Genomic DNA, 115,343 nt, shown 5'->3' on the forward strand with positions numbered 1-115,343 from the left:
TGCGATTTGCACGTTTTGTTTGTGATTACAATGAAAAATTTGGAATACAAAGTGCTGAAGCGGAGGATATCTATAAAAAGGCCGAAGCCTTTCTTAAAAACAAAAAAGTCAATAAAATTGACATTCCAGAAGTTCGATACTTAAAGGGGCTAATCAGAAAAGGAGAAGCCCGAGCCACGGCTCACTTTGTAGGTTTGCCAGACGAACAAATTCATTTTATGGAGCTTCCTTTCTATGAAACGGGAACCATCGAGAAAAAACCCTTGGAAGAAGTTGATATTCAATTGACAATGGATTTGATCGAAAAAATAAAACCGCATCAAATTTATGCGGCTGGAGATTTGGCGGATCCGCACGGCACCCATAAAGTGTGTTTGGATGCTATTTTCGAATCCGTTAAACGACTCAAACCAAACGATTTCATGAACGATTGCTGGGTCTGGTTATACAGAGGAGCTTGGCAGGAATGGGGAATCGACGAGATTGAGATGGCCGTGCCGATGAGCCCGGATCAGGTATTGGAAAAAAGACAGGGAATATTCAAGCACCAATCCCAAAAGGATGGTGTGGTGTTTCAAGGATCGGATGCTAGGGAATTCTGGCAAAGAGCCGAAGACAGAAATAGAGAAACTGCCATGTTTTATCAACAACTAGGACTTGCCACTTATGCGGCTATGGAAGCTTTTGTTAGATGGGAATATTAAATTTCTTTTTATTTAAATATCAAAAAAGGGGCAAATTGCCCCTTTTTTATTGTATTTATCTACCAAAGTCATCCTGTAAACGAACAATATCTTCTTCATCTGAAGGATTTTCCGGATCTGTATGTTCCCAAATCTCGGCAACAACACCCCAAGAATCTAATCCAATTAAGCGATGACGCTCCCCTTTGTCCATTTGTATAAAAGTACCGGGTGCAAGCTCTTTAATTTCACCCTCTTCGTCTGTCATACTGGTCTTCACCCCTACTACACCCGACAATATTTCCCAGATTTCCGCTCTTCGAAAATGATATTGCCATGACAAACGTTTATGGGGGGCCACAACCAAAATTTTTGGACTTAACTTATTGGTAATTGTAATCGCATCCATCTCAAGATGTGGAAAAAATTTTGCTGCAAAAGCACCAGCCTGACTTTCATCAATTACAAAAAAACCTCCCCATGGTCTAGTCTGGTCTTGTTGAACAACTGTGAAATTTTCTTTTTTTAATGCTGCAGCAATTTGCTCAAAAACAGCACTTTTATCTAAATTATTTGAGATATTTAAATCCATTTTCTAGTTTTATTTTTAAAGTAAATATTCAATTTGGAATTTAAGTCTTCTAATTCCGGTTTCTGTAAATAATAAAATCGTTGGTTTTTAATTTAGTACTGCCCATTAAAATTTGTCCTCCTTTTGGAAGGCTTATTTTCTTTTCAGAACCAAAGTTTATCACGACCGTAATTTGATCGCCTTCAAAAGATCGGGTAAACAAAATTTGGTCGCTTTTATGCTCAAGTCTATTGTAAGCTCCATACTGCAGGGCTTTTTCATTATTCCTTAAGGCAATTAGCTTTTTATAGCGATTCAGAATTGAATTTTCTTTGTTCAATAACTCCTGAACATTGTTTTTTTTGTAATCAGAATTGATTTTAATCCAAGTTTTCTCTTTAGAAAATCCAGCGAAAGCATTTCCATTCCACTGCATCGGACTGCGTGATTTGTCCCGATTATGTTCATTCCCTTCCTTGAGTGCCTGATCGGGATTTTTACCTTTGGCAAGAGCCAATTCATAATGCGTTTTCCCTTGAATATCGACCATCTCTTTAAGATTTTTAGCAATGATATTGTGCATTCCTATTTCTTCTCCGTAATAAACAAAAGGAACTCCTTTGGCGGTAAGCATCAAAGCCGCTAATGCCAAAGCTCTGTTGGAATTTCCATCTGCCAATCGATCGATTATTCGAGGCATATCATGGCTTCCAAAAAACAAAGTTGGATAATTACTCATGTTTTTCTCCATGCTTTGCAACTCATCAAAAATACGTTTTGATGAAAATGTTTTGATGCTTCCAAAGTTGAAATTAAAAACCACATCCAACAAATCCTGAGATTGGTATTGTTTCAGGACTTCAATTTTATCACTTCCAATTTCTCCAACTATAAAACGATTGCTATACTCGTTCACAGTCGATTTTATCATTTGCATGGCATTTTTAACACCAGCTTGATCGATATCATTTATGTGTTGTTGTTGACCATCTTTAAAAGGATTGTCGTTTGTAATTCCGTCAGTGTTTAAAAAATTAATGACATCCAATCGAAATCCGTCCACACCGGTATCCAACCAATATCGGAGCACTTTTTGAACCTCAGCCACCACTTTTGGATTCGCCCAATTGAGATCGGCCATTCTTACATCAAACTTATGATAGTAATACTGATTCGTCTCCGCCTCTTTTTGCCAAGCGGTTCCTCCAAAAAATGATTCCCAATTGTTCGGTTTATCTTTCCAGATATAATAATCACGATAGGGATTGTCTTTTGATTTTCTAGATTCCTGAAACCACTTGCAATCGGTTGAAGTGTGATTCAAAACCATGTCCATTATCACTTTGATTCCTCTTTTATGTGCTTCTTTCAAAAAAACATCAAAATCGGCTTTGTTACCATAAGTGGGATCAACCTCATAATAATTGGCAATATCATAGCCATTGTCCACTTTTGGTGAAGTCAGGAAAGGAGTCAACCAAATACCCTTTATACCTAGCGATTGCAAGTAATCTAGCTTCGCAGTCATTCCTTTAAAATCACCATAGCCATCCCCATTGCTATCCGCATAACTCGGCATGTAAATTTGATAAAAAACAGATTCTTTCCACCATTTTTTTTCGGTGTTCTGTGCTTTTAAAGAACCCGAGTCAAACATAAAGAAAGAAAGGAGCACGATAAATATCAATTTAGATTGCATAGGCAACACTTTTAATTTTTCAGTTGAAAATTATAATCCACCACAACGCCGTTTACCAACATTTTTGAACCCGAATAAGTTATTTTCCCATTAGCAGGAACGATAACAATTACAGCAGAATTCAATGGTTTGATTTTTATTTTAGCGGAAGCAGAAACATTTTTTGCAACAAAAGTTCCAGAAACAGTATTGTATAAATTCACTTTTTTACCTTTTTCAATTTTTATAGATACCGTTTTGTCTGCAGTATATGGATTATAGTATAAAAATGAAGGATAGGCTTTGTCATGGAAAAAATCAGTGGCCAATAAATTCAACTGCAGAATTCCATCAACATCAGTTGTCTTGATAATACTGCCAAAGATTCCCACATGGGCACTACCATACACGCTCAATTGAGATTCTTCGGGATTTTTCCCTGGAACCCAAAGCGGTCCGTCTCCTTGCGCAACGGGAGCTGGTACATAGCTGTATTTATCGTAATTCGATTTTTTAATCATTCCTTCATAAGCAATTACCCCTTTTCCGGCTTCTGCTAATTGCGGAATTGTTTCGTGCTCATCCGGCATGTATTTTGGATAAAAAAATCGAGATGCATTTGCTGCGTTCAACATCCATTTCCCGATAGCCGAGGCATACGATTGATTGTATCGTACCATTGGCACCAACGGCCAGGCCATGTCATAGGTATTCATCAAAAAACCATAGCCACCATGATCCACCGTACTTCCTACGATTCCTGAAATATCAAACCCATTCCAGTTCCCTACCAATACTCCCCAGCCCTCACGGCATACAGCCGTTCCGTCAAAAGTCCAACCCAACATTTTATCGGTATCATAATGCGTTCCTTCTTCGGCATTCATTTTTGCTGATAAATATGCTCCAAACGGCATTAATAATTCATACGTTGGATTTATCTTTTGCGATTCTAATGCAGTCAAGGCACTTTTTGCTCCTTTTAAATATTTTGGATCTCCAAATTTTTTATAGGCGCAATATAAAACCCAAGCATGTCCGGCGGCGGCATCAGGTTGTGCACAAATGGTATTTTTCATGGGTTTCATTTTGGCGTAATCAAAATAGGAATAATCATAATTGCCATTCAAAACCACATCCGCCTCATAAAATTTATTGGCAATTTTTCTAGCCATTTTTTCCAATCCCGGTTCGTTTGGGTATTTGTCATATATCGCATAAAACAATAAATTTGGATACACATCGTACCACCAGTCACGTCCATAACCACCACCCAATAAAGCTACTTCGGGGCAGGTGTTATTCATCATTATATCCCAACTGGTTTCGCTGTTGAAATAATTTTTGGTCATTCCAACATAATTCAGTTTCTGCTGATTTCTTTTGTCAATCCCTACCAAACTAGCGCCCAATGTAGCTCCCATAGTGGCCAGCGCTTCATGAAACATTCCTTTATTGTTCGTTCCTTGACGCACATCTGCCATAGCGGTATATAATCCCACTACTTCTTGCGGGTAATTTTTTCGGCTATTGTCTTTCCAAACTAAAGGCCAATATTTGCCTTTTGCATTAAAATCGAAAACTGTTTTATCAAAATCAAGTGCCAGTTTTTTATAATCAATGATTTCCAAATGAGCAGGAACATTAGGCATTTGTTCTACACGGGTTATCTTTTTTTGTACTGTCTGTGCTTCTATGCTGTGGCTGAAAAATAACAGCGCCACAATAGTAATTTTAAAATAAGTTTTCATCATTAGATTGAAGGTTTTAGATTAACGATTTTTGATTCTTGATTGTTGACTTTAGAAGAAGAAAAAAATAGACTGTTTTAAATTACACCCTACTCCTACTACATCTTAAATCGTTAATTTTACATCAAAAATCTCAAATCATTTTTTAAACAATATGTTCTGCCACGTGATCTAGAATTTTAGGATCAATAAATTTAGGTTCCTCTTTCTCTGGAGAAAGTATATTCCCTTCGGCAATAATCTTTTTACTAATATAAATCGAACATAATTGCAGAAGCGCAATAATACCAATAGCATAACGCAAAGCAAAATCTTCGGAAAGGGTATAATATAAAACCAAGAATGTTCCGGCTCCACAAAGTCTACCGACATACAAACCCGCTTCGTGATTTAATATATAGGTAAATTCTCCTCTTTTTTCGATATGTGAAACAATATCAATAACTCTCAACTGAATAGGGAAATAAGCTAAATCCATTAATGGTTTGGCAATCAACAATAACAACAAGAATATGATTACCCCTGTTTTATTATAAAAGAATCCATTCAGACAAGCGCCAAGAGCAAAAAGTATAAGTCCTACTGCGAATATTTTTATTCTGTCTGATGGTTTAGAAAAACGGCCAATAAGGTAAATAACGATGGCGGCCAATACAGCTCCTATCGATTGTGCATTCCCCAATGCACCTTCTTCTCCCAATAATTTAAAAATAAGCATCGCTGGTGCAGTTACCAAAAATCCTTGTGCCAAACCTTTGAACGTAGCCAAAGATAATAGTTTATACCATAATGGATGAAACTTGAAAAAGATATATTGTTTCTGTACCGGGTTTTCAAATTTACCTCTAAAACAAACTATCGAAGCAACAATTGTAATAAGAAAAACAATTCCTGTAATAATAATGTAGGCGTCGTGTTTCTCAGCATCCCCTGTTTTAGATTGAATAAACCAACCAATCGTGGCAGGGATTACAATCGCAATTATAGTATAAAAAAAAGTCTCTAGACCGTAATAATAGTTTCGGTTTTTGTCATTTGTAATGGCTAATGCCAAATAATCCCTGTTGGACCAATATAAACCGAAGGACATTCCCATGGTTATCCCAGCGATTCCAATTCCGGTTAAATCCAATATCTTGAACGACATCATGATAATCATGGCAACACCACTAAGCATCATTCCTGTTGAATATAATTTTCGAATGTTAAAATGCTTCAACAAAAAACCATTCAATAAAAAGGTAAGCGGAATTCCTGTATAAATAGCCAATTGATAAATAACGACTTTGGAGGTGTCATTGGAGTTTCTCATGATATAGGCTGCCACAAAAATATCAATTACAGGCAAAACCAGAGCATAAACCAAGTTGGTGAAAATTAAGATCCGAAAATTACGGGTCTGACTTTGAAAATGATCGATTTCAGTTTGGATTTTTTTAAACATGGCTAAATTTTAAAAGTGAACAGATTTCTTTGATTGAAAATTTAGCACCACACACAAACTCATCTGAAGCACCATAATAAATTGTAATGGTATCTCCGTCCGGTTCTACAATGTGACCGTTTGTGAATACTACATTCCCAAAGAAACCGCTTAATTCGTATTCTTCTGTAGGAATCATAATAGGTAATTCTGTTTGGGCAATTACTTTTGAAGGATCTTCTAAGTCCATTAAGAATGCACCCAAACAATACTGATGATTTTCATTGGCACCATGATAAATTGACAACCATCCCTTTTCTGTTTTTATTGGAGCAGCACCGGCGCCAACTCTTTTGCTGTCCCAAAGCCCTTTTCTGGTTTTGATAATGCATTTATGATTTCCCCAGTGCAACCCGTCCGGTGATGAGGCAATCCAGATATAGTTTCCGCCTATATCCACACTGCTAGGGCGATGAAGAGCATAGAACAGACCGTTTATTTTTTCTTCAAAAATGGCACAATCTTTATTGTGAGCCGGCAAAATCATTCCGTGTTTCTCAAATGTTTTCCAATCTGTGGTCGTGCGTAACCCTACTCCAACCCCATTGTCTGAAACTGATGTAAAAGTTAAATAGTATTTTCCGTCGATTAATGCCACTCTGCAATCTTCGATTCCAAAAGTTTCAAGCATTCCCTCACCAACTAAAAGAGGATAACCTTTTGGTTCGTAAAAATTGATTCCATCTTCGCTGCACAGCAATCTTAAATGAGAAAGTGTCGTAAGATAATCAACGCCTTTATAGTTAATTACCCTGGCATCGGTAGCGATTAACTCGGGATCGTTGGTAGGAATTTCAATAATTTCGGTGCCGGTTTCGGTAAGAATGGGAAAAGAAATCACTCCTTCTTTTTGTTCGGGTCTCTCGGCAACTCTTACCAATAGCCAAGTTTTACCTTCGTATTGAAATACACCTGGATTTAACAAACAAGTAATTTGCAAGCCATCGGTACTCGCCGGCAAATCCTTTGGTGATAATAATGGGTTTTGTTCGAATCGTTTTGCTATGTCTTTCATTCTTTTCAATTTTAGTTTTTTATTTTTTACATCTTAGTTTTTAAAGTCTGGATCCATCTTTGGTGTTCTGCTGCCTATAACTTCATCTGCCATCAGAATGAATACATTCCAGCACAGACCTCTCGTTGAAGGCCACCATGAATCGGTTGTTGTCCATTTTGTTGGTATAAATTCTTTGCTGTAAGGCCATTGTGGATTGAGATTAATCTCGGCCCAAGCTCTATTCTCCATCATTTTTTGGGCATTCTTCCATCCATGTTTTGCTCCGACTACATAAGCACAATATTCAGCACGAAACCAACTTCCTCCATTGTAATATATCCCGTCATTAGCCCCTCCAACATAATTTGATTTTCCAAATTCACCAAAAGGCTGGTAATCGGTATTCATAAACGAATATCCTTTTTTATCTTTAGTCAATTGAATAATTAAAGGTGCCGTTGTACCGTATTCCGGATGGGGAGAATTGGGCACTTTATTGAGCAATGGAATTTGGTTCAAATGATTTACGACCATTTCATCTGTCAAAATAGTACGTTTGAACAACCAAAGAGAATAGAATTCTGGCTCTAAATCAGTTATTGCTATAATGTCTGGGAATTGTTTGTCGTATAAAAGGTGTTTTCTTTTTACATCATAAAAATTACGGTATTCTGCTTCTGCTTTTTCAATATAGGAATCAGATATTTCATAACCCAATTCTTTGATGGTTCGCAGAGCAATCGCCAGCATTCCTTGATTGACGGCAAGTCTGTCCGTTTTTGGATTAAAATCAAGAACATCCACCTGGCACAAAGGGAAATGCGATTTACATTTTCCGTCTCTGTCATCGTCAAACTCATTCAAAACAAAATCGACAGCTTTCTGAATTTTATCTTTTGGCAATTCAACACCAAAACGTCTCTTATTCATCATAGCCCAAATCAGAAATTGAATGGTGGCCTCGTTGTCTTTCACTTCAATCGAACCCATATAAGGCGTGATGATGGTACCAACAGCTCCTTTTTGATTTTGGGTTTGCGCCCATTTATTCCAAATAGATAGATTCAGTTCCCTATTATAACTCGACACTATCGAAAAGAAAGAATCTCTATTGTACATATCCGGCGAATAGTTCATATTCGGAACATTGAAAGGCGAAAAATCGTCAATCGAAGTAATCCAAGTAAGCATATTAAAATTGGCATACATCATTTTTTCTATTTGCGATCCTTCAAATTTTTTGGCTTCTGCCAAACGGGTTTGAGAAGAAATAACAAAATCATGATGATTGGTAAAAGGTTCAACAAAAATGTACGTTGTTTTTGTTACGGTTTCTCCAATAGCTATTTTATTATAAGGTTCTATTGCTGGTTCATGTGCTACAATCTGCAGGTTCTTTATCTGAAGTGAACAGTCTTTTGCATCATTTGCTCCAATAAACAACGAAACGCTGTCATTTTCAATATAAGGAACCAAAATACTTCCTTTGAAAAGTGTCCACTCCTTTTCTTGAGTGGGAAACTTATCGATGTATTTTATTCCGTTTTCTAATTCAACTGTTTTCTTACCGTTTTTGATTCTGAACAATTTTAATGCAAGTGGCGTAGATCCTTTAGAAAGGAATGAAACCGTATATATTTTTTGATCTTTGAAAGGAGCAATCATTTCAAAACCAGATTGCTCATTTGAATTAATATTTAATTTATAAATACTATCATTTTTACTAATTTCAACTGAACCAACTTTCTTATATTGATTATTGAGTTGTAATTTTAGTTCTTTTCCCGAATCTAAATTATAAAGTTCACCAAAGCTTTGTTTGATATAATTTTGATTTCCAGCTCTTTCCTCTAAAGTTGCCACAGACACTAAATTTGGGTCTGGAAGTTTTCTCATCCCGACAAATCCACCACCGTGACCATTAAAGCGTCTTCGGGTTGTTCTTGTATAATGATTTTTATAACCTGCGTCCATCAAGAAACCAACTACCAGATTATCTGGCGTTACAAATCCTGCTGAAGGAAACATTTCATGCGCAAAGCCTCCCTGAAAATTATCATATTCAAAGGTTACGTATTTTGAAGGTGTTTGTGCGGGTTTTGACGTTTCGATCAAAGTGTAATATATAATTGGCATCCCTGTTTGAGTAATGTCGATGCTCTTTTTTACTATATTTTTATTGATAACTTCATACGAAACGGTAACCGAAATATTCAAATCAAAGTCTGCTAGATAGGTTTTTCGGGTTAGTTCTACAGTATTTGAATCCCCCTTCCACTCTGCTCCCGTCCAATTCTTTATACTGGTTTTTTCACTGAAATCAGTATTAGCCAAATCAATCGAAAACTCTTCTGTATTATTAACCAAAAGCTGATTTCCATTATAAACAGCAACATTATAACCTTGTATATCATCGCCTACAACTTTTAAATTAATATTCTGGCTTGACGAAATCGTTCCGACAAAACAGAATAGTAAAATAGAAAGGGTATTTAAAAATTTACACATAGTAAAATGTTTTATTATTTATTAGGCTAATCAGAGCTCTACATTATAGCTTGATTCGTCTTTGTTAGATGGGTATTTTGTCTTATTAAAAAAGAGAAGCAGCAATTTTTTTAATTGCAACTGCTGCTTCTCATAACTAACATATTTAAATTACCAAATTCATTTAAACTAACAATTTAATATCCAGGATTTTGCTTTAAAAGTCCTGCCGAAGCATCCACTTCTGATTGAGGAATAGGATACAACATATGTTTGTCTTGGAAATTTTTGCCATGTGCAGTCATCACTTGTTTAGCAATCCCCCATCTTTTTAAATCAGGCATTCTTTGATTTTCAAAACCAAGTTCAGCTCTTCTTTCAGAAATCAACCAATTTTTAATGGTCGCTTTATCTGTAGATGCACCTCTGTCTGGCAGTGTTCCTGCAGGTACAGGAGTTCCGTCAACAGTAACTGTGTTTCTGGCTCTTGTTCTAATTTGGTTTATGATACTAATAGCACCTGAATAATCACCCGTTTCGTTAAGTGCTTCTGCTTTCCAAAGCAAAACATCGGCATAACGAATAAGTACTTTGTTGTTTGACGCATCATCATCTCCTTTATTGCTGCCATCTGTGGTTCCTAAAAGTTTATTAACCCATTGTTGAGGTGCATTCACGGTATATAATTTTCTAGGGTCATTAGACTCAAATGAAGCCAAGAAATCATCACTTGGAGCAAAGAATCCCCATCCAAGAGGAGCACAAATTCCATTTCCTTTTCTTGGATCTGCTTGCTTAACGTGATTATAAGAGAAGATAACTTCGTTGTCTGCATATTCAGTACTGAAATTATCAAAATAATTGGCATCCAAACTAAAAAAACCAGTAGCTTCCAATTCTGACACTAATGTAGTTACACCCGTCCAATCCTTATTGTATAAAGCAGTTTTGGCAAGAAGTGCAATGGCTGCTCCTTTAGAAACTCTCCATTTTTCTGTATCGGATCCGTATTTTGAATTGGGTAAAAGTGATTTTGCTTTTTCCAAGTCCGTTTTAATTTGACTCCATACCGTTTCTTTTGGTGCTCTTACTGCCAAATCAAAAGCTTCTTGATATGTTTTTACAGGTGAAAGAAGTAAAGGCACATCTCCAAAATTAGTCACCAACGAAAAATAATAGTACGAACGTAAAAAATAAGCTTCACCAATCAATTGATTTTTTCTTTCGGTTGTGATTCCGGTAATTTTCTCAATATCTTCATTTAATAGAAAACTTAATGCAATATTGGTTCTTTTTATCCCTTCGTAATCGTATTTCCAAAGTCCATTTGGCCCTCCATTTGTCGAAGTAAAAGTAAAGTTGTTAATCTCATCCATCCAAGGCTGATCTCCATCGGGAGACCATTTTTTCTCCATATCATCGGATGCGATATCATCTATTACAATATCATTTTGAAACACCAAACCACCATTCCAATCCCATTCGGCCAACTGGTTCAATTTATTGGATAACATATCATAAGACGATGTTACTGAACTTTCTACAGAAGCTAATGTTGGTTTAGAATTCGCCTGTTCCAAAGTTAATGCACCTACAGGTTCTGTGGTAAGTTCATCTTGGCAACTTGTTAATGACGCTAGCGAAATCATAATCGCTGTTATATATGTATATTTCATGGTTCGCTTATTAAATTTTAAATTTTAAACCTATTAGGATTGAAGTAGATTGAGGATAAGTTCCTTGATCTATGAAAGAAGTCGATTCTGGATCCAAACCAGTATAGTTCGTGAAAGTCAACAAATTTTGACCTGATACATACATTCTTAAATACGTATCACCTATGATTTTTGGATCAAAAGTATAACCGATCTCAAGATTTTTTAATCGTAAATACGACGCATCTTCAACAAAAACGCTGGAAACTTGGCTTCCTCCATTATCATTAAGTGTATTACGTGGAGTGGTATTACTTGTTCCTTCTCCATTCCATGCTCCCAATACTGCAGTAGTAGAATTGAAAGGACGGCTATCATAATCCAAAATTTGTTTTAAATCGTTGTAACGATCTACACCTGAAACCCCTTGGAAAAGGAATGACATATCAAATCTTTTATATTCGGCATTAAATGAGAAACCGTATGTTACTTTTGGTATTGAACTTCCAATGAACGTTCTGTCATCAGCATTAATTTGACCATCTCCATTTAAATCTTTAAACTTAATATCACCCGGTTTTGCTCCGTTTTCATTAGAGAATAAAGTAGAAGACACTTCGGCAGCATTTTGATAAATTCCATCAAATTGTAGTCCGTAATACGAACTGATAGGTTGTCCAACTACCGTTTTAGTATGGGTCTTGTCATCAACAATCTCCGTAACATATTGCTGAAGTTGCTCCACATTATTTTTTAGTGTGGCAATGTTTGCATTGATTCCGTATTTAAAATCGTGGTCGTTATTTTGGAAATTAGCTCCAAATTCAAAACCTTTATTAGTTACTACACCTGCATTAACATAAGTTCTGTTAATTTGACCAACGGTAGATGACGGTAAGCCTACAGTCAATAAAATATCATCTGTTTTTTTATCAAAATAATCTGCTGAGAAAGTCAGTTTATTATCCAATACACTCAAATCAGCACCAAAGTTAGTTTGTGTAGTAGTTTCCCATTTTAAATCTGGATTACCGTAACGAACTATATTCACGATACCGCCTGTTTCGGTAACAAGAGTTTCATAGGCATTATTAGGGATTTCTTGATTACCTGATTGTCCCCAACTGGCTCTCCATTTTAAATTAGAAATCCATTTTGCATTTTCCATGAATTTTTCTTTAGACATTACCCATCCTCCAGAAACAGAAGGGAAATAACCCCATTTGTTGTTAGGTCCAAAACGAGAAGAACCGTCAGCTCTTATGGTACCTGAAACTAAATATTTATTGTCATATCCATAATTAGCAGATCCAAAGAAAGAAATAAGATTCCAACTTTCTGCAGATCCTGAACTGTGTTTATTGACATCGCTTCCATAATCAAGATAACGGAAAGGATCAGTGGTATTATTATAATTTTGTCTGCTTCCACCTACTGCAGACTGGTCGTATGATACAGTTTCAGATCCTAATAATGCACTAATACTGTGTTTGTCAGCAATAGTTTTAGTGTAATTCAAAGTATTTGCAAAAGTAAACGTAGTCGCTTCGCCTCTATTTTCATTCAAGCTTGAAGGTCTATTTTGCCTACCTTGTCCAGGATACGTTTCATTTGCACTATTGTCGTTATCATCTCCAAAATTTTCTCCAAAAGCTTTGTTATGATCGAAAGTGATTTCAGCTCCCAAATTACTTTTGAATTTCAACGATTTGTCCGCTAAGAAAGCATATTCTCCATATACATTTCCAAAAGTTTTAAAAGCAGAACGTACGTCATCTGTAAAATGAACTATAGCAAGTGGATTTGACGTAAATTCATAATTTTGACTCCAGCCTCCATTAGGATTGTTATTCAAATAGAAAGGCAAATCGGTGTAAGGATCATTTGCTTTATAAGTTGGATCATTTACATCTTTATAAACTCCTAAAACCGATGGACGCAATAAAGCATGTCTAATTACCCCGGGAGCGTCTCCACTTGATGACATTTTATCTTGTCTAGTACTAGTTATCTGAAGGTTTGTTCCAACTTTGAAACGATCTGTAACTTCGGTATTAATATTGGTTCTAAAATTAATACGTCTGTAGGTGTCATTGTCACCAACCACTATACCATCCTGTCCAAAATAACCACCAGATATTAAATATTGCGTTTTCTCTGAACCTCCACTAACCGAAAGCTGTAAATTATTAGTTCTTCCAGAAGTAAATAATTGGTCCAACCAATTGGTATCCGATAATGGTATTCCATTAACGTTTCCGTTAGTTTGATCTGTTTTATATGGGCTAATTGCCCCAGCCGGATTATTATTAGAATTATGCCAAGCCTGATCCATTACTGTCAAATACTGATTAGCATTTAGCATTTTAGGAAGATTTGTGGCAAAACTGGTTCCAGAGTAATATTCTACATCAATATTCGATTTCCCTTTAGAACCACTTTTAGTAGTAAGAATTACAACTCCACCAGCAGATCTAGAACCGTAAATAGCAGTAGCTGCAGCATCTTTTAATACAGTCATCGATTTTACGTCAGACATATTCAAGAAAGAAATATCACGGGTTGCAACACCATCAACAACATAAAGTACGTCGTTGTTTCCTAGTGTGCTTTCCCCCCTAATACGTATTTTAAGTCCGTCTCCAGGAGCACCTGTATTAGCAGAAACAGAAACACCTGCAACTTGTCCCTGTAAAGCCTGACCTACATCGGATACTTTTGTTTTAGCCAATTCACCCATGTTTACTTGCGATACAGCACCTGTTATGGATTGCTTTTTTAGACTGGAATATCCCACAACAATTACTTCGTCTAATTTTTGTGAGTCGCTTTCTAATTTGGCATTCACTACAGTTTGTCCATTAACTGCAATTTCTCTGTTTTTGTATCCAATATAACTAAATACCAAAACAGCATCAGCACTTACATTATTTAAACTATAGTTTCCATCAAAATCTGTTGAAGTGCTTAAGGACGTTCCTTTTACAACAACATTCACCTGCGGTATTGGACCGCTGCTATCTGAAACGTTCCCTTTTACTGATTGAGCATGCATTATGCTTCCTGATAATATTATTCCAAACAGGAACAAATTATAAATAATTTTCTTTCTCATCATAAGGAATTATTAAATTGATTACTAATTCGAGTTAAATTTTTCATGTTAATAAAAATTAGGTTGATTAAATGCGTTAATAGTTTTTTTTATACTCAAAAAACGATTTCGTAAATTTATCCTGTAGACACAAAAAAAGGTGTACACTATTTCATCAAAAGTGTACACCTTTTAAAAAAGTGTTGATTTTCAGTATTTTAAACCAGATTCAATACTTTCCTTTATACTTCAATTGATAATTCTTAGGAGTAGTATTATACATTTTATTAAACTCACGGTAAAAATAGGAACGGTTATTAAAACCTGATTGGTAACACACCTCAGATACTGTAAGTACATTTTTACGCAATAATTCTGCTGCATATTTTAATCGTATTGTTCGAATTAAATCTCCTGGGGTAAAACCGAAAATCTGTTTCACTTTTCGATACAATTGTGAGTTACTGATGCCTAATTCTTTTTCAATAAATAGACTTTGAAGATTTTCATTATCAATATTGGCACGAATCAGTTCAATCACTTTTTTTACAAAGTCTTTTTCATCATTGTTTATTGGTAACGCAGCCAGATTTTCAGTAAGTGTATCTTGTGCAAAATGTCTTAGTATTAATTCTTTTTCTTCAAGAAGCTTCTGTATTCGTACTAACAAATGGTCGGGATAAAAAGGCTTCGGGATATAGGAATTCGCACCGCTTTCCAATCCCTCAATTCTATGGATAACTGAATCCTTTGCGGTAAGCATAATAAACGGAATATGGCAGGTTTTAATATCCTGCTTGATTTTTCTACAAAGCTCTACCCCATCCATCATTGGCATCATAACATCGCTGATTATAATATCAGGCATTTCCTTCTCTAGAATTTCAAGGGCTTCCAATCCATTATAGCAAGGGATTATTTTATATTTGTCCCCTAATAAATCATTCAGAAACAAATGGATTTCCTTCTCGTCCTCGACCAGCAAAATTGTTTTTCGGGTGTCTTGAATATCTTCCAGCGAAGCAATTTTATCAGGCGTATCATTGGACTTATTCGGAATCTCTTCAAGAATATTTTTAAGATGATGCGAAATCAAAATCGGACTTACTTCTGTATCCAATTCTTTTTCGGTAAAAGATTCTTTACTGCACGGAATAATAACCGTAAAAGTGGTCTGTTCATTAGCTATACTTGAAACCAGAATTTCCCCTCTCAATACGGTAACCAATTTTTTAATATAGGCTAACCCTATACCTGTTCTAAATAAATCATTATCTGGCGCTTTATTTGTATCCGACAAAAAAAACCGATCAAATAACGAGTCTAATTTCTCTTTTGGAATTCCTTTTCCTGTATTTACTATTGTAATGTTCAGTCTTTTTGAATCATCCTGAAGCGTAAACTTAACATCTATTTTTCCATTTATGGGAGTGTATTTGAATGCATTTGACATCAGGTTAAACACTATTTTTTCAATCTTATCTTTGTCAAACCAGCCTGACAATGTAGATGGAATATCAAGGTTATAATCTATTTTTTTATCCAATGCCCATTCATCAAATAATTCGGCGATTTGTTCTACCAAACTAACAAGATCAAATTCTTTTGCTGTTATTTCCAGATAATCGTATTCCGCTTTCCGGAACTCCAATAATTGTTGTGTCAAAAACAATAACCTTGATGAATTGCGTTGAATCATCTGCAAGAATTTTTGATTACGTTCGCTAAGATTTGCCGTTTCGGACAACTTTTGAACAGGTCCGACAATCAAAGTTAATGGAGTCTGAAATTCATGGGCAATATTAGTAAAAAAGGTAAGTCTGTTTTCATGGAGTTCGTCCTCTCTTTTCCTAAAAAGAATATTTTGACTCAATGATTGTCGTTTTTTGTAATAACTCAGCACAAAAAGAACGAAAAGAGTTGTTAGTATCAAATAAATTACAAGAGCCACATTGGATTGCCAAAACACAGGCTTAATCCTAATATCTATGGCATGAACTGGTTTACTCCAAACTCCGTCGTTATTGGACCATTTTATCCACAAAGAATAATTACCCTTTGGAACGTTTGTAAAGGAAATAATTCTTCGATTATTAATTGTGTTCCAGCCCTTATCGAAATGCATCAATTGATAGGCATATTGACATTTTTCACTGTTAACATAAGTCAAAGCAGCTAATTCAATGTCAAAAAAGTTTTGATTATGATCTAAAACAATGGAAGGATTTGTGTTGGAATCTGGGGATATCACTAATCCCTGATAATATGGAATAGGCTGGTTTTGACCACTTATTTTGTCAATAAGAATATCTGGAATAACCGAAGATTCTTTAATTTTTTGAGGTAAAAAATAATTAAATCCTTTTATTCCGCCCATAAAAATAAAATCCGACTTCTGATCTTGATAAAATGCACCATCAGCAAATTCATTATTCTGAAGACCTTCGTTTTTGGTGTAATTAATGAACTTAAAACCGTTAATATTAAAATTTGACAAACCAAAATTTGTACTTATCCAAAGATTGGATTTTTTATCGGCAACAATCCCATGGATGGTATTATTCGGCAATCCTTCCTTGACAGTAAAACTCTTAAAAACTGCCTCGCCGTTACTCTTTAAATCTTCCAATACATTTAAACCAAAACTTGTTCCTATCCAAAGTCGGTTATTTGCGTCTTTCTGTAAACACAAAATATCATTGTTGGATAGACTTTTTGGATCATTTTTAATATTTTTATAAATGTGAAATTTGCCCGATTTTTTATCAAAAAGGTTAAGTCCTCCCAATCGGGTTCCTATCCAAAGCTGATTGTCATTCCTGGGAACAATGGAAAAAATAATATTGCTGCTTAGTGATTTTGCTTTGTTGCTGTCAGCGAGATATCGTTTGAATTCCGTTACTTTCAATTTGTCTCCTGAACGCTCAATTTTACAACGAATCATACCATAGCCATTAGTTCCAAGCCATATAAATCCATTTGTATCCTGAGAAATAGTATAAGTTGACTTAAAATAATCACATTTTTCATTCCCTTCAATAGCTGACCAATCGATAAGTTTAGATTTTTTTAAATCAAAAACAGAAACTCCATCCCCATCTGTGCCAACAAAAACAAGATTATCCTGACCTTTACACAAAGCAAATACAGCATTATCAATAGAACTGTTACTTTCGTTGAAGTTTTGATATTTTAAAGCTTTTTCCGGATTTAGATAAAAATTAGAAGGAAAACGAAACAATCCTTTTCCTTTTGTACCGACCAAAAAAGAATTCCCGTCCACTTCCAGAAATGATCTGATAATTCCACCGTCAAGCTCAGGAACTTGCGTTTTTGAAATTAAATTAAACGCTTTTTTCAGTGGATATATTTTGAACAAACCATCTCCATCCGTTCCTGTCCAAAGCACATTTTCACTTCCTTTTATTAATGTGGTAACTTTTTGACTCTTCAAGTATTTCAACCATGGTTTGGAAACAATATTTCCGGAATTGTCCATTATAAAATACCCCGATTTACCGGAAAGCACAAGTCCCTCTGGAATATGTCCAATGATATTGTCAACATTATGAACCTGCAGCGTTTGATTTTTTGTATCGGATAAAGAAAGTAAAATAGTATTTCCTGAATTTGGAATGATACAGACCTTTTGATTAGAAATCACTTCAAACGTGCGAATATTTTTTGAGATTAATTTGACTTCTGAAATTATCTTTTTCCCATCATTGGTTGTTTTAAGAGACAAAGCATAGAGTTCATTGTTCTCTAACAGAACTAATAATTCTCCAGTTGGAGAAAATTTCATTTTTTTGACCGCTTTTGTCGAAAATTTTTCGCCAGTCAACAGTTTAAAAGAAGTTCCGTCAAAACAGCCAATTCCCCACTCTTTTACAGCGCAAAACACTTTCTTTGAAGCATCCAATGCCATATTAAATTCTGATTCTGATAGTGGCGATTTATTTTCTCTCGAAAAGTAAAACCGTTGGAATGCATCCGTTTTTTTATTATATCGATTAATGCCGTGAATTGTCAAGATCCAAATCTGACCTGCGTCATCTTCTGCTATTTTAAGGATTACCTGATTACTCAAACTATTATCATTATCCAATTCAGGTCTGAAAATCTTAAAACTATTTCCATCATATCGGTTTAATCCATCCCAGGTTCCAATCCAAAGTAAATTCTCGGAATCCTGAAAAATGACATTAACGGAACTATTGGACAATCCTTTGGTATTATCTAATTGTTCCAACGAATATTTTAAATCTGAAGTCTTGGATGAATCTAAAATTAGTTTATTGTTAATCTCGATTCTTTTAGTCAATCGATTATCCCGATATGAAGTATTCTCTTTATGATCACATGAAATAAATCCTGCAAAAATAAAGCTGACGAATATAATTTTAATTTTCAATTTAATAAATGTTTAGTGTTTCTTTACAAACCAACTATGCGATTATTTAGAGCTGCCGCAACAAATTATTTGCCTTTCCTTTGTAAAATGTAAAGTGTAATCTAATTATTTTGGAAGCACGTAACAATTTGGAAAGAGGTTTTTTTTAAAAGGAGCTCAGGCAATTATTTGGTTCCCAAATGTACAAAAAAAGCAATGTTGTTATAAATCAATCGAAAAATAGTTTATTAAGTTCCCATGCAAAGTCTCCCATAATTAACAAAAAACAGGTTCCGATAGCTATTTTTTGCTAATTTTTAAATAATACAATTTGAATAAATCCATCAAATGCATTCGGTTACAAAAAATAAAATACCAGTCATTTAATCACGGAGAATTGATACCAAAATCCTCGAAATACTTCCATTATTAATTTAAGATTAAGATGTAAAAATGCCTGCTTAATTCTTATTAATTAATTATATTTGCCGCGTTTATAAACTTGATTAATTCAATCACGAACCGATTGTAATTCAGTAGTTATAAGAGCAAAAACAATTTATAATTTAAAACCAAATAATTATTTGGCCACCTTTTTAACAGCAATTACCCCCAAAAAAATGAATCCATTTAAAACTATTTTATACACCTCTATAATTTTACTTTCTGGAAATGCAATTTTTGCTCAACAGGGAGAACAGTCAATAAACAATCAAAATCAATTACCACCATCACTTATCCAAAATACAATTGCGTATTCTAATTCTCAAAAAGGAAGTATAGAAAATGCAAACAATTACAATATGCTTTCTATAGCCGATACTATATTGGTACAACAAAACGGAATCGCATATCCTCCTGCAACCAGAGATTACAGGAGACTAAGTTATGACACTGCAATGTATGTAGGAGCGACTGTTATCGCATTTGGCGTACTTTATGTCATGCCTGAAAGTGTAACCAATTGGGACAAAGAAGCAATGAAAGAAAATGGAATTACATATAAATGGAAACAAAACGTAAAAGCAGGCCCAGTTTGGGATGATGATGATTGGGTTTTAAATTGGGTTACGCATCCTTATTCTGGAGGAGTTTATTATATGACTGCCAGAAGTAGTGGTTTTAATATGTTTGAATCTTTTTTGTATTCGGCTTTTATGTCTACCTTTTTCTGGGAATATGGAATCGAAGCGTTTGCAGAGATTCCATCTAAGCAGGATTTGATTATTACACCAGTATTAGGTTCTGTTGTAGGTGAAGGCTTTTTCTATGCCAAAAAAAGTATTTTAAGACACGATAAAAAAGTATTAAACTCAAAAGTATTAGGATACACTTCCTTGTTTTTAATTGATCCTTTCAATACAATACTAGATGGTTTTGGTTATAAAGACCAAAGAACAACACAATTAAGTGTCGCTCCTGTGGGATTTGACAAAGGAGCCAATAAAGCCATCTGGGGACTAAATTTCAATATGCAATTTTAATACATAAGATTTTTTAACACACTGAAAATCATTTTATTAAATAATTTCTTTCAATAAAAATTTAATTGAAATAGATGCGTTAAATTTTTAAAATAAATTGCATTTTAACATCTCTTAGAAAAAATAATTACTAATTTTAACTCATGCTAATCATTATTCTATAGTAAAACCAACGTTAGTTATTAATTCAGATTAGCACGGAGTTTTCACTGATTTATTAACCTAAAAAATGATTTTTTTGAGTGAATTTGAAATTATTGTCGCTTGTATTTTTGTGGTTTTAAATTATATAATTTGCACGAAAACTATTTTAAAGTATAAGCAAATAAATGAGGCGTTTGCCCAAATAGTAATTCATAGAAAGTAACACCTAAGGGTTAAGTAAAAGATTTACAATCCAAATACTTTACACAAGTACAATAACAGATGGTAATCTTTAAATGTATAATCAACCAATGGTTTTATTGTGAAATTTATACTTTACTACATAGAGTAAATGTTTTGATTTATAGACAAACCATTAATAAAGTAATTTAATCTTTGTAATTACTTGTATTACATACACATTAAGTATGCAAAGTGCTTGAATATACTTTTTGAAATGTTCGAAAATGTTTTATTTTTGTTTATATCTATAGGGTACAAACAAAAGTAAAAGAGAAAGGCTAATCAAAATGATTAGCCTTCCTTTTTTTATTCCTTAACTAAATAGATTCCGTCTTCTTTAATCTCGATTAACTTTTCTTTATACAAAGCTCCAATGGCTTTTTTAAAGGTTTTCTTGCTCATTTTTAAAACCGTTTTAATGTCTTCGGGATGTGAATTATCCGTTAAACGTAAAAAACCTCTACTGGCTCTTAGTTCGTCCAGAATCTTTTCAGCATTTGGTTCTATGCTTTGATAGCCTTGAATTTGCAAGGAAACATCAATCTTGTTATCAGGTCTGATATTTTTGATATATCCTCGCATACGGTCTCCCGTACGTATAGCATCATCATAAACTTCATCCTTATACAATAATCCTTTGTGTTGTTCATTGATGATTACATTGATACCCAATTCAGTAATATGGGAAACTATAAGCTCCACTTCTTCACCTTTTTCAACGGTAAGGTGGTCATTTTTCAAAAATTGATTCAATTTGCTTGATGCCACCAAACGATTGGTTTTTTCATCCATATAAAGATAAACCAAATAGCGTTTTCCTTTTTCCATAGGACGTGCCTGTTCCTTGAAAGGAACCAAAATATCCTTCTCCATTCCCCAGTCCATAAAAGCACCTATTTGGTTAATATAATTCACACGTAAAAGAGCAAACTCATTCAACAATATATAAGGCTCCAATGTTGTGGCGACTGGACGTTCCTCATGATCCAAATATACAAAAACAATAAGCTCCTCGCCTATTTCAAATTCATTGGGCACATATTTATTGGGTAAAAGTATATCATGTATTCCTTCTGGATCTTTTTCTGGGTTGCCCAAAAACAAACCCACTTTGGTATCACGCAATATTGTAAGCGTATTGTATTTTCCTATTTCAATCATTTTTATTGAGATTCTAAGTTGTATTTCCAACTAAGTTTAAAGCACAAAGGTACGAAGTTTGAAAATGGGATTTTAAAAAACATTATCAATAAAAAAAGCGCCTGTTAAAGACGCTTTATAAATCGTTAAATAATTTTAATTGTAAACACTCTCTCTTCCAAAATGCAGAGCCAATAAATAATAAACCACCGCTCTATATTTATTTTTATTTGACCTTCCGTACTTTTCTAGAACAGCATCAATTCCTTTTTGAAGTTCAGGACCATCAGTCAAGCCTAATTTTTTAATCAAAAAATTATTTTTTACCGTAGCAATTTCGGATTGTTGTGTTCCCGCAATAATGGAAGAATCTGGATTATATATGGACGGACCGCAACCTGTGGTCACTTTGGTCAATAAATCCATATCTGGAGTAATCCCACATTTTTCTTTCAAATCGGCTGCATATTTTACAATTAATACGTCTTTTGCACTCATAAAAATATATTTAAGGTTTTTACTTTTGGTTTTATAACATCCTCAAATTTAGTAATTTATTATTAAACTGTGCGATTTTTATTCAATATTTATTCATTAACTTTTGGTAACCAAATTAAAACTTGATTTTATTACAGAAATCTTTTCTGCAGCCAATTTAAGCCAAAATAGTACAATTATTCCAACTCTTTAAAATACTGCAATAAAATGGTATTATTATCCAATGTTGGCGTGAAAACTTCCAAGACACTTGGTTTTTCATTCTGTGCATATAATAAATCCAAACCTTTGGACAAACTGATCTCATCATTGGCAATATTATAATCCAAGTTATACATTTTGGCCAAATGTTCTGCGGTCAAGTTATGGGATGTTTCAAAAAAAGTATTAAAAACAGGTGTTTCAGAATGTCCTGGCAAAATTCTAAAAATGCCCCCACCTCCATTATTAATCAAAATGATTTTAAAATTTTTCGGTATATAATTGTTCCAAAGCGCATTACTGTCGTATAAAAATCCAATATCGCCTGTTATAAAAACTGTCGGTTTGGCATTGGCCACAGCCGCACCAATAGCTGTTGAAGTACTTCCATCGATTCCGCTGGTTCCTCTATTACAATACACTTCGATTGATGGATCTATCGGTATTAATTGTGCATAACGTATAGCCGAACTGTTACTGATTTGCAATTGACTGTTTTGCGGTAAGCTCTGAATCACTTTCTCAAAAACTTTAAAATCCGTAAAAGGAATTTTAGCTAAATAGATATCGTGTTTTTCTTTCCGCAAGACTTTAACTGCATTCAATTGAGAAAAATAATTACTTTCAATTTTTGAGGTCAATGGCAAAAAAGCATTGAAAAAAGTATTGGGATCAACCTCAAAATGTTTTGTCAGACAACCAAAAGTATCATAAGCTCTTAATGTATCTATATGCCAATGTTGCTTTGGTTTGTATTTTCTCAAGAAAGCTTTAATACGTTTGGAAACTACCATTCCGCCAAACGTCACAAGAATTTCTGGACGAAAAGCATCAAAATCCTCAGCTGTAAAAGGTGTTATAATGGTGTCAATATTACTTAAGAAGCTTTCATGGGACACATTCGAGGTATTTTCGGTCATAACCACAACCGATTCATCATTGGCAAAAGCTTCAATAGTTTCTTCCGCAATTGAATTGGGCTCATTTACACCTATTAAGATCAATTTTTGGGAAGCTTTATTCCAAATCGAGGCAGAATCCTGTAAATCTTTGATGTCTACCGTACGATTCACTTTTGCGGAAGCAAAAATGGAACTATTGACACTTAACACCGAAACCGTTTCATACAAAGGCTCTTCAAATGGAGCATTAATATGTACTGGCCCTTTTTTGGTAATGGCTGTATTGATGGCTTCATTTATTTTTCGATCGTTTTCTTCTGAAACCTCTTCCAATAAGTTGGCATTGTATAAAGAATGATTCGCGAATACATTTCCTTGACGAATAGTTTGACCGTCGCCAATGTCAATCTTACTATGTGGTCTGTCTGCCGAAACCACAATCAATGGAATCTGGCTATAGAACGCTTCAGCAAAAGCCGGATAATAGTTTAATAAAGCTGATCCTGAAGTACAAACCAATACAGTCGGTTTTCTGGTTTGTTGGGCTATTCCCAAAGCAAAAAAAGCAGCGGCACGCTCGTCGGCAATACTATAACATTGAAAAGCTGGATTACTGGCAAAACCTATCGTAAGGGGCGCATTTCTTGAACCGGGAGATATGATAATGTTGATGATTTCTTTGGCTAAAAAAATTTGAAGTATGCTTTGTGCTAATGGTATTTTGGGGTAAGTCATTTGTCTATTTTTGTGAATACAAAGTTACAAACTTGCTACTGCTTTTCCGTTGCTTTTGTTCAATTTTTCATATTTTTGAACAACAAATAATTACTTCATGCAAATCAAACTAAGACTTTACCAAACCGAGGACACACAAGCCATATTGGATATTATAAATTATAATATTCTAAACTCTACTGCCTTATACGACTATAACATCCGGAGTTATGATCAGCAAAAAACAATTTTGGAAGAAAAAATCAACAAACATTTCCCTGTAATTGTCGCAGTAGAAAATGACAAAGTGGTTGGTTTTGGTATGTATAGTGAATTTCGATTTCGGGAAGCCTATAAATATACCGTAGAACATTCTGTTTATGTGGATAATGACTATCACGGAAAAGGGATTGGAAAACTTCTGCTACAAGAATTGATTCAATTGGCTAAAAAACAAAATCTACATACTATGATTGCCGTTATCGATGCAGAGAATCAAAGCAGCGTTGATTTTCATGAAAAATTCGGTTTTAGAACCGTTGGAATCATTAAAGAATCTGGCTATAAGTTTGACCGCTGGCTGCATTCGGTTTTCATGCAATTGATTTTGGAGTGATATGAAGTTGAAAGTTTTAAAGTAGAAAATTGCAAAGTCTTGTTGCTGCCAATTTAACTTTCGACTTTATGACTTTATAAACTTTATGACTTATAACTTTATAGTATCTTTGCACTTTTAAAAATACTATGAGCTTTACCCTGCTTTCTTCACCTTTACAAGGTTTTACCGATTTCCGTTTTCGAAATGCCATCAACAAATATTTCGGAGGAATTGATACTTATTACTCTCCATACATCCGTTTGAACGGAAAATTAGTCATAAAGTCGTCTTATGAACGTGATTTACTTCCCGAAAACAACATTGGTCTTGAAGTAATTCCGCAGGTTATCACCAATGATGCAGAAGAATTTTTATTTGTCGCCAAATATGTTCAGCAGTTGGGATATAAAGAATTGAACTGGAATCTGGGCTGTCCCTACCCTATGGTGACCAAATCCGGTATGGGTTCCGGTCTTATCAGTAATACTGAAAAAATCAATCACATTCTGGAAAGAGCCCATAACGAAACCGACATAATTGTATCGATGAAAATGCGTTTAGGATATGATACTACAGAAGAAATTCTGGATGTGCTGCCCATTTTAGACAAATACCCAATTAAGAATATTGCGATTCATGCACGTATTGGAAAACAACTGTATAAAGGTGGCGTTCATCTGGATGCGTTTCAACACTGCATCGACAATACTAGACACAAATTATATTATAACGGAGATATTACTTCGGTGGCTAAATTTCAGGAAATGCAGCAACGTTTTCCTTCCATAAATCATTGGATGATTGGCAGAGGATTGATAGCCGATCCTTTTTTGCCGAGTATGATTAAAAGCAATGTTACAGAATATCCAAAAAACAAAATGGAATTATTCAGTGCTTTTCATGACACACTCTATGAAGGCTACAGTGAATCCTTATCCGGACAAACTCACATTTTACTAAAAATGCATCACTTATGGGAATATTTTTCTGTTATATTTTCAAATCCGCATAAAGTTCATAAAAACATTAAAAAATCCAAAAGCATCCGTAATTACGAAGCTACCGTTAAAGAGGTTATTGCTAAAGGGTAGTTTTAGTTTTGAATCAAAATAGTCCATAAAAAAAGAGTTTGATTTACAAACTCTTTTTTATACCTGTTTAATTATTAAAAAACTAACCTTTAATCCATTTTACAACTTCAGGATCTGTCGGTAAAGTTTTTGGCGAAATTACTTTTTCCAATTCCCCTTTTTCATTGATAAGGTATTTTTGAAAATTCCACTGCACTTCAGAATCCTGTAAGCCATTTTTAGATTTTTGTGTCAAAAATTGATAAACGGCACACATGTCAGCTCCTTTTACAGAAACTTTGTCCATCATAGGGAAAGTAACTCCATAATTTTGTTGGCAAAAAGTGGCGATTTCTTCTTTAGTTCCAGGTTCTTGCGAAGCAAAATTATTGGCTGGAAAGCCTACAATCACAAATCCTTTGGATGCATATTCTTTATATAAAGCTTCCAAATCCTTATATTGCGGAGTTAATCCACATTTTGAAGCTGTATTGACAATCATTACTTTTTTGCCTTTTAGTGTGGCAAAATCAAAAGTCTTACCATATAAGTCTTCTACTTTGAATTGATAAATGTTTTGTTTCACTTGTGCTTGAATTTGGATATTTAAAAAGAACATCGCGCAGATTGCTACTACTATTTTTTTCATGTGTTTTATTTTTTATATAAAATTAAGCATTTATTTGTGTTATCATAAATTATTTTACATGAACAAAAGTTAATTAAAACAGAAAACCCAGTATCAATAACGATGCTGGGTTTTCAAACAAACAAATTAAATTAGGACTAAAATTTATAGATAACTCCAATTTTCAAAAAAAATGGAGTTCCTGGTGTAAAATGAATTTCTTCAACACTTGCGGTTTCGTTCTTCAATCTGGATTCTGTGGCAAACTGGGTTTCATTCCATTCCGAGTTAAATAAATTTTCAAGCGTTACTCCAAAAACTATTTTTTTGAAGGTATAATTAACATTGAAATCGGTTATAAAATAGCCTTTTGCCACTATCGAATTGTCTTCGTTGGCTGGACGGTCATTCATATAGCGATACCGTAATCCCCCTGAAAACTTTTTCCAGTTTTGAAAACTTAACCCACCGGTAGAGGTAAAATCTGGAGCCAGCGGAATGTAGTTCTGTCCACTTGGCTCATTAATGTTCCTAGCATGCGTATAATTAGCATCAAAATTAAAAAATAAATAGTTGCTTAGTTGATAACGAATACCTAAATCAAAACCAGCTCTTCTTGTTTCTCCACTTGGTTCTACAACTCCCGCATCCCCTACATATACAAACTCCTGTTGCAAATACAAATACCACAAAGCCGAATTGACAATCAATCTAGGAAATGGTTTCCAAATCGTACCCACATCGGTACCAATTGCTGTTGGCAAAATTTCTTTACCATTATTAGCAATCACCACTCTCGCATCATTAGAATGAAAACCCATTCCAGTTTTGAGATAAAATTGTAAATCATTGTTTTGGGAGTAAACAAAATTCATTTTAGGGGATATTTTTACTTCACTTTCTGTCTGTGTTTTGTAATTCCCCGCCAACTTATCCTGATAACCGAATTTAAAATAATCCAATCGAACTGCAGGATTGATCAACCATTTACCCAAACGAATCTCGGTATTCAAATAACTGAAAACATTAGATTCGTCTATATCTCCCAATTTGATTGCTTCCAAAGTGGTACTTCTATTCAAAGTATGGGACAATTCAGTATCTGTTGTCGCATCGTTTCGAACACCAAATCCCAATTGAAATAACAAATCAACCGATTCTTTATTGATGTTTTTATTCAGCTCCGCATTGATTCCATATAAATTCCTGTCTTCCTTTTGCTTAATCTGATCACCATTGATGGGATCTTCCAAGAAAAAAGTAAAATTTGAAAACAACTCAAATTTATAATTCGAATAAAAGGTATTTGCTTTCAAAAACGTATTTTCATCAATTGGTTTACGGAACGAAACATTAAAATTAGATCTCGAAGTTGTGCCGCCTTCAGTATCATCTACCGATCCAAATCTGGAAATAGTTCCTGCATCGACCAAACGTTGTGGCACTTGCCCTGAAGCATCCCACTTACTTGTGAAACGAGAAGCAATAATAGAAAACCGACTATTATCTTCTAAAACAAACGAATATTTTCCAAACAAATTGATTCGGTTGAAATTTTGAGGCGAATCAAATGGACCATCAGTAAGAATATATTCAGTGGCGATATAGGCACTTTGTTTTTTGTTATTTCCCAAAAGATCAAATAATCCAATCGTTCTAAATGTATTAAATTGCCCTAATTCTACTCCGATACTGCTAAAATCCAGTTTTTCTTTTGTTCCAAAATCAACGTACCCGGCCGTTGCAAAATCACCTTTGCCTGCATAATACGTTCCTTTTCCAAAATCAATTTTATCGACCGTTTCCGGAATTACAAAATGCAAATCGGCGTACCCTTGCCCATGTGCATGCGAAACCATATTTACTGGCATACCGTCTACATTAATCGCGATATCCGTACCGTGATCAATATCAAAACCACGTAAAAAGATTTGTTCCGCTTTTCCTCCTCCGGCATGCTGGCCGATAAATAATCCTGGAACTTTTCTCAATATCTCCTGCGATGAATTTACAGGAGTCGTCTCCAAATCAATTTTGGAAATTACATTTATGGCTGATATTTTAGACTGAATAACTACTTCTTCCAGCTTAAAACTGTCACTTTCCAAAAAAACACTTATTTCAGAATTCGTAATAGTATAGTCCGTTTTTTTATGTCCCAGTGCACTTACAATAAGAACATCTCCTACATTGGACTTATCAATACTGAAATTGCCGGTTTCATCAGAATGTGAATGAGTATTCGATTTTGTGTTGGTAATGGTTGCATTTTCAATTGGTCTTCCATTTTCATCAATAACAAACCCTTTTTGAATCTGACTGAATGCATTTAAACCAAATAAAACCAGAAAAATTAGTGTGTAGTTTTTCATATCTAAATTACAATTGCATTACCTTTTTTTCTAAAACGGGCCCTAATTCATAAGTGCTCCCAAGTAATTCTTCTTTGATTGGCTTTACTTTTTCAATAATATTATTTGATTTATAAATCATTGCCAAATGATATTGTACTTTAGGTTCAAAAGATTTACCTACAACATATTTTTGGGCAATCTCCAAAGCCATTTTCTTTTGCCCCAAATTCAGATACGACCAAGCCAATAAATCATAGGAATCCGGAGTTGGTCGGTGATCAATTTCGACTTTAGCAATTTCGAGCGCTTTTGAAGCTGTAGCTTTTGTATCGGCATAAATCAAAACATTGTATTTATTGTACATCGCTCCATAATTATACTTCTTGAGCATCGAAAAATAAGCGTTTCTATTCGCTATTTCCTTTGACTTATCTCCACTGAATTGTGCGATTTGCGATTTCAATAAATAAAAATCTGGAGTATCATGTTTTTTGGCTATAGCTGTAATAATTCTATTCGCTTCGGTGGTATTTCGTTCGTGCGAAAAAACAATCCATGCAATCCCTTTCAAGGCATAAGAATAATTAGGATCTATTTCCAGTGTTTTTAAATAACTATCATACGACTCCTGTATTCTGCCCGCATGTCCGTAAAAATCACCCAAATTAGAGTATGACCAGATTTTCAAAACCTTATTATCATCTTTTATTGCTATGTCTCTAGCTTTCTCCATAAAAGTTATTGCGGTTTTTAAATTTCCTTTATAATCATTCCATTTTGCCAAACGAATTAAATAATCATAGTCATTCATATCGCTAATAGCATTCAGATTTTTCAGAGCCTCAGGATAATTACCAACTTCCATTTGCACATCAAACAATAATTTTTGGGTTTCTTTTCGGCCTTCGCCAATGGCCAATGCTTTATTGGCAAGATTCAACGCTTCTTTAAAACGGTGTTGCGAAATATAATTTCGAGCTAACGATCGAATGGTCGATACTCGTGAATATTTATAAGCTTCATTATACTTTGTTAGTAATTCCTCCGATTTGTATAAATCGCTTATGTTTCCTGTATATTGAAATAGAGTACCATAATTGGATGCTAACATACCCAAATACATCGCTTGGTTAGGTGCTTCCTTAATTTTTTTTTGCCAAAAATTAATTTCACGATTGGCAAAATCAACGGATTTGTTCTCTTTCACGTTCATATATTTCTCATAGTCTTCAATTTGAGTAATTTGAGAAGGTTTATTGGTACAACTGATCAGCAGTACAACAAAAAATAATAAGGGTATAATTTTTAAAGTCTTCATAATCTAATTTTGTTTGTTTGTTTGTTTGTCCGTTTTGAAATAAAAAGCAGAGTAAGCAGTCCAAAACCTACTCTGCTTTTTTATAAAATATTACCAAGCAGCTGCTAAGTATGGGAATGAAGCTGTAAATGCTTTATCATTAGCATCAACATGATCTGAAGTAAGTCCTGAATTTGATGTACCCATTGGTCCACCAAAAATCAATAATAACTCTACATCGATAACATCATCAGCTAAAGCTCGTCCAGTCAAAACATTGGTTCCGTCAAAGAAAGTAGTTTTTGCAGTTTTAGAAACATTCAATACATCTGTTGATAAAAGCCCTGTAAATGCTGCAGCATCTTGTCCTAGAGCATTGGTAGTATAACCAGCATTTAGTGCCATCAACCTAGATTGAAAAATGGATTGATATTTGCTCCCCATTGCCGATGGAATAGCTGCATTAAAATCATCCTTGGGTTGTCCAGATGCAATAAAAACTGTGTTAATTGCTGGCCTGGCCATTTGATCTTGTTGTACATAAGTACCCGAAAAATCTATGTTTTGAGTCCCATCACCGCCGTTATCATCATTATTGTCGCAGTTTACCGAAAAAAAAGCGCTTACTAATGCAACAGCTATAATTTTAAATTTATTTGTTTTCATAAGTTTATATTTTAGAATATTGTAAATTAATTATTATTGTTTTTTCTTAGTTTCGGCCCAAACATTTAATGTGGTTGAAGTACCTAACATTGCTTTTGGAACTTCAATAACTATCGAAAGTACGTTCGTTCCTGCAAAAGTATCTGTCCCTGGATTGTTAAAGCCCGTTGCTGTTCCTGCAAGAATAGATTTAAACTGCCCTAAATCAAAGAAAAATGGGTCATCTCTTGGTCCTGCAAAAAACTTCATTCCGTTTTGAGAAGCTGTAACAGGCATGGCGCCATAAGTTGAAATAGCAACTTCTCCCGATGCGGCGCTTGTTTTAATCATACTGGAAGTTCCTGTTGACGTAGGTGCATAAGGCCCAAAGAAGTACATTTTGTCTCCTCTTTTGATCGCCTGGATCACCAAATCTTCCACTTTGTCTCCTGTGTTATCAATATTAACTTCAACCATCACATTTTCTTTGAATGTTGCTGCGCTCGTTGCATTTGGACTTAGGAGCCCTTGTGTATTTACAGCAAAAACCAAATTATTGGTATCTTGACCTTGAAAAGTGTACACATCAGTAATATCTCCTGCGTCACCTGACATTGTTCCTGGAGCATCAATATGATCCGCTGCTACTAAAATTAAGCCTGAAATCACCACTAGTGACAGACCTAAAATCATTTTTGTTTTTTTCATTTTGTTATAATTTAAATGGTTATAGAAGCATTTACGGGATTGGATGTGTTTTGGTTTTAAAAAAGTGAAAAAAAAATTAAATTTTTAATTAAATATTTGATTTACAGTATTTTAAAAACAAAATAAAATCATAATTTTATTTCAAAAAAAATTAAGTTGCTGCATTAATAAATATAATAAGCTATTTATTAATGGAATTGTATATGTTTGTAAGAGCAAAATATATAATATGACGCAAGATGAGTTGTTGGTTTTAATTCACCAGAAAGACGAAAAAGCATTTACCTATCTCTATGATATGTATTCCAAAAGTTTATTCTCGGTAATTAATGTATTAGTAAAAAACAGAGAAGAAGCCGAAGATGTACTTCAGGAAGTATTTATCAAAATATGGAAAAATATCGATTCCTATAACGAAAGTAAAGGAAGATTCTATACTTGGATTCTCAATATTGCGCGAAATACTTCTATAGATAAACTGAGGTCCAAAAATTTTAATGACAGTCAAAAAAACCTTTCTTCCGATAATTTCGTACATCTGTTAGACGACAGTAATAAACTGGTAAACAAAATTGATACCATAGGTATTCACGAATTTGTCAAAAAACTAAAGCCAAAGTGTATCCAGATAATAGACTTACTGTTCTTTAAGGGATATACCCAGCAAGAAGCTTCAGAGGAATTGGCCATTCCACTTGGAACTGTAAAAACACAAAATAGAAATTGTATTAACGATTTAAGACTTTATTTGAAACTATAATGGATACGAAAGAATATATAGAATCAGGCATTTTAGAACTTTATGTATACGGCTTACTCAGTGAAACCGAAAACATTGAAGTTAGTAATATGGCCAAAAATCATCCTGAAATAAATAACGAAATTATAGCCATAGAGAAAGGAATGGTTGCATTATCTTCTAGTTTTTCGCCGTTCCATTCAGTTTCCAATTTTGAAAAAATAAAAGCCAAACTCGAATTAAAACATTCCAATGTCGTGCAAATCAAACCACGAAATTGGTCCAATTATATGGGTTGGGCCGCAGCAATTGTTTTATTGATTGGAATAGGATATCAATACCAACAATTGGGACAAACGAATAACCAAATGGTGACCATTGGAAATGAAAAAGAAAAACTAAGTAAAGAAATACAACTTTTAGAACAAAAAAATAAAAGTGCCGAAACCAGTTTAGCTGTAATAAGAGATGATAAAAATACAGTTGTAGCACTTAGTGGACAAGCCGTAAATCCAAAGTCATTTGCTAAAGTCTATTGGAATAAAGAAACCAAAGATGTTTATGTTGATGCCCGTGGCCTACCCGAACCTCCAAAAGGAATGGTTTATCAAGTTTGGGCTTTAAAACTTAATCCATTGACCCCTACAAGTATTGGACTATTGGAAAATTTCGACCGTAATAGTCAAAAAATATTTGCTGTTGAAAATGCCGACAACGCAGAAGCTTTTGGTATTACATTAGAACCCGCTGGAGGAAGTTTAAGTCCAACAATGGAACAATTATACACTTTAGGAAAAGTATAATTCATATTTTCTCAGTTAAATTATTTGCAATCAAACAAAAAGAAAAATGCTCCTTTTGAGAGCATTTTTCTAATTAAATAACAACCAACCATTCTTAGATTTCCCCATGTAAACTAACTTTAAACCTAACCTCTCAAATTTAAAATTTACAAAATCTAATCAAATCATCTGGTATCAGGTAACAAACTTTATACCAAAACCTCAATTAAAAGCAAATTAAGCCTCTAAAAGACATTATTTTATATAAAAATTAAGTTTAATATTACTTTACTAAAGAATACATTTCAACTTAAAATTTTATATTTTGAATACCATAATCAATTCCATAAACTCATTGCATCCAAATTCAAAAATAACATCTGCTTTATTCTAGATTGATTTAATTGATTTAATAGTAAAAAAAAGATGCTCCAATAGGAGCATCTTACTAACTAACCATAACCGATAACTTTTATAGATAATCTGTAAAAACCAACTTATCAATCTATAAACACTTAGGATAACCAAACCTAATAAAATCATCTTTAATTATTATTTCAAACATTGTGCCAAAATCCAATTAAAAGTAAATAAAACCCACAAACTACATTGTTTTAAAAAAAAGATCAGATTAATATTTCAATAAACTGCTTTAGTCTACCTTTTTTCAAAAAACAAATCGAATACCTAATCTTGTGTCAGTCAAGTCAAACTAGAAAAGCAGAAAGCTGCTTGCATAATTTAGTTACATCATATAAAAAAAGATGCTCCAAAAAGGAGCATCTTACTAACTAATTGTAATCGATAATTCTATAGATATTTAAATGCAAACCAACCTACCAACCTAATTTACAATATCTTGGAGTATAAAATCATCTATAAATCACTTTTCAAACACCATGCCAAAATTCATTTAAAAGCAAATTCTATCTACAAAATACCTATTTTTTAATTAAAAGTAAGTTTTATATTATCGCTAAATAAATAAATAACCATTTTGACATGAAATAAAAAAATAAGGCCCGACTTGATACCGAACCTTACTTGAATACTTATTAATTCTAAAAATTACTTCTTATAAAACTTTCTGTATTTTGGATATGTAATAGCTCCAATTAAAGATATTGTTCCTAAAGAATACCAAATCCAACTCAATGAATGGGCTTCACCGCTTGCATAGGAATGCAATCCCACCAAATGGAAGTTTACCCCATAATAGGTAAACAAAATGGATATAAAAGCAAACATGCTCATTAAATTGAAAGTCCATTTACCTCTTAAAGATGGTACAAATCGAGCATGAATCACAAATGCATAAACCATAATACTGATCAGAGCCCAAGTTTCCTTTGGATCCCACCCCCAATAACGTCCCCAACTTTCATTGGCCCATTGTCCTCCAAGGAAGTTTCCTATAGTCAACATAATCAGACCAATTGTCAGTGACATTTCGTTGATATACGTAATTTCTTTGATATTCAAATCCATTTTGGTTTTGTTCTTTTCATTGGTAAAAAAGATCAAAAGAAGTGACACAAAACCAAGAATCATTCCCAAAGCAAATGGTCCATAACTTGCAACGATAACCGCGACGTGAATCATTAACCAATACGAATTAAGAACAGGTTGCAAGTTTGCAATTTCTGGATCAATCCAGTTTGCATAGGCTGCAGTAAGTATCATCGCGGTCACAAACGCTGCCGAAGCTACCGTTAATTTTGATTTAATGTCAAATGCTAATCCGAAAAACATTGTCGCCCAAGCCACATAGACAATCGCTTCATAGGCATTACTCCAAGGTGCATGTCCCGAAATATACCAGCGCGCTCCTAATGTAATGGTATGCAACAAGAAAAGCACTGCAATAAAAACATGCATTGAATTTACTAAAATATTTAAAATTTTTGACTCTTTGAAGATTTTAAGAATGGTAAAGATCAACATAAATATTGCTGCCAATAAGTAAGCATAAGGCAATTTTTGAAGTAAGTCGTATTTGTTATATGCGATTTCAAGATTAATTTTCTCTTCGCTTGGTCTCACTTTACTTCCAAACTTCTTCTGGAAACCATCAATACTTCCTAATAATTCATCGGCAGTTTTGTAATTTTTGGATTCAATAGCATGGCCTAATGTTCCGAAATAAAGTGGTAAAATACTTTTAGTATAAGTGGAATCCATTCCTTTCATACCCGCATGTTCGAGTTCCAAATATGAAATCCATTTATTGCCAAGATCATTTGGTATCGGAAAAATTCTCAATATACTTCCGCTCAAAGCAGATTCCATTAAATTTACTTTCTTATCCGTTTCTACAAAATCTTTCTCAAACTGATTTGGATTCCCGGCTTTGTAGGCCGCATCAAGATATGGTGACAATTTATAATTTCCTTTTTCGTCAAAGAAAGAGATAAAAGGTGCATATTGATCTTTGGAATCAATTCCGATAATCTTACGAATACTATCATTTCCGGATTTAATATAGATAAGTGGAATTTCAATCCACAATTGCGCACTTTGTGTCATTGACAAAAATACCTGATCGGAATTCATTCCGTTATAAGTATCGGAATGACTTACTTTTCGCAACAATTCTGAAGAGAAAGTATTGATTGGTTTCATTCTACCGCCAGCATCCTGAATAATCAGTCTGCCAAACTTTGCTGCATGTTCCGGAGACACCGTAAAAGCCGTCAATAGCGAATCCAATTGTTTTTGCGTTGGTTTTATTCTAACGTGGCCCGTGTTTTCAGCATGTGAATCTCCTGTCTTTTCATTAGAATGATCATGATTATGTTCTTGTGCAAAACCAGTCAAACTAAATAACAAAATCAAAATTGTCAATAGTTTTGCTTTTTTATCTTTTACTACATCCAATTTTCTTTTCAAATCAGCAAAACGGGAATGTTTGGTAAACATAATAGCCATCATACTAAAAAACAGTAAAAAGTATCCTAAATAAGTAATTGTTGTTCCCCAATAATCGTGATTTACAGATAATACTGTTCCTTTTTCGTCTGGATCAAATGAAGACTGAAAAAAGCGATAACCCTCATGATCTAATACGTGATTCATGTAAATTCTGGCATCAAATGGTTTCGTCGAATCCTGAACAGTAACTTGGCTTTCAAAAGAAGAATAGCTTTTCTCAGTTCCTGGATATTTTTGAGCAATAAAATCATTTAGTTTTATCTTAAATGGTAGGACATAAGCTTTGCTTCCGAAGAAAAAAGTATATTCATTCGCCCCAATTTTAACTGTTTTAGAATCTCCAATTTTTCCTTTGGAACCTGTTAAAGTTATGGTTTCTTCTTTTCCATTGGCGCTAAGCATCACTACCAATGCGTCTTCATGATTCTTTTCTTTAAAATCATTTTTGGATTCATAGTCGATTACTCCCGTAACTGCAGGCTCTGGAAATACAAAGCGAATATCTCCAATGCTATATAATGAGCGCATCATTAAAGGCTGGACAATATCTTTTACCACTTTTCCTTGCAGTTTATCAGCCATTCGCATAAAATCTCCTTCAAAAGGCATTTGAATAGTATAACTTTCTCCTGTAGTATTTATATTGATAGCTCCCTCTGTAAATTTATTCAGCGCAAAAAGAACATTGTGAATGTTTTGAACTTCACCTGATTTAAGAAAATGTTCTTCACGACCACCATCGCCAGCTTCAACGAGTTTAAAATACAAACTTCCTTTTGAGTCTGGTTTAACGTATTCTTTGGCTCCCATAATAAAATTTTTATAGTGCACCTCAAATGGATTTCCTGCAAATTCACCTGTCATTTTAAAATCATTGTCGGTTACTGGCGACAATAAAAGAGGCTTCTCGAAAACCCTACGCTTCATTTCGCCTTTGTATTCTCCATCAACAAAAAGAGTCAGAAATGTCTTATCGGAATAAAATTGATTTTCGGCAGCACCTTCTCGGATAGGCATCATTCCTTCAAAACTAATGTAACGCGTTATAAAAGCTCCAGCTATAATAAATATAAAAGCCAAATGAAGTGTCAAAGTCGCCCATTTTTCTTTTTTAAACAACTGATAACGCTTGATGTTGCCAATGAAATTAATCATAAAAAATCCCATGATAGCTTCAAACCACCAAGTATTATAAACTAAAATTCGAGCTGTATCGGTATTGTATTTGCTTTCGATAAAAGTTCCTGTACCCATTGCAATTGCAAAAGTCAAGAATAATAAAGCCATCAATCGGGTAGAAAATAGGACAGAGAATAATTTTTTATCCATTTGGAAGTAGATTTCGTTTTAATAAAGTGTCGCAAAAGTACTCAAAATTGTCCACTTGTTTAAGGACTTAATTGTTAATTAAATCCAAAATTAAGTGTCTTTTTTTAGAGAAAAAGCAATAAACCATGGATATGCCAGTTATATGTGAGATTAAAAAATTGAAACCAACTCAACATTTTTTTTGCTAATTTTGCCAAATGATTAAAATAACGATTATTGGTTCTGGAAATGTCGCGCAACACCTGATTGATGCTTTCGCAAAAAGCAATGAGGTGGAAATCATACAAGTTTTTTCAAGAACCCAAAGCCACATTATTCCCAATTTTGATTCCAATAAAATAACCAATGATTGGAATGCTTTGACGGAAGCAGACTTGTACATCATTGCCGTTTCTGACGATGCTATTTCCAGCGTTTCGTCCAAGTTGCCTTTCGAAAATCGGTTAGTCGTTCATACTTCAGGAAGCGCACCTTTGGCTTTGCTGAATGACAAGAATCGAAAAGGTGTTTTTTATCCGTTACAAACTTTTACCAAAGGAAAACCAATTGATTTTAAAACAATCCCTTTTTGTTTAGAAACACAGTTTGAAAACGATTATGCCCTCTTGGAAAAAGTAGCACAAACTATTTCTGACAATGTATACAAAATCGATTCCCACCAACGCAAAGCTTTGCACGTTGCTGCTGTTTTTGTAAATAATTTCACTAATTATTTGTACCAATTAGGAAGCGAAATTTGCCAGGAAAACCATGTTCCTTTCGACATTTTAAAACCATTGATTCTGGAAACTGCAGAAAAACTTTTGACACTTTCTCCAAAAGATGCTCAAACGGGTCCTGCAAAACGCAATGACATTTCGACAATTGAAGCACATGAATCTTTTTTGTCAAATGAAAATCAATCTACAATTTATAAAATATTAACCCAATCTATACAAAATCATGGCAAAAAGCTATAAAGAAATAATGAATGATATTACTACGTTTGTGTTTGACGTAGATGGAGTACTTACAGACGGTTCTGTTTTTGTTACCAATGAAGGAGAGATGCTAAGAACCATGAGCATTCGCGATGGTTATGCAATGAAAGCTGCCATCGAAAGTGGTTACCATGTGTGCATTATTTCGGGTGGAAGCAACGAAGGTGTAAGAGTGAGACTTGGTAATCTAGGAATTACGGATATCCATTTAGGCACTCCCGATAAAGTAGAAACGTTCAAAGAATACACTGATGTTTATGGCATCAACCCAGAACATGTTTTATATATGGGTGATGACATTCCGGATTATCATGTTATGAAATTGGTGGGATTACCTACTTGCCCTCAAGATGCAAGCCCCGAAATCAAAGCTATTTCAAGCTATATTTCTCATATAAAAGGTGGCAAAGGCGCCGCTCGTGATGTAATTGAGCAAGTGATGAAAGTACAAGGGAAATGGATGGCTTATTTTGACGGGAAACTTGATTAAAAATTGCAGAATTAAGACTGCCGATTTTAGATTTTAGAAAATCGAATAAAGATAATAGACAAGAGATTTTGGATTTTGGAAATGAAAGATTAGGTTTTAAAATACATAATTTGATTATTCTTTCCTTTTTTGGGGATTATGATAACAAAGCCAAAATTCCTTCCTTAGCCCCGATAGAAGTGAATATCCTTTTTATTTTTCCTTTAAAAATAAAAAGATTGTAACGGATAGCGGGACGATGTTTCCTAAAACACCAAATATCTCTGCTCCAAAACTAATAACTAATTAAAATGAAATACCTCAAACTAATACGTTACCAAAACCTGTTGATGCTTGCTTTGATGCAACTGCTTTTTCGATATGGTTTTTTGAATTATCAAAGCATCCCTTTGGCGCTTAATGACTGGCAATACTTTTTATTGGTATTTGCAACGGTTATGATTGCTGCTGGAGGTTATGTGATTAACAACATCATGGATCAGGCTACCGATAATGACAATAAACCCAATCAGGTTGTTGTGGGTAAAAGCATATCCGAAACCAGTGCTTACAATGTTTATTTTACTTGTACCGTTTTGGGAGTTGTGGCTGGATTTTATTTATCGAATGTAATTGAGAAACCTGGATTTGCGGCTATCTTCATAATCATTTCGGCCACCTTATATCTTTATGCGACGAGTCTGAAACAGATGTTACTTATAGGAAACTTTATTGTCGCATTTTTATTAGCTTTCAGTGTGCTTATCATCGGAATCTTCGACCTATTGCCAGTTATCAATCCTGGAAACAGAGTGATAATGGCGGACTTATTTTCTATTCTTTTGGACTATGCACTATTTGCTTTTGTGATTAATTTTATCAGAGAAATAGTAAAGGATCTCGAAGATGTAAATGGCGATTACAATCAGGGAATGAATACTTTGCCTATTGCTTTGGGCATTGACAGAACATCCAAATTAGTGTTGGTTTTGAGTCTGATTCCATTGGTTATGGTGATATTTTATATCAAAAACTATTTTTTTGCATTTGATTTATACTTAGCAACATTATATGCCTTAATAAGTATCGTTGCTCCATTAATTTATTTTGCAGTAAAAATGCTGGATGCCAAAAAAAGCCAAGATTTTAATCATTTGAGCATTGTTTTAAAATTAATTATTTTATTTGGATTGTTCTCAATTGCCATTGTTACCTATAATATTTTACACCATGCTTAAAGAAAAACTCAAAAAATACAAACTAATATTAGCTTCCGGTTCACCTAGAAGACAGCAATTTTTCAAAGATTTAGACTTAGATTTTGAAATTCGATTGAAAGAAATCGAAGAAGTTTTTCCTCCCGAATTGAAAGCCGAGGAAATTACTAATTATCTTGCACAACTGAAAGCCAGTGCTTTTGAAGGAGAATTGCAAAACAATGAAATTTTAATCACAAGTGATACTATCGTTTGGCATAATAATTGCCCTTTAGGTAAACCTAAGGATCATCATGATGCTTTTGAAATATTGAAATCACTATCAAATGCTACGCACGAAGTCATTACTTCTGTATGTTTCAAGACAAATTTGTCTACAAATTTGATATATGAAACAACAAAAGTTACCTTCAATGCGTTAACTGATGAAGCTATTCTTTATTATTTGGAAAATTATAAACCGTATGATAAAGCTGGGGCTTATGGAATTCAGGAATGGATTGGTTTTATTGGAGTTTCAAAAATTGAAGGTTCTTATGCCAATGTTATGGGAATGCCTACAGATAAAGTATATGAATATTTAAACAATTTATAAAAAAATATAAAAAATTAATGGATTTTTTTGATCAATATCTTAAAGAGCAGATAAGTACTGGAGTATTGATCTTGATTGTTATTTTGTCCCGTACTGTCGTTTCAAAATTAGTGAGACGATATGCCAAGACAAGCCAGATTATTGAAAGAAGAACCAATCTGGTCATCAAATACATTAATATCCTTATTAACATATTGGCTTTAATCACCCTGATATTAATTTGGGGAGTTCAAGCCAAAGATATTTTCATTACAATTTCGTCAATTGCCACGGTAATTGGAGTAGCGATGTTTGCACAATGGTCTATCTTGAGTAATATTACTTCAGGAATTATTTTATTTTTTTCGTTTCCATTCAAGATAGGAGACGTTATATTAATCCATGATAAAGATTATCTTGTGGAAGGTGAAATAGAAGATATTGGTGCTTTTCATGTAACAATACGTTCAAAAGAGGGAGAAGTGGTTATTTATCCGAATAACTTATTCTTCCAAAAAGGAATTTCAATTATTAAAAAACCTACTAACAATAATAATGATTTTACCGATTAACGGTCAAATAAATATTATTTTCTAAAATTTAACCCAACTCTAAATTTAAATACAATGAAAACAATTAAATTATTTATTATCGCAATCCTGTTTTTTGCGGGAAGCTCAACTCAGGCACAAGTTGCCGTTGATGTAAACATAGGAACGCCAAACGTAAATGTACATGTAGGAACACCTCCTCCTCCAGCCCCTGCTCCCATTCCTGTTTGGGGACCTGTTGGTTATGACGAAGTGGAATATTACTATTTGCCAGATATTCAAGTTTACTATGACATAAGATTGGCACAGTATATTTATTTTGGAAATGGAAAATGGATTCGTTCCAGATATTTACCAACCTATTGTAGAGACTACGACTTATATCATGGTTACAAAGTAGTTTTGACTGATTATCATGGTCATTCTCCTTATACTTATTTCAATACTCACAAAGTGAAATACTACAAAGGTTACAAGGGAAAACCTCAAAAAAGTAGAGGTGAATACAAAGTTCGTTATGAAGATAATGACCATGACCATCATGATAATGACCATCATGATAATGGTAATCATGGAGGGAAAGGCCATAATGGAAATGGCAAAGGAGGCAAGCATTAATCTTATATTTCCTTTTAAAAAACAATGAACTTTTAGAATTCAAAAAGCTGCAACATTTAACCTGTTGCAGCTTTTTATTTTAAACAAAATATTAATTTTTTAAATATTTATCCAACCACTCGAATATAGTTTTAAAGACAATATCCCGTACTGGCTTTCTGGACAATACCAAATCGTGTATAGCATTTCTGAAGCCTATAACTTCTTTGTGTGGCGAATCAATAAATTTTGCTTTTTGGGTAATATCATCAACATTCAAAATAGCATCTCCCTCAAACATTTCTTCTCCCCAATGCTTTGGGTTTACTGATTTAATAGAATGCAAAATCAATATCGGTTTATGCACCGAAATACCATTTGCAATTTTCAAATGCCCGTCGTGTATAGCATTTATCCATCCCGCATTGATTGAAGGCGCAACGTGAGGTTTCCATTGCAAATTATAATCCCATTCCCCAAAATCGTTCTTATGTAGACTTTTGCCGTAAAATTTTGAAAACCCGATGGGTAAAGCAATATTTGGATTTAATCTACCCAAAAATGAAAGCACAGGAATAACCGTTTTCTTTTGAATCCAAGGAACATTAAAATCATAGAAAGGACTATTGCAGACCAGTACATCAAAAAATGCCTTCTCTTTACGATCCGAAGCATACAAGGTTATAATCAATCCGCCTGTAGAATGGCCGTACAAAACTATTTTTTGACTGCCTTCTTCTCTTATAGTAGCCAATGCGCGGTCAATATCTTCATAATATTCGGATAAGTCTCTCATATTATTTGCCCTATGGTTTTGCAGAATAGATCTACCGTATTTCCTTAAATCCAAGGCATAAAAATGATAACCTTTCTTCAAAAATTCTTCGGCTATAACATCTTGAAAAAAATAATCATTAAAACCATGAATACATAAAATGGCTTTAGTAGCTTTTGAAGAACCTCTTTTTCGAATAAGTGTTGTGGTAACTTTACCTTCAAAATCATTGGGTTGAATTATGGTCATTTGCTCAAAACCATTTTTCAAAACATCTTCCTCGTATTGCATATTCATTTTGGTTAGGTTAATTGTAGACAAAGGGACAATTTCAAATTCTAATGAATGTTTTCATTATAACATTCTCAAATTTAGCATTCTAATTTTAAATAATTAACATAGAAAACTAATATTTTATTTCAAATTTGTTAGTCTCTAAGTCACATATTTTTTGAAAAAATATTCTAATAAATATCAAACATTAACATAACTTTTGGAATTATAGCTAAATATTCCGATTATTTAATTAGTATTTTTGGACTTGAACTAATACTTACAATCCTGTTTTTATTTTAGAAATAATAAATCTTGTTATATGCGAAAGCTTTTTTTTAAATCATTTTTAGTTTTAGTACTTTCTATACAAATAACATACGCACAAAAACCTCAAAAACCGAATTCAGCCGAAATCTACAATCAAATTCAGAAGCTTAATTTTCTGGGGACTGTACTTTATATCGCCGCACATCCTGATGATGAAAACACCCGTTTAATTTCATATATGGCAAATGAAATTCATGCAAGAACTGGCTATTTATCATTAACCAGAGGAGATGGCGGTCAAAATTTAATTGGGCCACAATTACGTGAACTACTTGGTGTCATAAGAACGCAAGAACTACTAGAAGCAAGAAAAATTGATGGAGGAGAACAGTTTTTTTCCAGAGCCAATGATTTTGGTTATTCCAAAAACCCAGAAGAAACATTACAAATTTGGGACAAGGAAAAAGTGTTGGCAGACCTTGTTTGGACGATTCGAAAATTCCAGCCCGATGTCATTATCAATCGCTTTGACCATCGTTCACCCGGAACTACTCATGGGCATCACACCTCCTCGGCAATGCTTAGTGTAGAAGGTTTTGATTTAGCCAATAATCCTGCTTCTTTTCCAGAACAATTACAACTAGTACAACTTTGGCAACCCAAACGTGTTTTTTTTAATACTTCATGGTGGTTTTATGGAAGCAAAGAAAAATTTGATGCGGCCAATAAAAGCAATTTAGTTTCAATTTCAACTGGAGTTTATTACCCTACTCTAGGAAAATCCAATCAGGAAATAGCGGCTTTAAGTCGTAGTAGCCATAAATCACAAGGATTTGGAAGCACAGGAACTCGTGGTGAAGACACTGAATATCTGGAATTTCTAAAAGGTGAATCCTTAAAAGACAAATCATCTATTTTTGAAGGAATCGATACGAGTTGGAACCGTGTAAGAGGCGGAAAACCAATAGGAGAATTGATTACCGTTATTGCCAATCAATATGATTTTAAAAATCCATCGGCTAGTATTCCAAATTTAGTAAAAGTCTATACTATGATTCAAGCTTTGGATGAAAACCATTGGAAAACAGTGAAATCTGAAGAAATAAAAAAAATCATCTCAGCTTGTTCCGGTTTGTATTTGGAAGCTGTTTCCAACTCGCAAGAAGCAACTCCGGGAAGTATTGTAAAACTGAATTTGGAAGCTATAAATAGAAGTCCCGTAGCCATGCAATTAGCAAGTGTTACGACTCTACCCGACCAAAAAAACACTGTATTGAACACCGATTTAAAGAACAATACACTACAAAGCAGTGCACTCGAATTACAGTTACCCCAATCCATAAACTACACGCAACCTTATTGGTTAAAAGAAAAAGGAACAGTAGGATTGTACACTGTGGAAGATCAAAAAAACATTGGAATTCCTGACATTATTAGGGAAGCCAAAGTGATTTTTAATATAAAAATTAATGGTATTGAAATCCCTTTTGAAAGAACTATCGTTTACAAATACAACGATGATGTAAAAGGTGAAATGTATAATTTCTTGGATATTGTTCCCGAAATAACAACAACGATTCAAGATAAAGTACTGCTTTTCCCAGATACTAAACCCAAATATGTTGGTGTAACGATAAAGGCAGGGAAAAATGAACTTAAAGGCGATTTAAAATTGGATTTGCCAAAAGAGTGGAAAGTTTCTCCACAGTCTATTTCTTTTCAATTGGACAAAAAAGGAATGGAACAAACCCTTTATTTTGAAATTACGCCTCCAGCACAAATGAGTGAAATTGTTGGAAAAAGTATTGCTACAATTGATGGAGTTCCATTCGATAAGGAGCAAATTAATATTAATTATGATCATATTACTAAACAGCAGATTTTAAAAACGTCTGAGGTAAAGTGCATGCGATTTGATTTGAAAACCAACGAGGAAAAAATCGCCTATATCATGGGAGCTGGTGACGAAGTCCCAAAAAGTTTGACTCAAATGGGTTACAAAGTGACCCTCCTAAAACCGGAAGATATTACTCCAGAGAGACTTGACACTTTTGATGTTGTCATGACTGGGGTACGCGCTTACAATACTATTGACGCGTTGGCAAACAAACAAGATATTTTATTTGATTTTGTAAAAGGTGGAAAAACAATGATTGTGCAATACAACACTAACAGGGATTTAGTAACATCCAAAATTGCTCCTTATCCCCTAACAATTTCGAACGATCGAGTAACTGAAGAAAATGCCGAAGTCCGTTTTCTTGCACCAAATCATCCTGCTTTGAATTATCCAAATACAATTACCCAAAGTGATTTTAAAGGCTGGAAACAGGAACAAGGATTGTATTATCCGAAGGATTTTGACAAAGCCTTCACTCCTATTCTTTCCTCAAACGATAAAGGCGAAAGTGCAAAAGATGGTGCTTTGTTAATTGCTCCGTACGGAAAAGGAAATTATATTTATACAGGTCTGAGTCTTTTTAGAGAATTACCGGAAGGTGTTCCCGGAGCCTATAAATTGTTATCAAATATGATTTCAATAAAATCTTCCGTAAGCATTCCTAACCAAAAAATGAAACCTTAAAAACAAAAAACATGGATTCAAAAAAACCTAAAATCTGGTCAAAAGACTATACCTTAGTTCTGGTTGCCAATGCCCTGTTTATCATTATTTTTTATTTAATTATGAAATTATACTCTTAACCTATGCAATTATTTGACTGGATTGTACTGATAGTAACACTATTATTTATTGTAATTTATGGTGCTTGGAAAACACGAGGCAGCAAAAACGTTGAGGATTATATTCTGGGCAACAACGAAACTCCTTGGTTTACCGTTGGACTTTCAGTTATGGCCACACAGGCCAGTGCCATTACTTTCCTTTCTACGCCAGGTCAGGCTTATCATGACGGAATGGGGTTTGTACAATTCTATTTTGGATTACCTATTGCAATGGTGGTAATCTGCCTCACTTTTATACCTATATATCACAAATACAAAGTCTATACAGCTTATGAATATTTAGAAAAAAGATTTGACTTAAAAACCCGTTCCTTGGCTGCTGTTTTATTTTTGGTTCAAAGAGGTTTAGGAACAGGAATTACCATTTATGCTCCCTCTATCATTTTATCGGCACTATTGGGTTGGAATCTAACGTATATGAATATCATTATCGGTATTTTGGTTATCATTTATACCTTTTCGGGAGGAACAAAAGCTGTAAATGTCACTCAAAAACAACAAATGTTCGTAATTTTATCTGGGATGCTGATTACTTTTTTTCTTATTCTCGATTATCTGCCTAATGACATGACTTTTGACAATGCCTTGCATATTGCTGGCGCGAATCAAAAAATGAATATCGTGAATTTCTCTTTTGATTTGGATGAAAAATACACTTTTTGGAGCGGAATTACAGGTGGCTTCTTTCTTGCCTTAGCCTATTTTGGAACCGATCAATCACAGGTTGGCCGTTATTTGTCTGGAAGATCCGTTCGCGAAAGTCAAATGGGATTAATCATGAACGGACTTTTAAAAGTGCCCATGCAATTCTTAATTTTATTAACTGGAGTAATGGTTTTTGTCTTTTTTCAATTCAATGAAACGCCTTTGAACTTTAACCCAAACAATAAAATCACTGTTGAAAACTCAAAATACAAAGGCGAATATCAAAATTTACAGAAAGATTTAAACAAATTATCCGAAGATGAAAAAGTCGTAAATCTATTATACATAGATCAACTCAATCAGGATTATGACAATCCTACCCTTCGAAAAGAGTTAGTCGATTTGGCACTCAAAGAAAAAGAATTAAGGGCAAAGGCCAGAGAAATAATTTCAAAAGCGGATAACAAAGCCGAAACAAACGATAAGGATTATGTCTTTTTCTATTTCATACTCCACTATTTGCCAAAAGGTCTTATTGGTTTATTGCTGGCAGTAATCATTTCAGCAGCTATGTCTTCTACCGCATCGGGTCTTAATGCATTGGCTTCAACAACGGCTATTGATATTTACAAACGCAATGTCAAAGAAGAAAAATCTGAGAGACATTATCTGAAGGTATCTAAACTTTTCACTCTAATGTGGGGAATCATTGCCATCGCATTTGCTTGCATTGCTACTCTTTTTGAAAATTTAATCCAACTCGTAAATATTATTGGTTCTATATTTTACGGTACTGTTTTAGGTATTTTCCTTGTTGGCTTTTATACTAAAAAAATACGCGGAAAATCAATTTACTACAGTGCTATAATTAGTCAAATCACTATTTTTATCATATATTATTTCACCAACTTTATCTATCCAAGCGGGGCTGAAAAACTAGGCTATTTATGGCTCAATTTTATTGGGGCATTACTCACTATAGTGTTATCTTATTTGTTACAAACTACTATTTTTAAAACCGAAGAACAAACAACATTGGCAGAAAATATAGCTTCATAAAATTTTTAATAAATCCCGTTTCTTCATGATTCGGGATTCTTAACATAATCATCTTTGGAGATACATAACAATGCATCTCTACTACACAATACATTACAATATTTTCTTAAAATTATTTATAAAAAAATAATACAAATAGTATTAAAATATAATTTAAAAAAATCTAAATTTGATGCTTCAAATTATAACCAAACTATTTAGTAATGAAATCAATAAAACTTATTTGCTTAGTGTTCTTTTTTCAATTACTCTGCAGTAATACTACCTATGCTCAATTTGGTATTTCAACTGATTTATTAAAACTTGGAGCTTCAACACTTGGAATTGACAAACTGTTCAAAAAACCTGCAGCCATAACAACTGCGTTTGAAGATGTAAATAAAGAGGGCTCACAAATGCCAAATTTTTTTAAATTAGAAGTTGCCCAGCCATTATATTTATTGCCTAAAGCTCCCAATGGAGGATTTATACTCTGTGCCGGTTATTATGAAATGACAAACAAAAGTTATTGTTTACATGCGGGAACATTTGCCCCTTCTAAAGGAGATGGCTATATGTATGCGCCTACTAACGGGTCCAAAAAAGAAATTGTTACAGCTATTTTAAAAAGTGCAGAAAATCATCCCGAAATACAGCAACATGATATCCAAATATTATTATGGGCAATTATTGCCAAAACAAAATTCATTGATTTTAGTAATGAAGTAAAACTAACAGCGATAACCCTACTTACCAAAAAACAATTAACGCAACTGGAAGATGGTGCGTTAGGTTTTTTACCCGATGATGTTATCAATCAAGCCAAAGCAAAATTACCCGAAAGTGTACAAACTGTCTTTGAAGCCGAAAACAACATTCGTGGCTTAATAACTTCCGGAAACTACACCTATCAAGAAATGGAAAAATATGCTATTCTTGCTGGTTTTGCACCTCCAAGAACGGATTATCCAAGCGGTATATGGACTTTGCACCCTGATGGTTATTATGTTCGATATATTCCTTCAGGTTACTCAGTTACCAAAGTTCAAATCTATGTTCCCAAAGAGCTTATCATTAGTTTAAAAGGAAAAATCCTTATTTATGACGCAACCAATGACATTGCATGTCCAGCAAATACAGGTTCGCAAAGATTGGCACAAACTAATGAACCTTTAAATCCAGATTATTCAATTATACTAAAAACCTTATGCGATGGTGTAAATTAATATTAAAACAGTTTATTAAAAAATCCCGTTTCGCCTTAAAAAGACGAGACGGGATTTTTAATATAATCATTAGTCAGAATAGAGTTAGGTATATTCTATTTTTTACTCCACTCCGCAATACTTTCTCTATTCATTTTTACGTAATCTTGATTTTTAGCAGTTTCTGCAGCTACAAGAGATAAATTTGCGGTTTCAATAGCACCTTTTTTGTCTCCCGCTCTGGCTTGAATCAAAGATTTTTGGCGAGTATACCAATAAGGTTTTTCAGTACTCAATTCCATAGCTTTATCCATGTAAGACATTGCCTTTGCGTTATCACCATTAGACTGATAAATGTATTGTGCAGCCGAAAAATAATCAGCAGATGTTGGTCCTGCCAATACTTTTTCAATATTTGCTAATACTTCTTTTTGAGTAGGAACTGTAAATTTCATGGAAACAGAGGAGTTTTCCCAAGCCATATCCAAGGTAGCAGTATCTGCAGTCAAATTACCAATACCAATTGTAAAAGACTCTACTGATTTTGACATTGCATCTTCTTTTACAGTAGTTCTCAATACTACATTAGCTTCATTCCATACTTCAGGATTTCCCCAATTGTTTGTGGTAGAATAAAAAATCACTTCCCAGCTTTCTATTTTAGGAATAGTGTACAAAGCATATTTTCCTTTAGGTAAAGTTTTACCATCAATTACAACATCCTCACTAAAAGAAATAGTGGTGTTTTCATTGGCTCCAGTCCTCCAAACTTTTCCAAAAGGAACCAAATTTCCAAATACCGCTCTTCCTCTTGCTGCTGGTCTGCAATAAACTATTTCAATATCCGTCAATCCAACTGTTTGAAAAACTGTCGCTTTCGGACTGGCTTGAGGCGTTTTTAGCTGAGCCTCAGTGATAAAGGGCGCTATAATAAATATTAAAGCAAAAAGTATTTTTTTCATATTATTGGTTTATGTATTTCTCCAAATTTACAAATTCAAAAAGCTTTAAATGTTAATATTTCCTTAATTCAAATTTAGCTGTTATTCAATTTTATTTGTTGTACAATTATTTCTAAAATAGAAAAACAGTATCCCAACCAAAAATTTATAAATCCTATAAGCTTTTTAAAAAATTATATAACAAGAAAAAAGAGGTTCGGGTCTAAATTTGTAATTAAATCATACTTGATTCATAAAGAAGTTGCTATTTATACCTTAGCCAATTTTATAAAGAAATATTATCATGGAAAATCAAAAAATAATAGTCGAAAAAATAAAATATCTTGTTTATAAAGGTATGTATTACTGTTTTGAAATTCGATACATCTTTAATTTATAGTGATTCAGCAGAAACTAAAATGCTAAGTTGCTAAGATTTTAGAAGGCATTATAACATGACAAATTATCTTGAATATCAAGAATCAATATACTAGATAAAGTTTGGGAAATATACTAAACCTTAGAAAACTTAGATACTTAGATACTTAGAAACTAAAATAGTACTTATAGGATTTATAACTATTTTTTTTTTAAAATGTCCTTCAAAAAAGTATAAATTAATATTGTGAAACCTTCTCAAAATTCAATTCATCAAAATGATTGACTACAACATCCGCCAATGACAAATCCTGATCTTTGGAATGAAAGCTGTTATATCCTACGCAAAAAATGCCTGCAGCTTTGGCCGCTTTCACACCATTGGTACTATCCTCAATAACGATACAATTCTCTTTTGGTGAGACCGACAAGGACGCTGCATGCAAGAAAATAGCAGGATGGGGCTTTGATTTAGGAAAATCTTCACCACTTACAATATGTGAAAAATATTGGTGCAAATCAAAACGGCGAAAAACTCTGTCGATCGTCACTTTTGAAGCCGACGAAGCCACAATTAACTGCATTCCATTTTGATGAAAATCTTTAATTAAATTCTCCACTCCTTCCAACAAAGCTAAATCTTCTTTGCTATCAAAAGCATCATTAAAAATGGATCTTTTTCTCAAAATCAAGTCTTCCACCTCATGTTCTAACTGGAAATGTTCTTTTAATTTCTGAAAAGTATTGCGAGTCGATAATCCTGTAAAAGAAGTGTACATTTCCTCTGGAACCTCAATATTCAGTTCGCCAAATTGTTTGTAATAAGCATAACGGTGTACCAATTCTGTATCTACAATTACACCATCCATGTCGAAAATTACGGTTTTTATCATTTTTTTTAGATTCTAAGATGCTGAGTTCCTATGATACTGTGACACCTAATTTATATATTTTTAGTTTGGTTTGAAAAAGGTTTAAGGTTGTTTAAAATTGTTTGAAATGGTCCTAAACAATTAATCGATTAAACGATTCACCCCTTTCTACTCTTTCTTAAGCAAATATCGAATTACCGTTTCGGCCGCATATAAACCAAACAATCCTGGCATATAACTATTGGTTCCATAAAACGATTTTTTAAAATTGGAGCCATCTGTCATGCGCAGACTGGATTCATCTTGGATTTCGGAAGAAAAAACCACTTTCACTTTATTGATCTTCTCTTTCTTTAAACGCTTTCTGATTGTTTTGGCAAAATAGCAATTTACGGTTTTGGCAATGTCTGTCACTTTCACTTTCGAAGCTTCCATTTTTCCTCCAGCTCCCATACTACTTATGATTCGTACTTTCTTCCTTTTGGCCGAAATAATCAAATTCAGTTTTGGTGTTACACTGTCAATACAATCCAAAACATAATCATATTCATTGGTAACAATCTCGTAAGCACGCTCCGGCGAAAGAAACTCTTTTAGTCGAATCAAATTCAATTCTGGATTGATATCCATCAATCGGTCACTCACAACATCAACTTTAGACTGTCCTACTGTAGAATGCAAAGCAGGTAATTGTCTATTTACATTGGTAATATCCACCACATCGCCATCTACAATGGTCATCGTTCCCACTCCTGCTCTAGCCAAAAATTCGGCCGCAAAAGAACCCACTCCACCAAGTCCTACCACCATTACATGAGCATTTTGCAAATTCTGTAATCCTTCTTTTTTAAACAATAGTTCGGCTCTTTCTGTCCACTCTGCCATATCAATTCGTTTTATTTTTATTCTTAAAGTTGCTTTTTAAAAACCGCTGCAAAATTACTCTTTATTTGTTGTTGCAGTTCATCCATATTCCATTTTTTATATTGGGCTGCCAAGGCATACACTTCCTCAATTCCTTCTTCCACAGTATCTGTTTCCAGAAAAAAACGGTCATTTGGTATGCTTTGAAAAACCTTTTCTAGTTCTGGATTACGCAATAAATATTTCCCGAATGATATAAAAAAACCGTTATCGATGAGTTCTTTTGCCACTTGCTTGTTCTTTGAGAAACCGTGAATCAGCATAGGAACGGTAATTTTTAATCGTTTTTTGATTGCAATCACTTCCTGAAAAGCCGCCACACAATGAATCACGACAGGTTTATTGTGTTTTTGTGCCAAAAGCAATTGTCTTTCAAAAACCATTTGCTGTAATTCGAACGGAATTTCGATGCGTTTATCCAATCCACATTCGCCAAGAGCGAGACAATTGGGTTCTTCTAATTTACTTTCTATTATTTGCAAATCGGTCTCAAGTCTTTGTTCATCAATATACCATGGGTGAATCCCGATGGAATAATACGGAATCGCAACATCAAATTCCTTTGGATATTGATTGACGAGTTCCAAGATTGTGTCCTGATTCGTTAATTTGTGGGTATGCAAATTAAAGTAATTCATTAGTCATGAAACTTCTTTACGCCTGCTTTGATCTCGATAGCCAAATCGTTTTCCAATGGCACTTTTGGGCATGAATATTTATGGCTGTAAGCACAATACGGATTGTATGATAAATTAAAATCAATAACAATCGTATTTCCGCTTGGAATTTTTAAATCAATGTATTTTCCACCAATATAACTCTCTTTTCCAGAGGTCAAATCCGAAAAAGGTAAAAACAAATGGTCTTTGTATGCTGAATTTTTGGAGAGTTCAATATTGCGATAAATATTCAGTTTTAACTCTTTTCCTTCTAACTGAAAATGAGCCTCACCGTATTTTACATACATCGGTTTTTTTGCGCCAGTAGTTGGCATCACAAAAGGTTTTTCGTCCTCAGTTCTAATGAATTGTGCAACCACAAAAGCTTTTTCATTGGCAGGGTAAAAATCCAATGCCTTGAAATTGGCCAAATCTTCAGGCAAAAGCGGGCTTGTCTTTGCATCTGAAAATTCTGTATTGAGATCTTTTTGAAATTTTTCGACTGCTGCCAAATCAAATTTTTCTTGGCCAAAGCCTATGTTAAATAATACTAATAGAACCAAAGTCAGCGTAACTCTCATATCTTTAAATTTTAGGCAAAAATAGTTTAAAGTTACAAAGCCACAAAGTTTATGTTTAGAGAAACAAATATCTTGAAATACACTAAATATCTCTGTAGCCCAGATTACTTCACTTAGCATTTATTTTCATAGGAGTTCAGTGAACTTCGTTTGCAGTGAAAATCCTTTTATTTTTTTCTTTAAAAAATAAAAGATTGCAACGAATAGCTGGAAATAGCTCCTAAAAAACTTTGTAGATTTGCAATATAAGAATTTACTACATGCTCAAAACTGCTCTCGGTCGCTACATCAATAATTTTAAAGGATTCACACGCGAAGTTTGGATACTTGCCTTAATCACTTTTATCAATAGAGCCGGTACTATGGTGCTGCCTTTTTTATCCAAATATTTAAAGGAAGATTTGAATTTTACCTACGGTGAAGTGGGATGGATTATGGTTGCCTTTGGTTTGGGTTCTATGTTGGGCTCTTGGATTGGAGGAAAATTGAGCGATAAAATTGGGTTTTATAAAATCATGATTTTTAGTCTTTTTACAAGCGGAATCTTATTTATTCTACTGCAATACATTACAACTTTTTGGGGATTATGTTTTGGGATGTTTGTCATTATGGCAATTTCAGATATGTTTCGTCCTGCCATGTTTGTATCCCTTAGCGCATATGCAAAACCCGAAAATAGAGTTCGTGCGCTGTCTTTAATTCGTTTAGCTGTAAATCTAGGTTTTACTGCCGGTCCAGCATTAGGCGGATTGATTATTATAGGGATGGGATACCAAGGCCTATTTTGGGTCGATGGAAGTACCTGCATCATTGCAATTTTGATTTTTGCATTTTACATTAAAGAAAAAAAGAAAACACCTGTTGCCACAGATCATCCAATAACCAAAACAATTTCAAAATCGATCTTTAAAGACAAACCTTTTTGGCTACTGCTCTTTATCAGTTTTGTTACTTTTATGGTTTTTCTTCAAATATTTTCGACTTTACCCTTATATCACAACGAAAAATTCGGGCTAAGTGAATTCCAAACCGGAATGCTGCTTTCCATCAACGGACTATTGGTTTTCCTTTTAGAAATGCCAATCGTAAGCGCCTTGGAAAGAAGAAAAACGAATAAAATAAAAAGCATTGCAATTGGGTCACTATTCATAACACTTGGATATTACATTTTGCTACTTGATTCTTGGGTTGGAATCTTAACAATTAGCATCATATTACTCACCTTTGGAGAAATTTTTTCTTTTCCATTTGTCAATGCCGTCGCCCTCAACCGAGCACCAAAAGGTCAAGAAGGAAAATATATGGGCTTCTATACCATGAGTTTTAGTCTGGCACATATAGTGAGTTCCAAAACAGGTCTGGAAATTATTGCTCACTATAACTATCAAGTCAATTGGTTTATCATGGGAACTTTAGGTGCAATATCCTTACTTTGCTGTTTTTGGCTCAACAAAATGATTCACAAAGAATAAAAATAACACCTATATAATAATTAGGGTGTGCCATCATTATGAAAATGGGTCAAATATGCAAACCACTTATTTCGCCCATTTCCATAATGCTGTCGGGTCATCCGCGCTACTTCGGTAGCTTGCTTCTACCCCTCACCCAAGAACCACAACATTTGTATTCAAAACGATATTTTGTGTCCTTACCGTTTTCTATGCAAAGGTTCAAATAGGTTTCCAAAAATTTTTAGGCTAAAAAACACATTCCAATCTCAATAAAATCGATGCAAAACTAAAATTTTAGTTAAATAACTATATTTATAGTTTGCAAACTAGAAATATAGTTGTAAGTTTGTTTTAGAAATTTAGCTAAGATTTAAAAAACAAACAAAATGCAAAAACTAACAAATAAAGAAGAAGAGATCATGCACATTTTATGGAAGCTCAAAAAAGCATTCGTAAAAGAAGTGATGGCCGAAATTACCGAAGACCAACCCCATTACAACACCTTATCTACCATTATTCGCAATCTGGAAGAAAAAGGATATGTAAATCATAATGCATTTGGAAATACCCATCAATACTTCCCAATTGTAAGTATTGAAGATTACCGAAAAGGTTTTATGAGTACCGCTATCGATAATTATTTTAATAGCTCTTATAAAAATATGGTTTCCTTTTTTGCTAAAGAAGAAAAAATATCGGCAGCCGAATTGCGTGAAATCCTTTCTATGATTGAAACCCCAAAGAAATAAAACTATTCCATTAAAAAAATGGGGTTCATGACAACCAAAAAAACAAATAAAGGCTTCGGAATAAAAAAACAATAAAAAATGGAAACACTATTCATATATATCGCAAAATCGAGCGGACTAATAGGAATGTTCTATATCGCTTATTATTTCCTATTGCGAAAAGAGACTTTTTTCACAGCAAATCGTTGGTTTCTTTTAGCAGGTTTGTTTACATCTGTAATTTTGCCGTGGATAGTTTTTACCACAATTGTTTGGGTAGAACCGGCGCCAACCAATTTTGATTGGTCAAAAATCCCTATGAGAACGGTCCAAGAGGAAAGCTTTGAAATCAATTGGTATCTCGTTTTAGCCGCAGCTTATATAATTGGAATTGTATTGTTTTTAGTCCAGTTTGCATTAGATTTTTATAATCTTAATAGCGTTTTAAAAGGAAAAACCATTCATCAACAAGCCGACCATAAATTCATTGACCTAAAAGAAAACATTGCACCTTTTTCCTATTTCAATACCATTGTTTACAACTCATCATTGTACAACGAGTCTGAAATGGAAAGTATTTTGGAACACGAAAAAGTACACAGCGAACAATACCATACGATAGACGTCTTAATCACGCGTTTCTTTTGCATCCTTTTTTGGTTCAATCCCTTTATTTGGTTGTACAAAAAAGCCATTTTGCAAAACCTAGAATTTATTGCGGATAGCGAAGCTGCCAAAAACATATCCGACAAAAAAGCGTATCAGCTTACGCTTTTAAAAATAACAACACATGAAAATTGTGTTGTGCTTACCAATCATTTTTATCAATCATTAATCAAAAAACGAATCGTTATGTTAAACAAAAATCAATCAAAAAAATGGAATTCCTGGAAGTATCTTTTAGTACTTCCTGCATTAGTAGCCTTTGTATTTTTATTCCAAATGGAAGTCATAGCAAAGGAGAAAAATGTGAGTCCAAAAACAGAACAATCAGCCTCGGATGGTGTTGATGTCTATAAAATCACAAAGAATACTACAGAAGCAGAATTAAAGGAAAAAGCAGAAATTCTTAGTGAAAAATATGACATAAAAACCACATTCTCTAAAGTAAAAAGAAACTCAAGTAATGAATTAATTGGTTTAAAAATTAAACTACAAAAAGGAAAAGAAATAGCTACAGAAATGGAAGTCAATAGTAGCGAACCCATAAAAGATTTTTCAATAGCGATTTCCAAAAATGACAATGGAACGACTAATATTGGCATCGTTACCGAAAAAAACAAAATGAATAACAAATTAGTAGAAGAGAGTAAAAACATAATTTCTAATACCCCTATTGATGCAGATGCTCAAATTTATATTGATGGAGCAAAATCAGACAAAGCCAAAATGGATGAGTTAGATCCTAATGAAATTGCTACCGTTAATGTAATCAAAAACGATGAAAAAAAGGAGATCAGAATTATTACAAAAAAATTTGCAAAAATAGGCAGCGAGAATGACATTTATATCAATGACAAAAAAGTAGATCAAAATGAATTAGACCAATTAGATCAAGACAAAATTGTAACAATGGATGTCAACAAGGACGGAAAAACAATCCGCATTGTAACCAAAAACGGAACATATAACATACAAGACAAAAATCTTCCTGCTCCCCCTACTCCTCCATCGCCGCCAGTTTTAAAAATGAAAACGCCAACTCATCCTCCATTACCAAAAGCACCGAAAGCACCAAAAGGAGACCCAATAAATGGAGACAAAAAAGCCTGGAAAGAATTTGAAAAAAAAATGGAAGAATTTGATAAACAAATGAAAAAGCTTGAACCTCAAATGGAAGCTTTCGACAATCAAATGGCTGAATTTGACAAACAAATGGAGCCATTCAACAAAGAAATGGAAGCTTTTGATGAAAAAATGAAAGTTTATGACAAACAAATGGAAGAATACATTTCTAAAATAGAAAAAGAAAATAAAAAATAATTTCACAATAACATCCAAAAGACGGTCACTCATCAAGACCGTCTTTTTTTATATCTTTGAAAAAAAATATTCAATCATGTTTAAAATTCTTGCCCGAATCAACAAAATTATTTTACCAAGCTTTACCAAACAAAGATTGGATGTATCCAAAGCCAAAAAATGGCAAATGGCAATTATTGGGTATCGTTATTATGTTACCACAAGAGCACTTGGTTAAAATTTTAGAATGCAGATTCTAAATACTGCCTTCTATCACCTATTAATCAGCCTACTGAACACTAAACTAATACGTCATTGCCGCAAAAATCTCATTTCCGGCAATTTTTTCCCTTCCGTTCAAGAAAGTGATTTCCATCAGAAAATTGCACTGTACAATGACTCCTCCCAGTTTTTCTACCAATTCGCAAACCGCTTTAGCTGTTCCACCAGTAGCCAAAACATCATCGTGAATCAAAACCCTATCTCCTTTTTGGATAGCGTCAGTATGAATTTCAAGCGTGTCGCTACCATACTCCAAATCATAAGAGGCCGAGAGCGTCTCAAAAGGCAATTTATTAGGTTTCCTAACAGGAACAAAACCCACATTCAATTCCTCCGCCAAAAGCATCCCGAAGAAAAAACCACGACTTTCAACTCCGATTACCTTATCAATTTTTTTATCTTTTACCGTTGAAACCAATATTCCCAGGCATTCTTTCCTTGCATTTGCATCAATTAGCAACGGGGTGATGTCTTTAAACACGATTCCTTCTTTTGGAAAACCCTGAATATCACGTATATATTTTTTTAAGCCCATATTTTTTTATTTTTATACGATTTCATGCTTGCAAGATACATATTTATTCCTATATTTGCACCCGCATTAAGGCCTCGTGGCGCAACTGAATAGCGCACTTGATTACGGCTCAAGAGGTTACTGGTTTGAATCCAGTCGAGGTCACTAGAAAATCCTTAAACATACTGATAATCAGGAGTTTAAGGATTTTTTGTTTTTATATTTGTACGATTTTTGCATTGTGAATTTAAACAACCTGAAATTTCATTAACTCGAGCGGTTTGGTATTGAATATTTCGAAATGTGAAATTTTCGGAGAAAATCAAACCAACGAACTGTCTTACATCCGATAAATTACTATTTGTATATGCAAAATAAAGCTGCTTTCAGGACAACACAGCCATCAAATGGCTCTTTCAGATAACTAGAACTATTACTAAAATCTTTTAATTCTGCTATCCATCAACTTTAGATATTTTTCTTACATTGTATCTGACAAAAAAGATGTTTTCACCAGTCCAGTCCATATGGAAAGGCTTTTTTAATATCAAATAAAATGACATCAATTATCTTGTCGTTAATTCCAAATGCTCTTTTGGAAAATAATCTATTAGTTCTTCTGATTTAAAATTGCTCTTTGGATTTTTCCGGAGGAATTTATTTAATTATCCTCTGTGGCCTACCAATTGATCTCAATCTTTAATACTTACAGCAAGATTTTTTACTTTTTCTTTTCTTGGTTAACAATTAGTTTTAAAGAATTGATATAATCTGTATCAAATTCTATAACCCTTATTTTGTTCAGCTTAAAACTCATTTCACCTTCAAATTCTCCTTCGGTTCCCAAAAAATCGATTACCAGTTCATCCTCATTTATTTCTATGAGTTTACCAAGATAAACTGCTTTCTCTGATTTTTTTGCAATCTGAAAAATCTCATGTTTGTCCGCAAGAAAATTTATAATTGAAAACAAATCTTTAAGCGGAATTATTTCCTCTGCACTTGTTTTTAAGCCTTTAAGTTTAATTACTCTTTCTGTGAATTCATGATCCTTGTCTTGAATAATTGACTTTACATTCTTGTTTTTTAGTATTGTATAACCATCGATTATAAAGTCAACAGGATTATTTTTTAGTAAAATCCAGTCTTCAGTCCAGTCAATAAGAAACCCACTAAAGATATCTTTCTTATCATCAAACTCTATTGAAATTAATTGTCGCAGGTATTTTTCCATGATACTTTTTATTTTTAGTGCACTTTGCAACTAATGTTAGTTTTTATAAAAAACTCAAAACAAATTTTATATTGAGTCATTGTGATGTAAACCTATACTCTAAACTATAATTATTTTTTACAATTATCTCCCGTTGATTGTTTTTTCTACTATTTCATTAAGTGACCAACTGGAAAAAACAATCAAACCGGCCACCTTTACCTAATTTTAATTGACCCGTACAAATATTAAACAATCTATTTTAAATACAAATTAAAACATTAAAAATAAACACATTATAATTCAATCTACCAACAACAAATAATAGAATTCAGTGCCCCCCCTTCAAATTGGAATAGGGTGGCTAACGCCATTGGAATTTGCTGTCTACCCTGTAAGTCTTTGAAAATCATACAGAATCAATACTATTCCATGCCTCTTTGCCAATTTGCATTTTTTGTTTGGCTGTTTCCAATGTAAATTGAGAAATAGGATGTTTTTTTCTTAGCTTTAAAGATATATGCCAAACTAATTTTTAATTATATCGTAATTTTGTAATACCCTTTAAGAATATCGCAGAATAAAATTTGGTCTTTATTTTTTTACTTTTTAAGCAAGAAAATTGTGGATTAAACCACTTATTACTTTTCCGAAACTCTACAGAGCAAAGTCTCCTGTATCAAACAAATAGAATTTCATTTCTTTTTTGAATGCCGCAACTCTTGAATCTGGAAATATATAATAATCTTTTCTATAAGCAACAAGTGTTTCGGGTTGGCATGTTCTAAAATATCCTTGTCGTATTAGATATACCACTACCTTGATTTGCTAGTCATAAAACATAGCCGATTGAATAGTACCATTTTATGGGCGTTTTTTAAGTCTTATCTCTGTTTCCCAGTTATCGGGAGAAATAAAAAGTACATCTGATGCCTCCAGAATGCCTTGACTTATATCAATAAATAATTTAACATAAGTCAAGAAAGAAGTTTTGAATCATCCCGAACTTTGTCCTCAATTTGAAAACACTAATAAAATGAAAAAAAGGACAAATTATAATACTAGCATTGATCAGCATTTCTCTGAATATATGTACTCAAAATAAATCAAAGGAAAAAACTAAAGATAAACAACTATGGAAAATAAAATTTACAACGAAGATGGCTTACAGTCACTTTCACTATACGATATAGCATTCACAGTTAAAAATATAGAGGAATCAATCAAATGGTATAGAGATGTCTTGGGTTTTGAACTCAAAAACAAATCTAAATTCAGTATTCCTGCAGGTTCAGCCGACATTGCAATGTTGCAGCTAGGAGATTTAAACCTTGAAATATTACAGGTTCCTAATAATAAAAGAATTGAAGAAATGTTTGCCGATGTCCCAATGCATCTCATTCCAATAGGAAATAAAACTGTCGTATTTCAAGTGACAGACATAAAAATCACTACGAAACAACTTGAAGAGAAAGGAGTGAACTTTGTTTGGAAAGAGCAATATTTGGCAGGTGATAAAATGTTATGCACCATGATAAAAGATATTGATGGCAACAAAATCAATATCTTTCAGACAGATACACTTTTCGAATTTCCACAAATAGAAAGTATACTCACACCTGAAGAAATTGTAACGGAGCATCTAAAACTTTGGGGGGAAAGTGATGGCGAAAAAAGAAAAAAAACAATAGACAAACTTTATGATCAAAATGCCACATTGATTGATCCAGCTCTAAAATTAACTGGAAAAGAGAAGATTAACGACTTTATTTCAGAACTTCAAAGCAAAAACATCGGCTATAAATTTGCACTTGAGGGCAAAACAGTGTCTCATCACAACACAATAAAATTTAATTGGACATATGGTCCTATAGATGAACCAAAAAAGATAATGGGCACAGATATTATAACAATACAAAATGGATTGATTAAAATGATATATGTATATGTTGACGGATTATAAGCCCTTTTAAAAAAAGTTTTCCCTTCAATTTTTTCTTAAATGTTTTATAAACGTTTTTGATTTTATTATTTCTTGATTTCGTTCATCTATAAGTATAACTACCTATGGATGAACAAAATCAAAACCAGCAAATATCTATTTTGTTTGAAAATTGCTTTATACTATTTAGAATTCTGTAATATTTATTTTTTTAAACTTTGCTTCCTTATTCGACTTAAGGTTTCTGGAGTTATTCCCAAATACGAAGCAACCATATGCTGCGGGACTCTTATGGCAATCTGCGGCTGTTTTTCCAAAAAACGCGTATATTTTTCCTCTGCGTTTAAACTTATACTATTGTTAATTCTATCCTGACTTGCAGCAAAGCTCCTTTCGATAATAAGATTTACCAACTCTTGAAATTGAGGAATACTTTTCATTAACATCTTAAAATTTTCTTTACTAATCAACAACACTTCACTATCTTCAATAGCATCAATATTAAACCGCGAAGGTGTGCCATTAAGTAAACTTTCTCGGTCTCCTATCCACCAATTTTCAATTGCAAAATTGATAATATGCTCCTGCAGCTTGTCGTTAATACTATACGTGCGAAGACATCCGTTGATAATAAAAGCGTTAAAGCGCCATACATCTCCCTCCTGCAGCAAATACTGATTCTTCCTCAGCCTTTTGGTTACACATACCTTTTGAATCATTTCTAATTCCTCATCATTCAGCTGTATCTGATTCCGCAAATATTTAGCAAATACCTCAAACATATTATTTAGATAAACTTTTTAAATTTCAACCAGGGAATACTTCAAATTCCAGTACACAAAGATAATGTAATTGCGATAATTTTTTAAAGTTTGGGCCGCATACAAAACACAATATATGAAAAATAAGCAATCATTGATATTTGAAATAAAAACCTGCAAATACAATATTTCATTCTTGAGAAGTCAAATAGGCCACCTGTATTAGCAAACACATAAGTTTATTTTATTTAAAAAATGTAAACGCATATGTTGACTTTTCAGTATCAAATTTATAGTTAAATCAAAGAAAAATACCGATCAATCATTTCCCGCTTCTAAGAACTTCTTCCCCTTAATATATTTTCCCCTTATATCTGATCTTTTAAGACTCTAGTAACACTATAACCCTCTCTAGAACTTTCCGGAGACAGTATATGAATTAGAAGCGTTACTCTACCACATGAGTTTATATAATCATAGTCTGACAATCCTGGAAAATAATATCACTACGAAATATTTATATAATGATTTATCTGGGAGCTCTGCTTCGGGCTAGTTCATTATATAACGGTAGACCTATTTTCCAAAAATGACAGAGTGGATTCAAATATTCACGTAGAATATTTTTACAAAATTCTAATAAATTATCCAATTTATTAGAATTTTGTCATATAAAAGAAACTAAAAAAATAAAGAAAAAAGCCATAAAAATAATATTACGATTCGTAATTATGTTAAATTTTAAGCTTTAAAAAAACATAACTATCTGTTTATTAGGTTGTTTAACAAATTATTATGACTTTTACGATACAAATTCAAAAACGTTTAAAAGATGAAACTAAAGTTCAATGGATTCTTAGTGCTTTTAGTAGTGCTAATGGCGCAATTAAACTTTGCGCAAGAAAGATCTGTTTCAGGAATTGTTTCCGACGACCAAGGCATACCCTTACCAGGTGTGAGCATATTAATAAAAGGAACAAAAACTGGAATACAATCAGATTTTGACGGGAAATTCTCTATCAAAGCAAAACCAACCGATGTACTGATATTCAGTTATCTTGGAATGAAAAACACAGAGAAAATTGCAAGCTCAACGACAATAAATGTAAAAATGGTCAGCGATGCAACGGAATTAGAAAATGTTGTTGTTACAGCATTAGGTATTAAAAGAGAAAAAAAATCTCTTGGGTATGCCTCAACAACATTAAACAAAGAACAAATTACCAGTGTAACCACTAATAACCCGATTGAAAGTTTATCAGGAAAAATTGCAGGTGTCGACATTAGTGCCCCTACGCAACCAGGGTCGTCTACAAAAGTAATAGTTAGGGGTATTGGTTCCATATCTGGAACAAACCAACCATTATATGTTGTAGATGGAACACCTATAAATAATGATGGTAGCGCGAGCCAAACAAGACAAGACGGATCATCAATAGATAGATCATATGATGCAGGAACTGGTATCAACGATATTGATCCCAATAGCATTGAAACAATAACCTTCCTAAAGGGAGCTGCTGCAACCGCCTTATACGGAGCAAGAGCTGGGCGTGGTGCTATTATTATAACTACTAAAAAAGGGAAAAACCAATCAAAAATAAACATTGACTTCGTATCAACTGTTGAAATGAGTGAAGTAGCACGTGTTCCACATTTACAAAACTCTTATGGACAGGGATGGAATGGTTTAGGCTATTCCCAACTTTCAACTGGGCCCGGCCCAAGTAACGAAAATGGATCATGGGGACCCGCTTTTAACGGTGAAGTCAGACCTTGGGGAACGGTATACAATAATTCACAACAAATCAAACCCTATGTTGCATTAGAAGATAACGTGAAAGATTTTTACGACGTTGGTATACTAACTTCAACTAATGTAAATCTAAGTGCAGGGAATGACTTTTCCGATTTTTCACTTGGTTTTACTAAACTCAATAGTGATGGAGTAATTCCAACGAATGCAGACAAATATTTAAAAAATGCTTTAAGCTTCAATGGTGGTGTAAAAAACGAAAAAGGATCCATTCGTATAAGTTTTAATTACACCAATAAAGATCAGAGTGCAGTTAATACAGGACAAAATGACAATGCTGGAGAAGGTGATACCTTCATACCTGAATTATTGCAAATACCAAGAGACATAAGTGTTGTCGACTTAAAAGATTACAAAAACAATCCTTTTAATTCACCAAGTTATTATTTTACGCCTTATGCCTCAAACCCTTACTGGGCATTGAATGAAAATAGAACAAAAATTCTAGGACAAAGTTTTTTTGGAAACACAAGTTTTAACTACAATATTACCGAAAACCTTACCGCTACATGGCAAGTAGGAGGGAATTATAAATTAGAAAACATCAAAAGTTATGGTGCAATAGTCAACTTTGACCCTGGATCTGCTCAAAATGTCGCAGGTGCTCAAGAAACTGTGGGTGGTGTATCTGAAAGCAGACTTGAAAGAAGCGAGTTTGACACGTATTTTAATTTAAATTATATTAAAGATATTAATGATAATTTCAAGATAAACGTATTGGCTGGTGTAAACTACAACAAAAGAGAGACCGACTTTTTAACAGCTTCAATAACAAATCTTATCATTTCTAATTTTTATGAATTAACTAATACCGCAACAAGACCTGAAATATCACAAAACAATACATTAAGGAAAAACTTTGGGGTTTATGCTCAAGCAGAACTATCATATACCAATAAATACTTCCTTACTCTTACGGGACGACAAGACAAATCATCTACTTTGCCGCCAGACAACAATACTTATTTCTACCCTTCTGTTTCCTTAAGCGGAATAGTAATAGATAATGAGCAAACCTTCTTAAAACTTAGGGGTTCATGGTCACAGGTTGCAAACGATACAAACCCGTACCAAACCGCAAATTCATTTATTAATGGAAGTGCAGATGCCGGTTTTGGAAACATAATATCTCCATTAGGAGGAGTTGGTTTCTTTGAAGCATCTGGAATTTTAGGTAATCCTGATTTAAAACCAGAGCGAACCAGCGAATTTGAAATTGGTACTGAAGCTAATTTTCTTAAAAAACGCATCACTTTAGACGCAGCCATTTATGACCGAAAAACAAAAGACCTAATTGTTTCGGTGCCTTTGGATCCATCGACAGGTTTTACTACTAAAGCTTTAAATATTGGAGATGTAGAGAACAAAGGTATAGAAATAGCCCTAGGATTAAAACCCATTAAAGGAGAAAATTTTTCTTGGGAAATCAACTATACTTTCACGAAAAATCTAAACGAAGTTACTAAAGTACTTGACGATCGCAGAATAGACTTTGGTCCCACTTCAGGCGGTATAACCTTTTCGGCTAAACAAGGTGAACCAATCGGATCTTTTTATGGATTAGTACCTAAAAAAAATGATGCAGGTCAATTTATTGTTGACCCTAATACAGGTTTATACGTTCAATCCGATGATGTAGAGTTATTAGGCAATGGACAACGAAAATTCATTATGGGGTTACAAAACACATTCAAATATAAAAACCTAAGTCTCTCTTTTGCTTTTGACTGGAAAGAAGGAGGCAAAATGTACTCGCGAACAAAAGATTTATCTTATTTTGTAGGTAATGGCATAGAAACAACTTACAATGACAGAAATACATTTATTATCCCTAACTCAGTAAATGACAACGGGGACGGAACTTATTCTGAAAACACAACTCCAATCGCTTTAGAAGATTATTACTCTTATTTTAATGACAACCAAAACCCAGCCACTCAAGGTGCTTTTTTAATTGACAAAACGTTTATTCGTATGAGAGACATAAGCCTTTACTACAATTTAGACAAAAAAATTATTGAAAAGATAGGTTTAACAAAATTTACGATAGGTATATACGGCAGAAACTTATTCTTATGGACTCCTGACAGAAATCCATACATTGATCCTGAAGTAACCTCTTTTGGTAACGACTTATTAAGTGAATATGGTGAATTTGCTGCAAATCCATCCCAACGTGCCTATGGCTGTGTACTTAAAGTATCATTCTAAACCAGACAAAATGAAAAAGACATTAATAATAATTTCAGCTTTATCAATATTTTCAGCATGCTCTGAAAAAGATTTTGATATAAATTACGATCCGGACAATTTGAGTCCGCAAGCCACGACTTTAGCATTACAATTACCCGCTGGAATGGCAGGGATTGCAGGTGCTCAAGGTGCATACTACACCATATTTGGAGGATTTTGGGCACAATACTATACACAAAGTAACTCTGCATCCCAATATAGAAACCTTGATGCATATTCCGCAGGGACAAACGACTATAACAGAGCCTGGTCTGCTATGTACGATGGTTTGGGCGATCTAAGAACTGTTAAAAGAAAAGCATTCCAACAAGGGAATTGGAAATATTATCTAATCGCCACCACCTTGGAAGTACATGCTTCACAATTAATGACTGATTTTTATGGCGACATACCTTATGCTGAAGCAAACCAACAAGATATATTGGAGCCAAAATTCAATACTGGTCCAGAAGTTTACGATCTAATGATTACCGATTTAAAAACGGCTCTTGCAAAGGATTTGGCAACATCAGTTGGAGAAACGCCTAGTTCAGATGATTTCGTTTTTGGAGGAAATATGGCAAATTGGAAAGCCTTTGCCAATACCCTTTTATTAAAAATATATATGAGACAAACTAAAGTAAATCCAAGTTTAGCCCAGACCGAAATCACAAGTTTAATTAATTCTGGAGTTACTTTCCTGGATACAGATGCTGCTATAACTCAATTTGAGGATGCGCCAAATAGAAGTAATCCTTTTTATGAAACTGACAGAAGACAATTAAACGTTGCCACGAATATTCGGGCTAGTACGACGATGAACTCTTTTTTACTCAGCAATAATGACCCGCGGAGGGACAATTTTTATACTCCTGGAGCCGCTCTAAACCAAGGCGATTTTAACAATACTACGCTTGGTTCCAGTTCGATAGCAGTATTAATCATAAACGCTACAGACCCACTCTATTTCATGAGCAGAAGCGAGAGTTTGTTCCTACAGGCAGAGGCTTTGGCGCGCTATTTTGGAGGAGCCGGAGCAAAGGAAAAATATGATGCAGGAGTATTAGAAGCATTCAACAGATATTCCAAGGACGGAGCCCCGTTCATAGCCGCAACAGGTGTCTATAAATATCCCGACGGAACTCTTGATGACAATTTAAAAGCTATCATAACACAAAAATGGGTATCAGGATTTCCTGCAAATGGATTTGAAGCCTTCTTTGACCAGAACAGGACTGGTTACCCAAAAATATCGGCTGTTCCGCAATCAGATGCTGGATATATACCAGGGGAATTGGCGTACTCCATAGAAGGGATTACAGGAGGAGTTTTTCCGAGAAGATTTGTTTATCCGAACACGGTACAAACAAGAAACCGATTTGCACCCGATCTTGAAAAAATAACAACACCAGTATGGTGGGCTAAATAACCTAAAAACATACAAGATGAAAAAAATATATTATTTTTTAGTAGCAATAATGGCTGTATCGTGTTCCGAAACATCTACTGATAATGTGTCAAAGGTGACTAACTATCCTTTAATGACTTTGAATGGTGAGAGAACAGTGGTCTTAAATCAAGGGGACACTTATACTGAGCTCGGTGCCGTATCCATGGCAGGGACAGAAGAACTTCCAGTAACAATAACCGGCACTGTGAACACCTCTACTCCCAATGTATACAAATTAACATATACATCAGTTAATGTAGACGGCTTCTCGGCAACATTAACTAGAGCTATCGTTGTACTTAGTACAGCACCAAGCGCGATAGATTTACAAGGTACATTCGCTAGAAATGGTACCAATCTAAATAATGTAACCAAGCTTGGAGACAGAAAGTACATATGTGATAATGCTACTGGCTTCACAAATGGCAGTCCTGATAACCTCACATTAATTTTTTACAATGTAGATGACACTAAAATTTATGCTCCTTACCAAGAAAATGCGTCATCAACTGGTATCTCCGCAGAAAGCAACGTGGGGACTATAGCAGATAAAGATCATTTCAGCTGGGTAATTTACGCATCAGCAGTTTTCGGAACAGCTACAAGAAATTTTACAAGAATCTAAAAAATTAAGACATGAAAATTCAAATAAAAACCTTGCTATTTATAACAATCAGCCTAACATTATTCACATCGTGTGACGAAGGTGGAAATCCAGATGGAGGGGGAACAACAACCCGAAATTTTGCAGGCGATTGGCATATTATTGTTCTTAAATCAGATGGAACACCTCTCACAAACTATGGTTTATTCTCAACCTACAATGCTGCGTCTAATGATGAAAATTTTTGGATTGATGACCACGATAATACCTTTGAGTTAAAAACAAAAGTTCAAGTAAAAGATTTCAATACTCTTACTTTCAGTGCAACTAATTCAGAAGAAATGTATTTAGGTGATAATGTAAACATCGCCAATGGCAAAATTTTAAAAAATGCCGCACATTCTTTTGGCGGGCATGTTGTTGACAGTATTTATTTTGAAGTTGAATATGTAAATGATCCAGGAACAATATATAAATTCGCGGGACATAAAAGAACCGGTTTCTTAGAAGATGAGTTGTAAATTTATACTTTTTCCTATCCAAAAACCACCAGCTTTCGCTGGTGTTTTTTTTTAACTCGATTTTTTGTACCAAATAACTATTTCCATGAGAAAACTTGACAAGGACCAATAAACATATCCGTTGCTTTATACTTTTTTCACTAAAGTATTCTCAAAAAACATTAAACTAAAAATAGAAAATCAAATCACTTTATTTGTAATTTTACTGTCATACTTACCGAATCAAATATGAGCACTAATTCATTTACAGAAAGTCCATTCAAAACCCTAATTTCATTTCATAAATTGATAGAAAATTTAGAGGAAATTGCTGCAACCAATGTAGATTACCGCTCCAATTATGCCAAAGCACTGCTGAAAGAAATAGCGCCTTTCCCTGAATTCAGAGATGGGATTGAAGATTTGGGATTTATCAGGCAACATGAAACACTAATACACAATTTACTCGCAGACCTATTCCCTACCGCATTAACGCACAACGAGATTAAGGCGATTAGCATTCCGTTTCAGAACATCACTTTTAATTATACAGAGAGGTTTAAAAAAATTCTTCAAAATGCAGGGATGACATTTGACATGGAAATACGTGATTTTGAAGAGAATCAATTTTATATTTTTAATTGTATCTTAATTTTAAACGCATATTATGGTCAGCATTTTGACTTCAACAGACCTTTATTTTATGATATTCCCAGCGCAGATGGTATCATGAACCATTACCGCATTTTGTATAATGCTGATTTTATAGAAATTATCCCAACTAAAAATGCACCCGACCTTTCTCAAGACGACATAGATCTTTTGATGAATAACTACGACAACATTAAATTGTGGAAAGCAAAATTCCCTATCGAAAGCTGGATTCTAAAAGGTTTTGGAATTGTAAGTCTTATCGATGTTACAAGAGAGAATGCTATATCCAACTTAAAGAGTAATCTTTTAAAGTCCGAATCCTCAAAAACAAAATCAAACTTGGATTTTGAATCCATTTTTAGATCTATTTTTAAAATTTCCGATTTGAGAATTGGTTTCACCATATACAATGAGGAAGAAGAAAAATTCACAACCCCGTCTCATGAAGAGAAAGAAATGAAAAGTTTCATATTAAACGGACTAGAGGAAATTGATTGTAAAAATACTATTTACGGTTGTTCACTTGAAGCTATTTTAGAAGAAAAAAAGTCAATAATAATTGGTGATACAGAGCAATTTGCACAAATTTCCGGAAATGAAAAACTCGGGCAATACTTATTAGATCAAAATATCCGGAGCTGTATTTTTTCCCCTGTCATAAAAGACAACAACATACTTGGAATTATAGAATTGGTCTCGGCAAAGCCAAAGGAACTCAACACCATCAATGCAACAAATTTAGAATTGATTTTACCCTATCTCATCGATACATTAGAAAGGTATAAAACCGATATGCAATACCAGATTGAAGCCATTATACAAAGAGAATATACAGCCATTCATTCCAGCGTATATTGGAAATTTAGACGAGAAGCGCTCAAATATTACCAAACAAACAGTCCCAATAAAGATTATATTTTCAAAGAAATCATATTTAAAGAAGTCTACCCACTTTATGGGCAAATTGACATTAAAGGTTCCTCCGAACATCGAAATGAAACGGTAAAAGAGGATTTGAAAAACCAATTAACCACTCTTATACAACTCCTTGAAAAGCAAAAATCAAATGAAAGTCTTGTTTTATTGGAACAAAGAATATTCGAACTGCAATCATTTGCTCAACAGCTTGAATCGTCATTAAAAGCAGACACTGAGCAACAAATTCAGAATTATATCGAAACTGAAATTCACCCGATCCTGAAAAACACTAAAATGGATATTGAAAGTGGAAGAGCTACGAAAAACTATTTTGAAAGCTTGGACGAAAAAACAGGAATGTTTTATCAATCGCGGAAGCAGTTTGATAATGCAATGTCCGTCATCAATAAAAAACTAGCCGCAGTATTGGATAAAAAACAAGTGGAAGCCCAACTGATCTATCCACATTATTACGAACGATTTAAAACCGATGGTGTAGAACACAACCTCTATATTGGTGCATCGATTGCACCAACAAAGCCATTTAACGCGCTTTATTTGCAAAATCTAAGATTGTGGCAACTGCAAACTTTATGCGAAATGGAAATAGAACACCACCAACTCAAAGCAACTTTACCATATGAATTGGACGTTACTTCGTTGATTTTGGTATTCAGTTCTCCTATTTCTATTCGATTTAGAATGGACGAAAAACGATTTGATGTAGATGGAACTTACAATGCCCGATATGAAGTGGTCAAAAAACGAATTGATAAAGCCAATATAAAAGGAACCAAAGAACGAATCACCCAAAAGGAAAAAATTACCATCGTTTATTCTCATAATGCTGAAGAAAACGAATATTTGAAATACATCAAATACCTACAATTCAAAAATTTACTGGAACCCAACATTGAGCAATTTGAAGTTGAAGAACTTCAAGGCGTTTCAGGACTGAGAGCATTTAGGGTAAAAGTAGTTAACAATAACCTCGAAAGCTACGTCCAAAACAACACTTACCAAGATTTATTGAATGAACAGAATTAACCACTAATTGTTTTGAATGCCAATACAAAAGCGATTACTGAAAGCACAATTCCAATCATAAAAATATTATAGGCAATTCGCAATAATCGGTATTTTTTCTCCAAAACGATTCCTAAATAATACAAATCCTTAATCATTGAGTTGTATAGATATTCCCTGTCTTTCATCATCTCGTTCATCGCCCATTTATAATCCTCCAAAGGCATTTTGTAAAAATTACCAAAGAAAAGGAGATTCACTTTTTTCTCCTCAATATCTTTTTTGGTAAAAACCCCTTTGGTCACTTTTGGCCGTGTCGAAAGAATGGCAAAAATAATGGTTATTACACTAGACATCAACATAATAAAAGTCGGGATAACTAAATGCACATTTTTTGGGCTGTCCAATTTTGGAATCAATGTAGAGAGTGCTATCGAAATAATAATCGCATTTACAGAGAGCAAAATATTAGCCTTACTGTCGGCAATACCGCTCAAACGAGTATGATTGCCTAAAGTAACTCGAAACAAAGTATCAATGCCTCGCTCCGGTTTTTCTTCTTTTATTTTTTGCTTATTTTCTTTGGGTAATTCTTTACTCATTTTTTTTATTTTTTTTCGAAGTCGTTTTATGTTTTTTTCTTTTAAGGGCTGCCAATTTTCAATCGCATATGGTGTATAAAATTGGTGAACTTTTGACAAAAAGAATTCATTTTCTTTGGCCCATTCAATATCGGTAAACACTTTATCTTCTATATTTTCCCATTCTTTTCTTAAACCTTCACATTCAAAAATATAATCATCATTCAGAATATGATAATAATCCGCATCCTTTATTATTTTTTCCAAAAGAGTTTGAGGTACATATTCTTTGGCTGTTGCTTTGATTAAATCGGAAATTTTGGCAATATATTCCTCGGACTTTCCTTTTTCTTTTAAAAAATGTGTTGCGATTTCGGTACTGGAATCTTCATGTTTTGTACAACCATTTGCATATCCTGTGTCATGAAACCAAGCGGCTATCAGTAAAATCTCTCTATCCAAAAGAGAAATTTTTTCTTCATCACACAATCTGTTTACAGCATTGACAACACCTGTTGTATGATCAAAATTATGATACGTATATACACTGGAGAGCTTACTTTCCATTAAATGGGAAACAAAATCCTGAACTTGATTTACAAGAGTCATACATTAGTTTTTATCCGTCTAATTTATGAAATTGTTTTTTGAAATTCATTTTATGCCAAAGAATAAACAAAAATTTATGTAATTTTTGGTTTTCCACATTTTATAGGTTTGAATTTAAAAGTAAGGCCGATTAATCAATTACCTTTAAATACATTTTCTTAATTTCGTTTAAAAATTATTAAAAAACTCGACATTTCGCTAAATTTAAAATAATAAAATACGCAATAAGCCTATTGTTAAACCTTATTAAAAAAGGTATGATTCTTGAAATTATATAGGTAAGAACATACTAGTTTTTGATTACTGGATAATCAAAATAATATTAAATACAAAATCATGATATTGTTTTCAAAAAACTGTTCAATAATTTTAAGCTTCTTTTTTTTAATGTTGCTTATTCAATCTTGTGCTACACACCAAGCCCAATATGGCAAAAACCTAGAAAATCATGTCATCCAAAATGAAACAGATTCTTCAAAAATTGCACACACATTTTTCTTAGTTGGGGACGCCGGAAGTCCTAACAAAGAAAAAGCCAAAGAAACATTTTCATTGCTTCAAAAAAGGTTAGAAAATTCAAATAAAAAAAGTACGTTATTGTTTCTTGGCGACAATATTTATCCTAACGGATTTCCGAGTGGCGTTTTCCCAGAAGAATATGCAGAGGCTCAAAACAAACTTACAAAACAGTTAGAATTATCCAAAAATTTCAAAGGAAAAACCATTTTCATCCCAGGAAATCATGATTGGAACAACGGAACTGCTGGTTTAGAGCGTCAAGCGAAATTTGTAACGAATTATCTCAATGATAAAAAAGCTTTTTTGCCTCAAAAAAATTGTGGTTTAGAAGAGTTAAAAATTGACAAAAACATAACTTTAATTGCTATCGACAGTCAATGGTTTCTAGAAGATTGGGACAAATATCCAACTATAAATGATGATTGCAGCATCAAAACCCGTGAAGATTTTTTTGATGAACTGGTAAGTATTTTAAATAAAAATCAAGACAAAACGATAGTCCTTGCACTTCATCATCCGCTGATGAGCAACGGAACCACCGGAGGGCAATTTTCAATGGAAAAAGAACTCTTCCCTTTAGAGCAAAAAATTCCATTGCCAGTTATTGGTTCTCTACTCAATTTGACGCGAAAAACATCGGGTATCTATCCGCAGGATATCCAAAATAAAGTATATCTCAATTTTACAAAACGAGTGAAAACACTTTTGCAAAACCAAAGAAATGTCATTGTAGTTTCGGGCCATGACCATAATTTACAATACCTAAGCAAAAACAATATCAGACAGATCATTAGCGGTGCCGGTTCAAAATCAGAAGCTGCAAAGGCTGTGAATCCAAATGATTTTTCGTACGGAGGAAATGGCTATGCAACATTGACATTATATAAAAACGGAGAAACCAAAGTTTCCTTTTATGGAAATGAAAACCAACAGGAAAAACTACTTTTGGAGCAAACCATTATAAAAGTTCGAGATACCGTTGCACCAAAAAAATTACCCACAAAATTTGCCACAACAACTACAACCTCGATTTATTCTAATGAGATGACTCGAAAAAGTATCTTTCATAAATTCCTTTTTGGGTTACATTATCGAAAATATTATAGTTTGCCAATTGAAGCCAAAACGGCCACTTTGGACACCCTTTTTGGCGGAGTCAAACCTACAAGAGAAGGTGGCGGACACCAATCAAAATCATTGCGACTGGTTGATGACAATGGTAAAGAATATGTAATGCGTGCCCTCAAAAAAAGCACCTCCCGCTTTCTGCAATCAGTGGTTTTTAAAGATCAGTTTGTTTTAAATCAGTTTGATGACACTTATGCCGAAGGTTTTTTGTTTGATTTTTACACCACCTCCCACCCTTACACTCCATTGGCTGTTGGAAATTTAGCAGACAAAATTGGTGTTGCACATACCAATCCTCTTTTATATTATATTCCAAAAGAACCTATTTTAAAAGGTTTCAATTATAATTTTGGTGATGAACTGTATCTAGTGGAAGAACAATTATCCGGCAATCAAAAAAACACAAAAAGTCTCGGAAATCCATTAGATATAATCAGCACCGATGATGTCATGAAAAATTTGCATAAAGATGAAAAATACACCATTGATGAACCCGAATATATTAAAGCCCGATTATTTGATATGCTTATTGGTGATTGGGACCGACACAGTGATCAATGGCGCTGGGGCGAATACAAAGAGGATGGAAAAATAGTGTACAAACCCATTCCGAGAGATCGAGATCAAGCCTTTACCAAATATGATGGAGCTCTGTTATCGTTATTAATGAATATGCCGGCGTTACGCCATCAACAAACATTTAAAGAGGATATAAAAAATGTAAAATGGCTGAACCGTGAACCCTATCCACAAGATATTGCGTTCCTAAAAACAGCTGATGAAAAGGAATGGATAGCACAGGCCAAATACATTCAAGAACATCTTTCGGATGCCGACATTGATGGTGCTTTTACTAATTTACCCAAAGAAGTCCAAGACGAAACGATCGAAGACATTAAACGCAAACTTAAAATAAGAAAAACGAAACTTCAAAACTATGCTAAAGAATACTATAGAGTGTTACAAAAAACGGTTCTGATTGTTGGAACAGATAAAAAAGACAAATTCACTATTGTCCATACCTCAAAAAACAACACAGAAATTGCAGTTTACAGACTCAAAAAAGAAGGTGATGAATTGCTTTACACCAAAAATTTCACTGCAGCTAAAACCAAAAACATTTGGATTTATGGTTTGGATGACGATGATGTATTTGAAGTAAAAGGAGACCCTAAATCGGATATAAAAATTCGGTTGATAGGCGGACAAAATAAAGACAGCTATACTGTTGAAAACGGAAAAAAAATAAAGATATATGATTTTAAATCCAAACCGAACAGTTACACTTTGGACTCTAAAACCAAAACCTTTTTGACCGATGATTACGAGCCTAATTTTTATAACTATGAAAAAGTAAAATACAATGCTTTTGCAGGATTCCCTTTTGGAGGCTACAATCCAGATGATGGTGTGAAATTAGGCATCGTGGCAAGCTACACGGTAAACAAATTCAATCAATATCCATACACCCAAAGACACTTATTAAAAGCCAATTATTTATTTGCCACCAGCGGTTATGAATTTACTTATAACGGCTATTTTCCAAAAACTTTAGGCAAATGGGATTTCGAACTAGAATCAAAATTCACGAGTCCTAACTTCACCATTAATTATTTTGGCTATGGAAACGAAACCGTAAACAATGATGATTTTTATGGAATGGATTACAATCGGGTTCGATTGAGAACGCTAAAAGCAGCACCATCCATCAAAAAAACTGGTCGCTATGGAAGTGAAATTAATCTTGCCACCACTTTTGAAAAAATAAGAGTCGAAGAAACTACCGATCGTTTTATCAACATGCCTGGAGCTGTAAATCCAAATGTTTTTGATAACCAACAGTACGTGGGAGTCATAATCAAATATAGTTTTGAGAATTATGATGTTCCATCGCTACCGACAATGGGATTTGGATTTTCGGTGGCGGGCAGTTGGAAAATGAATGTGGATCATACACAAACCAATTTTCCGGCCTTAGACGCAAAAATTAATTTCAACCATAAAATTGACCCCAAAGGTCAGCTTGTTTTGGCTACTATTCTTAAATCTAAAGTATTGTTCAATAATAATTTCGAATTTTATCAAGGCGCAACTTTAGGTGGTGATTATGATTTAAGAGGTTTCAGAAACGAAAGATTCTTGGGCAAATCTTCTTTCTACCAAAGTACAGATCTACGTTGGAACATCGGCAAAATTAAAAAGAGTATTATACCGATGTCGTACGGAATTTTAGGAGGTTATGATTATGGAAGAGTTTGGCTAGATGGCGAGGACTCCCATAAATGGCATCAATCTATTGGTGGCGGGATATGGATAAATGGCCTCAATGTAATTACAGGACGAATTACCTATTTCAAAGGTACCGATGACCGTGCCAGAATTACTTTTGGTTTAGGGTATGGCTTTTAGCTTTGAAAGATTCACTTCATAGACTTTTCCGCCAATTTTATTGGTCTTTTCATCAGCAATAATCAAAGTTTCATTGCTCTTAAAACAAATCGCTTCTTTTTGCGAAAAATGATTTAATTTCAATTGCGACTGTTTTCCTTTTAGAAAATCATCTCCTTTAAAATTCTCCAGCAGAACAATTTTATCATGGGTCAAAAGAACTACTTTGGAAGCATCGGGGTTAATGGCAGCACTAGTAATTGCACAATGATTATAGTTGTCGCATGTTTTTAATTTCCCGATTAAAACGGCTTGGTGGGAGCCCGCTTTATTTGGAATTTTATATACTAAAACGGTGCCGTCAAATCCTTTGCTTCGGTTTTTGGTGAAGAGGTAAAAATTGTTTTTATATTCAAAAAAACCTTCCACATCAAAGAATAAGGCAGTCTTTTTGGGCGGAAACATTTTTTGTTCAGGATAGGAAAATGAGATTTTATAAGCTGGAATTGCATTCTTGTGATTTAACGAATTTTTATCAATTCTATAAATGCATAAATCTTTTCGAACATTGTCATTGTTACCAAAATCACCTATATACAGATTTCCTGATTTGTCTTTTGTAATGTCTTCCCAATCTATATTTAAGGTATTTTCGATAGTTACCGTTTTCTCGATTGTGCCATTTTTGGCATTTAACCCATAGATTTTATTGTCATTGCCACTGTCTTCCAAAGTCCAGAATAAATTATTTTTTTCGGTATAAATAATCCCGGAAACTTCTTTTAGCTTTTTTGGTAAACTATAAAGTACCGCAATTGTTTCAGAACCGTTTTGACAGGCTATCAAAATAAAAGCAATTACAATAGAGAGAGAATTTTTCATAGATTTCTTGACTGAACACAAAAATAACTCATAATAGCTTACCATTTTCAATTAATAGAATGATAATCATTGATATTTTTATATCATAAAGCCCCATCCTCTCGGTTTGGGTTTCTAGCTTCAATTTTAGTCATACTGCTCGATTGCGCTATTTCGCAAAAAACTACAATTCGTTCCTTTATAATTTCTTAATCAAGATATCGTTTAGAATTGGGGAATCCAGCAGGATTGATATCGTTGATTACAAAATGTTCTGCTCCTTAAAATTCAATTACACATAATATTGGTCCATAAAAAAAGTCCCAAACACTTTTACCTGTCTGGGACTTAATCACAATTATAACAACCACATTATTTCCATCCACCACCTAGATCTCTGTAAACAAGGACCGAGGCGTTTAGTTGTTCTTTTTTAGTATCTATCAATTCAAGTTTGGATTCCAAAGCATCGCGCTGTGTCATCAAGACTTCAAAATAATCTACTCTGGCTGATTTAAACAAATCTCCTGCCACATCGATTGAACGATTCAAAGCAGCTACTTGTTGGGATTTTAAATCATAGCTTTTTTCCAAATTATTGATTTTGGAAAGTTGAGTTGAAACTTCTAAATACGCATTCAAGATCGTACGCTCATAATTATACAAAGCCTGAATTTGTCTGGCATTGGCCGAACTGTACTCCGCTTTAATAGCATTTCTGTTAATCAAAGGAGCTGCAATATCTCCGGCTAATGAATACAACAATGACTCAGGAAGCGTAAACAAATAGGACGGTTTAAATGCATTTACACCAATAGCTGCAGTTATGTCAAGCGAAGGATAAAACTCAGCACGAGCTGTTTTAACATCTAATTTTGCAGCTTCCAACTCTAATTCGGCCTGTTTGATATCAGGGCGGTTAGCTAAAAGTTGGGACGGAACCCCTGAGTTAACTTCAGAAGGCAACAAATTCACAAAACTAGATTTATCTCTCTTAATTTCTTGCGGATATTGCCCTAGCAAAAAGTTGATTTTATTTTCCGTTTCTTTTATATTTTGAAGAATATCAAACTCCATGCTTTTGGAAGCCAAGACCTCAGCCTGGAATTTTTGAACGGCCAATTCAGTTGCTCTTGATGCTTCCTTTTGAATTTTTACGATTTCCAAAGCATTACTTTGTAATGCAATGTTCTGTTTTACGATATCCAATTGACTATCCAAAGCTAACAATTCGTAATACGAATCAGCAACTTCAGAAATAAGATTAGTTATTACAAAGTTTTTACCTTCAACAGTAGATAAATATCGACTCACTGCTGCTTTCTTTGAATTGCGCAGTTTTTTCCAGATATCCACTTCCCAATGCGCATAAGCAGCAATTTTCAAATCTCCCAACGGGTCTGGCATTTCCTTACCAGGAAGTATTTCAGTTGAAGCATCTCCAGCTCCCTGACTGGTATATCTACCCACTTTTTCTATCCCTGCTCCTGCCCCAACGCCAACACTTGGCAAAAGAAGACCTTTCTTCACACGAATATCGTTCTTTGCAATTTCTATTTCCTGCAAAGTGATTTGCAACTCCTGATTGTTTTTCAAGGCGGTGTCAATCAAATTCACCAGATTTGGATCCTTAAAATAATTTCGCCAAGGAGTAGTCGAGGTATTGGTCGTGTCTGTACTCTTTCCATAAAATTCTGGAACTGCTTTAGTTTCTGCCAATGGAGCTAAAGCTGGAGTACAACTTACCGCCGCTAGGCAAATACCTAACGGGATAATATATTTAAATGACTTTTTATTTTGCATGATTATCGTCAAATTCTTCAGTTAATGGATTTTCTTTTTGATTTTTTACATAGGTAAATCTTTCAGCTATTCTTCCGAAAATGTAATACAATCCAGGGATTATAAATACACCACATATTGTTCCTATCAACATTCCTCCTGCTGCTGCAGTACCAATGGTTCTGTTACCAATTTTACCTGGCCCTGTTGCAAATGCTAATGGAAGCAAACCTGCGATAAAAGCAAATGAAGTCATTAAAATAGGTCGGAACCTGGCTTTTGAACCTTCCATAGCTGCTTCGAACACCGATTTTCCCGCTGCATGTCGCTGAATAGCAAATTCGACAATCAAAACGGCATTTTTACCCAGTAAACCAATAAGCATTACCATGGCAACCTGAGCATAAATATTGTTCTCCAAGCCTGTAAATTTCAGCAAAAGAAAAGCGCCAAATATTCCTGCAGGTAACGATAGAATCACCGAAAAAGGTAGTATAAAACTTTCGTATTGAGCAGCTAAAACTAGGTAAACGAAACCTAAACAGATAAGAAAAACCCAAATAGCCTGGTTCCCTTGTGCTACCTCATCAGCAGAAATACCTGCCCAGTCAATATCATACCCTCTAGGTAATTTTTCAGCAGCAACCTCTTGAATAACTTTAATGGCAGTTCCGCTACTATATCCTGGAGCCGCAGCACCACTAATCTCAGTAGAAGTGTACATGTTATGTCTGGTAATTTCCGATAGCCCGTACACCTTTTCTAATTTCATAAAAGCTGAAAAAGGAACCATTTCATCACGGTTATTTTTCACGTATAGCTTTAAAATATCCTCTGGTAAGGCACGATATTCTGGCGCCGCCTGAACAATAACTTTATAATTAATTCCGTATTTAATAAAACTGATTTCGTAGTTACTTCCCACTAACGTAGACAAGGTATTCATCGCATTCTCAATGGAAACCCCTTTTTGTTGTGCCAAGTCATTATCTACTTTCATCATATATTGAGGAAAACTGGCACTATAGAAACTGAATACATTAGATAATTCCTGACGTTTATTCAGTTCTTTTACAAAATCATTATTAATCTTTTCCATCTTTTTGTAATCGCCTGAACCCGTTTTATCCAATAAACGAAGCTCAAATCCTCCCGCAGCTCCATATCCTGGTACCGCTGGTGGCTGGAAAAATTCGATATTAGCACCTGGAATATCTTTCGACTTTTCTTCCAATTCTGTCATAATCTCTTGAACAGATTGCTTTCTGTCGCTCCAGTCCTTAAGATTGATCAAGCAAGTTCCTGAATTAGATCCTGTACCTTCGGTCAAAATTTCATAACCCGCCAATGAAGAAACTGATTGTACACCTTCAACTTTTTCGGCAATTTTTTGCAATTTCACCGAAACATCGTTTGTTCTTTCTAATGATGATCCTGGAGGCGTCTGAATAATAGCATAAAACATCCCTTGATCTTCATTTGGAATAAATCCAGACGGAACCGTACTACTTACAAACCATGTTCCTGCACAAAATACTAAAAGCACTACAATAGTAACTGCTCTTCTATTTACTATCTTTTCAAGTACATTTTGATATTTAGTTTGAGTAAGGTTGAATAAATTATTAAACCCATCTATGAATCTATTTACAGGTGTTTTCTTTTTAGGTACTCCATGATTATTTGTCAACATCATCGCACAAAGAGCTGGCGTTAATGTCAATGCCACAACTCCCGAAAGAACAATCGCTGTTACCATTGTAATAGAAAATTGTCTGTAAAACATCCCAACTGGACCAGACATAAACGTAACAGGAATAAATACAGCTACCATCAGGAATGTAATCGCAATAATAGCACCCGAAATCTCGTGCATCGCTTTCTTAGTCGCTTTTAACGCCGACAGATGTTCTTCTTCCATCTTGGCGTGAACAGCTTCGATAACCACAATGGCATCATCGACGACAATTCCAATGGCCAAAACCAATGCAAAGAGCGTAATTAAGTTTAGTGAAATATCAAAAAATTGCATGAATGCAAAAGTTCCAATTAACGAAACTGGCACAGCAATAGCAGGGATAACCGTAGAACGCCAGTCACCCAAGAAAAGAAATACGACCAATCCTACCAAGATAAAAGCTTCAATCAAAGTATGAATTACTTTTTCGATGGAAGCGTCCAAGAATTTAGAAACATCATACGAAATTTCGTAATTCATTCCTTTTGGGAATTTTTTCTTGATGGTTTCTAATTTAGCCTTCAAATCTTCAATAACTTGATTGGCATTACTTCCAAAAGATTGTTTTAGTACGATTGCTGCAGACGGCCTACCATTTAAGTTCGAATAAATATCATACATCGAACTACCAAACTCTATATTGGCGACATCCTTCAAACGCAAAATTTCACCGTCTGGATTTGATTTCAATATAATATTAGCATACTGCTCTTTGGTGGTAAACCTTCCAGAATATTTCAATACATACTCGAATGCTTGGGAACGTTTTCCAGATGCTTCTCCGGTTTTTCCAGGTGAAGCTTCCAAACTTTGACTTGATAATGCTTCCATTACCTCATCTGCAGAAATTTTATAAGCCAACATACGATCAGGTTTCAACCAAATACGCATCGCATATTCACGTGTTCCTAAAATATCCCCAGATCCAATACCGTTTACCCTTTTTAATTCGGACAGTACATTGATATCGGCATAATTGTACAAAAACTTTTGGTCGGTATTTTTATCTGTACTATAAAGGTTAACGTACATCAGCATACTAGGAACTTCACGGGTAATTTTAACACCTTCTCTAACCACTAATGGTGGCAACTTATTCGTAACCGAAGCTACACGGTTTTGAACGTTAATAGCAGCTTGGTTAGGATCAGTTCCTAAGTTGAATACTACTTGGATACTTGCCTCGCCATCATTTCCTGCATCGGAAGTCATGTATTTCATTCCCGGAACTCCATTTAATGCTCTTTCTAAAGGAATAACAACCGATTTAATCATCAATTCCCCATTAGCACCTGGATAATCAGCAGTAATATTCACCATTGGTGGTGATATTGACGGAAATTGGGTGATTGGCAAATTCATCACCGACAACACCCCTAAAAAGACAATTATAAGCGATATCACTATCGACATAACAGGTCTTTGGATAAATTTATCAAACATTTGTTTCTATTTTTTTATGATTAAACCAAATTCATTTTTTACATAGTAAATGAATACTGATTACTAAATACTGCAAACTGATTACTTATAACTATTCTGCTTTTAATCGCAAATGAGTAATAACTTCTTGGGGCGCTATATATTTATAATGAATTTTATCGTTGTCTTTAACCTTCTGAACTCCTTCCAGCAAAATTTTGTCATTTACTGTTATTCCACCATCAATCATATACAAATCTGGAATTTCTCCTTTAATTGTAATTTCTTTAGAACTTACAACATTGTTATTGTCCACAACAAAAACATATTTTTTGTCTTGAATTTCATAAGTAGCTTTTTGTGGAATAACAATCACATTAGGAAGAGGAACATCCATCAATACTTTCCCAGTTTCTCCGTGTTTCAACAATTTGCCTGGATTAGGGAATCGCGCTCTAAAGGCAATATTTCCTGTTTCATTATCAAATTCACTTTCGATAACTTCAACATTTCCTTTGTCTTTAAATGTATTTCCATTAGCCAATAGCAAGCCTACCTTGTTTTGAGCTCTGCCTTTAACATTGGTTTCATAATCTAAATACTCAGGTTCAGAAACATTAAAATAAGCAAACATCTGACTGTTATCAGAAAGACTTGTAAGCAACTCGCCTTCATCAATAAGGCTTCCAAGTTTCTTTGGGATTCTGTCGATAGTTCCATCGAACTGAGCTCTGATTTCGGTAAATGATAAATGAAGTTTTGCCAATGCCACCTCGGCCCTTGCCTGATCCAACTTCGCTTGGGCAACAGCTTGTTCATTTTTTGAAACTATATTTTTATCGGCCAAGGTTTTGGCATTTTGTAGTTCTATTTCAGCGGCTTTGGCTTCTGCCTGCGCTCCCAGTAATTCGGCCTCATATACTTTTGGCATGATTCGGAACAAAACTTGACCCGCTTTTACAAACTGACCTTCGTCAACATAAATATTTTGCAGGAATCCCTTTTCCTGTGCGCGGATCTCAATGTTTCGAATAGAACGAATTTGTGATACATATTGTTTTGTAAAAGAAGTGTCAATTTGTACCGGATTGGTAACCGTAAACTTTACATCCTCTTCTTTTTCTTCTTTTTTTGTTGTACAGCTAGCTAGGGACAACAGGGTAATTAAACCCGTGAACACGATAATTCTCTTCATGATAAAAATGGTAATTAAGCAATTAAATAGATGGAATACAGAAATTCCTTTAGACATAAAAGACCATCAGTTACCAATGTGAGATGTGAACCGTTATACAAGATTTAAAAAAAATTCATATACCCCCAAGAGGTATACATCATCACACTTTTGGCAACTGATGTAGGGTATAGATCAAATTCTTAAAACTCCTATTCTTAGGTAAATAGGATTGGAATGGGCGCAATTGGGCGCGAAGTTTTCAAACTGTTTGGAGTAATCCTTGAAAATGAACTCATTGGAGAATGTCAAATACCAACCGTCTAACAAATTATGTTTTACGGTTACAGTTTTATTGGCACCACTCTTATTTAGATTATCACTACTGTGAAATTCTTCGTCCAAATCCGTGTCAGCATCTTCTATTAAGACACTGCCAGGTTCTGCAGTTCTAAGTTTTACATGTTGTTTTTTTACAAAATCCCAAGAAGGAGAGTCACAGATCCCATTAGGATGTGTATCGGCATGGAGATGTTGTCCACCACCCAGCAGCAAAATACACAGACATATAAAATTTATAATTACTCTCATTTGGGTGCGAAAATAATAAAAGATTGAGATAAAAAAACATTTTTTTAGTAGGCAAAAGTAATAAAAATCAACGAAAACGTTTTCTTTCGTTTAAAACCTCAAATACTTTATACTATGTTAACAATAATTTCATATTAAATTAATCATTAAAAACCTACAAAATAAATTATTGGTTCCAATTTTCTTATGACAACGATTTATTTTTGGTAAAGTTGTCAGAATAGCTAAATGTGTTCCTTAGCCCCGATGGAAATGGCATCCCGTCTCGTTTTTTCAACGAGACGGAATACAATGGACAGCGGGACTAATATTGTTGTTTACGGAATGTTCTGCTCCTAAAAAACTGAATCTTGAGAAATACCCTTTTTTATTGTTGTTCTATCAATTTAAGCAATAGAAATTCGTTTCTTTGCCGAAATTAAAATTCTTTGATGCCAGAATATTTCCTAGATATCGAATACAATAACCACACTTACGGCATTGATGAAATTAATTTTAAGGAATTTGAATGTTGCACATTTAATAACTGTACTTTCTCGGCCAGTAATTTTATGGATGTGACTTTCATTGATTGTGTTTTTAATGACTGTATTTTTAGCGAAGGTAAAATCAATCATGTGGCTTTGAGAACTGTGACATTCAATCGTTGCGAAATTAAGGAAGTTAATTTTGCGATGTGCAACAAACTTATTTTTGAAGTGCGATTTAATGACTGTATATTGGATTTTTCTAAATTTTATGCCCTAAAAATAAAAGGAACTCCATTTATCAATTGCAGTTTGATTGCTGTGGATTTTATGGCTGCAGATTTGACCGAAACACTATTTGACAATTGTGACTTATACCGTTCCGAATTTGCCAAAGCTATAGCAAACAAAGCCAATTTTAAGACCAGTTACAATTACACCATTGACCCAAAAGCTACCAAATTGAAGAAAGCTATTTTTTCAGTGGAAGGCCTAAAAGGTTTGCTTTACAAACATGGTATCATCGTAAAGTAATTTTTTTCAAAAAAAGTTCCTTTTTCCTTCGACACTCCAAACTGTTAAAGGAACTAATAACAATTCACCCCCTAAAGTTTCTAACTGATAAACTCAAGGTGGTTTCCTTCGGTATGCAAAATGTGTTTGGCTTTTTCAATCTCCTCTTTGGCTCCCTTTACGATTACCATAAATTTCCCTTCTTTGAGATGTTGTTCGCATTTTACCACCTCTTCTTCTTTAATTCCCGTAAATGCCAAAAGCGATATAAAACTACCGGTAACCAAGCCTAAATCAAGTCCCGCAATGATTCCTATAAGAGCACCCGCTCCATACAAAAAACCGAAACCGGGAATCGCAAAAACACCAATACCGGAGAGTAATCCAATCAACGTTCCCGCACCCATTCCAACCAATGCCGGAGTTTTTTTAATGGTATCCAGAGATTTGATGTGAATATGGTCTTCTATTATTTCTGCCTTACCCAACAACGAAACATGATCCATAGGAAAATTCTCTTGGTTTAACACCTTAATGGCATTGACCGCTTTTTCGTGGGTGTCATAAATTGCAATTTGAGATTCCATAGCATTATATTTTAGGTTACAAATTCGTATTTACAATCATTTAAATAATACATAAAGTTAAGAATTCCAGTTGTTTATATCATTATTTTAAAACATTTATATTGAAAAATTATCAAAAAAAGAGTTGCTTCTATATATAAAATGAAGGATCACTATCTAGATCTGATTTGGTAATTCGATGATAATTTTGATGTATTTACGATTTTACAGATGAGTTTTCATGTTTGTAATAATCCTGACAAAGAAACCTAATGACCAATAAATCAAGAAACAATCCTACCGTCTTCCATAGTAATAATTCGATTCGTTTTATTGGCAAAATCAGTGTCATGGGTAACAATGAGTAGGGTTTGCTTTTTTTCTACTGTCAATTCCCTAAAAATATCAAAAACCAAGTCACTGTTTCTCTTGTCTAAATTTCCCGTTGGTTCGTCTCCCATTATTATCAATGGATCATTAATCAAAGCGCGAGCAATGGCAACCCTTTGTTTTTGACCCCCGCTCAATTGATTTGGCATTTTTAGAGCCTGGTCTTCCATCCCTAATATTTTTAAATGTTCCAGTGCGCGATGCTCTAATTCCTGTTCTGAATATTTTGCCAATTTCATTCCTGGTAACATTACATTTCTTAAAACATTGTATTCAATCAACAAGTAATGAAACTGGAATACAAAACCAATATTTTCATTCCGAATTTGTGCTAAAACTTTATCTGCTTTTCCTGTCACAAGTTCATTATGAATTAATATTTGCCCTTCATAATCAGTATCCATAGTAGAAAGTAAATACAATAGTGTCGATTTTCCGCAACCCGACTTCCCAACAATCGAAACAAATTCGCCATGATCAATACTCAAATCAATTGAGGTCAACACTTTGAATTTTACAGGATCATAAAAATACTTCGTTAGCCCTATGGTTTCCAATACTTTATTATTCTCCATAATTATTTTCCTCTAATGATTTCTACCGGATCAACCTTACTGGCTTTTGAGGCAGGAAAATAGCCCGCAATTGTGGTCGTAAATAAGGCAAAAACAATCCCGATAACATAAAAAACACTATCATAATAAATAGGATAAGTTGTAATAGTGGGCAAAGAACTTGTTCTGAAAGGAATCACATCTATAATCGAGGAAAAAACAAACCCGAACAAAAGCCCAAACATTCCTCCCACAAATCCTATAATCAAGGAAAGCGAGATAAAAATCCACTTCACATCATTACCGGAAAAACCAGTTGCTTTTAGAATCGCGATGCTGTCCATTTTTTCATAAATCATCATGTTTAAAATATTATAAATACCAAAACCGGCCACTATCAATAAAACAATCCCTACGGCATAGGATATGACATTTCGAACTTTACTTCCGGTCTCAAATTGTGAATTGACTGTTTTATAATCAATTGCATCCAGATTAAATTTATGTCGAAATTCCTTTGAAAGTTCGGGCGCTATTGTTTTGTCGTGCAATTGAATTTGAATATCGGTAATATAGTTGGTAGGTTCTCCCAATATTTTTTGGGCAGTCCCCAATGAAGTATAACTCATCACATCATCGACATCTGAAATCCCCATTTGAGAAATTCCAACTATTTTAAGAGAAGTCAAATTTCCATTTGGTGAAGTAATTTTGACAATATCCCCAACGGTAAGCAGCATTTTATTTGCCAGGCCTTTCCCTAGAATGATGCTGTTATTTTGCAACAAGCTAGTCACTTTTCCTTCGATAATGTATTCACTAATTCTGAATATTTTTTCTTCAGACAAGACATCTATTCCGTTGATAACTCCGGAAATTTCAATTGTTCCAGAATTAAAAAAAACCGAGCTTGTAATTTTTGGTGCCACATCAATAATGCGCGAATCTTTTTTTAAATAAGAAATAATGGCTTTTCCGTTGTAAATCGATTTTCCAATATCTTTTGGTTTAATGGATCGAATAAAATTTGTGTTTTTTTGATAAGCTTCTGCCAAAGTTATCGGCTGATGTTCGGTTGGTTTTATGTCATTATACAAACGCACATGCGGGGTTCTGTTGAGCATCAGTCCGTCAAGTAGTTTATTAAGTCCATTCATAAAACTAACCAACGCAATAAACATAGCGATACTAAAAGTTACGCCGATGGCAGCAACTATAGTTTGCTTGAGCCTTGCCTGAAGTAAATGCAACGCTATGTTTAATATGAGTTTAAAGTTCATTATTCGGGTTTATAAATAGATTCGTCTGGTTTTAGTCCTTCCAAAATTTCGACTTTCTGATAATCGCTCAAGCCTGTTTTTCCTTTTCGTTTTTCCTTTTTATTCACAAGGACATACTCGTTTTCAATCAAATAATTCTTTGGAATTGTAATAACATTCTTTTTGGTTTTTATAACAATATTCGCTTCTGCAGTAAGGTTTGGATAAAGTTTGGAAGGTGGTTTTACAAAATGGGCTTCAATTTTGAACGTACGGGATTGTTCAACCATAATTGGATAAATTTTATCAATTATTGCCTCAAAAACGGCTCCTTTGTAACTGTCCATTGTAACAAAGGCTTTTTGTCCAAGAATCACCCTAGCCATATCGTTTTCATCCACCTCCAACTCCAATAAAAAAGAGTTGGATTTGCCAATGGTCGCTAGCGGAATTTGAGGTGTAATATAAGCTCCTTCTCGAACCATTATATCAAACAATTTCCCCGAGAAAGCACTTTTAACAGTAAAATTGCTTTGGTTTTTTTGATTGATTTTTAGAGTATTGCTATTTCTATTTTCTTCATTTTGCAATTGCTGTTTGAGTTCTGCCAATTGCTTAATCCCAGCTTCATATTCAAGCTTTGAACTTTTATAGGAGAGTTCCAATCTTTGATATTCAACATCCGAAATATATTCTAACTCCTTAACCCTTTTATTCCTTTTCAGGATAGATTCATCCAAGAGCATTTTATTTTTTGCAGATTCAATTTTAATTTCAATTTCGGCAATTCGGTCTTTTGTATATTGATTCTTTTCCTGACTGAGTTTATAAACTAATTCTGCATTCTGAGTGTTTAAATTTGCTGTTTCTTCGTCCAATTCGAATAGCTTTTGACCTACATCTATTGTTTGTCCAACCGTTACGTCTATTTTTCGCAAATTCCCATTTACGGTGGCATAAACAACATACTGTCCTTCTGCTTTTATCACTCCTGATGCATAAACACTTTCAGTTACATCACCTAAAGTTGGCTTAATCTCTCCATCATCTTTCTTGGAACAAGCTACCATCAGAAAAAAAGCAGAACCGAAAATAAGTATTGATCTGAAATTCATCTTTTATTTTTTTTGACGCCCATTTACATTCAAAACAGATATAAATATACAACATAAAAAAACGCAAAATAACAATGATTATCAAATACTTACCATAGAAAAAGCAGTTTACTCAAATACAAATAAAGTTATTGAGCAGCTAACATTTTATCAAATCGGCTTTGCATTTCCTCAAAACTCATATCTTCTTTATGAGTTGTTATCATCCACTTATAGCCAAATGGATCCATTACTTGTCCTACACGATCACCATAAAACATATCTTCGATTGCCATGACTGAAGTGGCACCGGCATCGAGAGCTTTTTGAAATACGGCGTCGCAATCTTTCACATACAGTCCAAATGTCATTGGATTTCCGCCAATGGTTAAAGGTCCTTTGTTTCCCCAATCTTTATTCTCGTCGGCCATCATAAGCAAAGAACCTTCAATCTCTATTTCGGCATGACCAATTTTACCGTCTGGCATCATTAATCGGCCTTTTTCTGTTGCGCCAAATGCTTTTTTGTAAAATTCAATCGCGTCACTACAGCCGTCAATAGTTATGTAGGAATTCAAAGTAGATGCGCCGGGATAAATGTGTGATGTTTCCATGTTTTTCTATTTTTTAAGTTTTTAATTATTTCAGCCAATAAAACACAACTTTAAAATTACTCATTTTACTGTATACCAATGCATTAAATAGTGAATTTTAATAAAAAGAAAACATTTAAAACAAAACGCATAAAAAAACCGAGACACATAAGCTTCGGTTTTTCAATACTTCTAAAAAAAAATCTTAATTAATTGGAGCAATAGCAAATAGTTAAGTAACCTGTTTTTCCAACACATAATCCTCCATCAGGTAACCGTGATCCAATTCTATATTAACTTCTTCTATGATTTCAAAACCTAATTTTTGATAGAAGTGTAATGCTTTATTGAATCGATTTACATTTAATGAAAGTACATTCGAATCGTTCTCTTTTGCAACCTTTTCGATAAAATCTATTAGCTTTTTACCTATTCCTTTTCCTTGAGTTTTAGGTAATATATAAATCTTATGAATTTTGGTTTGTTGCTTTTGGTTGTAATTATGCTCATAGGAAGCAAAACCTAAAGTCTCCTCCCCTTCTTTGGCTATTATAAAATGATGCCCTTTATTGGCAACGCTATCTTTTAAAGTTTCTTCATTATAAAAGGCATTCAACATATAATCCAATTGCGCTTGCGAAAGGATTTCTCCATAGGCAATAGGCCACGTTTGATGCGCAATCTTTTGAATTGTCTTGTAATCGACAATCATAGCTTCATTTATTGTAATCATTATTTTTAATTAATTTATTTAGGAAAAAAAAGAGAGAATTTGGTACCTACACTAGGCCTGGATTTCACTTTTATAAATCCGTTATGATTCTCCATAATCTTTTTACAAATTGCCAAACCAATTCCTGTACCTGTATATTTAGAATCGGTTTCCAAGCGCTTAAATAACTGGAATACTTTATCGGCATATTCCTGTTTGAAACCAATTCCATTATCACTAACAACAATTTTATGATAGTCAGTATTAGAAATAATCTTGCTGTTGTACATTTCCTTTCCAGAAATTTTTTCAGATTTGATACTAATTTTTGGCGGTATATTTTCTTTACTGTACTTAAGTGAATTCGAAATCAAATTGACAAACAACTGTTCCATTTGAAATCCAATTCCATTAATTTCAGGCAGATCCATAACTTCAATCTCTGCCTTTTTTTCCTCAATATCCACTGATAAATCTTGAATGCATTGCTCTACCAAATCTTTCAAATTTAATTTTACAAAAATTTTATCTCCTTTGGCAACCCTTGAATAGTTCAATAAATCAATTAACAATGTTTGCATTTTATTGGCTGCCAAACGGATTTTGACAAAATATTCCTTTCCATTGGGAGTTAATAAATCTATCTCTTTTTCTTCTAATCGAGATACAAACATTTGAATTTTACGCAGCGGTTCTTGAAGATCATGACTTACTATATTATTAAACGACTCGAGTTCAGCATTAATCGTTTTCAATTGTTTATTACTTTCTTCTATTTCTAATGTTTTTTTATATTGCGCTGTAATATCATAGTTAACACCTATTTTAACAAGATCTCCATTGCTATTCCTAGTGAAACTGCCAACGGACATAATGTATTTTACAGTTCCATCCTGCAGCAAATATCGCAACATTATTGAAGTAGGCTGATGATCAATTAAGGATTGTTTATGAACTTCCATCACACTATTATAATCATCCGGATGCAAAAATTTGCCGACATTTTCTAAACTGGGTTCAAAAGCACGTGGCTCTACTCCCATCAGGCGATAAAAATTATCCGAAAATGTATAAGTGTTCTTGACTAGATTATATTTCCAGTGGCCAAATCCTGCGATTTGCTCCGCATTTTTAAACGAAAGGTTTGTGAATTTCAACTCATCATTGGTCTTTTTGAGTTCATTAATGTCAACATTCATTTTATTAAATGATAATAACAATATTAATAATGACAGTAAAACAAGCAAAAAAGCACTTATTATAGAATCATTTAACTCAAATTGATGATTTGTATTATAGCGTTTTATCTTGCTTATTTCTGCATTAATTCTTTTATAAACAAAAGCGTGCATGCTTTCTGTGCATGAACTGCTTTCTAAGAGCTTTATATACAATTCAGAAGTGTTTTTTCTGGGGCTTTTTTGAATTAATAATAAATCTCTAAAAAGCTTAAACCTATAATCTATTAATTTTTTTAGACTATCAATATCCTTAATTTTAGCAGAATCATTACCTGCAATTTTTTTTAAATTCTTAATGCAAGCTTCTATTTCTCCTCTGTTTAAAAAGCGGTCTTCCAAATAGACTTCATTTTGGGTAATGATATAATTTCGCAAACTCATCTCGTAATTCCCCATTATAGACAAAAGTTTTTCTAACTCATATTGGGTTTTATTTGAACTTGCAATTAATTCAACCGAAGTGTCTAATTTTTGCATTTGAGTATAAAACACACTGGCAATATAGCCTATCACGACTATTGCCACTATCAAGGCAATTTTAAATACTTGGGTATTTTTATATAATCCAAAAAATTTCATTTGCATTTATTATATGCTAAAGAAAAATGTTTCTTTATTTAAACCAGAAATATGAAATTGCCAATTCATTTGAAAAACACCTTTGATTACTTTTTTCAATTCAGAAAAATCATTAGGCTTTTTTATATAAATATTTGCTCCTTCAATAAAAGTATTTTCAATATCCTCTTCAGATGAGGAGGTAGAATATATGGCGATAGAAACATCCTTAAATCGATTATCAGCCCTAATTTCTTTTAGGCATTCCAATCCATTTTTATAAGGCATATTTAAATCGAGAAATAAAATATCAGGCAAACTAGCATCGGAATCTAATAAATAATCCATCAAGTCCTTTCCATTATTGAATAATGTAAGCTTATTTTTCATTCTTATATCCTCAATCGCTTCACTAAAAAAGATGCGGTCATCTTCATCATCGTCAGCCAAAAAAATTTGTAAGGGCGTTAAATTATTAGTCATATATCTCTGATTGAATATTACATTAATCAATCGATTAATTGCTTTCTCTTTTCAACAATTCTTTTAAACACAGTTGGAGTTAAACCTGTCACTTTTTTGAACTGACTGGATAAGTGTGCCACACTGCTGTAATTTAATTCATACGAAATTTCAGTCATATTTAATTTTTCTTCAATAATTAATTTTTTGACCTTTTCGATTTTTTGAATAATAATAAAATTTTCAATCGTGGTATAGGTATATTCCGAAAAGACACTAGCCAAGTGGCCATAACTTAAATTGAACTTTTCAGAAAGATAATAGGAAATATTGGTATTAGGAAATTTGTCTTTATCAAATATAATTTCTACTATCGTTTCTTTTATTTGTTGAAAAAGATGTTTTCTTTGATTATCAACTATGTTAATTGCATATCTGCCAAGATTCTCTTTCAGCGCATTAAATTTTTCTTTAGAAACGGTACTACTTATTTCAAATCCGCCCAAGGGCAAAAGTTTGTATTTAATATTCAACAGCTCTAATTGCTCCTGCAAAATAACTCTACAAGCAATATTTACATCATAATTTATGTAGAATCTCATAGTAATACTTATTTGGTTTTCGATAAATATAAAAAATTCGTCACAAATAACAAACCAAAAGCAAATTAAATACAAATACGACTACAAATAAAAGCTAGCTCATAATGTAATACAAAAAAAATTAACCATGAATTGTCTCGCCTTTTCCGTAGTTGGCAATAATCGATTCTTCAAACGCAAGCCATTCTCTCCAGCGTTTTTCGACATCAATTCCAATGCCATATTTTCGGGCATAAGTGATAAAAGTGGTATAATGCCCCGCCTCGCTTTCCATCAAATCTCTATAGAAAATAGCCAGTTCTTCATCCTTAATATTTTCCGAAAGTACTTTGAAACGTTCACAGCTTCTGGCTTCAATCATGGCCGAAAACAACAAACGTTCCACTAAACCCGAAACCCTGCTTCCGTCACCGCTTTTTTTCATATACAAATACAATTCATTTACATAATCGTCTTTGCGCTCACGGCCCAATTTCAGTCCGCGTTTGATAATAATATTATGTACTTGCTCAAAATGATCTATTTCTTCTTTGGCCAAAGCCAATAAATCCTGAACCAAATCTTGGTGTTCTGAATTATTCGTGATGATGGTAATCGCGTTGGTAGCAGCTTTTTGTTCGCACCAAGCGTGATCGGTAAGAATCTCTTCTATGTTTTTTTCAACGATATTAACCCATCTAGGATCCGTTGGCAACTGTAATCGTAATACGCCCATTTTTTAAGTCTAAAAAGTTAGAAAATTGAAAGTCATAAAGTCGAAAGTCGAAAGCCAAAACTAAGACAGGATATTAAATTCCAATCAAAGACTTTCGACTTTCGACTTTAAAAACTTTGAGACCTAATTATTAGAACACGAAAATAGCTCTTTCGCTCATCATTTCGTTTACTTCATTGGCTACTTCTTCAATAACATCTTCATTAGTGTGATCAACCAAAACTCTGTCGATCAAATCAACGATAGTTTCCATATCTTCTTCAACAAGACCACGAGTAGTAATTGCTGCAGTTCCCACACGGATACCTGAAGTTACAAATGGAGATTTATCATCAAATGGAACCATGTTTTTATTTACGGTGATTTCTGCTTTTACCAAAGCATTTTCGGCCTCTTTTCCAGAAATTCCTTTGTTTCTAAGGTCAATCAACATCATGTGATTGTCAGTTCCTCCAGAAATAATATTGTATCCTCTTTTTACAAAAGCATCAGCCATTGCATTTGCATTTTTTTGCAATTGCATAGCATAAGTAAAGAACTCATCTTTTAATGCTTCACCAAAAGCAACAGCTTTGGCGGCAATAATATGCATTAATGGTCCACCTTGATTTCCAGGAAAAACGGCAAGATCCAACAATGATGACATCATTCTGATTTCTCCTTTTGGTGTAGTTAATCCCCAAGGATTTTCAAAATCTTTACCCATCATGATCAAACCTCCACGAGGACCACGCAATGTTTTGTGAGTTGTTGTTGTAACGATATGACAATGAGGAATTGGGTCATTCATCAAACCTTTGGCGATAAGCCCTGCAGGATGAGAAATATCTGCCATTAAAATAGCACCAACACTATCAGCAATTACTCTAAAACGCTCAAAATCCATATCACGAGAGTAAGCCGAAGCACCTGCGATAATTAATTTTGGTTGTTCTTTAGTAGTAATTTCTTGAATTTTATCATAATCCAAACGACCAGTTTCTTTATCTACACCATAGAAAACAGGATTGTACAAACGTCCAGAAAAATTTACTGGTGAACCGTGAGTTAAGTGTCCTCCGTGAGATAAATCGAAACCTAATATTTTGTCACCTGGTTTCAAGCAAGCAAAAAATACTGCTGTGTTAGCTTGTGAACCTGAGTGAGGTTGTACGTTTGCATACTCAGCACCAAATAATTCTTTAGCTCTGTCGATAGCAATTTGTTCTACTACATCAACTACTTCGCAGCCTCCGTAGTATCTTTTGCCTGGATATCCTTCAGCATATTTATTAGTTAAAACAGATCCAGCAGCTTCCATTACTTCGTCACTTACAAAGTTTTCAGAAGCAATAAGTTCTAGTCCGTGTATTTGTCTGTCTTGTTCTTCAAGAATGAGGTCAAAAATTTGTTCGTCGCGTTGCATTTCTTTGATTTTCGTTAATTTGACGCAAAAATACAAAAAAACGTTTGTTTAACCCTTAGATTATAATATATTTGACAAGTAATTTTCAACAAACAATTAACATTATCATGCCAATAACAGCCAACGACACTAGTAGAAAATCATGGTTAGAAGTACTTCCAGACAGCGACTTCCCTATCCAAAACATTCCATTTGGAGTTTTTCTTACCAAAGAAAACATCGTCACTGTAGGTTCAAGAATTGGTAATTTTGCAATCGATTTAGGTGCTTTGCAACAATTAAATTACTTTGAAGGAATCGAATTGACAGACGATATGTTCATGCAAGATACCTTGAACGATTTTATATCAGATGGTCAAAAAACATGGAGATTGGTACGAAATAGGATTGCCGAAATTTTTGACGCAACAAATCCAGAATTAAGAGACAATACAGCACATAGAGATATTGTGATTTTTAGAATGGAGGATGTTGAGATGCAACTTCCTGTATTAATCGGTGATTACACTGATTTTTATTCCAGTAAAGAACACGCTACCAATGTTGGAAAAATGTTTCGTGATCCGGAAAATGCATTATTACCAAACTGGTTACACATACCGGTAGGATACCACGGAAGAAGTTCTACTATAATTCCGTCAGGAATTCCAGTTCACAGACCTATGGGACAAACTTTACCAAATGGTGAAACTACCCCTGTCTTTGGTCCTTCCCGTTTAGTTGATTTTGAGTTGGAAACAGCTTTCATAACGACTGACGTCAATATTATGGGGGAGAATATTCCCATAGGTGAAACCGAAGATTATATTTTCGGAATGGTTTTATTAAATGACTGGAGCGCCCGTGATATTCAAAAATGGGAATATGTACCGCTTGGACCATTCCTAGCCAAAAACTTTGGTTCATCAATTTCTCCTTGGATAGTTACTTTAGATGCCCTAGAACCTTTTAGAACAAAAGGACCTAAACAAGAACCAACTCCTTTCCCTTATTTGCAACAAAAAGGAAAACATTCATTCGATATAAATCTTGAAGTAGCCATTGCTCCAGAAAATGCTGAACCAACAGTTGTTTCAAGAACCAATTTCAAATATATGTATTGGACAATGAGTCAGCAATTGGCACACCATACTTCAAACGGATGTCGCGTTAACTCGGGTGACATGATGGGTTCCGGAACTATTTCCGGTCCTACACCAGACAGTTATGGTTCGATGCTGGAACTGACTTGGGGAGGTAAAAACCCAATTAAATTAAACGATGGTACCGAACGTAAATTCATAAATGACGGCGATACCGTAATTATTAAAGGATACAGCCAAAACGGACAGGTGCGTATTGGTTTTGGAGAATGCTCCAGCAAGCTACTTCCTCCCTTTGTAAGACAATAACCAAATTCTTTTTATATATAACCGACAATTAATACTTGTCGGTTTTTTTTTGAAATATTTTTAGCAAAATCCACTAAAGGAATAGTAGATTTGCAAAATATTTTTAACCTACTATTGATATAATTTATTACCCCAATAAAATGAAAAAAATTACTCTTATAATTGCTTTTTTTACGCTAATTACTTCTTGTGGTGTAAAACAAACCCAAAATAATTTGGCTTCTGGAAATTATGACGCCGCTATTGACATTGCACTTTCCAATTTACGTTCTAATAAAGACAAAAAAGGAAAACAAGACTATATCTATTTACTTGAAGAGGCTTTCGCCAAAGTCAAAGAACGAGATTTGAACACCATTTCTTTTTTGAAAAAAGAAAACAATCCCAGTAATTTGGAAAAAATTTATAATACCTATTTGGCGCTACATGACCGCCAAGAGAAAATAAAACCATTGCTTCCTCTAAAATTAATCAAAGAAGAAAGAAACGCTATTTTTCCTTTTGATGATTATAATGATCAAATCCTCAGCAGTAAAAATGCTTTATCCAATTATTTGTATACCAATGCAAAAGCTTTGATGCTGACCAAAAACAAAATGAATTACCGCAGAGTTTATGATGATTTAATTTATTTGGACAAAATAAATCATAACTACAAGGATATTGCAAACATGCTAGATGAAGCTCAGTTGAAAGGAACTGATTATGTGATTGTATATACAAAAAACGAAACCAATATGATTATTCCTGAGCAACTTCAAAATGACTTATTGGATTTCAAAAGCTATAAATTGAATGATAAATGGACCGTTTATCATAGCGTCAAACAAAAAGACACTTATTATGACTATGGAATGCTCATCAACTTCAGAACAATTTTAATTTCTCCAGAACAAATAAAAGAAAGAGAATTCACAAAAGAACGCCAAGTAGTTGACGGACAAAGAAAACAAGTTGACTCCAATGGAAAAATCGTTTTGGACAGACAAGGAAAGCCAATAATGGTGGACAATCTAATTAATGCTATGGTAAAAATCAACGAAATTAGACAGTTTAAATCATGTCAAATTACTGCCAAAGTGGATTACGTTGACAATAAAACCAAACAATCGTTAGGTTCTTTTCCAGTCACAAGTGAGTTTGTTTTTGAAAACATTTTCGCCTCTTACAAAGGTGATCCCCGTGCTGCCGATGACAACTACAATTCAAATTTCTACAATAAAGCAGTACCTTTCCCTTCCAGCGAACAAATGGTCTATGATACTAGCGAAAATTTAAAAGAGAAAATCAATGGCGTTATCAATAACAATCAGTTTAGAAAATAACACCTTTTAAATATTACTTAAAAAGCAACTCCACATCGAGTTGCTTTTTTTATACCTTAAAAATTAAGCGAAAAAATTTGCAAAGTTTTTTTGTGCCCTTGTGGTTAACAAACACAATTTTATAATACCAATAGCGGCGCAATTATACCAAAACTGAGTTGTCCCGTTGTTCCATCGATGGCATTAAAATTATTTTCGGCATAAGCAGAATAATTGTTTTTTTTAGCAACATAACCTACGTAAAATTTCATATTAAAATCAGTAAAAGGAGAATATTCAATTGTTGGAATAATACCATAAGAAGTCAACAAATGGCTGTCTTTATTGAGATTTGGATTGCCATTCCAATAAGAATTGTCATTCATGAGCGTAAGTAATAAATTAACTTTTGAGCCAATCTCATATTCTGCCCTTATCCAATTTTCAACATAAGAAACGTCTTGAGCCACATACGGATTCTTGCTTTTGATGATATTTGAAATCACTCCCTTTTGATCCAAATCCTCTTTACTGAACTGAAAATCATAATACAGAACCAATTTATTGCTTTTGTATTTATTCCCAAGAGAAATAAAATTTCGATTGGTACTTTCGGCATCAATAAAATAACTGTAACTATAGGTAGTTTCCAATTTATCGTCAAAAAAACTGCCCTTCCAATTTCCTACTGCAGCCAAAGGTGTTTTGGTAGCGGTAATTCCAGGAGGCACCGTAGTTCCAAACTGCTCTTGAAAGGTTTTAGTTCTGGAATTCAACAGCTGTAGATTAAACTTATTTTTATGATCGTTTAATGCATACGAAAGAGCTACTCCCACCACAAAATTGTCCGATTTATCATTAATTGTGTTATAAGATAAAATTTCTATGGGATTCGTCAAAAGTTCGTAACCACCCCAATCACCAATCATTTTCCCAATTGTCAGTTTCGATTGTGGAGCTACGTCAACCGTTAGATAAGCCATATCCACTGAACGACTGATATTATCCACGGTATTAGGATCGGCAATTTTGGTGTAACGGTTTCGGAAACGAAAAGAGACTTTGTCATGGATTTTCCCTTTCACTTCAAATCTGAATTGATTCACCGAAAACAGAGAATTTACATGTTCATTATCAACAAAATAATTATCAAAAGCCATACGGGTATTAAAAATAAGATCAACATCTTTTAATAAGGACAATTTTGAAGTAGGTATCAAAGGCGCTACCACTGTATTTCCTTCCTGGATCTCTTTTTGTCCAAAAGAAATAAGAGGCAATAGTATAAGTGTCCAATAAATAAATTGCTTTTTCATTCTATAGCATCTTAATTTTTAAAAGTCACTTTACCCGATTCAATATCATACAAAGCACCAATAATCGTAATTTTCTTCTGAACAAAACGTTCTTTTAAAATTGGTTCAGCAGCTCTTAAAAAAGCAACACCGTGAGCAATATTGGCATCTATGGCTTTATCTATTGATAATTTATCGGCACTGGTTAGATTTTTCTCCTCGTTCTCGCTTTCGATGTAATTAATTATTTTTTTAATGTGATCCGCATGGTCATAATGCCCTTTGGAACTTATAAATGCTTTAATAGCGCCGCAGTCTTTGTGCCCCATGACAACAATCAATTTACAATCTAAATGTTCGACAGCATATTCTAAACTTCCCAATTCGTAATCTCCAATCACATTTCCTGCCGTTCTAATGGAAAATATATCACCCAGACCTTGGTCAAAAACAAGTTCGGCCGGCACTCTGGAATCTGAACAGCTTACAACAATAGCAAATGGGTGCTGCCCTTTTTTAAGTTCCCGAATTCTTTCGAGTGTTTCATCGGGATGCATGGGTTTGCCCGAAGCGAATCGTTTGTTTCCTTCTTCCAGTTTTTGAAGTGGAAATAAATTGGTGTTTTCAGTGTGGTTACAAGCAAATAATGCACTTATAAAAATTAGATAAAGCAGTCCTTTTTTAATCATGATAGTTTCCCTAAATTGTAACAAATCTAAGTCTATCCGAAAAATTTAGACAAACTTATTCTTGTCAATGAAGTTGTAAATTTAGGAACATGAAACCTAGCAAATATTGACTTTTATCATATTTGGAGGATTAAATATTTGTTTAAAATCATCAAACGATATAGTTAATAAGTCATTTTAAGATTGTGCTATTTTAGGGAGATATTGTTCAGGAACTACAATTCGTATCTAAAATCTGTAGAGAATATAGTTTATAGCACATCATCTTGCACCGAAATCTTATTAATACATATCCGGAGTCAACGTAACAATAAATAAATTTTCTTGATTACTGTCCATATAATGATAAATCACGGTAGAATAATTATCCCTGAAAACTTCAAGACTTGGATTCGTTTTGGAAGTGGCCAATATTTCTTTTTCTAAAGACTTTTTCAAAGTGGCCACATCAATGCTTCCTTTTAGAACCCGTTCCAAAGTAAAATCGTATTGAACCGTATTATCCGGCAATTGATTTACACTCTCCATACGAATATCCGTGCTAATCATCATGGGACAGGCAGCATTGTATTTGGTTACCAAAGCCGTGAGCTCACTACTGGCAGGTTTTTCCTTTACAAAATAGTATTGAGCAACACCTATCAAAATTATTACTAAAATGATTTTGATTATTTTTCGAATGAGCAGTTTCTTTTTTCTTTGTTTTTCCTCCATTGCTAGTGGTAATTTATATTTACGACTAAATTTTAAATTTCCCTGTTTTTACCTTGTAGGCACAAGCGAGATCTTTGCACCAGCAAAACTTAGAACATACCCAAACTTGTGACGTTAAAAATCTTATTTTACTTACTCGCTTTCAGCTTCTCAAGTTTCTTTCTAGTTTCTGGAATTTCTTTCAAGGACAATGCCTTTTCAAATGCTTCTATAGCCTTTTTTGTATCATCCTTCTCAACATAAAAATCACCCATTGAATCATATGCGTTTGAACTTAATGGGTAATTATCAATATTCATTTTAAAAAAACTGTACGCTTTCTCATAATGCTTACTTGCTAAAAAATTATACCCTAATAGGTTAATAGTACTTTGCGCAGGAAGTAAAGTATACTTTAGCATAGAAGACAAGGTATTATAATGTCTTTTTATATACTCCATCGTGATTGTAGTATCACTCAATTCTTTATCTAATTCATACTTTTTAAAAATTGAGCGCAAAGCATCATATTCGGAGATAAGCGGAACCGAAGAATGATTGTCGTCAGGGTAAAATTTCCAATCCCAGATAAGACTGTCATTCGTATTATTTTTAAGTATCTCATGAAAATTGAGTTTGTCAATACCAGGTTTATTGCCATTAGTATCATCTTTCATAATGCCCATTCCCTTTTCCTTAGTATTTGCAGCAGCAAAAAAGAGGCTCTTCCCCTTATAATCATTTTTCTTTAGAACTTGCTCAGCCTTCTTAATTAAGACTTGATTATCCCACCATAAACTAGGATCAATTGCAACATAAGAGTTGAACAACTCAGCATGATTAATTAAAGCATTTATAACAGTTAGCCCACCTAACGAATGACCAACAAACATACGATAAGGTTCCGTTTTGTAAGTAGCATCAATATAAGGGATCAACTCCTTTTGAATAAATGAAATAAACTTCTCACCTCCGCCAGAATTCTTTAAAAAGTTTTCATCTTGTCCTCCATCTGACCATGATATGGAATGAGTGGGTGTAAGATCTCTTACTCTATCAGTATTGACTATGGCAACAACAATCATTTCCGGCATCTTACCAATAGCACTCAAATATTGTGACATACCGGTTACCGAATGAAAAAAAGAATACCCATCTAATAAGTACATCACTGGATATCTAGTTGCACTGCCACCACCTCCCGAACTGGGAACATAAACCAGTATTTCTCTTTTTTCATTCAATATGGTCGAATGAATTGTTTCTATTGTTCCAATAGATATTTTGTTATCGATTTGACTAGCTGCCTGTCCAAAACTAAATAAAGGAAGAACCATTAGAAGGTAAAAAATAATTTTCATAAATATTCTGCGAATTAAAAATTGCATATAACCGTTAGATACTAAATAAAATCTTCGTCTAACTCTAGGACTAGGACAGAGTAGTGAAGACTCACCATTATTGTTCAAATATACCTAATATCTCTTACAAATTTAAAAAAGAACCTTTTATTTGTTGGATATTTTTAACCTGAAAATCTTCTGTTTTTCCTAAAGCTGTTATACGTGATGGATAGAAATTAGCAGCCGAAGTAGCGTGTATAGCCCGAAGTCGTTGAGGAGATGACCTATATAAGCGATACCAACAAATAAACCTCTTTTCTCAATGGAGACACGCCCAAACGATTTTTTGCGAATTGACGAAGCCAATAATTTTGAACCCTAATTTTTTAATCAAAAGATGTGCACAGATCAAAAAAAAAAAAAAATCATTGCCCGAAAATAGCTTTTCGAATTAAAATTTTCTTTTTTATTACAAAAATAGACTGATTTGTTAAAAATTTGACTTTTGCAAAAAAAATTAGTATTTGATTTAAAAAAGAATTGTACTTTTGCACCAATGAAAAATACAGAAACATATAAAACGATTATCTCTCGGATAATTACACCTACGACTTCTCCCGAAGTACGGATGCTATAACTATAGCCTCCATAGTGTAATCGTATTATATTATTCATTTCTTATTTTTATCGTTTTGAAATTATTTCATTTTTACTTGGATCAATACATCCTAAAAAAATTACCAAACAACTTTTATCTATCTGTAATTCAATTATTTGGATTGTTCTTCATTGCATTTATTCTATATTTGACAGTGCAAAACCAGAACATTTCAAACTTCATTACAGTACATTATTTAACCTAAAATATAACTCTTGAAATGAACATTTCTATTGTAGTAACTCAGGAAGAACATTATAAGTATGCGCAGGAAATATGCGATACGATAGAATCATCTGCTCTGTTGAGAGGTACTGGAATTGCCAAAAGAACACCGGAATACATCCAAAAAAAGATGGAGAAGGGAGATGCAGTGATTGCACTTAACAATGGGATTTTTGCCGGCTTTTGCTATATCGAAAGTTGGCAGCATGGTCAGTTTGTGGCACACTCCGGTTTAATTGTACATCCGGACTACAGAAACTTGGGACTGGCCAAACAAATAAAATCATTCGTATTTGACTACTCATTGCAAAAATACCCAGAAGCCAAAGTATTTGGAATCACAACCGGTTTAGCGGTAATGAAAATCAATTCTGATTTGGGTTACAAACCAGTTCCGTTTTCTGAACTGACAAACGATCCTAGTTTTTGGAAAGGATGTCAAACCTGTACCAACTTCGAAATCTTGAAAAGTAAAGAGTATAAAATGTGTTTGTGCACCGGAATGCTTTTTGACCCAAAAGAGAAACCAAAAGATCCACCCAAACATCCTTTTAATGTGAGAGTTCTCAATAGATTAATAGCGATTAAAAAATCTTTATTTTTAAAAAAATAGTTAACCAAGAAATATAAAGCCTAAAGGAAATGGCACTTACCAAAGCCTAAAGGGAAAAAATAAAAAATCATGAAATCGGAGATTCACGACCTCCACAAAACAATAAAAAATGGGAAGTAAAAAAGTAGTATTAGCATATAGTGGGGGATTGGATACATCATATTGTCTTAAATATTTAAAAAATGAAAAAGGGTATGAAGTTCATACCGTATTAATCAACACAGGTGGTTTTGACGATGCCGAACTTAAAGCGATTGAAGACAGAGCGTACGAGTTAGGAAGTGCCAAACATGCCAACCTTACTATAGTTGATAAATATTATGATAAAGCGATTAAATATCTGATTTATGGAAACGTATTAAAAAACAATACCTATCCCCTATCTGTAAGTGCTGAGCGTGTTTTTCAGGCGATCGAAGCCATAAAATACGCTAAATCCGTTGGTGCTGAAGCGATTGCTCACGGAAGTACAGGTGCAGGGAACGACCAAATTCGTTTTGACTTGATTTTCCAAACCATTGCTCCCGAAATAGAAATCATCACCCCTATCCGTGACTTGAAACTTTCAAGACAGGAAGAAGTAGATTATTTAGCAAAAAACGGTGTTCACTATTCTTGGGAAAAAGCACAATACTCAATCAACAAAGGACTTTGGGGAACTAGTGTTGGAGGAAAAGAAACTTTGACTTCAAGTCAACCATTGCCTAGCGAAGCGTACCCATCACAATTGCAAAAAACTGGTGAAGAGAAAGTGACTTTGGAATTCAAAAAAGGAGAATTGGTTGCCATAAACGGTGTAGCTGACAAACCCTCAAACAATATTGTAGCTTTAGAAAAATTAGCAAATGCTTACGCAATTGGCAGAGATATCCACGTGGGTGACACCATTATCGGAATTAAAGGAAGAGTCGGTTTTGAAGCCGCTGCTCCGCTGATCATCATCAAAGCACACCATTTGCTGGAAAAGCACACTCTTGGAAAATGGCAACAATACTGGAAAGAGCAACTAGGAAACTGGTACGGAATGTTATTCCACGAAGGTCAATTCTTAGATCCAGTTATGCGCAACATTGAGACTTTCTTAGAAGATACCCAGGCTACTGTAAACGGAACCGTAACTGTTTCCTTGAAACCATACCACTTCTCATTAGACGGAATTGAGTCTCCAAATGATTTGATGAATACAGGTTTTGGCCAATACGGAGAAATGAACAACGCCTGGACGTCTGACGATGCAAAAGGATTTATCAAAATTCTTGGTAATGCCCAAAAAATATATTCATCTGTAAACAACGAAACTTACGAGTAATTTTCATCAAAATAAAAAGCTTCTAAAAAAGCTTTTTTTATCATTTTTACACCATTAAGAGATTAAGGTAAATTAAGCTTAATGAAACTTAATCTCTTAATGGTAAAAATAAAAAATGTTTAAAAAATAAAGACTATGATTAATGTTGGAATAATTGGAGGTTCAGGTTATACTGCGGGAGAACTCATCAGAATTCTGATGTTTCATCCCAACGCCAAACTCGATTTTGTATATAGTACGACCAATGCGGGCAAACCACTTTCGGTGGCTCATCACGATTTGTTGGGTGACATCGAAATGAATTTTACCGATACTGTAAATCCAAATGTGAATGTGGTTTTCTTATGTTTAGGACACGGAAAATCAAAAACATTTTTAACCGAAAACCAATTTGCAGGCCATACCAAAATCATTGATTTAGGAAATGATTTCAGATTGCACAAAGACGAAGTTTTTGACTGTAAAAAATTCATTTACGGCTTACCTGAATTGAATAAAGCAGCGATTAAAAACGCTCAGTTTATTGCCAATCCTGGTTGTTTCGCCACTGCGATTCAATTGGCTTTATTGCCTTTGGCGGAAGCCAAATTATTGAACAGCGACGTTCACATCAACGCCACAACTGGAAGCACTGGTGCTGGAGTTGGACTTTCGGAAACGTCACATTTTAGTTGGAGAAACAACAATATGTCGCATTACAAGGCTTTTGATCATCAACATTTGGGAGAGATTTCAGAAAGTTTGCACCAATTGCAGGATAATTTCAAAAATGAATTGCTTTTCATTCCGAACAGAGGAGATTTCCCAAGAGGAATTTTTGCAACATTATACACCAATTGTAACGAAAGTCTGGAGAGTCTTGTGACCAAATATGAAGCGTTCTATAAAAACCAACCTTTTGTAACGGTTACTACAACTGGTATCAATATGAAACAGGTAGTTCAAACGAATAAATGCATTATTAGTTTAGTAAAAAAAGGAAACCGGATTTTGATTACTTCGGTAATCGATAATTTAGTCAAAGGCGCCTCAGGACAAGCCATCCAAAATATGAATTTAATGTTTGGATTGGAAGAAACTACAGGATTGCATTTGAAACCAAGCGGATTCTAGAAAAACAAATAAGAGAAAAAGAAGAAAGAAACAAGAGAAAAGATAAAACTCAATCTTGCTTCTTTATTCTTGTCTCTTTACTCTAAAAAAATAAAAAAAATGAACTTATTTGACGTTTACCCATTATACAACATCACTCCTGTAAAAGCCATTGATTGCACAATTACAGACGAAAACGGTGTAGAATATTTAGATTTATATAGTGGCCACGGAGTAATCTCCATTGGACACACACAACCTGATTATGTAGCCAAATTGAAAAATCAGTTGGATAACCTCGGGTTTTATTCGAATGCCATTCAAAATCCATTGCAAGTGGAATTGGCTGAGAAACTAGGCAAACTTTCAGGATGCGAAGAATATAGCTTATTCTTGTGCAGTTCTGGGGCTGAAGCCAATGAAAATGCATTGAAACTGGCTTCTTTCCACAACGGAAAATCAAGAGTTGTTGCTTTTGACAACTCTTTCCACGGAAGAACTTCGGCAGCAGTTGCTGTAACTGACAACAAGAAAATTGTTGCTCCAATCAATGCGCAACAAGTCGTTACTTTCTTGCCTTTGAACAACCTTGATTTGGTGGAAACCGAATTGAAAAAAGGAGATATTTGTTCTGTTATTATTGAAGGAATTCAAGGTGTTGGCGGATTGGACGAAGGAACAACCGAATTTTTCCAAGGATTAGAAAAACTTTGTAACCAATACGAAGCAGTTTTGATTTTGGACGAAGTACAATCGGGTTATGGAAGAAGCGGGAAATTTTTCGCTTTTCAACATCACGGCATCAAACCGGATATTATTACGCTTGCCAAAGGAATGGGGAACGGTTTCCCGATTGGCGGTATTTTAATTGCACCAAAATTCAAAGCTAGCCACGGATTGCTGGGAACTACCTTTGGAGGAAGCCACCTTTCTTGTGCGGCCGGAATCGCCGTTTTGGATGTAATCGAAAATCAAAAATTGATAGACAACGTAAATGACGTTTATACTTATTTCCTAGAAGCCATCAAACAAGTTCCTGAAGTTGTCAAAGTAAAAGGAAAAGGATTGATGTTGGGAGTGGAATTTGATTTTGAAGTGGCTGCATTGCGTAAAAAACTGATTATCGAAAAACTTATTTTCACGGGAAGTGCCAACAATAAAAACCTATTGAGAATCCTTCCGCCTTTGACAGTCAAAAAAGAAGCTATAGATACGTTTATAATAGCTTTAAAAGAAAGCTTGGCTGAATTGAAAGCGTAAATTAATTACCATATAAGTCATATAAGTTCATTTAAACTGAACAAAAAAAGAGTAAATTACAAAAACTTATATAACTTATATGGTTTCCTTTTTTAACAACCAACTAGCTTAGAATAAAATTATATGACTTATATCTTTTAAATTTTATTTTTTGCTTTATTAACCAAAATACCAATGAATCATTTATTATCCATAGAAAAAAGAAACGCAGTTCTAAATCGAATGTCTGTACTTCTTGAACAAGAAAGAGCCAACATTAAGGCAATTAATCAACAGGATATGGGCAATTATTCTGGAGAGGATTTGGCTATGGAGAAACGTTTATTAGTTGATGATGCCAAAATTGACGGAATGATTTTGTCTATGCAGCAATTGGCTAGCCAAGAAGATCCGGTGGGACAAATTCGTTTTGATTTTACTCATGAAAACGGAATGAAAGTTACCAACAAAACAGCTGCTTTCGGAACAATTATGATTATTTACGAATCCAGACCTGATGTAACTGTAGAAGCCGGAGGAATTGCATTCAAATCAGGGAATAAAATCTTATTGAAAGGCGGAAAAGAATCTTTGTTATCCAATTTGAAAATTGTTTCGCTTTGGCACCAAGCCTTAGAGGAAAATGAAATTGACACGAATTGGGTAGAATACCTGAACTACAACCGCGCCGAAACTCAAGCATTTTTAGAAAAGCCAACACAAAAGATCGATTTAATTGTACCTCGCGGTGGAGAACAATTAATTGAATTTACTAAAAAACACGCTACTTGTCCTGTTATAGTAAGCGGACGAGGAAATAACTTTGTTTACGTAAATCAAGAAGCCGATTTGAAAAAAGCTCTTGATATTATAATCAACGGAAAAACAACCAATATTGGTGTTTGCAATGCCTTAGACAAGGTTTTAATTGACACTAAATTACCTAATTGGCAGGTTTTTGCTACTGAATTAGTAGCGGAATTAAAAAAATATAATGTTGAAATTTTAGGTGATACCGCTTTCGCAAACGCGACCCAAGTGCCTACAATTGAAAACGAGGAAATCTGGTACGAAGAATTTTTGAATTATAAAATTGTTATCGGAATCGTAAATTCTGATGAAGAAGCGATTGAAAAAATAAACAAATATTGTGGGGGGCATTCAGCTTCCATCATCACTCAAAATGATGCTGTAGCGCAAGAGTTCATGGAGAATGTAGATTCTGCCGCAGTATATCAAAACGCCTCTACCCGATTCACCGATGGTGGTCAATTTGGCCTCGGCGGAGAATTGGCAATCAGCACAGACAAACTGCACCAACGCGGACCAATTGGATTACAGCATTTAGTAACCAATAAATGGTATGTGTATGGTGATGGTCAGATTCGATAAAAGATTGCAGAATTTAGATTGCAGGTTGCAGATTTAAGAGACTCTCAAAATATTTTACAATAAATAATGACAATAGAAACCTTAAATAATAGTGATGTTAATTTACTAGATGAGTTACAGCCTTCCGGTTGGGGGACTATTTTGCCTGCTCACGAGTTTTATACAACAAACACTGATTTTTGTTCTTCTATTCAAATTCTCAATAACACTAAAATAGTTGGAATTGGAACCACTATTATTCATAATGATGTCGCTTGGCTTGCTCATATTATTGTTCATCAAGAAAATAGAAACGAAGGAATTGGGCAGTTAATCACTCAATCTTTAGTGAATGCTTCTAAAGCAAGAAACTGTGATACTATTTATCTCATTGCAACTGATCTTGGAGCTCCAGTTTACACAAAATCTGGTTTTGAAACGGAAACAGAATATCTCTTTTTTAAAGATATAAAAGCAGAGGAATCTTGGAGAATTTCTGGTAATATTGTGCCATTTCATACCGATCACAAAACAGCAATTGCTGCGATTGACAAATTAACAAGCGGGGAAGACAGAATGTTCCATTTAGAAAGATACCTTAAAGATGGCTTTGTTTATCATAATAAAACAGTAATAGAAGGATTCTACCTGCCTTCATTTGGAGAAGGTTTAATTCTAGCTAAAACCGAAGAAGCAGGTGTTCAACTAATGAAAATGAGATTTCGGGATCATGATAATGCCTCTTTTCCAAAAGATAACACTCATGCAATTGATTTTCTTTATAAATATGGTTATAAAGAATTTAAGACCGCAAAAAGGATGAGATTAGGAAAACAAAGAGATTGGAATCCCTCAAATATATATAATAGAATTGGAGGCAATATAGGTTAACCATAATTTTGAAAGATTACATAATTTTGATTACTGGCTATTGTTAGCTTTAAAAACAAAAAAATGAACAAATCAGGTAAAAAGAGAATACTACTAAAGTTAGGCAGTAACACCTTAACCAAAGAAACCAATCACATTTCTAGAGGAAAGATTGAAGATATTGGTATACAAATTGCTGCTTTGCAAGACAAATATGAATTTATTATTGTTAGCTCAGGAGCGATTGCTGCAGCCAAACAATTCGTAAAGCTGGAAAATCAAGACGAAGATGTTTTTGTAAAACAAGCTTTGGCATCAATTGGTCAGCCACATTTGATGCGGATTTACCATGAAAACTTCAGCGATTTGGGATTGCTCACTTCACAATGTTTGTTGTCCTATTCTGATTTTGAAAAGCAACAGTCCAAAGTCAACATTGTAAATACTATCAATGTATTGGTCAAAAACAATTATATCCCGATTATCAATGAAAATGACACTGTGGCTACAGACGAAATCAAATTCGGTGATAATGATAAACTGGCAGCATTGACCGCTGTTTTATTAAACGTTGATATTCTCATTATTGCCACCAACACCAACGGCATTTATACCAAATCATCAATAAACGATGAAGTGCCGAAAACGATAGAATTGGTAACCGATTTATCGCTTCTGCAAAAAGAAATTGGTGACAAAAAATCGTCTCACGGCACAGGCGGTATGCAATCCAAAATTGATTCGGCTGCCATTGCCAAATCCGCGAATATCGAAACCTGGATTGTAAACGGACTCGAAGATAATTTTATGCTGAAGGCTTTGAAAAATGAAATTGCTTTTACAAAGATTGTGTAAAAATGTCTATTTGGTTAATCATTAATTCGGTTAATCGATTAAACAAATTAACGAATAAACTAAAGAAAAAAATCATGAATTTTACCTCGATAAAAGAAATAGATTCCCTCCAAAAATGGATAAAAGGAGCCCTAAAAATCAAAAAAAATCCGCTTAAAAATAAGAAACTAGGAAAAAACAAAACCTTGGTAATGCTATTTTTTAATTCGAGTTTAAGAACCCGTCTGAGCACCCAAAAAGCAGCAGTGAACTTGGGGATGAACGTGATGGTTATGAACTTTGGCAGTGAAGGTTGGACTCTTGAATTCGAAGACGGAACTGTCATGAACCAAGGCGCCTCGGAACATATCAAAGAAGCCGCTGAAGTAGTTTCTCAATATGCCGATATTATTGCTATCAGAGCTTTTGCAGGTTTGGTGGACAAAGAAAAAGACAATGCCGAGACAGTAATAAACGGTTTCGTGAAATATGCTACTGTACCAATTGTAAACATGGAAAGCGCCACCGGGCATCCGTTACAATCCTTGGCAGATGCAATCACAATGGAGGAAAACAAAACCAAACACAGACCAAAAGTGGTTTTGTCATGGGCCCCGCACCCGAGAGCTTTACCTCAGGCAGTTCCAAATTCATTTGTGGAAATGATGCAATTGCAAACCGAAATGGATTTTGTTATTACACACCCAGAGGGCTATGAATTGAATCCCGACATCACCAAAGATTCGAAAATCGAATACGATCAGAACAAAGCTTTTGAAAACGCCGATTTTATCTATGCCAAAAACTGGAGCAATTATAACGAATATGGTAAAATCACCAATTCCGACCCAAATTGGACTATCACTATCGATAAAATGAAACTGACCAACAATGCCAAATTTATGCACTGTTTGCCAGTAAGACGTAACGTAATTGTAACCGATGAAGTAATCGACAGCGAAAATTCTATTGTAATTCAACAAGCCAATAACAGAACGTATTCGGCTCAATTGGTTTTGCAGAAAATTTTGAAAAAATTAAACAAATAAAATGACTCCATTATCAATCATAAAAATTGGTGGTAACATCATCGACAATCCAATAGAATTAAAACAGTTTCTTACTGATTTTTCCAAAATTGACGGATATAAAATACTCGTTCACGGTGGCGGAAAATCGGCAACTAAAATGGCACAAAGTATCGGATTAGTTCCTCAAATGATAGATGGACGCCGTATTACAGATGCCCCAATGCTGAATGTGGTAGTGATGATTTATGCCGGTGAAATCAACAAAAATGTTGTAGCCCAATTGCAGGCCAACAATACCAATGCAATGGGATTTTCGGGTGCGGATGGTAATTTGATTTTGTCAACAAAAAGAAATCATCCCACAATTGATTATGGTTTTGTCGGCGATGTGCAAAAAGTGAATACGCCTTTATTGGAAACATTGCTAAAAAGTGCAATAACACCCGTTTTTTGTGCCATCACACACGATGGACAAGGACAACTATTGAACACCAACGCTGATACAATTGCCAGTGAATTGGCCATTGCATTATCCGAAGTGTTTGAAGTTACGTTAATCTATTGCTTCGAAAAACCGGGAGTTTTGTATGATGCTGAGGATGACAGTACAGTAATTGAACACATTAACCACGAATTATACGCAAAATTGAAAGCAGAAAAAGCAATACATTCCGGGATGATTCCTAAATTAGACAACTGCTTCAACAGTTTGTCTAAAGGTGTTCAAAAAATAAAAATTGGACACCACAGAATGTTACAAAATGCTGAAGTTACACACACCAGTATTGAATTATAAAAAACACTAACAAACCTAACCGGTTTTAAAAATGGGTTAGGTTTCAGAAAAATATATGAAAAACATAGAAACCCTAACACAAGAAGCCATCGCTTTATTAAAAACGCTGATTGAAACTCCTTCCTTTTCGAGTGAAGAAGAACAAACCGCGCTTTTAATCGAAAATTGGTTTCGCCAAAACAACATTCCTTTCGAGCGGGAAAATAATAACATTTGGGCCTTCAATCAACATTTTGACAAATCCAAACCAACACTGTTACTCAATTCCCATCATGATACCGTAAAACCGAATCAGGGCTACACCAACGACCCGTTCAAAGCCATCGAAAAAGACGGCAAATTATACGGATTGGGCAGTAATGATGCAGGAGGCTGTTTGGTTTCGCTAATGGCAACTTTTACTTATTTTTATGCCAAAGAAAATCTATCCCACAATATTGTGATGGTAGCCTCTGCCGAAGAAGAAAGCAGTGGCAAAAAGGGCCTTAACAGCGTTTTAAAACATTTACCTGAGTTGGATTGCGCCATTGTTGGTGAACCTACATTAATGCAATTGGCTGTAGCCGAAAAAGGTTTACTGGTGTTGGATGTTGTCGTAAAAGGAACTGCAAGCCACGCGGCTCACAATAACCCTGACAATCCAATTTACAATGCAATGCCAGTTATCCAATGGTTCAACAGCTACCAATTTGAGAAAGTATCGGAGGTTTTAGGACCCGTAAAAATGACCGTAACCCAAATCAATGCAGGAAAGCAACACAACGTAGTTCCAGCCGAATGCCATTTAGTAGTCGATATTCGCGTTAATGATTGTTACAGCAATGTTGAGATTTTAGAAACAGTCAACAAGAATCTAACTGCTCAAATAACACCGCGTTCGATGCACTTGAATGCTTCGTCTATCCCCGTTTCACACGGTTTGGTGCAAGCCGGAATCGCATTGGGAAGAACAACCTACGGCTCGCCTACCCTTTCAGACCAATCGGTTTTGAGTTGTCAGTCCTTGAAACTTGGGCCAGGAGAATCCCTGCGGTCGCACTCGGCAGACGAATTTATATATGTAAACGAAATCGAAGAAGGTATCCAATTGTACATCAAAATACTAGGAGACTTCTTGAAGAACTAAAATAATTTTCAGGAGCTAATCCCGCTATCCGTTGCAATCTTTTTATTTTTAAAGGAAAAATAAAAAGGATTTCCACTTCTATCGGGGCTAAAAATATATCAAAACAAAAGTTTAGGTCTAAAAATCTAACAATCCAAACATCTAAAAATCCAATTATGAAACTTTGGGAAAAAGGAATACCAACCGACAAGCAAATTGAACATTTTACGGTAGGAAATGATAGAGAACTTGATTTGGTTTTGGCCAAATATGATGCTTTAGGCTCCATTGCTCACGCTAAAATGTTGGGCCAAATCGGACTTTTAACCGATTCTGAAACCGATTCTCTGGTTTTGGCACTGGAAGGCATCATTGCCGATATCCAAAAAGGCAATTTCGAAATCGAAGACAGTTTTGAAGATGTTCACTCTAAAATCGAATATTTACTGACGGTAAAACTTGGCGATGCCGGGAAAAAAATACACACCGCACGTTCCCGTAACGATCAGGTTTTGGTTGATGTAAATTTGTATCTGAAAGATGTAGTCACAGAGTTGAAAGAGCAAGTAAAAACGCTTTTTGATTTAATGATGGAATCGGCAGAGAAATACCAAAATGTATTATTGCCCGGCTACACACACCTTCAAATTGCGATGCCTTCCTCTTTTGGAATGTGGTTTTCTGCCTATGCTGAAAGTCTGATTGACGATATCACAATGCTGAATGCCGCTTTGAAAATTGTAGATCAAAATCCTCTTGGTTCAGCTGCAGGTTACGGAAGTTCATTTCCCATCAATAGAACATTTACTACTCAAGAATTAGGTTTCAAAACCTTAAAATACAATTCGGTTGCGGCACAAATGAGCCGCGGAAAATCTGAAAAAACTGTGGCTTTTGCCATGAGCAGTGTGGCTTCTACTCTATCGAAATTCTCAATGGATGTGTGCTTATACATGAGTCAGAATTTTGGATTCATTGGTTTGCCATCACATCTTACAACAGGTTCTAGCATTATGCCTCACAAGAAAAACCCAGATGTTTTTGAGTTAATTCGTGGTAAATGCAATAAAATTCAAGCCTTACCTTATGAAATCACTTTAATCACAAACAATCTTCCGAGCGGTTATCACAGAGATTTACAACTTTTGAAAGAAGGATTGTTTCCTGCGATTCAAAATCTAAAAGCCTGTTTGGATATTGCCATTTTCTCCATCAAAGATATTACGGTTAAGGACAATATCTTAAGTGATCCTAAATATAATTATTTGTTTACTGTAGATACCCTAAACGAAATGGTTGTTGCCGGAATGCCTTTTAGAGATGCCTATAAAGCCGTTGCCGAACAACTAGAAAACGGAACGTACCAATCTCCTAAGGAAACCAAACATACCCACGAAGGAAGTATCAATAATTTGTGTTTAGAGGAAATAAAGGATAAAATGACAGATTCTTATTAATTCAAAATGCAGTAGCTTAGAGAAATCCATAAACATGCTTTATGGATTTCCACCTTCTAATCTGTTCTATCCTAAAACATTATCCAAACATTCGACAAAAACCATAAAAAATACTATTTTTTTAACAACTAAAAATAGTATGCATGCATAATATTATATATTTTCACAAAAAAATTATATAATTAACCCCATGAAATTAACCTACAAACACACTTTTTTAGTACTTATCAGTAGTATTTTATTTAACAGTTGTTCAAATGATGAATCAACAAAAACTGATCCCATTGTTACGGATACATCCACACTAAAAACTTTTACGGACGTAACATTTTCTTTAGACCGATCAGAAGGATATGATGCTGGGCTACACTTTTCGACAGAATTAGGAAAGTCATTTAAAACAAATAAAATTGATGCAGCTACGCTGCCAAAAATCGACATTTCATTTTATAGTAAAAATGAAAGCTTAAATTATTTTCTGAGTCCAAATGACGCTGATTATGGTATCCCAAATGCAACTACTTCTTTTTTCATCAATGCTGCGAAAGAATTAATGACAATTGATCAATTCAACAAAATCATAAAAGGAACTGACTTTGAAACAATAAAAATTGACAATGATGATGATGATTCATTCCCTGATAGCGCAATGCCAAATGTTGTATTATTCAAAAATGCAGCTGGTAAAAAAGGGGCCATCTACATCAAATCGGTTCACAGAGTGGGTTATGATCCAAGAATCGTAACAGATATTAAAATACAAAAATAAAATTGCTTACTAATTCAATTTTTAAAACCAATTTTTCAATTTAGATCAATTGGTTTTTTTTTATGATTTCTTAATTCAAACTGAATGAAATTCAAAGAAATAATAAAATATTCACTCTTATATAATCATAAAAAATACTCATCTAATCTTTTATAAATAATATCAAAAATTCTATATATTTGAGAAATATCTTAAATAAATAGCATGACTAATTTTGAAGAACAAGTTACTGAAACGCTTTTTGAAAAAAATCATATTACCGAAGAACAATTTGAAGCAATCCGGACGTATCGAGGGCTGAATTTGTTTTCGGTTCACAATGAACTGAAATTCTTATTATATCTTTCAATCTTAATGTTTACTTCGGGCATTGGGATTCTGATTTA

Annotated in this window: 87 protein-coding genes, 1 tRNA gene and 2 pseudogenes (1 of these 90 running past the window's edge); 43 read left to right on the plus strand and 47 right to left on the minus strand. The window is 34.1% G+C overall.

Translation table 11 applies throughout. From position 1 onward, the window contains the following. Positions 1 to 704: pseudogene (locus DOS84_RS02635) on the plus strand (PIG-L family deacetylase); the annotation flags it as partial. Between the two features lie 55 nt (positions 705 to 759). On the opposite strand, the gene DOS84_RS02640 reads toward DOS84_RS02635, so the two are convergent. From DOS84_RS02640 to DOS84_RS02680, 9 genes are all read right to left on the minus strand, one after another. Then, positions 760 to 1,275 (minus strand): cupin domain-containing protein, encoded by a 516-nt coding sequence (locus DOS84_RS02640; RefSeq protein WP_111408573.1) that lies wholly within the window; start codon positions 1,273 to 1,275, stop codon positions 760 to 762. A gap of 49 nt (positions 1,276 to 1,324) precedes the next feature. Further along, positions 1,325 to 2,953, minus strand: coding sequence for an alpha-amylase family glycosyl hydrolase (locus DOS84_RS02645; RefSeq protein ID WP_243636307.1), 1,629 nt, complete (start codon positions 2,951 to 2,953; stop codon positions 1,325 to 1,327). An 11-nt stretch (positions 2,954 to 2,964) separates the two neighbouring features. After that, complete coding sequence (locus DOS84_RS02650; protein WP_243636308.1) at positions 2,965 to 4,686, minus strand: glycoside hydrolase family protein; 1,722 nt, start codon at positions 4,684 to 4,686, stop codon at positions 2,965 to 2,967. Between the two features lie 142 nt (positions 4,687 to 4,828). Next, positions 4,829 to 6,127, minus strand: a complete 1,299-nt coding sequence (locus DOS84_RS02655) for an MFS transporter (protein WP_111408576.1) — start codon at positions 6,125 to 6,127, stop codon at positions 4,829 to 4,831. After that, positions 6,120 to 7,181 (minus strand): glycoside hydrolase family 130 protein, encoded by a 1,062-nt coding sequence (locus DOS84_RS02660; RefSeq protein WP_111408577.1) that lies wholly within the window; start codon positions 7,179 to 7,181, stop codon positions 6,120 to 6,122. The genes DOS84_RS02655 and DOS84_RS02660 overlap by 8 nt, the downstream gene beginning before the upstream one ends. Positions 7,182 to 7,214: 33 nt before the next feature. After that, on the minus strand, positions 7,215 to 9,671 hold the full coding sequence (locus DOS84_RS02665; RefSeq protein ID WP_207802019.1) for a hypothetical protein: 2,457 nt from the start codon (positions 9,669 to 9,671) through the stop codon (positions 7,215 to 7,217). A gap of 176 nt (positions 9,672 to 9,847) precedes the next feature. Then, entirely contained in the window at positions 9,848 to 11,326 is a 1,479-nt protein-coding gene (locus tag DOS84_RS02670; protein ID WP_165830385.1) for a RagB/SusD family nutrient uptake outer membrane protein, read from the minus strand. A 10-nt stretch (positions 11,327 to 11,336) separates the two neighbouring features. Continuing rightward, the gene (locus DOS84_RS02675) at positions 11,337 to 14,423 is read right to left on the minus strand and encodes a SusC/RagA family TonB-linked outer membrane protein (protein WP_111408579.1); all 3,087 of its coding nucleotides are present in this window, start codon (positions 14,421 to 14,423) and stop codon (positions 11,337 to 11,339) included. A gap of 205 nt (positions 14,424 to 14,628) precedes the next feature. Continuing rightward, positions 14,629 to 18,813 (minus strand): two-component regulator propeller domain-containing protein, encoded by a 4,185-nt coding sequence (locus tag DOS84_RS02680; RefSeq protein ID WP_111408580.1) that lies wholly within the window; start codon positions 18,811 to 18,813, stop codon positions 14,629 to 14,631. A 599-nt stretch (positions 18,814 to 19,412) separates the two neighbouring features. Here DOS84_RS02680 and DOS84_RS02685 point away from each other — a divergent pair. Then, entirely contained in the window at positions 19,413 to 20,276 is an 864-nt protein-coding gene (locus DOS84_RS02685; protein ID WP_124020614.1) for a DUF3943 domain-containing protein, read from the plus strand. A 693-nt stretch (positions 20,277 to 20,969) separates the two neighbouring features. Here the strand turns inward: DOS84_RS02685 and DOS84_RS02690 are convergent. The 3 genes from DOS84_RS02690 to menD all read right to left on the minus strand — a co-directional run bounded on the left by DOS84_RS02690 (position 20,970) and on the right by menD (position 24,139). Next, the gene (locus tag DOS84_RS02690) at positions 20,970 to 21,824 is read right to left on the minus strand and encodes a CvfB family protein (RefSeq protein WP_077377067.1); all 855 of its coding nucleotides are present in this window, start codon (positions 21,822 to 21,824) and stop codon (positions 20,970 to 20,972) included. A gap of 135 nt (positions 21,825 to 21,959) precedes the next feature. Further along, positions 21,960 to 22,301, minus strand: coding sequence for a DUF2853 family protein (locus DOS84_RS02695; RefSeq protein WP_111408582.1), 342 nt, complete (start codon positions 22,299 to 22,301; stop codon positions 21,960 to 21,962). 176 nt (positions 22,302 to 22,477) lie between these two features. Beyond that, complete coding sequence (gene menD, locus DOS84_RS02700) at positions 22,478 to 24,139, minus strand: 2-succinyl-5-enolpyruvyl-6-hydroxy-3-cyclohexene-1-carboxylic-acid synthase (protein WP_111408583.1); 1,662 nt, start codon at positions 24,137 to 24,139, stop codon at positions 22,478 to 22,480. A 97-nt stretch (positions 24,140 to 24,236) separates the two neighbouring features. Between menD and DOS84_RS02705 the strand changes: the two genes are divergently transcribed. Together DOS84_RS02705 and DOS84_RS02710 are read left to right on the plus strand one after the other, a co-directional pair. After that, positions 24,237 to 24,734: a GNAT family N-acetyltransferase gene (locus DOS84_RS02705; RefSeq protein ID WP_111408584.1), complete on the plus strand. Its 498-nt coding sequence runs from the start codon at positions 24,237 to 24,239 to the stop codon at positions 24,732 to 24,734. A 128-nt stretch (positions 24,735 to 24,862) separates the two neighbouring features. After that, a complete protein-coding gene (locus DOS84_RS02710) occupies positions 24,863 to 25,807 on the plus strand; it encodes a tRNA dihydrouridine synthase (RefSeq protein ID WP_111408585.1) in 945 nt (314 codons plus the stop codon). 82 nt (positions 25,808 to 25,889) lie between these two features. On the opposite strand, the gene DOS84_RS02715 is transcribed toward DOS84_RS02710, so the two are convergent. The 4 genes and pseudogenes from DOS84_RS02715 to DOS84_RS19485 all read right to left on the minus strand — a co-directional run bounded on the left by DOS84_RS02715 (position 25,890) and on the right by DOS84_RS19485 (position 31,418). Further along, positions 25,890 to 26,405 (minus strand): glutathione peroxidase, encoded by a 516-nt coding sequence (locus DOS84_RS02715; protein ID WP_243636322.1) that lies wholly within the window; start codon positions 26,403 to 26,405, stop codon positions 25,890 to 25,892. Positions 26,406 to 26,572: 167 nt separating this feature from the next. After that, positions 26,573 to 28,786, minus strand: a complete 2,214-nt coding sequence (locus tag DOS84_RS02720; RefSeq protein WP_111408587.1) for a TonB-dependent receptor — start codon at positions 28,784 to 28,786, stop codon at positions 26,573 to 26,575. Positions 28,787 to 28,793: 7 nt separating this feature from the next. Beyond that, complete coding sequence (locus DOS84_RS02725; RefSeq protein ID WP_111408588.1) at positions 28,794 to 30,086, minus strand: tetratricopeptide repeat protein; 1,293 nt, start codon at positions 30,084 to 30,086, stop codon at positions 28,794 to 28,796. A gap of 90 nt (positions 30,087 to 30,176) precedes the next feature. Continuing rightward, positions 30,177 to 31,418: pseudogene (locus DOS84_RS19485) on the minus strand (DUF4331 family protein). A gap of 229 nt (positions 31,419 to 31,647) precedes the next feature. Between DOS84_RS19485 and DOS84_RS02740 the strand changes: the two are divergent. Both DOS84_RS02740 and DOS84_RS02745 read left to right on the plus strand, forming a co-directional pair. Continuing rightward, on the plus strand, positions 31,648 to 32,178 hold the full coding sequence (locus DOS84_RS02740) for an RNA polymerase sigma factor (protein WP_111408591.1): 531 nt from the start codon (positions 31,648 to 31,650) through the stop codon (positions 32,176 to 32,178). Then, positions 32,178 to 32,960 (plus strand): anti-sigma factor, encoded by a 783-nt coding sequence (locus DOS84_RS02745; protein WP_111408592.1) that lies wholly within the window; start codon positions 32,178 to 32,180, stop codon positions 32,958 to 32,960. The genes DOS84_RS02740 and DOS84_RS02745 overlap by 1 nt, the downstream gene beginning before the upstream one ends. Positions 32,961 to 34,007: 1,047 nt before the next feature. Here the strand turns inward: DOS84_RS02745 and DOS84_RS02750 are convergent. After that, positions 34,008 to 37,199, minus strand: coding sequence for a cytochrome c biogenesis protein CcsA (locus DOS84_RS02750; RefSeq protein WP_111408593.1), 3,192 nt, complete (start codon positions 37,197 to 37,199; stop codon positions 34,008 to 34,010). Between the two features lie 197 nt (positions 37,200 to 37,396). On the opposite strand from DOS84_RS02750, the gene DOS84_RS02755 reads away from it, so the two are divergent. The 6 genes from DOS84_RS02755 (at position 37,397) to DOS84_RS02780 (ending at position 41,608) form a co-directional block, all read left to right on the plus strand. Further along, entirely contained in the window at positions 37,397 to 38,158 is a 762-nt protein-coding gene (locus DOS84_RS02755; RefSeq protein ID WP_111408594.1) for a Rossmann-like and DUF2520 domain-containing protein, read from the plus strand. Continuing rightward, a complete protein-coding gene (locus tag DOS84_RS02760; protein ID WP_111408595.1) occupies positions 38,142 to 38,669 on the plus strand; it encodes a KdsC family phosphatase in 528 nt (175 codons plus the stop codon). Before DOS84_RS02755 ends, DOS84_RS02760 begins: the two co-directional genes overlap by 17 nt. A 290-nt stretch (positions 38,670 to 38,959) precedes the next feature. After that, positions 38,960 to 39,886, plus strand: a complete 927-nt coding sequence (locus DOS84_RS02765) for a geranylgeranylglycerol-phosphate geranylgeranyltransferase (RefSeq protein ID WP_111408596.1) — start codon at positions 38,960 to 38,962, stop codon at positions 39,884 to 39,886. Further along, on the plus strand, positions 39,879 to 40,460 hold the full coding sequence (locus tag DOS84_RS02770) for a Maf family nucleotide pyrophosphatase (RefSeq protein WP_111408597.1): 582 nt from the start codon (positions 39,879 to 39,881) through the stop codon (positions 40,458 to 40,460). Before DOS84_RS02765 ends, DOS84_RS02770 begins: the two co-directional genes overlap by 8 nt. Before the next feature lie 17 nt (positions 40,461 to 40,477). Then, positions 40,478 to 41,011: a mechanosensitive ion channel domain-containing protein gene (locus tag DOS84_RS02775; RefSeq protein ID WP_111408598.1), complete on the plus strand. Its 534-nt coding sequence runs from the start codon at positions 40,478 to 40,480 to the stop codon at positions 41,009 to 41,011. Positions 41,012 to 41,065: 54 nt separating this feature from the next. Further along, a complete protein-coding gene (locus DOS84_RS02780) occupies positions 41,066 to 41,608 on the plus strand; it encodes a hypothetical protein (RefSeq protein ID WP_111408599.1) in 543 nt (180 codons plus the stop codon). A gap of 91 nt (positions 41,609 to 41,699) precedes the next feature. On the opposite strand, the gene DOS84_RS02785 is transcribed toward DOS84_RS02780, so the two are convergent. Beyond that, positions 41,700 to 42,659 (minus strand): alpha/beta hydrolase, encoded by a 960-nt coding sequence (locus tag DOS84_RS02785; RefSeq protein WP_111408600.1) that lies wholly within the window; start codon positions 42,657 to 42,659, stop codon positions 41,700 to 41,702. Positions 42,660 to 42,957: 298 nt separating this feature from the next. On the opposite strand from DOS84_RS02785, the gene DOS84_RS02790 reads away from it, so the two are divergent. From DOS84_RS02790 to DOS84_RS02800, 3 genes are all read left to right on the plus strand, one after another. Next, the gene (locus tag DOS84_RS02790) at positions 42,958 to 45,489 is read left to right on the plus strand and encodes a PIG-L family deacetylase (RefSeq protein WP_111408601.1); all 2,532 of its coding nucleotides are present in this window, start codon (positions 42,958 to 42,960) and stop codon (positions 45,487 to 45,489) included. A gap of 122 nt (positions 45,490 to 45,611) precedes the next feature. Then, on the plus strand, positions 45,612 to 47,354 hold the full coding sequence (locus DOS84_RS02795; RefSeq protein ID WP_111408602.1) for a sodium:solute symporter family transporter: 1,743 nt from the start codon (positions 45,612 to 45,614) through the stop codon (positions 47,352 to 47,354). 203 nt (positions 47,355 to 47,557) lie between these two features. Continuing rightward, positions 47,558 to 48,559, plus strand: a complete 1,002-nt coding sequence (locus tag DOS84_RS02800; RefSeq protein WP_111408603.1) for a hypothetical protein — start codon at positions 47,558 to 47,560, stop codon at positions 48,557 to 48,559. A 95-nt stretch (positions 48,560 to 48,654) separates the two neighbouring features. Here the strand turns inward: DOS84_RS02800 and DOS84_RS02805 are convergent, their stop codons facing one another. The 5 genes from DOS84_RS02805 to DOS84_RS02825 form a co-directional block, all read right to left on the minus strand. Further along, the gene (locus tag DOS84_RS02805; protein WP_111408604.1) at positions 48,655 to 49,500 is read right to left on the minus strand and encodes a DUF2911 domain-containing protein; all 846 of its coding nucleotides are present in this window, start codon (positions 49,498 to 49,500) and stop codon (positions 48,655 to 48,657) included. 596 nt (positions 49,501 to 50,096) lie between these two features. Then, positions 50,097 to 50,750: an HAD family hydrolase gene (locus tag DOS84_RS02810; protein WP_111408605.1), complete on the minus strand. Its 654-nt coding sequence runs from the start codon at positions 50,748 to 50,750 to the stop codon at positions 50,097 to 50,099. A gap of 147 nt (positions 50,751 to 50,897) precedes the next feature. Beyond that, positions 50,898 to 51,614, minus strand: coding sequence for a tRNA threonylcarbamoyladenosine dehydratase (locus DOS84_RS02815; protein WP_111408606.1), 717 nt, complete (start codon positions 51,612 to 51,614; stop codon positions 50,898 to 50,900). Between the two features lie 23 nt (positions 51,615 to 51,637). Then, on the minus strand, positions 51,638 to 52,291 hold the full coding sequence (locus tag DOS84_RS02820) for a TatD family hydrolase (RefSeq protein ID WP_111408607.1): 654 nt from the start codon (positions 52,289 to 52,291) through the stop codon (positions 51,638 to 51,640). Beyond that, positions 52,291 to 52,893: a DUF1684 domain-containing protein gene (locus DOS84_RS02825; protein ID WP_111408608.1), complete on the minus strand. Its 603-nt coding sequence runs from the start codon at positions 52,891 to 52,893 to the stop codon at positions 52,291 to 52,293. The genes DOS84_RS02820 and DOS84_RS02825 overlap by 1 nt, the downstream gene beginning before the upstream one ends. A gap of 260 nt (positions 52,894 to 53,153) precedes the next feature. Here DOS84_RS02825 and DOS84_RS02830 point away from each other — a divergent pair, with 260 nt between their 5' ends. The 4 genes from DOS84_RS02830 (at position 53,154) to DOS84_RS02845 (ending at position 57,275) form a co-directional block, all read left to right on the plus strand. Beyond that, the gene (locus DOS84_RS02830; protein WP_111408609.1) at positions 53,154 to 54,365 is read left to right on the plus strand and encodes an MDR family MFS transporter; all 1,212 of its coding nucleotides are present in this window, start codon (positions 53,154 to 53,156) and stop codon (positions 54,363 to 54,365) included. A 368-nt stretch (positions 54,366 to 54,733) separates the two neighbouring features. Then, positions 54,734 to 55,096: a BlaI/MecI/CopY family transcriptional regulator gene (locus DOS84_RS02835; RefSeq protein ID WP_111408610.1), complete on the plus strand. Its 363-nt coding sequence runs from the start codon at positions 54,734 to 54,736 to the stop codon at positions 55,094 to 55,096. 78 nt (positions 55,097 to 55,174) lie between these two features. Continuing rightward, on the plus strand, positions 55,175 to 57,058 hold the full coding sequence (locus tag DOS84_RS02840) for a M56 family metallopeptidase (RefSeq protein WP_111408611.1): 1,884 nt from the start codon (positions 55,175 to 55,177) through the stop codon (positions 57,056 to 57,058). Between the two features lie 76 nt (positions 57,059 to 57,134). After that, on the plus strand, positions 57,135 to 57,275 hold the full coding sequence (locus tag DOS84_RS02845; RefSeq protein WP_111408612.1) for an SsrA-binding protein: 141 nt from the start codon (positions 57,135 to 57,137) through the stop codon (positions 57,273 to 57,275). A gap of 66 nt (positions 57,276 to 57,341) precedes the next feature. Here DOS84_RS02845 and DOS84_RS02850 read toward each other — a convergent pair whose 3' ends face one another. After that, complete coding sequence (locus DOS84_RS02850) at positions 57,342 to 57,854, minus strand: adenine phosphoribosyltransferase (RefSeq protein ID WP_111408613.1); 513 nt, start codon at positions 57,852 to 57,854, stop codon at positions 57,342 to 57,344. A 70-nt stretch (positions 57,855 to 57,924) separates the two neighbouring features. On the opposite strand from DOS84_RS02850, the gene DOS84_RS02855 reads away from it, so the two are divergent. Continuing rightward, positions 57,925 to 57,998, plus strand: a tRNA-Arg gene (locus DOS84_RS02855). A gap of 556 nt (positions 57,999 to 58,554) precedes the next feature. Here the strand turns inward: DOS84_RS02855 and DOS84_RS02860 are convergent. Beyond that, the gene (locus DOS84_RS02860; protein ID WP_111409056.1) at positions 58,555 to 59,067 is read right to left on the minus strand and encodes a hypothetical protein; all 513 of its coding nucleotides are present in this window, start codon (positions 59,065 to 59,067) and stop codon (positions 58,555 to 58,557) included. Between the two features lie 1,114 nt (positions 59,068 to 60,181). On the opposite strand from DOS84_RS02860, the gene DOS84_RS02865 reads away from it, so the two are divergent. After that, positions 60,182 to 61,009, plus strand: a complete 828-nt coding sequence (locus DOS84_RS02865) for a VOC family protein (RefSeq protein WP_111408614.1) — start codon at positions 60,182 to 60,184, stop codon at positions 61,007 to 61,009. 182 nt (positions 61,010 to 61,191) lie between these two features. Here DOS84_RS02865 and DOS84_RS02870 read toward each other — a convergent pair whose 3' ends face one another. Beyond that, positions 61,192 to 61,746 (minus strand): Crp/Fnr family transcriptional regulator, encoded by a 555-nt coding sequence (locus DOS84_RS02870; protein ID WP_243636309.1) that lies wholly within the window; start codon positions 61,744 to 61,746, stop codon positions 61,192 to 61,194. A gap of 835 nt (positions 61,747 to 62,581) precedes the next feature. On the opposite strand from DOS84_RS02870, the gene DOS84_RS02875 reads away from it, so the two are divergent. The 5 genes from DOS84_RS02875 to DOS84_RS02895 all read left to right on the plus strand — a co-directional run bounded on the left by DOS84_RS02875 (position 62,582) and on the right by DOS84_RS02895 (position 70,970). Then, entirely contained in the window at positions 62,582 to 65,776 is a 3,195-nt protein-coding gene (locus DOS84_RS02875) for a SusC/RagA family TonB-linked outer membrane protein (protein ID WP_111408616.1), read from the plus strand. A 10-nt stretch (positions 65,777 to 65,786) separates the two neighbouring features. Further along, positions 65,787 to 67,226 carry a SusD/RagB family nutrient-binding outer membrane lipoprotein gene (locus DOS84_RS02880; protein WP_165830386.1) on the plus strand — a complete coding sequence of 480 codons (1,440 nt, stop codon included), beginning with the start codon at positions 65,787 to 65,789 and terminating at the stop codon, positions 67,224 to 67,226. Positions 67,227 to 67,242: 16 nt separating this feature from the next. Next, positions 67,243 to 67,872, plus strand: a complete 630-nt coding sequence (locus DOS84_RS02885) for an immunoglobulin-like domain-containing protein (RefSeq protein ID WP_111408618.1) — start codon at positions 67,243 to 67,245, stop codon at positions 67,870 to 67,872. An 11-nt stretch (positions 67,873 to 67,883) separates the two neighbouring features. Next, complete coding sequence (locus tag DOS84_RS02890; RefSeq protein WP_111408619.1) at positions 67,884 to 68,372, plus strand: lipid-binding protein; 489 nt, start codon at positions 67,884 to 67,886, stop codon at positions 68,370 to 68,372. Between the two features lie 228 nt (positions 68,373 to 68,600). After that, the gene (locus DOS84_RS02895; RefSeq protein ID WP_111408620.1) at positions 68,601 to 70,970 is read left to right on the plus strand and encodes a GAF domain-containing protein; all 2,370 of its coding nucleotides are present in this window, start codon (positions 68,601 to 68,603) and stop codon (positions 70,968 to 70,970) included. Here DOS84_RS02895 and DOS84_RS02900 read toward each other — a convergent pair. After that, on the minus strand, positions 70,967 to 72,139 hold the full coding sequence (locus tag DOS84_RS02900) for a Pycsar system effector family protein (protein WP_111408621.1): 1,173 nt from the start codon (positions 72,137 to 72,139) through the stop codon (positions 70,967 to 70,969). The two genes, DOS84_RS02895 and DOS84_RS02900, sit on opposite strands and share 4 nt — an antisense overlap. Before the next feature lie 387 nt (positions 72,140 to 72,526). On the opposite strand from DOS84_RS02900, the gene DOS84_RS02905 reads away from it, so the two are divergent. Beyond that, on the plus strand, positions 72,527 to 76,195 hold the full coding sequence (locus tag DOS84_RS02905; protein WP_243636310.1) for a metallophosphoesterase: 3,669 nt from the start codon (positions 72,527 to 72,529) through the stop codon (positions 76,193 to 76,195). On the opposite strand, the gene DOS84_RS02910 is transcribed toward DOS84_RS02905, so the two are convergent. From DOS84_RS02910 to DOS84_RS02930, 5 genes are all read right to left on the minus strand, one after another. Continuing rightward, positions 76,178 to 77,056, minus strand: coding sequence for a hypothetical protein (locus DOS84_RS02910; protein ID WP_111408623.1), 879 nt, complete (start codon positions 77,054 to 77,056; stop codon positions 76,178 to 76,180). The two genes, DOS84_RS02905 and DOS84_RS02910, sit on opposite strands and share 18 nt — an antisense overlap. Positions 77,057 to 77,407: 351 nt before the next feature. Continuing rightward, positions 77,408 to 78,838 carry a TolC family protein gene (locus tag DOS84_RS02915; protein ID WP_165830387.1) on the minus strand — a complete coding sequence of 477 codons (1,431 nt, stop codon included), beginning with the start codon at positions 78,836 to 78,838 and terminating at the stop codon, positions 77,408 to 77,410. Beyond that, complete coding sequence (locus tag DOS84_RS02920; protein WP_111408624.1) at positions 78,828 to 81,998, minus strand: efflux RND transporter permease subunit; 3,171 nt, start codon at positions 81,996 to 81,998, stop codon at positions 78,828 to 78,830. The genes DOS84_RS02915 and DOS84_RS02920 overlap by 11 nt, the downstream gene beginning before the upstream one ends. Before the next feature lie 91 nt (positions 81,999 to 82,089). Next, a complete protein-coding gene (locus DOS84_RS02925; RefSeq protein ID WP_111408625.1) occupies positions 82,090 to 83,172 on the minus strand; it encodes an efflux RND transporter periplasmic adaptor subunit in 1,083 nt (360 codons plus the stop codon). A gap of 174 nt (positions 83,173 to 83,346) precedes the next feature. After that, a complete protein-coding gene (locus tag DOS84_RS02930; protein ID WP_111408626.1) occupies positions 83,347 to 83,742 on the minus strand; it encodes a hypothetical protein in 396 nt (131 codons plus the stop codon). Between the two features lie 431 nt (positions 83,743 to 84,173). On the opposite strand from DOS84_RS02930, the gene DOS84_RS02935 reads away from it, so the two are divergent. Further along, entirely contained in the window at positions 84,174 to 84,743 is a 570-nt protein-coding gene (locus DOS84_RS02935; protein WP_111408627.1) for a pentapeptide repeat-containing protein, read from the plus strand. 80 nt (positions 84,744 to 84,823) lie between these two features. On the opposite strand, the gene DOS84_RS02940 is transcribed toward DOS84_RS02935, so the two are convergent. The 11 genes from DOS84_RS02940 to glyA all read right to left on the minus strand — a co-directional run bounded on the left by DOS84_RS02940 (position 84,824) and on the right by glyA (position 94,873). Next, a complete protein-coding gene (locus DOS84_RS02940) occupies positions 84,824 to 85,309 on the minus strand; it encodes a hypothetical protein (protein WP_111408628.1) in 486 nt (161 codons plus the stop codon). Positions 85,310 to 85,572: 263 nt separating this feature from the next. Next, positions 85,573 to 86,253, minus strand: coding sequence for an ABC transporter ATP-binding protein (locus DOS84_RS02945; RefSeq protein ID WP_111408629.1), 681 nt, complete (start codon positions 86,251 to 86,253; stop codon positions 85,573 to 85,575). 2 nt (positions 86,254 to 86,255) lie between these two features. After that, positions 86,256 to 87,512: an ABC transporter permease gene (locus DOS84_RS02950; RefSeq protein ID WP_111408630.1), complete on the minus strand. Its 1,257-nt coding sequence runs from the start codon at positions 87,510 to 87,512 to the stop codon at positions 86,256 to 86,258. Then, positions 87,512 to 88,606 (minus strand): efflux RND transporter periplasmic adaptor subunit, encoded by a 1,095-nt coding sequence (locus DOS84_RS02955; protein ID WP_111408631.1) that lies wholly within the window; start codon positions 88,604 to 88,606, stop codon positions 87,512 to 87,514. Before DOS84_RS02955 ends, DOS84_RS02950 begins: the two co-directional genes overlap by 1 nt. 128 nt (positions 88,607 to 88,734) lie before the next feature. Further along, on the minus strand, positions 88,735 to 89,199 hold the full coding sequence (locus DOS84_RS02960; protein ID WP_111408632.1) for a VOC family protein: 465 nt from the start codon (positions 89,197 to 89,199) through the stop codon (positions 88,735 to 88,737). A 211-nt stretch (positions 89,200 to 89,410) separates the two neighbouring features. Next, positions 89,411 to 89,911: a GNAT family N-acetyltransferase gene (locus DOS84_RS02965; protein ID WP_111408633.1), complete on the minus strand. Its 501-nt coding sequence runs from the start codon at positions 89,909 to 89,911 to the stop codon at positions 89,411 to 89,413. Positions 89,912 to 89,925: 14 nt separating this feature from the next. Then, positions 89,926 to 91,710, minus strand: coding sequence for an ATP-binding protein (locus DOS84_RS02970; protein ID WP_165830388.1), 1,785 nt, complete (start codon positions 91,708 to 91,710; stop codon positions 89,926 to 89,928). Positions 91,711 to 91,719: 9 nt separating this feature from the next. After that, positions 91,720 to 92,172, minus strand: coding sequence for a response regulator (locus tag DOS84_RS02975; protein WP_111408635.1), 453 nt, complete (start codon positions 92,170 to 92,172; stop codon positions 91,720 to 91,722). Positions 92,173 to 92,198: 26 nt separating this feature from the next. Next, positions 92,199 to 92,753 carry a helix-turn-helix domain-containing protein gene (locus tag DOS84_RS02980; protein WP_111408636.1) on the minus strand — a complete coding sequence of 185 codons (555 nt, stop codon included), beginning with the start codon at positions 92,751 to 92,753 and terminating at the stop codon, positions 92,199 to 92,201. A 121-nt stretch (positions 92,754 to 92,874) separates the two neighbouring features. After that, positions 92,875 to 93,468, minus strand: a complete 594-nt coding sequence (locus DOS84_RS02985; protein ID WP_111408637.1) for a MiaE family protein — start codon at positions 93,466 to 93,468, stop codon at positions 92,875 to 92,877. Between the two features lie 130 nt (positions 93,469 to 93,598). After that, positions 93,599 to 94,873 (minus strand): serine hydroxymethyltransferase, encoded by a 1,275-nt coding sequence (glyA, locus tag DOS84_RS02990; protein WP_111408638.1) that lies wholly within the window; start codon positions 94,871 to 94,873, stop codon positions 93,599 to 93,601. Between the two features lie 107 nt (positions 94,874 to 94,980). Here glyA and fahA point away from each other — a divergent pair, with 107 nt between their 5' ends. Together fahA and DOS84_RS03000 are read left to right on the plus strand one after the other, a co-directional pair. Further along, positions 94,981 to 96,264, plus strand: a complete 1,284-nt coding sequence (gene fahA, locus DOS84_RS02995; RefSeq protein ID WP_111408639.1) for a fumarylacetoacetase — start codon at positions 94,981 to 94,983, stop codon at positions 96,262 to 96,264. A gap of 140 nt (positions 96,265 to 96,404) precedes the next feature. Further along, positions 96,405 to 97,589, plus strand: a complete 1,185-nt coding sequence (locus DOS84_RS03000) for a hypothetical protein (RefSeq protein ID WP_111408640.1) — start codon at positions 96,405 to 96,407, stop codon at positions 97,587 to 97,589. 119 nt (positions 97,590 to 97,708) lie between these two features. Here the strand turns inward: DOS84_RS03000 and DOS84_RS03005 are convergent, their stop codons facing one another. The 4 genes from DOS84_RS03005 to DOS84_RS03020 form a co-directional block, all read right to left on the minus strand. Continuing rightward, a complete protein-coding gene (locus DOS84_RS03005) occupies positions 97,709 to 98,884 on the minus strand; it encodes a porin (protein ID WP_111408641.1) in 1,176 nt (391 codons plus the stop codon). 11 nt (positions 98,885 to 98,895) lie between these two features. Continuing rightward, positions 98,896 to 99,552, minus strand: a complete 657-nt coding sequence (locus tag DOS84_RS03010; protein WP_111408642.1) for a carbonic anhydrase — start codon at positions 99,550 to 99,552, stop codon at positions 98,896 to 98,898. A gap of 282 nt (positions 99,553 to 99,834) precedes the next feature. Next, positions 99,835 to 100,266: a hypothetical protein gene (locus DOS84_RS03015; protein WP_111408643.1), complete on the minus strand. Its 432-nt coding sequence runs from the start codon at positions 100,264 to 100,266 to the stop codon at positions 99,835 to 99,837. A 128-nt stretch (positions 100,267 to 100,394) separates the two neighbouring features. Next, a complete protein-coding gene (locus DOS84_RS03020) occupies positions 100,395 to 101,606 on the minus strand; it encodes an alpha/beta hydrolase-fold protein (RefSeq protein WP_111408644.1) in 1,212 nt (403 codons plus the stop codon). Positions 101,607 to 102,466: 860 nt separating this feature from the next. On the opposite strand from DOS84_RS03020, the gene DOS84_RS03025 reads away from it, so the two are divergent. From DOS84_RS03025 to DOS84_RS03090, 13 genes are all read left to right on the plus strand, one after another. Beyond that, positions 102,467 to 103,084: a GNAT family N-acetyltransferase gene (locus DOS84_RS03025; RefSeq protein WP_111408645.1), complete on the plus strand. Its 618-nt coding sequence runs from the start codon at positions 102,467 to 102,469 to the stop codon at positions 103,082 to 103,084. Between the two features lie 109 nt (positions 103,085 to 103,193). After that, positions 103,194 to 104,393, plus strand: coding sequence for an argininosuccinate synthase (locus DOS84_RS03030; RefSeq protein WP_111408646.1), 1,200 nt, complete (start codon positions 103,194 to 103,196; stop codon positions 104,391 to 104,393). Positions 104,394 to 104,528: 135 nt separating this feature from the next. Then, complete coding sequence (argC, locus tag DOS84_RS03035) at positions 104,529 to 105,506, plus strand: N-acetyl-gamma-glutamyl-phosphate reductase (protein ID WP_111408647.1); 978 nt, start codon at positions 104,529 to 104,531, stop codon at positions 105,504 to 105,506. A 99-nt stretch (positions 105,507 to 105,605) separates the two neighbouring features. Next, on the plus strand, positions 105,606 to 106,745 hold the full coding sequence (locus DOS84_RS03040; protein WP_111408648.1) for an aspartate aminotransferase family protein: 1,140 nt from the start codon (positions 105,606 to 105,608) through the stop codon (positions 106,743 to 106,745). Positions 106,746 to 106,919: 174 nt separating this feature from the next. After that, a complete protein-coding gene (locus tag DOS84_RS03045) occupies positions 106,920 to 108,116 on the plus strand; it encodes a glutamate-5-semialdehyde dehydrogenase (protein WP_111408649.1) in 1,197 nt (398 codons plus the stop codon). Positions 108,117 to 108,182: 66 nt separating this feature from the next. Then, the gene (locus DOS84_RS03050) at positions 108,183 to 108,986 is read left to right on the plus strand and encodes a GNAT family N-acetyltransferase (protein WP_111408650.1); all 804 of its coding nucleotides are present in this window, start codon (positions 108,183 to 108,185) and stop codon (positions 108,984 to 108,986) included. Positions 108,987 to 109,049: 63 nt separating this feature from the next. Beyond that, the gene (proB, locus tag DOS84_RS03055; protein WP_111408651.1) at positions 109,050 to 109,820 is read left to right on the plus strand and encodes a glutamate 5-kinase; all 771 of its coding nucleotides are present in this window, start codon (positions 109,050 to 109,052) and stop codon (positions 109,818 to 109,820) included. 74 nt (positions 109,821 to 109,894) lie between these two features. After that, positions 109,895 to 110,848, plus strand: coding sequence for an N-acetylornithine carbamoyltransferase (locus tag DOS84_RS03060; protein ID WP_111409058.1), 954 nt, complete (start codon positions 109,895 to 109,897; stop codon positions 110,846 to 110,848). Between the two features lies 1 nt (position 110,849). Then, positions 110,850 to 111,626 carry an acetylglutamate kinase gene (argB, locus tag DOS84_RS03065; protein WP_111408652.1) on the plus strand — a complete coding sequence of 259 codons (777 nt, stop codon included), beginning with the start codon at positions 110,850 to 110,852 and terminating at the stop codon, positions 111,624 to 111,626. Between the two features lie 55 nt (positions 111,627 to 111,681). Further along, the gene (locus tag DOS84_RS03070) at positions 111,682 to 112,752 is read left to right on the plus strand and encodes a M20 family metallo-hydrolase (protein ID WP_111408653.1); all 1,071 of its coding nucleotides are present in this window, start codon (positions 111,682 to 111,684) and stop codon (positions 112,750 to 112,752) included. 155 nt (positions 112,753 to 112,907) lie between these two features. Further along, positions 112,908 to 114,188 (plus strand): argininosuccinate lyase, encoded by a 1,281-nt coding sequence (argH, locus tag DOS84_RS03080; RefSeq protein WP_111408655.1) that lies wholly within the window; start codon positions 112,908 to 112,910, stop codon positions 114,186 to 114,188. 190 nt (positions 114,189 to 114,378) lie between these two features. Then, on the plus strand, positions 114,379 to 114,957 hold the full coding sequence (locus DOS84_RS03085) for a hypothetical protein (protein WP_111408656.1): 579 nt from the start codon (positions 114,379 to 114,381) through the stop codon (positions 114,955 to 114,957). A gap of 204 nt (positions 114,958 to 115,161) precedes the next feature. Beyond that, positions 115,162 to 115,343, plus strand: the 5' portion of a protein-coding gene (locus DOS84_RS03090; RefSeq protein ID WP_111408657.1) for a DUF2157 domain-containing protein. The gene runs 817 nt beyond the window's last position; the window shows 182 of its 999 coding nt (coding positions 1-182); the start codon lies at positions 115,162 to 115,164; its stop codon lies off the right edge, out of view.

The sequence above is a fragment of the Flavobacterium aquariorum genome (assembly GCF_003254745.1).
In the GTDB taxonomy this organism is placed as follows: Bacteria; Bacteroidota; Bacteroidia; order Flavobacteriales; family Flavobacteriaceae; genus Flavobacterium; species Flavobacterium aquariorum.

Excerpts from the sequence above, each read along its gene's own strand:
- DOS84_RS02980 (WP_111408636.1), bottom strand. The coding sequence starts at position 92,753 with ATGAGATTCTACATAAATTATGATGTAAATATTGCTTGTAGAGTTATT.
- DOS84_RS03060 (WP_111409058.1), top strand. The coding sequence starts at position 109,895 with ATGAATTTTACCTCGATAAAAGAAATAGATTCCCTCCAAAAATGGATA.
- DOS84_RS02860 (WP_111409056.1), bottom strand. The coding sequence starts at position 59,067 with ATGGAAAAATACCTGCGACAATTAATTTCAATAGAGTTTGATGATAAG.
- DOS84_RS02895 (WP_111408620.1), top strand. The coding sequence starts at position 68,601 with ATGAGCACTAATTCATTTACAGAAAGTCCATTCAAAACCCTAATTTCA.
- DOS84_RS02850 (WP_111408613.1), bottom strand. The coding sequence starts at position 57,854 with ATGGGCTTAAAAAAATATATACGTGATATTCAGGGTTTTCCAAAAGAA.
- DOS84_RS03000 (WP_111408640.1), top strand. The coding sequence starts at position 96,405 with ATGAAAAAAATTACTCTTATAATTGCTTTTTTTACGCTAATTACTTCT.
- DOS84_RS02645 (WP_243636307.1), bottom strand. The coding sequence starts at position 2,953 with ATGCAATCTAAATTGATATTTATCGTGCTCCTTTCTTTCTTTATGTTT.
- DOS84_RS02795 (WP_111408602.1), top strand. The coding sequence starts at position 45,612 with ATGCAATTATTTGACTGGATTGTACTGATAGTAACACTATTATTTATT.
- DOS84_RS02970 (WP_165830388.1), bottom strand. The coding sequence starts at position 91,710 with ATGAAATTTTTTGGATTATATAAAAATACCCAAGTATTTAAAATTGCC.
- DOS84_RS02720 (WP_111408587.1), bottom strand. The coding sequence starts at position 28,786 with ATGAAAAACTACACACTAATTTTTCTGGTTTTATTTGGTTTAAATGCA.
- DOS84_RS02845 (WP_111408612.1), top strand. The coding sequence starts at position 57,135 with ATGTTTAAAATTCTTGCCCGAATCAACAAAATTATTTTACCAAGCTTT.
- DOS84_RS02655 (WP_111408576.1), bottom strand. The coding sequence starts at position 6,127 with ATGTTTAAAAAAATCCAAACTGAAATCGATCATTTTCAAAGTCAGACC.
- DOS84_RS02790 (WP_111408601.1), top strand. The coding sequence starts at position 42,958 with ATGCGAAAGCTTTTTTTTAAATCATTTTTAGTTTTAGTACTTTCTATA.
- DOS84_RS03025 (WP_111408645.1), top strand. The coding sequence starts at position 102,467 with ATGAACATTTCTATTGTAGTAACTCAGGAAGAACATTATAAGTATGCG.
- DOS84_RS03040 (WP_111408648.1), top strand. The coding sequence starts at position 105,606 with ATGAACTTATTTGACGTTTACCCATTATACAACATCACTCCTGTAAAA.
- menD (WP_111408583.1), bottom strand. The coding sequence starts at position 24,139 with ATGACTTACCCCAAAATACCATTAGCACAAAGCATACTTCAAATTTTT.
- DOS84_RS02905 (WP_243636310.1), top strand. The coding sequence starts at position 72,527 with ATGTTGCTTATTCAATCTTGTGCTACACACCAAGCCCAATATGGCAAA.
- DOS84_RS02935 (WP_111408627.1), top strand. The coding sequence starts at position 84,174 with ATGCCAGAATATTTCCTAGATATCGAATACAATAACCACACTTACGGC.
- DOS84_RS03030 (WP_111408646.1), top strand. The coding sequence starts at position 103,194 with ATGGGAAGTAAAAAAGTAGTATTAGCATATAGTGGGGGATTGGATACA.
- DOS84_RS02910 (WP_111408623.1), bottom strand. The coding sequence starts at position 77,056 with ATGAAAAATTCTCTCTCTATTGTAATTGCTTTTATTTTGATAGCCTGT.
- DOS84_RS02945 (WP_111408629.1), bottom strand. The coding sequence starts at position 86,253 with ATGGAGAATAATAAAGTATTGGAAACCATAGGGCTAACGAAGTATTTT.
- DOS84_RS02865 (WP_111408614.1), top strand. The coding sequence starts at position 60,182 with ATGGAAAATAAAATTTACAACGAAGATGGCTTACAGTCACTTTCACTA.
- DOS84_RS02925 (WP_111408625.1), bottom strand. The coding sequence starts at position 83,172 with ATGAAGAGAATTATCGTGTTCACGGGTTTAATTACCCTGTTGTCCCTA.
- DOS84_RS02760 (WP_111408595.1), top strand. The coding sequence starts at position 38,142 with ATGGCAAAAAGCTATAAAGAAATAATGAATGATATTACTACGTTTGTG.
- DOS84_RS02825 (WP_111408608.1), bottom strand. The coding sequence starts at position 52,893 with ATGAGAGTTACGCTGACTTTGGTTCTATTAGTATTATTTAACATAGGC.
- DOS84_RS02685 (WP_124020614.1), top strand. The coding sequence starts at position 19,413 with ATGAATCCATTTAAAACTATTTTATACACCTCTATAATTTTACTTTCT.
- DOS84_RS03085 (WP_111408656.1), top strand. The coding sequence starts at position 114,379 with ATGAAATTAACCTACAAACACACTTTTTTAGTACTTATCAGTAGTATT.
- DOS84_RS02885 (WP_111408618.1), top strand. The coding sequence starts at position 67,243 with ATGAAAAAAATATATTATTTTTTAGTAGCAATAATGGCTGTATCGTGT.
- argB (WP_111408652.1), top strand. The coding sequence starts at position 110,850 with ATGACTCCATTATCAATCATAAAAATTGGTGGTAACATCATCGACAAT.
- DOS84_RS02835 (WP_111408610.1), top strand. The coding sequence starts at position 54,734 with ATGCAAAAACTAACAAATAAAGAAGAAGAGATCATGCACATTTTATGG.
- DOS84_RS02765 (WP_111408596.1), top strand. The coding sequence starts at position 38,960 with ATGAAATACCTCAAACTAATACGTTACCAAAACCTGTTGATGCTTGCT.
- DOS84_RS02660 (WP_111408577.1), bottom strand. The coding sequence starts at position 7,181 with ATGAAAGACATAGCAAAACGATTCGAACAAAACCCATTATTATCACCA.
- DOS84_RS02890 (WP_111408619.1), top strand. The coding sequence starts at position 67,884 with ATGAAAATTCAAATAAAAACCTTGCTATTTATAACAATCAGCCTAACA.
- DOS84_RS02785 (WP_111408600.1), bottom strand. The coding sequence starts at position 42,659 with ATGAATATGCAATACGAGGAAGATGTTTTGAAAAATGGTTTTGAGCAA.
- DOS84_RS03070 (WP_111408653.1), top strand. The coding sequence starts at position 111,682 with ATGAAAAACATAGAAACCCTAACACAAGAAGCCATCGCTTTATTAAAA.
- DOS84_RS02740 (WP_111408591.1), top strand. The coding sequence starts at position 31,648 with ATGACGCAAGATGAGTTGTTGGTTTTAATTCACCAGAAAGACGAAAAA.
- DOS84_RS02770 (WP_111408597.1), top strand. The coding sequence starts at position 39,879 with ATGCTTAAAGAAAAACTCAAAAAATACAAACTAATATTAGCTTCCGGT.
- DOS84_RS02805 (WP_111408604.1), bottom strand. The coding sequence starts at position 49,500 with ATGAAAAAAATACTTTTTGCTTTAATATTTATTATAGCGCCCTTTATC.
- DOS84_RS02640 (WP_111408573.1), bottom strand. The coding sequence starts at position 1,275 with ATGGATTTAAATATCTCAAATAATTTAGATAAAAGTGCTGTTTTTGAG.
- DOS84_RS03050 (WP_111408650.1), top strand. The coding sequence starts at position 108,183 with ATGACAATAGAAACCTTAAATAATAGTGATGTTAATTTACTAGATGAG.
- DOS84_RS02710 (WP_111408585.1), top strand. The coding sequence starts at position 24,863 with ATGAGCTTTACCCTGCTTTCTTCACCTTTACAAGGTTTTACCGATTTC.
- DOS84_RS02695 (WP_111408582.1), bottom strand. The coding sequence starts at position 22,301 with ATGAGTGCAAAAGACGTATTAATTGTAAAATATGCAGCCGATTTGAAA.
- DOS84_RS02650 (WP_243636308.1), bottom strand. The coding sequence starts at position 4,686 with ATGATGAAAACTTATTTTAAAATTACTATTGTGGCGCTGTTATTTTTC.
- DOS84_RS03010 (WP_111408642.1), bottom strand. The coding sequence starts at position 99,552 with ATGATTAAAAAAGGACTGCTTTATCTAATTTTTATAAGTGCATTATTT.
- DOS84_RS02675 (WP_111408579.1), bottom strand. The coding sequence starts at position 14,423 with ATGATGAGAAAGAAAATTATTTATAATTTGTTCCTGTTTGGAATAATA.
- DOS84_RS02965 (WP_111408633.1), bottom strand. The coding sequence starts at position 89,911 with ATGATTACAATAAATGAAGCTATGATTGTCGATTACAAGACAATTCAA.
- DOS84_RS02715 (WP_243636322.1), bottom strand. The coding sequence starts at position 26,405 with ATGTTCTTTTTAAATATCCAAATTCAAGCACAAGTGAAACAAAACATT.
- DOS84_RS02780 (WP_111408599.1), top strand. The coding sequence starts at position 41,066 with ATGAAAACAATTAAATTATTTATTATCGCAATCCTGTTTTTTGCGGGA.
- proB (WP_111408651.1), top strand. The coding sequence starts at position 109,050 with ATGAACAAATCAGGTAAAAAGAGAATACTACTAAAGTTAGGCAGTAAC.
- DOS84_RS02915 (WP_165830387.1), bottom strand. The coding sequence starts at position 78,838 with ATGCAAAATAAAAAGTCATTTAAATATATTATCCCGTTAGGTATTTGC.
- DOS84_RS02880 (WP_165830386.1), top strand. The coding sequence starts at position 65,787 with ATGAAAAAGACATTAATAATAATTTCAGCTTTATCAATATTTTCAGCA.
- DOS84_RS02725 (WP_111408588.1), bottom strand. The coding sequence starts at position 30,086 with ATGAAGACTTTAAAAATTATACCCTTATTATTTTTTGTTGTACTGCTG.
- DOS84_RS02800 (WP_111408603.1), top strand. The coding sequence starts at position 47,558 with ATGAAATCAATAAAACTTATTTGCTTAGTGTTCTTTTTTCAATTACTC.
- DOS84_RS02920 (WP_111408624.1), bottom strand. The coding sequence starts at position 81,998 with ATGTTTGATAAATTTATCCAAAGACCTGTTATGTCGATAGTGATATCG.
- DOS84_RS02815 (WP_111408606.1), bottom strand. The coding sequence starts at position 51,614 with ATGGCAGAGTGGACAGAAAGAGCCGAACTATTGTTTAAAAAAGAAGGA.
- DOS84_RS02975 (WP_111408635.1), bottom strand. The coding sequence starts at position 92,172 with ATGACTAATAATTTAACGCCCTTACAAATTTTTTTGGCTGACGATGAT.
- DOS84_RS02875 (WP_111408616.1), top strand. The coding sequence starts at position 62,582 with ATGAAACTAAAGTTCAATGGATTCTTAGTGCTTTTAGTAGTGCTAATG.
- argC (WP_111408647.1), top strand. The coding sequence starts at position 104,529 with ATGATTAATGTTGGAATAATTGGAGGTTCAGGTTATACTGCGGGAGAA.
- DOS84_RS02690 (WP_077377067.1), bottom strand. The coding sequence starts at position 21,824 with ATGATTGAAATAGGAAAATACAATACGCTTACAATATTGCGTGATACC.
- argH (WP_111408655.1), top strand. The coding sequence starts at position 112,908 with ATGAAACTTTGGGAAAAAGGAATACCAACCGACAAGCAAATTGAACAT.
- DOS84_RS02810 (WP_111408605.1), bottom strand. The coding sequence starts at position 50,750 with ATGATAAAAACCGTAATTTTCGACATGGATGGTGTAATTGTAGATACA.
- DOS84_RS02745 (WP_111408592.1), top strand. The coding sequence starts at position 32,178 with ATGGATACGAAAGAATATATAGAATCAGGCATTTTAGAACTTTATGTA.
- DOS84_RS02665 (WP_207802019.1), bottom strand. The coding sequence starts at position 9,671 with ATGTGTAAATTTTTAAATACCCTTTCTATTTTACTATTCTGTTTTGTC.
- DOS84_RS02830 (WP_111408609.1), top strand. The coding sequence starts at position 53,154 with ATGCTCAAAACTGCTCTCGGTCGCTACATCAATAATTTTAAAGGATTC.
- DOS84_RS03005 (WP_111408641.1), bottom strand. The coding sequence starts at position 98,884 with ATGAAAAAGCAATTTATTTATTGGACACTTATACTATTGCCTCTTATT.
- DOS84_RS02750 (WP_111408593.1), bottom strand. The coding sequence starts at position 37,199 with ATGGATAAAAAATTATTCTCTGTCCTATTTTCTACCCGATTGATGGCT.
- DOS84_RS02940 (WP_111408628.1), bottom strand. The coding sequence starts at position 85,309 with ATGGAATCTCAAATTGCAATTTATGACACCCACGAAAAAGCGGTCAAT.
- fahA (WP_111408639.1), top strand. The coding sequence starts at position 94,981 with ATGCCAATAACAGCCAACGACACTAGTAGAAAATCATGGTTAGAAGTA.
- DOS84_RS02775 (WP_111408598.1), top strand. The coding sequence starts at position 40,478 with ATGGATTTTTTTGATCAATATCTTAAAGAGCAGATAAGTACTGGAGTA.
- DOS84_RS02950 (WP_111408630.1), bottom strand. The coding sequence starts at position 87,512 with ATGAACTTTAAACTCATATTAAACATAGCGTTGCATTTACTTCAGGCA.
- DOS84_RS03015 (WP_111408643.1), bottom strand. The coding sequence starts at position 100,266 with ATGGAGGAAAAACAAAGAAAAAAGAAACTGCTCATTCGAAAAATAATC.
- DOS84_RS02705 (WP_111408584.1), top strand. The coding sequence starts at position 24,237 with ATGCAAATCAAACTAAGACTTTACCAAACCGAGGACACACAAGCCATA.
- DOS84_RS03045 (WP_111408649.1), top strand. The coding sequence starts at position 106,920 with ATGAATCATTTATTATCCATAGAAAAAAGAAACGCAGTTCTAAATCGA.
- DOS84_RS02960 (WP_111408632.1), bottom strand. The coding sequence starts at position 89,199 with ATGGAAACATCACACATTTATCCCGGCGCATCTACTTTGAATTCCTAC.
- DOS84_RS02930 (WP_111408626.1), bottom strand. The coding sequence starts at position 83,742 with ATGAGAGTAATTATAAATTTTATATGTCTGTGTATTTTGCTGCTGGGT.
- DOS84_RS02900 (WP_111408621.1), bottom strand. The coding sequence starts at position 72,139 with ATGACTCTTGTAAATCAAGTTCAGGATTTTGTTTCCCATTTAATGGAA.
- glyA (WP_111408638.1), bottom strand. The coding sequence starts at position 94,873 with ATGCAACGCGACGAACAAATTTTTGACCTCATTCTTGAAGAACAAGAC.
- DOS84_RS03020 (WP_111408644.1), bottom strand. The coding sequence starts at position 101,606 with ATGAAAATTATTTTTTACCTTCTAATGGTTCTTCCTTTATTTAGTTTT.
- DOS84_RS02670 (WP_165830385.1), bottom strand. The coding sequence starts at position 11,326 with ATGAAATATACATATATAACAGCGATTATGATTTCGCTAGCGTCATTA.
- DOS84_RS02755 (WP_111408594.1), top strand. The coding sequence starts at position 37,397 with ATGATTAAAATAACGATTATTGGTTCTGGAAATGTCGCGCAACACCTG.
- DOS84_RS02985 (WP_111408637.1), bottom strand. The coding sequence starts at position 93,468 with ATGGGCGTATTACGATTACAGTTGCCAACGGATCCTAGATGGGTTAAT.
- DOS84_RS02820 (WP_111408607.1), bottom strand. The coding sequence starts at position 52,291 with ATGAATTACTTTAATTTGCATACCCACAAATTAACGAATCAGGACACA.
- DOS84_RS02840 (WP_111408611.1), top strand. The coding sequence starts at position 55,175 with ATGGAAACACTATTCATATATATCGCAAAATCGAGCGGACTAATAGGA.
- DOS84_RS02955 (WP_111408631.1), bottom strand. The coding sequence starts at position 88,606 with ATGAATTTCAGATCAATACTTATTTTCGGTTCTGCTTTTTTTCTGATG.